Annotated in this window: 111 protein-coding genes (2 of these 111 cut by a window edge); 56 read left to right on the top strand and 55 right to left on the bottom strand. The window is 30.3% G+C overall.

Annotated elements, in window-relative coordinates:
• From L0U77_RS06110 to L0U77_RS06100, 3 genes are all read right to left on the bottom strand, one after another.
• Positions 1–130 carry the beginning of a peroxiredoxin gene (locus tag L0U77_RS06110; RefSeq protein WP_101916859.1) on the bottom strand. It extends 608 nt beyond the left edge of the window, so only the first 130 of its 738 coding nucleotides appear in the window; the start codon lies at positions 128–130; the stop codon falls past the left edge of the window.
• A 227-nt stretch (positions 131–357) separates the two neighbouring features.
• Positions 358–1,128: a zinc ribbon domain-containing protein gene (locus L0U77_RS06105; protein ID WP_101916860.1), complete on the bottom strand. Its 771-nt coding sequence runs from the start codon at positions 1,126–1,128 to the stop codon at positions 358–360.
• Positions 1,129–1,132: 4 nt separating this feature from the next.
• Positions 1,133–2,227, bottom strand: a complete 1,095-nt coding sequence (locus tag L0U77_RS06100) for a Nif3-like dinuclear metal center hexameric protein (protein ID WP_233900892.1) — start codon at positions 2,225–2,227, stop codon at positions 1,133–1,135.
• Between the two features lie 156 nt (positions 2,228–2,383).
• Between L0U77_RS06100 and lpxK the strand changes: the two genes are divergently transcribed.
• Complete coding sequence (gene lpxK, locus L0U77_RS06095; protein ID WP_233897827.1) at positions 2,384–3,454, top strand: tetraacyldisaccharide 4'-kinase; 1,071 nt, start codon at positions 2,384–2,386, stop codon at positions 3,452–3,454.
• Positions 3,455–3,509: 55 nt separating this feature from the next.
• Positions 3,510–3,995, top strand: coding sequence for a thioredoxin family protein (locus tag L0U77_RS06090; protein WP_233900891.1), 486 nt, complete (start codon positions 3,510–3,512; stop codon positions 3,993–3,995).
• Positions 3,996–4,115: 120 nt separating this feature from the next.
• Here the strand turns inward: L0U77_RS06090 and L0U77_RS11870 are convergent, their stop codons facing one another.
• The 7 genes from L0U77_RS11870 to L0U77_RS06060 all read right to left on the bottom strand — a co-directional run bounded on the left by L0U77_RS11870 (position 4,116) and on the right by L0U77_RS06060 (position 13,910).
• Positions 4,116–4,241, bottom strand: a complete 126-nt coding sequence (locus L0U77_RS11870) for a hypothetical protein (protein ID WP_256444154.1) — start codon at positions 4,239–4,241, stop codon at positions 4,116–4,118.
• Positions 4,242–4,320: 79 nt separating this feature from the next.
• Complete coding sequence (locus tag L0U77_RS06085; RefSeq protein ID WP_233897798.1) at positions 4,321–5,778, bottom strand: NAD(P)/FAD-dependent oxidoreductase; 1,458 nt, start codon at positions 5,776–5,778, stop codon at positions 4,321–4,323.
• A 361-nt stretch (positions 5,779–6,139) separates the two neighbouring features.
• Positions 6,140–7,243 (bottom strand): mannose-1-phosphate guanylyltransferase, encoded by a 1,104-nt coding sequence (locus L0U77_RS06080; RefSeq protein ID WP_233897797.1) that lies wholly within the window; start codon positions 7,241–7,243, stop codon positions 6,140–6,142.
• 42 nt (positions 7,244–7,285) lie between these two features.
• Complete coding sequence (locus tag L0U77_RS06075) at positions 7,286–7,873, bottom strand: SprT-like domain-containing protein (protein WP_101916865.1); 588 nt, start codon at positions 7,871–7,873, stop codon at positions 7,286–7,288.
• A 66-nt stretch (positions 7,874–7,939) separates the two neighbouring features.
• On the bottom strand, positions 7,940–8,620 hold the full coding sequence (locus tag L0U77_RS06070) for an SDR family NAD(P)-dependent oxidoreductase (protein ID WP_233897796.1): 681 nt from the start codon (positions 8,618–8,620) through the stop codon (positions 7,940–7,942).
• 158 nt (positions 8,621–8,778) lie between these two features.
• Positions 8,779–8,964, bottom strand: coding sequence for a hypothetical protein (locus L0U77_RS06065; RefSeq protein ID WP_233884335.1), 186 nt, complete (start codon positions 8,962–8,964; stop codon positions 8,779–8,781).
• Between the two features lie 14 nt (positions 8,965–8,978).
• Positions 8,979–13,910, bottom strand: a complete 4,932-nt coding sequence (locus L0U77_RS06060; RefSeq protein ID WP_233897795.1) for a PKD domain-containing protein — start codon at positions 13,908–13,910, stop codon at positions 8,979–8,981.
• A 437-nt stretch (positions 13,911–14,347) separates the two neighbouring features.
• Between L0U77_RS06060 and L0U77_RS06055 the strand changes: the two genes are divergently transcribed.
• The 4 genes from L0U77_RS06055 (at position 14,348) to L0U77_RS06040 (ending at position 15,709) form a co-directional block, all read left to right on the top strand.
• On the top strand, positions 14,348–14,539 hold the full coding sequence (locus L0U77_RS06055) for a cold-shock protein (protein WP_101916868.1): 192 nt from the start codon (positions 14,348–14,350) through the stop codon (positions 14,537–14,539).
• A 244-nt stretch (positions 14,540–14,783) separates the two neighbouring features.
• Positions 14,784–14,975, top strand: a complete 192-nt coding sequence (locus L0U77_RS06050) for a cold-shock protein (protein ID WP_233884331.1) — start codon at positions 14,784–14,786, stop codon at positions 14,973–14,975.
• Positions 14,976–15,227: 252 nt separating this feature from the next.
• Positions 15,228–15,419 carry a cold-shock protein gene (locus L0U77_RS06045; RefSeq protein ID WP_101916869.1) on the top strand — a complete coding sequence of 64 codons (192 nt, stop codon included), beginning with the start codon at positions 15,228–15,230 and terminating at the stop codon, positions 15,417–15,419.
• Between the two features lie 89 nt (positions 15,420–15,508).
• On the top strand, positions 15,509–15,709 hold the full coding sequence (locus tag L0U77_RS06040; RefSeq protein ID WP_101916870.1) for a YwbE family protein: 201 nt from the start codon (positions 15,509–15,511) through the stop codon (positions 15,707–15,709).
• A 21-nt stretch (positions 15,710–15,730) separates the two neighbouring features.
• Here the strand turns inward: L0U77_RS06040 and L0U77_RS06035 are convergent, their stop codons facing one another.
• Genes L0U77_RS06035 through mtaB form a run of 4 tightly spaced genes read right to left on the bottom strand, consistent with a single transcriptional unit; the run spans position 15,731 to position 18,918 of the window.
• Entirely contained in the window at positions 15,731–15,934 is a 204-nt protein-coding gene (locus L0U77_RS06035) for a hypothetical protein (protein WP_233884328.1), read from the bottom strand.
• Between the two features lies 1 nt (position 15,935).
• Complete coding sequence (locus tag L0U77_RS06030; RefSeq protein WP_233900890.1) at positions 15,936–16,838, bottom strand: lytic transglycosylase domain-containing protein; 903 nt, start codon at positions 16,836–16,838, stop codon at positions 15,936–15,938.
• 56 nt (positions 16,839–16,894) lie between these two features.
• On the bottom strand, positions 16,895–17,554 hold the full coding sequence (locus tag L0U77_RS06025) for an alpha/beta hydrolase family protein (RefSeq protein WP_233900889.1): 660 nt from the start codon (positions 17,552–17,554) through the stop codon (positions 16,895–16,897).
• Between the two features lie 44 nt (positions 17,555–17,598).
• On the bottom strand, positions 17,599–18,918 hold the full coding sequence (gene mtaB / locus L0U77_RS06020) for a tRNA (N(6)-L-threonylcarbamoyladenosine(37)-C(2))-methylthiotransferase MtaB (protein ID WP_233897793.1): 1,320 nt from the start codon (positions 18,916–18,918) through the stop codon (positions 17,599–17,601).
• A 152-nt stretch (positions 18,919–19,070) separates the two neighbouring features.
• Between mtaB and L0U77_RS06015 the strand changes: the two genes are divergently transcribed.
• On the top strand, positions 19,071–19,583 hold the full coding sequence (locus L0U77_RS06015) for a PaaI family thioesterase (RefSeq protein ID WP_233897792.1): 513 nt from the start codon (positions 19,071–19,073) through the stop codon (positions 19,581–19,583).
• Positions 19,546–21,174 carry an ABC transporter substrate-binding protein gene (locus tag L0U77_RS06010; protein WP_394801653.1) on the top strand — a complete coding sequence of 543 codons (1,629 nt, stop codon included), beginning with the start codon at positions 19,546–19,548 and terminating at the stop codon, positions 21,172–21,174. Before L0U77_RS06015 ends, L0U77_RS06010 begins: the two co-directional genes overlap by 38 nt.
• Positions 21,175–21,198: 24 nt before the next feature.
• Here L0U77_RS06010 and L0U77_RS06005 read toward each other — a convergent pair whose 3' ends face one another.
• From L0U77_RS06005 to L0U77_RS05975, 7 genes are all read right to left on the bottom strand, one after another.
• A complete protein-coding gene (locus L0U77_RS06005; RefSeq protein WP_233897790.1) occupies positions 21,199–22,212 on the bottom strand; it encodes an endonuclease/exonuclease/phosphatase family protein in 1,014 nt (337 codons plus the stop codon).
• Between the two features lie 70 nt (positions 22,213–22,282).
• A complete protein-coding gene (locus L0U77_RS06000; RefSeq protein WP_233897789.1) occupies positions 22,283–23,206 on the bottom strand; it encodes a rhomboid family intramembrane serine protease in 924 nt (307 codons plus the stop codon).
• A gap of 33 nt (positions 23,207–23,239) precedes the next feature.
• On the bottom strand, positions 23,240–23,965 hold the full coding sequence (locus L0U77_RS05995) for a rhomboid family intramembrane serine protease (protein ID WP_233897788.1): 726 nt from the start codon (positions 23,963–23,965) through the stop codon (positions 23,240–23,242).
• Positions 23,966–23,974: 9 nt separating this feature from the next.
• Positions 23,975–25,879, bottom strand: a complete 1,905-nt coding sequence (mutL, locus tag L0U77_RS05990) for a DNA mismatch repair endonuclease MutL (protein ID WP_101916876.1) — start codon at positions 25,877–25,879, stop codon at positions 23,975–23,977.
• Positions 25,879–26,163: a riboflavin synthase subunit beta gene (locus L0U77_RS05985; protein WP_101916877.1), complete on the bottom strand. Its 285-nt coding sequence runs from the start codon at positions 26,161–26,163 to the stop codon at positions 25,879–25,881. The genes mutL and L0U77_RS05985 overlap by 1 nt, the downstream gene beginning before the upstream one ends.
• Positions 26,164–26,450: 287 nt before the next feature.
• Entirely contained in the window at positions 26,451–26,957 is a 507-nt protein-coding gene (ribH, locus tag L0U77_RS05980; RefSeq protein WP_233860919.1) for a 6,7-dimethyl-8-ribityllumazine synthase, read from the bottom strand.
• The gene (locus L0U77_RS05975; RefSeq protein ID WP_101916879.1) at positions 26,957–27,739 is read right to left on the bottom strand and encodes a tetratricopeptide repeat protein; all 783 of its coding nucleotides are present in this window, start codon (positions 27,737–27,739) and stop codon (positions 26,957–26,959) included. The genes ribH and L0U77_RS05975 overlap by 1 nt, the downstream gene beginning before the upstream one ends.
• 113 nt (positions 27,740–27,852) lie before the next feature.
• Between L0U77_RS05975 and recF the strand changes: the two genes are divergently transcribed.
• On the top strand, positions 27,853–28,932 hold the full coding sequence (gene recF, locus L0U77_RS05970; protein ID WP_101917049.1) for a DNA replication/repair protein RecF: 1,080 nt from the start codon (positions 27,853–27,855) through the stop codon (positions 28,930–28,932).
• Positions 28,933–28,950: 18 nt separating this feature from the next.
• Complete coding sequence (locus L0U77_RS05965) at positions 28,951–29,247, top strand: DciA family protein (protein ID WP_101916880.1); 297 nt, start codon at positions 28,951–28,953, stop codon at positions 29,245–29,247.
• A gap of 55 nt (positions 29,248–29,302) precedes the next feature.
• Here the strand turns inward: L0U77_RS05965 and L0U77_RS05960 are convergent, their stop codons facing one another.
• Positions 29,303–30,961, bottom strand: coding sequence for a M1 family metallopeptidase (locus L0U77_RS05960; RefSeq protein WP_233900888.1), 1,659 nt, complete (start codon positions 30,959–30,961; stop codon positions 29,303–29,305).
• Between the two features lie 116 nt (positions 30,962–31,077).
• On the opposite strand from L0U77_RS05960, the gene L0U77_RS05955 reads away from it, so the two are divergent.
• The 4 genes from L0U77_RS05955 (at position 31,078) to L0U77_RS05940 (ending at position 34,944) form a co-directional block, all read left to right on the top strand.
• Positions 31,078–31,878, top strand: coding sequence for an SDR family oxidoreductase (locus L0U77_RS05955; protein WP_233900887.1), 801 nt, complete (start codon positions 31,078–31,080; stop codon positions 31,876–31,878).
• 98 nt (positions 31,879–31,976) lie between these two features.
• Positions 31,977–32,630, top strand: a complete 654-nt coding sequence (gene fsa / locus L0U77_RS05950; protein WP_233884311.1) for a fructose-6-phosphate aldolase — start codon at positions 31,977–31,979, stop codon at positions 32,628–32,630.
• 111 nt (positions 32,631–32,741) lie between these two features.
• Positions 32,742–34,457 carry a 2-succinyl-5-enolpyruvyl-6-hydroxy-3-cyclohexene-1-carboxylic-acid synthase gene (gene menD / locus L0U77_RS05945; RefSeq protein ID WP_233900886.1) on the top strand — a complete coding sequence of 572 codons (1,716 nt, stop codon included), beginning with the start codon at positions 32,742–32,744 and terminating at the stop codon, positions 34,455–34,457.
• A gap of 1 nt (position 34,458) precedes the next feature.
• Complete coding sequence (locus tag L0U77_RS05940; protein ID WP_233900885.1) at positions 34,459–34,944, top strand: S1 RNA-binding domain-containing protein; 486 nt, start codon at positions 34,459–34,461, stop codon at positions 34,942–34,944.
• A gap of 114 nt (positions 34,945–35,058) precedes the next feature.
• Here the strand turns inward: L0U77_RS05940 and L0U77_RS05935 are convergent, their stop codons facing one another.
• Positions 35,059–36,336 carry an alpha/beta hydrolase-fold protein gene (locus L0U77_RS05935; protein WP_233860922.1) on the bottom strand — a complete coding sequence of 426 codons (1,278 nt, stop codon included), beginning with the start codon at positions 36,334–36,336 and terminating at the stop codon, positions 35,059–35,061.
• A gap of 171 nt (positions 36,337–36,507) precedes the next feature.
• Between L0U77_RS05935 and L0U77_RS05930 the strand changes: the two genes are divergently transcribed.
• From L0U77_RS05930 to ftsY, 7 genes are all read left to right on the top strand, one after another.
• A complete protein-coding gene (locus tag L0U77_RS05930; RefSeq protein ID WP_101916886.1) occupies positions 36,508–37,347 on the top strand; it encodes a 1,4-dihydroxy-2-naphthoyl-CoA synthase in 840 nt (279 codons plus the stop codon).
• 218 nt (positions 37,348–37,565) lie between these two features.
• Positions 37,566–38,174 carry a fumarylacetoacetate hydrolase family protein gene (locus tag L0U77_RS05925; RefSeq protein ID WP_233860923.1) on the top strand — a complete coding sequence of 203 codons (609 nt, stop codon included), beginning with the start codon at positions 37,566–37,568 and terminating at the stop codon, positions 38,172–38,174.
• 90 nt (positions 38,175–38,264) lie between these two features.
• A complete protein-coding gene (locus L0U77_RS05920) occupies positions 38,265–39,545 on the top strand; it encodes a competence/damage-inducible protein A (protein WP_233860924.1) in 1,281 nt (426 codons plus the stop codon).
• A gap of 223 nt (positions 39,546–39,768) precedes the next feature.
• On the top strand, positions 39,769–40,008 hold the full coding sequence (gene rpmB / locus L0U77_RS05915) for a 50S ribosomal protein L28 (protein ID WP_101917051.1): 240 nt from the start codon (positions 39,769–39,771) through the stop codon (positions 40,006–40,008).
• A gap of 28 nt (positions 40,009–40,036) precedes the next feature.
• Positions 40,037–40,219 (top strand): 50S ribosomal protein L33, encoded by a 183-nt coding sequence (gene rpmG / locus L0U77_RS05910; RefSeq protein WP_058884603.1) that lies wholly within the window; start codon positions 40,037–40,039, stop codon positions 40,217–40,219.
• 37 nt (positions 40,220–40,256) lie between these two features.
• Complete coding sequence (locus L0U77_RS05905) at positions 40,257–40,409, top strand: DUF4295 domain-containing protein (RefSeq protein ID WP_083501047.1); 153 nt, start codon at positions 40,257–40,259, stop codon at positions 40,407–40,409.
• A 169-nt stretch (positions 40,410–40,578) separates the two neighbouring features.
• Complete coding sequence (ftsY, locus tag L0U77_RS05900) at positions 40,579–41,532, top strand: signal recognition particle-docking protein FtsY (protein WP_101916889.1); 954 nt, start codon at positions 40,579–40,581, stop codon at positions 41,530–41,532.
• A gap of 89 nt (positions 41,533–41,621) precedes the next feature.
• Here ftsY and L0U77_RS05895 read toward each other — a convergent pair whose 3' ends face one another.
• Positions 41,622–42,815 carry a hypothetical protein gene (locus tag L0U77_RS05895; protein WP_233897780.1) on the bottom strand — a complete coding sequence of 398 codons (1,194 nt, stop codon included), beginning with the start codon at positions 42,813–42,815 and terminating at the stop codon, positions 41,622–41,624.
• Between the two features lie 173 nt (positions 42,816–42,988).
• Between L0U77_RS05895 and rimO the strand changes: the two genes are divergently transcribed.
• Together rimO and L0U77_RS05885 are read left to right on the top strand one after the other, a co-directional pair.
• A complete protein-coding gene (rimO, locus tag L0U77_RS05890; RefSeq protein WP_233899832.1) occupies positions 42,989–44,350 on the top strand; it encodes a 30S ribosomal protein S12 methylthiotransferase RimO in 1,362 nt (453 codons plus the stop codon).
• Between the two features lie 87 nt (positions 44,351–44,437).
• Complete coding sequence (locus tag L0U77_RS05885) at positions 44,438–45,175, top strand: Dph6-related ATP pyrophosphatase (protein WP_233899833.1); 738 nt, start codon at positions 44,438–44,440, stop codon at positions 45,173–45,175.
• A 138-nt stretch (positions 45,176–45,313) separates the two neighbouring features.
• On the opposite strand, the gene L0U77_RS05880 is transcribed toward L0U77_RS05885, so the two are convergent.
• The 4 genes from L0U77_RS05880 to L0U77_RS05865 all read right to left on the bottom strand — a co-directional run bounded on the left by L0U77_RS05880 (position 45,314) and on the right by L0U77_RS05865 (position 47,760).
• Positions 45,314–45,694 (bottom strand): DUF6122 family protein, encoded by a 381-nt coding sequence (locus L0U77_RS05880; protein ID WP_233899834.1) that lies wholly within the window; start codon positions 45,692–45,694, stop codon positions 45,314–45,316.
• Between the two features lies 1 nt (position 45,695).
• Positions 45,696–46,229: a PAS domain-containing protein gene (locus L0U77_RS05875; RefSeq protein ID WP_233900884.1), complete on the bottom strand. Its 534-nt coding sequence runs from the start codon at positions 46,227–46,229 to the stop codon at positions 45,696–45,698.
• 98 nt (positions 46,230–46,327) lie between these two features.
• The gene (locus L0U77_RS05870; protein ID WP_101916895.1) at positions 46,328–47,089 is read right to left on the bottom strand and encodes a TIGR02757 family protein; all 762 of its coding nucleotides are present in this window, start codon (positions 47,087–47,089) and stop codon (positions 46,328–46,330) included.
• Positions 47,090–47,097: 8 nt separating this feature from the next.
• The gene (locus L0U77_RS05865) at positions 47,098–47,760 is read right to left on the bottom strand and encodes an ABC transporter ATP-binding protein (protein WP_101916896.1); all 663 of its coding nucleotides are present in this window, start codon (positions 47,758–47,760) and stop codon (positions 47,098–47,100) included.
• 246 nt (positions 47,761–48,006) lie between these two features.
• Here L0U77_RS05865 and sucC point away from each other — a divergent pair, with 246 nt between their 5' ends.
• The 4 genes from sucC to L0U77_RS05845 all read left to right on the top strand — a co-directional run bounded on the left by sucC (position 48,007) and on the right by L0U77_RS05845 (position 54,770).
• On the top strand, positions 48,007–49,203 hold the full coding sequence (sucC, locus tag L0U77_RS05860) for an ADP-forming succinate--CoA ligase subunit beta (RefSeq protein ID WP_101916897.1): 1,197 nt from the start codon (positions 48,007–48,009) through the stop codon (positions 49,201–49,203).
• A gap of 249 nt (positions 49,204–49,452) precedes the next feature.
• Positions 49,453–53,478: a VPS10 domain-containing protein gene (locus L0U77_RS05855; protein ID WP_233900883.1), complete on the top strand. Its 4,026-nt coding sequence runs from the start codon at positions 49,453–49,455 to the stop codon at positions 53,476–53,478.
• A gap of 99 nt (positions 53,479–53,577) precedes the next feature.
• Positions 53,578–53,997: a hypothetical protein gene (locus L0U77_RS05850; RefSeq protein ID WP_101916899.1), complete on the top strand. Its 420-nt coding sequence runs from the start codon at positions 53,578–53,580 to the stop codon at positions 53,995–53,997.
• A 428-nt stretch (positions 53,998–54,425) separates the two neighbouring features.
• Positions 54,426–54,770 carry a hypothetical protein gene (locus L0U77_RS05845; RefSeq protein ID WP_101916900.1) on the top strand — a complete coding sequence of 115 codons (345 nt, stop codon included), beginning with the start codon at positions 54,426–54,428 and terminating at the stop codon, positions 54,768–54,770.
• Between the two features lie 102 nt (positions 54,771–54,872).
• Here L0U77_RS05845 and uvrB read toward each other — a convergent pair whose 3' ends face one another.
• From uvrB to L0U77_RS05800, 9 genes are all read right to left on the bottom strand, one after another.
• Positions 54,873–56,861, bottom strand: coding sequence for an excinuclease ABC subunit UvrB (uvrB, locus tag L0U77_RS05840; protein WP_233897774.1), 1,989 nt, complete (start codon positions 56,859–56,861; stop codon positions 54,873–54,875).
• A gap of 101 nt (positions 56,862–56,962) precedes the next feature.
• Positions 56,963–57,661 (bottom strand): response regulator transcription factor, encoded by a 699-nt coding sequence (locus tag L0U77_RS05835; protein WP_101916902.1) that lies wholly within the window; start codon positions 57,659–57,661, stop codon positions 56,963–56,965.
• 13 nt (positions 57,662–57,674) lie between these two features.
• The gene (locus L0U77_RS05830) at positions 57,675–59,240 is read right to left on the bottom strand and encodes a sensor histidine kinase (RefSeq protein ID WP_101916903.1); all 1,566 of its coding nucleotides are present in this window, start codon (positions 59,238–59,240) and stop codon (positions 57,675–57,677) included.
• A gap of 111 nt (positions 59,241–59,351) precedes the next feature.
• Positions 59,352–59,942: a dephospho-CoA kinase gene (coaE, locus tag L0U77_RS05825; RefSeq protein WP_233900882.1), complete on the bottom strand. Its 591-nt coding sequence runs from the start codon at positions 59,940–59,942 to the stop codon at positions 59,352–59,354.
• Between the two features lie 13 nt (positions 59,943–59,955).
• On the bottom strand, positions 59,956–60,903 hold the full coding sequence (locus L0U77_RS05820) for a YbbR-like domain-containing protein (RefSeq protein WP_233900881.1): 948 nt from the start codon (positions 60,901–60,903) through the stop codon (positions 59,956–59,958).
• A gap of 127 nt (positions 60,904–61,030) precedes the next feature.
• Complete coding sequence (gene yajC, locus L0U77_RS05815) at positions 61,031–61,348, bottom strand: preprotein translocase subunit YajC (protein ID WP_101916906.1); 318 nt, start codon at positions 61,346–61,348, stop codon at positions 61,031–61,033.
• Entirely contained in the window at positions 61,348–61,815 is a 468-nt protein-coding gene (locus L0U77_RS05810; RefSeq protein WP_101916907.1) for a DUF1573 domain-containing protein, read from the bottom strand. The genes yajC and L0U77_RS05810 overlap by 1 nt, the downstream gene beginning before the upstream one ends.
• Positions 61,816–61,855: 40 nt before the next feature.
• Positions 61,856–62,794: a transcription antitermination factor NusB gene (gene nusB, locus L0U77_RS05805; RefSeq protein ID WP_101916908.1), complete on the bottom strand. Its 939-nt coding sequence runs from the start codon at positions 62,792–62,794 to the stop codon at positions 61,856–61,858.
• Between the two features lie 89 nt (positions 62,795–62,883).
• A complete protein-coding gene (locus L0U77_RS05800) occupies positions 62,884–63,984 on the bottom strand; it encodes a Glu/Leu/Phe/Val family dehydrogenase (protein ID WP_101916909.1) in 1,101 nt (366 codons plus the stop codon).
• A gap of 163 nt (positions 63,985–64,147) precedes the next feature.
• On the opposite strand from L0U77_RS05800, the gene L0U77_RS05795 reads away from it, so the two are divergent.
• Positions 64,148–65,902 (top strand): ABC transporter ATP-binding protein, encoded by a 1,755-nt coding sequence (locus L0U77_RS05795; RefSeq protein ID WP_233900880.1) that lies wholly within the window; start codon positions 64,148–64,150, stop codon positions 65,900–65,902.
• Between the two features lie 100 nt (positions 65,903–66,002).
• Complete coding sequence (locus tag L0U77_RS05790) at positions 66,003–66,383, top strand: PUR family DNA/RNA-binding protein (protein WP_101916911.1); 381 nt, start codon at positions 66,003–66,005, stop codon at positions 66,381–66,383.
• A 73-nt stretch (positions 66,384–66,456) separates the two neighbouring features.
• Here the strand turns inward: L0U77_RS05790 and L0U77_RS05785 are convergent, their stop codons facing one another.
• Both L0U77_RS05785 and L0U77_RS05780 read right to left on the bottom strand, forming a co-directional pair.
• Positions 66,457–67,557 (bottom strand): isochorismate synthase, encoded by a 1,101-nt coding sequence (locus tag L0U77_RS05785; RefSeq protein ID WP_233900879.1) that lies wholly within the window; start codon positions 67,555–67,557, stop codon positions 66,457–66,459.
• Positions 67,558–67,588: 31 nt separating this feature from the next.
• On the bottom strand, positions 67,589–68,005 hold the full coding sequence (locus L0U77_RS05780; RefSeq protein ID WP_193699866.1) for a PaaI family thioesterase: 417 nt from the start codon (positions 68,003–68,005) through the stop codon (positions 67,589–67,591).
• A gap of 56 nt (positions 68,006–68,061) precedes the next feature.
• On the opposite strand from L0U77_RS05780, the gene L0U77_RS05775 reads away from it, so the two are divergent.
• Both L0U77_RS05775 and L0U77_RS05770 read left to right on the top strand, forming a co-directional pair.
• Positions 68,062–68,586, top strand: coding sequence for a plasmid pRiA4b ORF-3 family protein (locus L0U77_RS05775; RefSeq protein ID WP_233900878.1), 525 nt, complete (start codon positions 68,062–68,064; stop codon positions 68,584–68,586).
• A 66-nt stretch (positions 68,587–68,652) separates the two neighbouring features.
• On the top strand, positions 68,653–69,273 hold the full coding sequence (locus tag L0U77_RS05770; protein ID WP_101916915.1) for an L-threonylcarbamoyladenylate synthase: 621 nt from the start codon (positions 68,653–68,655) through the stop codon (positions 69,271–69,273).
• Positions 69,274–69,281: 8 nt separating this feature from the next.
• Here L0U77_RS05770 and L0U77_RS05765 read toward each other — a convergent pair whose 3' ends face one another.
• Together L0U77_RS05765 and L0U77_RS05760 are read right to left on the bottom strand one after the other, a co-directional pair.
• Entirely contained in the window at positions 69,282–70,292 is a 1,011-nt protein-coding gene (locus L0U77_RS05765; RefSeq protein WP_233900877.1) for a glycosyltransferase family 2 protein, read from the bottom strand.
• Positions 70,293–70,316: 24 nt separating this feature from the next.
• Positions 70,317–70,760, bottom strand: coding sequence for a type I restriction enzyme HsdR N-terminal domain-containing protein (locus L0U77_RS05760; RefSeq protein ID WP_233897770.1), 444 nt, complete (start codon positions 70,758–70,760; stop codon positions 70,317–70,319).
• A gap of 17 nt (positions 70,761–70,777) precedes the next feature.
• On the opposite strand from L0U77_RS05760, the gene holA reads away from it, so the two are divergent.
• The gene (gene holA / locus L0U77_RS05755; RefSeq protein WP_233897769.1) at positions 70,778–71,779 is read left to right on the top strand and encodes a DNA polymerase III subunit delta; all 1,002 of its coding nucleotides are present in this window, start codon (positions 70,778–70,780) and stop codon (positions 71,777–71,779) included.
• Here the strand turns inward: holA and L0U77_RS05750 are convergent.
• Positions 71,763–72,455, bottom strand: coding sequence for a transposase (locus tag L0U77_RS05750; protein ID WP_233897768.1), 693 nt, complete (start codon positions 72,453–72,455; stop codon positions 71,763–71,765). The genes holA and L0U77_RS05750 overlap by 17 nt on opposite strands.
• 262 nt (positions 72,456–72,717) lie before the next feature.
• Entirely contained in the window at positions 72,718–73,746 is a 1,029-nt protein-coding gene (gene tsaD, locus L0U77_RS05745; protein ID WP_233900876.1) for a tRNA (adenosine(37)-N6)-threonylcarbamoyltransferase complex transferase subunit TsaD, read from the bottom strand.
• Positions 73,747–73,976: 230 nt separating this feature from the next.
• On the opposite strand from tsaD, the gene L0U77_RS05740 reads away from it, so the two are divergent.
• The 5 genes from L0U77_RS05740 to L0U77_RS05720 all read left to right on the top strand — a co-directional run bounded on the left by L0U77_RS05740 (position 73,977) and on the right by L0U77_RS05720 (position 83,188).
• Positions 73,977–78,431: a translocation/assembly module TamB domain-containing protein gene (locus tag L0U77_RS05740; RefSeq protein ID WP_233900875.1), complete on the top strand. Its 4,455-nt coding sequence runs from the start codon at positions 73,977–73,979 to the stop codon at positions 78,429–78,431.
• Positions 78,432–78,437: 6 nt separating this feature from the next.
• Positions 78,438–79,370, top strand: a complete 933-nt coding sequence (locus L0U77_RS05735) for a polyprenyl-phosphate transporter (RefSeq protein WP_101916921.1) — start codon at positions 78,438–78,440, stop codon at positions 79,368–79,370.
• A gap of 44 nt (positions 79,371–79,414) precedes the next feature.
• The gene (locus tag L0U77_RS05730) at positions 79,415–80,437 is read left to right on the top strand and encodes a DUF368 domain-containing protein (RefSeq protein WP_233897766.1); all 1,023 of its coding nucleotides are present in this window, start codon (positions 79,415–79,417) and stop codon (positions 80,435–80,437) included.
• Positions 80,409–81,179 carry a shikimate dehydrogenase family protein gene (locus L0U77_RS05725; RefSeq protein ID WP_233900874.1) on the top strand — a complete coding sequence of 257 codons (771 nt, stop codon included), beginning with the start codon at positions 80,409–80,411 and terminating at the stop codon, positions 81,177–81,179. Before L0U77_RS05730 ends, L0U77_RS05725 begins: the two co-directional genes overlap by 29 nt.
• 164 nt (positions 81,180–81,343) lie before the next feature.
• Positions 81,344–83,188 (top strand): DUF349 domain-containing protein, encoded by a 1,845-nt coding sequence (locus L0U77_RS05720; RefSeq protein WP_233900873.1) that lies wholly within the window; start codon positions 81,344–81,346, stop codon positions 83,186–83,188.
• A gap of 117 nt (positions 83,189–83,305) precedes the next feature.
• Here the strand turns inward: L0U77_RS05720 and L0U77_RS05715 are convergent, their stop codons facing one another.
• Both L0U77_RS05715 and L0U77_RS05710 read right to left on the bottom strand, forming a co-directional pair.
• Positions 83,306–83,686 carry a Rid family detoxifying hydrolase gene (locus tag L0U77_RS05715; RefSeq protein WP_101916925.1) on the bottom strand — a complete coding sequence of 127 codons (381 nt, stop codon included), beginning with the start codon at positions 83,684–83,686 and terminating at the stop codon, positions 83,306–83,308.
• A gap of 38 nt (positions 83,687–83,724) precedes the next feature.
• Complete coding sequence (locus tag L0U77_RS05710; protein WP_233900872.1) at positions 83,725–86,499, bottom strand: putative LPS assembly protein LptD; 2,775 nt, start codon at positions 86,497–86,499, stop codon at positions 83,725–83,727.
• A 94-nt stretch (positions 86,500–86,593) separates the two neighbouring features.
• Between L0U77_RS05710 and L0U77_RS05705 the strand changes: the two genes are divergently transcribed.
• The 11 genes from L0U77_RS05705 (at position 86,594) to L0U77_RS05655 (ending at position 97,122) form a co-directional block, all read left to right on the top strand.
• Positions 86,594–87,673, top strand: a complete 1,080-nt coding sequence (locus tag L0U77_RS05705) for an N-acetylmuramoyl-L-alanine amidase family protein (RefSeq protein ID WP_233900871.1) — start codon at positions 86,594–86,596, stop codon at positions 87,671–87,673.
• Between the two features lie 61 nt (positions 87,674–87,734).
• On the top strand, positions 87,735–88,700 hold the full coding sequence (locus L0U77_RS05700; RefSeq protein WP_233884256.1) for an MlaD family protein: 966 nt from the start codon (positions 87,735–87,737) through the stop codon (positions 88,698–88,700).
• A 42-nt stretch (positions 88,701–88,742) separates the two neighbouring features.
• On the top strand, positions 88,743–90,062 hold the full coding sequence (locus L0U77_RS05695) for a 4Fe-4S dicluster domain-containing protein (RefSeq protein WP_233884252.1): 1,320 nt from the start codon (positions 88,743–88,745) through the stop codon (positions 90,060–90,062).
• A gap of 60 nt (positions 90,063–90,122) precedes the next feature.
• The gene (locus L0U77_RS05690; RefSeq protein WP_101916929.1) at positions 90,123–90,902 is read left to right on the top strand and encodes a (Fe-S)-binding protein; all 780 of its coding nucleotides are present in this window, start codon (positions 90,123–90,125) and stop codon (positions 90,900–90,902) included.
• Between the two features lie 17 nt (positions 90,903–90,919).
• Entirely contained in the window at positions 90,920–91,564 is a 645-nt protein-coding gene (locus L0U77_RS05685) for an SPOR domain-containing protein (protein ID WP_193706532.1), read from the top strand.
• Positions 91,565–91,666: 102 nt separating this feature from the next.
• A complete protein-coding gene (gene menA / locus L0U77_RS05680; RefSeq protein ID WP_262908574.1) occupies positions 91,667–92,572 on the top strand; it encodes a 1,4-dihydroxy-2-naphthoate octaprenyltransferase in 906 nt (301 codons plus the stop codon).
• A gap of 49 nt (positions 92,573–92,621) precedes the next feature.
• Complete coding sequence (locus L0U77_RS05675; protein WP_233884251.1) at positions 92,622–93,323, top strand: metal-dependent hydrolase; 702 nt, start codon at positions 92,622–92,624, stop codon at positions 93,321–93,323.
• A gap of 16 nt (positions 93,324–93,339) precedes the next feature.
• Positions 93,340–93,852: an SRPBCC family protein gene (locus L0U77_RS05670; protein ID WP_233884249.1), complete on the top strand. Its 513-nt coding sequence runs from the start codon at positions 93,340–93,342 to the stop codon at positions 93,850–93,852.
• Between the two features lie 139 nt (positions 93,853–93,991).
• Entirely contained in the window at positions 93,992–95,044 is a 1,053-nt protein-coding gene (locus L0U77_RS05665) for an o-succinylbenzoate synthase (RefSeq protein WP_233897762.1), read from the top strand.
• 61 nt (positions 95,045–95,105) lie between these two features.
• Complete coding sequence (locus L0U77_RS05660; protein WP_233897761.1) at positions 95,106–96,047, top strand: CPBP family intramembrane glutamic endopeptidase; 942 nt, start codon at positions 95,106–95,108, stop codon at positions 96,045–96,047.
• On the top strand, positions 96,040–97,122 hold the full coding sequence (locus L0U77_RS05655) for an AMP-binding protein (protein ID WP_233884243.1): 1,083 nt from the start codon (positions 96,040–96,042) through the stop codon (positions 97,120–97,122). Before L0U77_RS05660 ends, L0U77_RS05655 begins: the two co-directional genes overlap by 8 nt.
• Before the next feature lie 375 nt (positions 97,123–97,497).
• On the opposite strand, the gene L0U77_RS05650 is transcribed toward L0U77_RS05655, so the two are convergent.
• From L0U77_RS05650 to L0U77_RS05635, 4 genes are all read right to left on the bottom strand, one after another.
• Positions 97,498–97,950 (bottom strand): hypothetical protein, encoded by a 453-nt coding sequence (locus L0U77_RS05650; protein ID WP_233860945.1) that lies wholly within the window; start codon positions 97,948–97,950, stop codon positions 97,498–97,500.
• 315 nt (positions 97,951–98,265) lie between these two features.
• The gene (locus L0U77_RS05645) at positions 98,266–98,982 is read right to left on the bottom strand and encodes a YebC/PmpR family DNA-binding transcriptional regulator (RefSeq protein WP_233860946.1); all 717 of its coding nucleotides are present in this window, start codon (positions 98,980–98,982) and stop codon (positions 98,266–98,268) included.
• A gap of 90 nt (positions 98,983–99,072) precedes the next feature.
• Positions 99,073–101,073, bottom strand: coding sequence for a DUF3352 domain-containing protein (locus tag L0U77_RS05640; RefSeq protein WP_233897760.1), 2,001 nt, complete (start codon positions 101,071–101,073; stop codon positions 99,073–99,075).
• A 235-nt stretch (positions 101,074–101,308) separates the two neighbouring features.
• Positions 101,309–102,937, bottom strand: a complete 1,629-nt coding sequence (locus L0U77_RS05635; protein WP_233897759.1) for an acyl-CoA carboxylase subunit beta — start codon at positions 102,935–102,937, stop codon at positions 101,309–101,311.
• A gap of 216 nt (positions 102,938–103,153) precedes the next feature.
• Between L0U77_RS05635 and L0U77_RS05630 the strand changes: the two genes are divergently transcribed.
• The 5 genes from L0U77_RS05630 (at position 103,154) to L0U77_RS05610 (ending at position 107,853) form a co-directional block, all read left to right on the top strand.
• On the top strand, positions 103,154–103,561 hold the full coding sequence (locus L0U77_RS05630) for an OsmC family protein (protein ID WP_233897758.1): 408 nt from the start codon (positions 103,154–103,156) through the stop codon (positions 103,559–103,561).
• Between the two features lie 27 nt (positions 103,562–103,588).
• Positions 103,589–104,119, top strand: a complete 531-nt coding sequence (locus L0U77_RS05625; protein ID WP_233900870.1) for an NADPH-dependent FMN reductase — start codon at positions 103,589–103,591, stop codon at positions 104,117–104,119.
• Between the two features lie 87 nt (positions 104,120–104,206).
• Positions 104,207–104,647 (top strand): MarR family winged helix-turn-helix transcriptional regulator, encoded by a 441-nt coding sequence (locus tag L0U77_RS05620; RefSeq protein WP_193699856.1) that lies wholly within the window; start codon positions 104,207–104,209, stop codon positions 104,645–104,647.
• Between the two features lie 158 nt (positions 104,648–104,805).
• On the top strand, positions 104,806–105,690 hold the full coding sequence (locus tag L0U77_RS05615; RefSeq protein ID WP_233897756.1) for a pirin family protein: 885 nt from the start codon (positions 104,806–104,808) through the stop codon (positions 105,688–105,690).
• Positions 105,691–105,828: 138 nt separating this feature from the next.
• Complete coding sequence (locus tag L0U77_RS05610; protein ID WP_233900869.1) at positions 105,829–107,853, top strand: NADPH-dependent 2,4-dienoyl-CoA reductase; 2,025 nt, start codon at positions 105,829–105,831, stop codon at positions 107,851–107,853.
• Between the two features lie 89 nt (positions 107,854–107,942).
• Here the strand turns inward: L0U77_RS05610 and L0U77_RS05605 are convergent, their stop codons facing one another.
• Genes L0U77_RS05605 through L0U77_RS05585 form a run of 5 tightly spaced genes read right to left on the bottom strand, consistent with a single transcriptional unit; the run spans position 107,943 to position 110,777 of the window.
• On the bottom strand, positions 107,943–109,235 hold the full coding sequence (locus L0U77_RS05605) for an ATP-binding protein (RefSeq protein ID WP_233900868.1): 1,293 nt from the start codon (positions 109,233–109,235) through the stop codon (positions 107,943–107,945).
• Positions 109,228–109,599, bottom strand: a complete 372-nt coding sequence (locus L0U77_RS05600) for a hypothetical protein (protein WP_233900867.1) — start codon at positions 109,597–109,599, stop codon at positions 109,228–109,230. The genes L0U77_RS05605 and L0U77_RS05600 overlap by 8 nt, the downstream gene beginning before the upstream one ends.
• A gap of 7 nt (positions 109,600–109,606) precedes the next feature.
• Positions 109,607–109,966: a hypothetical protein gene (locus L0U77_RS05595; protein WP_233900866.1), complete on the bottom strand. Its 360-nt coding sequence runs from the start codon at positions 109,964–109,966 to the stop codon at positions 109,607–109,609.
• A 6-nt stretch (positions 109,967–109,972) separates the two neighbouring features.
• Positions 109,973–110,320 (bottom strand): hypothetical protein, encoded by a 348-nt coding sequence (locus L0U77_RS05590; protein ID WP_233900865.1) that lies wholly within the window; start codon positions 110,318–110,320, stop codon positions 109,973–109,975.
• Between the two features lie 7 nt (positions 110,321–110,327).
• Complete coding sequence (locus L0U77_RS05585) at positions 110,328–110,777, bottom strand: hypothetical protein (RefSeq protein ID WP_233900864.1); 450 nt, start codon at positions 110,775–110,777, stop codon at positions 110,328–110,330.
• Between the two features lie 426 nt (positions 110,778–111,203).
• Here L0U77_RS05585 and lpxD point away from each other — a divergent pair, with 426 nt between their 5' ends.
• The 3 genes from lpxD (at position 111,204) to ettA (ending at position 114,243) form a co-directional block, all read left to right on the top strand.
• Positions 111,204–112,190 carry a UDP-3-O-(3-hydroxymyristoyl)glucosamine N-acyltransferase gene (lpxD, locus tag L0U77_RS05580; RefSeq protein WP_233900863.1) on the top strand — a complete coding sequence of 329 codons (987 nt, stop codon included), beginning with the start codon at positions 111,204–111,206 and terminating at the stop codon, positions 112,188–112,190.
• A 157-nt stretch (positions 112,191–112,347) separates the two neighbouring features.
• The gene (locus L0U77_RS05575) at positions 112,348–112,530 is read left to right on the top strand and encodes a CAL67264 family membrane protein (RefSeq protein ID WP_101916944.1); all 183 of its coding nucleotides are present in this window, start codon (positions 112,348–112,350) and stop codon (positions 112,528–112,530) included.
• A 21-nt stretch (positions 112,531–112,551) separates the two neighbouring features.
• A complete protein-coding gene (gene ettA / locus L0U77_RS05570) occupies positions 112,552–114,243 on the top strand; it encodes an energy-dependent translational throttle protein EttA (protein ID WP_101916945.1) in 1,692 nt (563 codons plus the stop codon).
• Positions 114,244–114,361: 118 nt separating this feature from the next.
• On the opposite strand, the gene L0U77_RS05565 is transcribed toward ettA, so the two are convergent.
• Positions 114,362–115,343: the 3' portion of a porin gene (locus tag L0U77_RS05565; RefSeq protein ID WP_233900862.1), read on the bottom strand. The gene runs 35 nt beyond the window's last position; the window shows 982 of its 1,017 coding nt (coding positions 36–1,017); its start codon lies off the right edge, out of view; the stop codon is at positions 114,362–114,364.

Genomic DNA, 115,343 nt, shown 5'->3' with positions numbered 1-115,343 from the left:
CTGCAGGAAAATTAATAGGACCTTGTGTCGTTGTAGCTTTAAAAGCTGGTGCAGCATCTCCAATTCTTGGCATGCTAAATACTTGTTTTTCGTTATATTGTTCGTTCGTTTGTGCGGTATTTTGTCCCATGATTAATTATTTAAAAATTAAGATTAATAACACTACTAAGGTATTTAATATTATTGTTTTTTTCTGCTTTTTTCTTCTAATATTCTCCCAATTTTCTTTTAATTTTCTTTTAATTTTTATTGAAATTTAAGGATACTTTAACGACACTTTTTTAAGTTTGGCACAAAAAAAAGCACTCGAATAGGAGTGCTTTTTTATTATATTTCAAAAATAATAGTAAGTTCTTATTATATAAATAAGTTATCAATTTTTTCTTTTTCTTCTTGAGCTAATGCGGCATCAACTAAAATACGACCACTATACTCATCAATTGTAATTTTTTTACGATTCGCAATTTCTAACTGTACTTGAGGAGGAATTGTAAAGAAAGAACCACCAGCAGCACCACGTTCAATAGCAACAACGGCTAATCCGTTTCTTACTTTGGTACGAATTCTATTATAAGCAGTTAATAAGTGCTTATCAATAGATTGTGCATATTCTTGCGATTTCTCGTTTAATAATTGCTCTTCTTTTTCGGTTTCTTTCAAGATATCATTTAGCTCATTTTTCTTGTGCGTTAAATGACTTTCTTGTTTTTTTAATTTTTCTTTAGTTGTTTCAATAACGCCATTTTTCTGGGTTATTTTCACTTTATATTCTTTAATTCTTTTTTCTGATAATTCAATTTCTAATTCTTGAAATTCAACTTCTTTGGTTAAAGCTTCAAATTCACGATTGTTACGAACATTTTTTTGTTGATCTTCGTATTTTTCAATTAGTGATTTAGATTCTGTAATTGCTGATTTTTTATTTGTAATATCAGCTTCTAAACTTGTAGCTTCGTCTTTTAATTTAGAAAGTCTTGTGTTTAATCCGGCAACTTCATCTTCTAAATCTTCAACTTCTAAAGGTAATTCACCACGAACGTTTCTGATTTCGTCAATTCTAGAATCGATTAACTGTAAATCGTATAACGCTCTTAATTTTTCTTCTACCGTTACTTCTTTTTTTGCCATCTGTTTATATATAGTGTATTGGATTTGTACTTCTTTCGCTCAAAGTAATTGCAAAAGTACTAAATTTTTTACGAAGATAATCAATCAAAAGGTTTTTTGTAAACTGTTCGCTTTCATAATGTCCGACATCAGCAAGTACGATTTTTCCTTCTGCTTGAAAAAACTCATGATATTTAAAATCAGCACTGATATAAACATCAGCATTTTGTTGTATTGCATTTTTAATCGCAAAACTTCCAGAACCTCCTAAAACGGCTACTTTTTGAATCGGTTTTGCTAATAATTCAGAATGTCGAACACAATCGGTTTTAAAAGTTTTCTTTACAAAGGCTAAAAAATCAGTTTCATTCATCGGGTTTTCAAGTTCGCCAAGCATTCCCATTCCTATATTTTGATGTGCGTTATCGAGCGTAATTATTTCGTAAGCAACTTCTTCATACGGATGATTTTCAAACAATGTTTTTAGTATTTTTCCTTCTAAATTATGGGTAAAACTCACTGAAATAGCAGTTTCTTCTTTAGATATAAATTCACCTTTTTTTCCTACTCTCGGATTTGAATTTTCATTTCCTCGATACGTTGTTGTTCCGCTAGAATTAAAGGAACAATTCTGGTAATTTCCGATAGTTCCTGCACCAGATTCAAAGAGTTTTGTGCGTAAATTTTCGGCATTTTCAAGCGGAACATACGTTGTTAATTTTTTAATAATTCCTTTTTTAGGAATTAATGTTTTACAATTTTGCAAACCTAAAACCTCACACATTTTTGCAGAAACACCATTGTTTACATTATCTAAAGCCGTATGTGTTGCATAAATGGCAATATTGTTTTGAATCGCTTTTAACACCACACGCTCCACATAAGTATTGCCGTTTATTTTTTTCAATCCGCTAAAAATAATCGGATGAAAACTGACAATTAAATTGCAGTTTTTAACAATTGCTTCCTCAATTGTTTGTTCCAAAGTATCTAAAGTTACTAAAACGCCCGTTATTTCTGTCGTGTAATCGCCTAACAATAAACCAACATTATCGAAATTTTCAGCATACGATAACGGTGCTAATTCTTCAATATAATTGGTAACATCTTTTATTTTCATAAGATAAAATATATGGAATCAAAGTTACTATTTTTATTGTTTTTAGACCTCACAGGTTTTTAAAACCTGTGAGGTCTTAGAGTCTTTCTGATTTTCTGTAGTTTTTTAGTTTTTTTGATGATTTTTGTTAAAAAAATAATTTTTACTTTTGAGGCTATGAAAATACTTCGTTTTTTATTGTTTCCGTTCGCTATTTTATACGGAATTATTACCGCAATTCGTAATTGGTTTTTTGATATCGGACTTTTAAAATCGACATATTTCGATGTGCCAGTTATTGCCGTGGGAAATTTAAGTGTCGGAGGAACAGGAAAAACACCACAAATTGAATTTCTAATTCGATTGTTGAAAAATACCCATAAAATTGCCGTTTTAAGCCGAGGATATAAACGTAAAACCACTGGTTTTCAAATTGTGAATCAAAAACATACAGCTTGTGATGTTGGCGATGAACCCTTGCAATTTTATAAAAAATTCAAAAATCAGGCAATTATTTCGGTCGATGCCGATAGAACAAACGGAATTACACAATTATTAAAAAAACAAAATCCGCCCGAAATTATCTTATTAGATGATGCGTTTCAACATCGAAAAGTAAAAGCTAGTACCTATATTTTACTCACAAAATTTGACGATTTATATATAAATGATTACATGTTGCCAACAGGAAATTTACGGGAATTTCGTAGCGGTTACAAACGAGCAAACATCATTATTGTTACCAAATGTCCCGAAAATCTATCCGAAGAAAAACAACAGGAAATTATTCGAAAAATAAAACCGAAAACATATCAGCAAGTATTCTTTACAGCAATTTCTTATGATGAAAATTTAAAAAATACAAAAGAAAATATAGAAGAAAACAATACGAATTTAACAATTTCAGCGTTAAAAAATAAAAACGTTTTATTAGTTACAGGAATTGCAAATCCAAATTCATTATTGACATTTTTATCAAAAGAAAACATACAATTTAAACACTTAAAATATCCTGACCATTACGATTTTACAAATAACGATATTCAGAAAATAACCAGTGAATTTAAAGAATTAGAAGCAAAAAATACATCAAAAAATACCATAATTCTAACCACAGAAAAAGATTTTATGCGTTTAGAGAATCGACTAGAAAAACTGTGTTATATTTCGATAAAAAGTATTTTCCTAAAGGATGAAAAAAGATTTAGTAACCTAATACAACAGGAAATCAGCAAAATAAAAGTATAATTTCATTATTTTTGGTATTATTTTTGATATTTTTGAAACAATAAATAACAACAGCATGAAAAAAATAGTTATAATTTTAGTATTTCTTTTAGCGGTACATACCGTTTCTGCACAACAAAGTGTTGTTGCTCATCAAGAAATAAATCAAGAAGCAAACCAAGAAGTAAAGTGGGAACAATCTTTTGATAACGCTATCAAAAAAGCAAAGAAAGAAAATAAACCCGTTTTGGTGTTTTTTACAGGTTCAGATTGGTGTCCACCATGTCAAACAATAGATAGAGAATTGTTTAATACCGATAAATTTAAAGGCTTTTCTGATGAAAAATTGATTCTATATAAGGCAGATTTCCCTAGAAATAGAGATTTAGTTTCTTCTGAAGCTAAAAAAGAAAATAACGAATTACAGTATCGTTATGGAATAAACGCATTTCCAACAGTGGTCGTTGTTAATGCAAAAGGAAACGTTTTAGGAAAGAAAAAAGGAGCATATATGGCAGCGTATTATTATCCTTTTTTACAATCGATTATAACAAATAATTAAAAATCATCAACCTATTTTAATTACATAATTTATTAAAATAACTGAAAATAACTAAAAAACGAAGTGTAAAAGCTTCGTTTTTTAGTTCTAAGAATTTATAGTTGCAAAATTATCGAAAAATTAACGAGTACCTCCATGACCACCCGCAACTACTTTCATTATTTTTAAACTTAAATAAATAAATTTAAAAAATTGAATAAAAGGATTCTGCATACGTCTTTTTTCTTTTTTTGATATTCTTTCCATCATTGTTTTTTATTAGCATAAAATTTAAAATTTAAATTTTAAAGTGAATTAAAGTGAAATTTAATTGAAGATTTTTATTTTATTCAGGAATTAACCACCAAAAAGGTTTCATTTTAGCTTTATAAATAAACGCATAATGAAGTGCTAATTTAAGCCAATGTCCTGCCAAACCTATTTCTCCAAAAGTACTTTTTAATGCTCGTCCGTGTGTGTTTGGATATTTTTCAAAATCAGGAACAATAGGAAATGTGGTAATACTAACACCACTTCCTTGTGTAAAACCGTAACCTGCAGAGGCAATACAAGCTGCACCCATATTTCCCATAGAACCTTTATGAAGTGTTAAATCAGTACCTTTTGTTAGATGTCCGATAATGTTATCAGCCACTAATTTTGCGGTTATTCCAGAGGGCATTCCTGTTCGTGGTGGTGCTGGAAATATAGGTGTTCCATTTTTACTATTTCGTGGTTTTGAAATCGTATGTGGCGGTGCAAAGGCAATACCAGGGGCAAAAATATTTTTATATGTCGGATTTTGATAGGTTTCTGGCCAATCTTTTACGCTCCATTTTTCGTATGGTTTTGGCGTATAATCGGCATCAACAATCATAAAACCTTTGAAAAGTTTTTCGGTTATTTCTTCTTTATTTTTATCAAAAGCTTTAAATCCGTGTCCTGAAAATGCTGGAATTAACATGGCAAAATCATAGGTTTCGCTTTTAAATTCGCCGTCTAAATTCTCATAATGAGCAATACCATTTTCAATTTTATGAACACCAGCGCCAGTAATCCATTTAATATTTCGGTCTTCAAAAATCATTTCAATCATTTCGTTAGACTTCATATTGATGCCACCGTAACTCAAAAGGATGCCATCCATTCCAAAATCTCCCAAAAGAAATTCGTTAGAAATCCATGTTATTTCGGCATTATCTCTTACGCCATGATTACATAATTCTTTTTCTACATTCAAAATATATTCAAAAGCCGCCCCTTGACAGGTCGATTTAGCGTGTCCTGTACCAATTAGAATTTTCGCTTTTTTACCTTGTTTCATTTCCTGAATCAGCTTTTCTAACGCTGTCCAAGCGTGGCTTGCGTGGTCGTAAGTACATACTGAAAATGCGTTATTTTTTCCAGGTAATAATCCTTCGGTTGCTTCAAAATTTAAACGAGGTCCTGTGGCATTAATTAAGTAATCGTAGTTTATTTTTTCTTGTATTCCTTTTTTATCGTTGCTTACATATTGTGCGATTACGTATGGTTTTTTTTCACTTTCATCGCCTTCAGGATGAAATGTAACCACTTTTGCTTGTTTATATCCGATTCCTTTTTTTTGATAGAGTGGTGCTAATGGAAAGAGTATATCTTCAGGTTTCATACGTCCAATGCCGACCCAAATATTGGAGGGAACCCATTGATAATTGCTGTTGGGGGAAACAACGACGATTTCATGTTCTTTTGATAATTTTCTACGCAAATGCGTTGCTGCTACGTGCCCTGAAATTCCAGCACCCAAAATAACTATTTTTGCCATTTTATTTTTTAGATTTTTAATAGTTTTTAATTTTCTGATATGTATCAGTGATAAAAAAATAAATAAGAAGTGGTTTTTTATGCTATCCTTAAAAGTTTTTGAAAACAGTTTTTAATAATTTTCTAAAAGATTAAAAAACACTTTTAAAGACTTGTTAAAATTAAAGAAGCTAAAAAAAGTATACAGCTACTTTTGTTACATAAAAAAAACGAAGTGTTTAGTGCTTCGTTTTTTTTATGTTTTTAGAGCCTGTTTAAATTTCATCTGAAAAAAATATAGTGGAAAAAAATGACGGCAATGGGTTAAAACCCTTTGTTAAAAGGAACTAAAAATCACTCGAACTGACAGTCTATTTAATTTTTTAAAAATATTCTTTGGCAGTGGCACTAATTTGTTTAATATCTTGTTCATCTTTTCGAGGACAGATTAAAATAACATCTTCTTTTTCGACGATAATAAAATTGTGTAATCCTTGAATGATTATTTTTTTGCCATTTTCTGTTCGAATCATATTTCCGTTAGCATCTTTAAAAATTGCTTTTGCACCGACTACCGCATTTTGTTGCGTATCTTTTGTTAATTTTTGATACAACGAACCCCAAGTTCCTAGGTCATTCCAACCAACGTTTATGGGTAAAATATACATATTTTCAGCACGTTCCATAATCGCATAATCGATGGATATATTTTCACATTTTGGATAATTATTTTCTATAAACTCAGATTCTTTCTCCGTATTATAAATGATATTTTCGTTTTTGGGCGTTAAAATTAGAAGCATTTCAGGAGCATATTTTCGAAAAGCATTTAGAATACTTTTAGCAGAGGTTACAAAAATCCCTGCATTCCATAAATAATCACCACTTTTTAAAAATTCTTTTGCTGTTTCTAAAGCTGGTTTTTCGGTGAATTTTATTACTTTTTTAACGGCTGAACTATCAGAAGTATTAGAAACATCAGAAAAATTAGTTTTATTTTCTTTAAATTTGATGTATCCGTAGCCAGTATTTGGCGTATCGGGTTGAATACCAAGGGTCATTAAAACAGCATTATTTTCAGCTATTTTAAAGGCAGTGTTAAGGTTTTTTAAAAATTCAGTTTCATTTTCAATCCAATGGTCAGACGGCGCAATTAATAGCACGGCATCAGGATTTATCGCTTTTATTTTTAGGGAAGCATACAAAATACACGGTGCTGTATTTCGCATTACAGGTTCTAATAATAATTGTTTTTTGCTTATTTCAGGAAGTTGTTTTAAAACTAAATTTTCGTAGCGTTCGTTGGTTGAGATAAAAATATTTTCAGAAGGAATTAATTGATTAATTCGATGAAAAGTACGTTGAATTAAAGATTCTCCCGTGCCTAACATATCATGAAATTGTTTGGGATATTCTTGCGTGCTTACAGGCCAAAAACGAGTGCCTACGCCTCCTGCCATAATTACTGCGTAATAATTTGTGTTCATTATTTTTAGTTTTAGGACTTTATTTTTCGCTAATATTTTCTATTATTTCTGCATTACTTCTGCATTTTGATTAAAAAGATACACACGTTTATTAACTAAATTTAAGCACTCAAAACGTGTTCTTCGTTTGTTTCCTTTTCGGTATAAATTCCCTTTAAATTGAAATAATTCACCATTTAAAATTTCGAAAACAAAGACTTTTCCAACACTAGCGATGCCACCTTTTAAGGCTAATGATAAATGAACATCAGAATCGGTACTTGCCTTTGGATTTTTTAAATAATGAGCCAAGTAGGGGAGTATTTTCGTTGGATAAATATCAGGACGTAAAAAAGGGAGCATCAAATGTTGAAAAACGGTTTTCCATTCGTTGCCATGTGGTTGTACTTTTCCAAATTTTTGATGCGTAATATGATGTGCAATTTCATGAATTAATGTTAATAAAAACTGCTGTTTGTTTAAATTATTATTAATTGTTATTTGTGTTTTTCCGTTGGGAAACGTTCTAAAATCGCCGTGTTTACTTTGTCGTTTATCTACAATTTTAAGATTAATCTGATATTCTTTAATTAAATATTCAACTAACAAAATAGCATTTTCGGGAATATATTTGAGTAGTATTTCTCGCAAAATAATTCGTTTTATGAATTTTAAGTTAAATAATAATTTTTAAAGAATAATGATTTTAAAGAAATTTTAAGGATTAGAGCTCGAAACTTGCAAAACTTTTCCGTTGTAAAATTTGTTTCCTGTTAGTGAAAAATCAAAAATATAATCAGCCATTTCTTTTGCTGATACAGGGGCTAAATATCCAGGGAATGCTTCCTCAAGCATTTCGGTTTGTACCGCTCCTAATGCCAAAACATTAAAGGCAATTTGTTGTTCTTTGTATTCTTCAGCTAATAATTCTGATAAGGTAATTACCGCTCCTTTTGCCGAGCTATAAGCGGCTAATCCTGCAAATTTCAAACTTCCTTGAACGCCTCCTATCGAACTTATAGTAACAACATGGCTTCCTTTTTTCATAAATGGAATTATATTTTTGGTTAATTCGGCAACGGCAAAAACATTAACGGCATATACTTCTTGAAAATCAGTAGTTGTTAATTCGCTAAAAGGTTTGTTTATTAATTTTCCTGCATTATTGATTAAAATATCGACAGTTTTCCATTCTTTTTTGATAAAATCAGTTACTTTTTTTAAAGCATCATTATTTGATAAATCAACAGATAATGTTGTAATTTTTTGATGATTTAGCGCCTCTAAAGGTTTTGTATTTCTTGATAATGCTAATACATTATGTCCTTGATTGGCAAATTTTTGAGCCAATTGAAAACCAATTCCTCGGCTCGTTCCTGTGATTACGATATTTTTCATTTAATAGAATTATTTAAATAATTTTAAAAAGCCAAGCTACTTAAAAATAATTAATATTTAATCAAGAATAAAAAAAATTGAGTTGAACACAAAAAACCCTCGAAAAATTCGAGGGTTTTATCATTAATTAAAATTATAAAAAACAGTAAAGTAAAAGCTTAAAAACCGAAACCTGGGTTTTCAGGAGCATTTGGGCTTTGTGCCTGTGCTTTTTGAGGATTCAAAATCATATACGTTCCTAATGCTGTTAAACTGGCATATTTCCCGTATTTTCCTATTTTTTGTAACGCTTCTTTTCTTGAAATATCTTCACTATTTCTATTGTTTTCAGTTTGTTTTTTCATGATGTTTGTCGTTTTTATTCTAAAATTATTTTTTTATTAATTTTACCTAAGGTTGAAATTAATTCCACAATGTAAACCCCTTTAGCAGTTTTTGGTAATTGAATTACACTAACTCCTGTTGATTTGAATGAGCTATCAAAAACTGTTTTACCCAACATCGAATATACTTTTAAAGTAGCGTTTTCAGTTTGTAAACCAGTAATAGTTATTGCATTATTATCAGATTTATAAATACTTACCTTCTGTAAATCTTCATTAACAATAAGATCAGGTCTTTTTGAAGTAGTATGAATATAAAATTGACCAGCTCCTTTGGTATTGTTTTCTACGACAATTTTAGTTTTAGAAATATTGGTAAATGTATTGGCAATTCTATCTTCTAAATAAATGTTAACATCCGTAGGAAGGTTTTTAGCACTTACAGAAATGCTTACTTCTTTACCTTCTTTTGTTGTTAATCCAACAGGAACAACTATTGTTTCGATATTCGTATTTGGTAACGTTTGAATTGCTAATTTGTTTCCTTTATTGTCGGTAACTAATTCGGTAAATACTTCAAAGTTACTGGTAACCCCACCGAATAATTTAGAATCTGAACCATTATCAAAACCAGTAGTTTTATCATTGACATAAAATACTTTGGTTGATTTTTTACGAGTTCCATCTTCTACGAATAATTCAAAAGAAGTTTTTGATGCTTCTCTTTTAAAAGTATCTGATGTTTCATGACTTTGATTTGCTTGTTCAAAGGTAACCGTACTATTTGCCGCTAAGGCATTAGTTGCTTCAATAAAGAATCCTTGCGCTGGAGCAATGATAAGCGGCGTTTGATCATTATACGTTTCATAGCCTGTTCCGTTCCAAACCCAAATTGTTTTTTCAGTAATTTTTGCAGCGTTATTAGTCGTAAATTTTATTGAGCTAACGTATGCTGTAAACGGATTTCCTATTAGGTTATAATTGTTTCTTCCACCATTATTAATAGCAATGCTTACGGCATCAGTATTCATTGTTCCTATAAAAGAAATATCGCTAGGTGTTGCTAATTTTAGTGAATATCCTTTTGCAACTTCAAAATTACCAGTAGAATTTATTGTTTGATAATCCCAAGCTTTGGTCAAATTTTCATTGTTAAAAGGTGCAAAACCAATATTATCTCTTGTTCCTGATGCAAAAGAATGTGTTCCGCCTGCAATAAAGTTTTCAAGAGTTTCTCCATTTAAAGGAGAAGCAATTAAATACCAATCAGTATCAGGTATGTTTCTTTTATAAGTAACGGTTCCTGTAACGGTTCCTTTAGGTATAAAAGTAGCGCCAGATTCTATGGTTAAACTGTTAAATACAACATCATAAGTTGCTGTTGGATATGTTGTTAATCCAGCAGGAATTACAACACGACTTGTAGAAGTTGGTAAAGAACCTGTACTCCAGTTAGATGCTGTGTTCCAGTCGTTATTTGTAGTTCCTTTCCAAGTAATATCATCATTAGATATTTCTGAAGTTACACTTAAATTATCAATCCAAATACGAGTTCCGTATCCTGAAACACTTTTAAGTTTTACTAAAATACTGCTATTTCCTGTAAATTGATTTAAGTCAATTGTTTCTTTTCTCCAATGAGAAGCTTCTGAAGGAATCCACTTATTTTTTTCGTTATCATAAGTATCTAAATCATCAATAACTTCTAAAGTTTGTAAATCATCAAGTGTTTTGCTATAAACTTCCGTCCATGTTGCACCACAATTTTTAGAAATTAACACGATTAAATTATCAGGACTCCACTCATCAAACATGGTATAAGCAACATCAAAAGACATTTTTTTGTCTCCATCTACAGAAAAATCAAAAGGTCTTAAAATTAATTCATCTACTTTATCCGTAGGATTATCGGCATTATTGATAACAATACAAGAAGAATCTCCATTACCAGCATCACTTCTTTTTTCCCATAAAATCTCATCATTCCCAGGATTTAAAACATCCCAATCTGGAATCGGAAATACGCCTTCAAAATCTTCCGTATATGGTAAGGCATTTATTGCTTTTACACTAACAAAACTTGTTTTAGTGGTCGTTGTTCCCGTTCCTACCGCATTTGTTGCTGTTAATGTAACGCTATAATTCCCTGGAGTATCGTAAAGAACTACTGGGTCCTTTTCTGTTGAAGTTGCAGGTGTTCCGCCTTCAAAAGTCCAAGCCCAAGAAGTTGGTACGCCTGTTGAGGTATCATAAAATTGTACATTTTTATCTAAACAAGCACTTTCACTTTGCTTTTCAAAATCAGAAGCAGGCTTGTCTTTACTATCAATTTTAACGGTAACATTGTCAATCCAAATACGAGTTCCGTATCCTGATTTATTTACAAATTTCACCAATACATTTGCTAATCCTTGATAATCACTAAGGTTTATACGTTCTGTTCTCCAGTCTGATGCTGTTGTAGGAACCCAATTATTAGATTCGTTTGCATCCGTTGCAGGATCATCAACAACATCAACAGTTTCTAAAACGGTGTGTGTTTTATCGTATAAATTTTTCCAAGTTGTACCACAATCAGCAGAAGCCATTACAGATAATTCATCAGGGCTATCAGCATCAAATTTAGTATAAGCAACATCGAAATAAAAATCGGTAGCGCCTACGGATAAATCTAAAGAAGGCATGATAATTTCATCTAGTTCACCAACAGTTTCATTATCGGCATTGTTCATCATCATACAAAAACCATCGCCATTTCCAGCTAAATTACTTTGTTCAAATTCTAATTTCCCATCAAAATTACGAATATTCCAATTGGTAGGAGGGAAGGTTCCTGAAAAATCTTCACTAAAAGATTGTGCGGTTGGTGTTTTTAAAACGACAAAATTCTCTATGGTTTTTTCTGATGAACCATCGGTGTTTTCAACTTTTAAGCTAACGTTGTAATTTCCGTAAGTACTATAGGTAACCGTAGGATTTTGCTCGGTAGAAGTGGCAGGAGTTCCTCCAGGAAATTCCCAATTCCATGAAGTTGCTGTTGTTCCTGTTGAGGTATCAAAAAATTGAACAACTTCACTTTCACATACTGAATTTCTTTTTTTAGTATAAAAATCGACTACAGGACCACTGCTATTATCTAACGCAACGATTACGTTATCTAGCCAAACACGTGTTCCGTATCCTGATACATTTTTAAAACGAATGGCTAAATTTGCTTGTCCGTCATAGCCACTTAAATCGACTAATTCTTTTCTCCAGTGTGATTCTTGATTAGGAATCCAATCATTTGGCGATAATGCTGATAAAGCAGTTTCTAATTCGGTGTGTGTTTTTGAATATACTTCTGTCCAAGTAGCTCCACAATCCGTAGAAACTTCGGCTTTTAGCATATCGGGACTCACTTCATCAAATTTAACATAAGCAACATCAAAATAAAGTTGTGCATTTTTGGCATCTGTTAAATTATAAAAAGGTAATTGTAAGAAATCTTCTTCACCAATTTTATCATTATCTGCGTTGTTCATAACTACACATGATGAATCACCATTTCCAGCGTCGCTACGTTTTCCCCAAGCTAATTTTCCATCAGGATTGATAACTTTCCAGCCTTGAGGAGGAAAAGTTCCTTCAAAATTTTCAGAAGTATCAGCTGTTGCATGTTGATCAACATCAATAAAATTTGCTGTTTCAGCCTTACTGTAACTTGTACCGTTAAAGCCATTCCAAACTTCTAAGGTTACTTTATATTCTCCTTTAGTTGCGTAAGTAATTGTTGGGTTTTTTTCTGTAGATGAATCAGGTGTTCCTCCTTCAAAAGTCCATTTCCAAGAAGTTGGTGTCCCTGTTGAGTTATCTTTAAATTCGATACTTTGTGTACTACAAATTGCTGTTACATCGCTTTTAAAACTCGCAACAGGCGCATGAGGTAATATACCTGTAGCAATTAAATTGTCTGTTTGCCAAAGTAAGCTTCTAGAATATTTAGCGATTGTAGTATCTTCTAGCCAACCATTCATTACGTCAACCTGATCTTTGGTAAACATAATTTGACAAGAAGTATTGTAATCCATATAATTTTCTACATTTGGATATACATTACACGCATTTAATTTATCTCTTGTACAACCTTCCGAACCCATTGTTGGCGGTGTATCATCAATTCCATCATTTTCAGCAGTCCAAGTTCCTTTGTCTTTATCACTTTCATGAAAAGTGTGTCTTAATCCAAAATAATGACCAAACTCATGCGACATTACTTTTTCAAAACCAGGTTGGCTACTAGAAGGATTGTCAGGGCAACCAGTTGCTCTTCCTACATATCTCCAGTTAAATACAACTCTAGGAACGGCGTCTTGTGTTGGTAAAAATGCGTGTCCTGAAGCGTAATTTCCTTCTGATATTCCGTTTGCAGCAGCTACAATAAATATCTGTAAATAGTATTTGTTGTTTTTTCCCCACCACCAATCGTTTGTGGTAATTTTAGAATCGTAACCATCTTCAATAAGCCCATCTTCGATAAGCCAGTTCATTCCTGGAGTTTCTAAAAGATTTCCATCAGGGTCTTCAGTAGCTAATAAAAACTCAATATTATCCATTTTTTGCTTTACGCCATCAAATCTTGGATCAGAATTGTCCCATTCAGGAAATTCTCCACGAAAATCTTTATTAACAACTTCCATTACGTCGTTAATTCGGCATGCCATGTTTTCTTTACTAACAGAACCTGCTTCACCTTGTCCATTGTGTAAAATATGAAAAACTACTGGTATTTTGTAGTCTCTAACACCTGTTCTTTTACTGGTTCTATTAGTTCTTTGTTGTTTTTTTAATTTAGACATGGATTGTCTAAATTTAATATTGTCTTCTTTAGACAATTTTGTACCACAGCCATTTGTGGTTGCTTTTTGACTGAAAGCTGTAAAAGCAATCAGTAAGCAAAGCGTTGAAAGGTAATTTTTAATATTCATACGAGTTGTGTAATTTGTTAAAAAGTGCTTAAATTATTTTTTTTTGTGTTGTTTTTGATGGTTTTCTATTCATTTTTCTCTAAAATACTGAAAAAAACAGTAGGAATTAAATGTATTTAAAACCCTTATTTTTTATTGAAAACATAAAATATACACTTTTAAATTGATTATTTTATAACTTAATAGCTTAATTTTCGCTAAATTAGTGTTTTTTATTGAAACAGAATGGAAGTAATTGTTTGTTTTTATCATTTATTTTTAAATAAATATGAAACTTTTTAAGTTAATATACTGTTAAGCTATTAAATTAGAGTAGTGTCTTTTAATTTTGATAAAAAAATATAATTTTATTTTGTTATTAAAAATAATTATTTTATATTTGTGTCATACAAAAATCGTTGCAATCAATTAAGTAAGCAACATATTAATTATTTATTATGAGTAGAGGTACCGTAAAATTCTTTAACGAATCAAAAGGATTTGGATTTATTACAGAAGAAGGATCAAACAAAGAACACTTTGTACATGTTTCAGGATTAATCGATGAAATTCGTGAGAATGACGAAGTTGAATTCGAATTACAAGAAGGAAGAAAAGGATTAAACGCTGTAGACGTAAGAGTATTATAATATATATTTTACCAGAGTAAACTTTTTAAAAAAAAAAGCCTATCATTTATTTGATAGGCTTTTTTATTTTATAGCGATTTTTGATACCCTAAAAAAAATCAGTAGAAAAATCAGTAGAAAAATCAGTAGAAAAATAAATAATAAATAAAAAAGAAATTTAGCCTTAGTTTAAAAATATGGCATTACATTTGTATAACAATTAGCGTTGCTATCAATTAAGTAAGCAACATATATTTTTTATATTATGAGTAGAGGTACCGTAAAATTCTTCAACGAGTCAAAAGGATTTGGATTTATTACAGAAGAAGGATCAAACAAAGAACATTTTGTACATGTTTCAGGATTAATCGATGAAATTCGTGAGAATGACGAAGTTGAATTCGAATTACAAGAAGGAAAAAAAGGATTAAACGCTGTAGACGTAAGAGTATTATAATATATATTTTACCAGAGTAAACTTTTTAAAAAAAGCCTATCATTTATTTGATAGGCTTTTTTGTTGTTTTACTTTACACTAAAGTTTTCTGATGACATAAATAAAGATAGATTTTTAAAAGAAACCGAAAAATTATAATCAAAAAAATACAATTTTTTACTAATTTTAGATTGATTTGTAAATTTTGGCATTACATTTGCAATTCAATTAACGTTGCTATCAATTAAGTAAGCAACATATATTTTTTATATTATGAGTAGAGGTATCGTAAAATTCTTCAACGAATCAAAAGGATTTGGATTTATTACAGAAGAAGGATCAAACAAAGAACATTTTGTACACGTTTCAGGATTAATCGATGAAATTCGTGAGAATGACGAAGTTGAATTCGAATTACAAGAAGGAAAAAAAGGATTAAACGCTGTTGACGTAAGAGTATTATAATATATATTTTACCAGAGTAAACTTTTTAAAGAAGCCTATCAATTTATTTTGATAGGTTTTCTTATTTTAAAAACAAAACTAATTTTCAAATGAAAGACGGAACGAACAGAAAAGATATTACAATAGGCGCATCTGTTGAAATAGTACAGAAAAATCACCAAAGAACAGGAGAATTAACAGCGGGAATTGTGAGTCGATTATTAACCAATTCAGCAAATCATCCTCATGGAATAAAAGTACAATTAACTTCAGGAATTGTAGGAAGAGTACAAAAAATAACAGCAAATTAGTTAAACTAATTTGCTGTTGTATTATTGTTTTCTAATTTTTTTGATTCCATCAACTAAAAATAAACTAGCAAATAATACTTTTACAAGTAAGTATATATATTTACTTTGAGTAGTAATTCCCAAAAAGACCCTATATAGTTCTTTATCTTGAACAAATTGATAAATTGATTCGACTAAAATTAAAACTCCGATTATAATATATATAAATGGTAATGCTTTTTTCATTTTAGTTAAGAGGTATTTTTATGGTGTATGTTTTTCTACTTTTATTATTAAGTTTTGTATCTCGCAACCAAGGGTTCATTATTTTTAAATCTTTATAAGTAACTCCATGTTTTTTAGCAAAATCAGTAATATTTGTTATAGAGGTATCTACTTGAACTTCATAAGTATCTGGGTAGGTATATAAATCTTCCTGATCGTACATAAAACCATATTTCTTAGGATTTGAAAGCACTTCTTTTAGGGCTAAAATTCTAAAAACATAACGTCCTGTTTCTGTATTTAATAGTAAGTCGTAATAATTATCAACCTTTTGTTGACGTAATCGTTGTGAAATTCGACCATTTCCAGCATTATAAGCGGCGGCGGCAAGCGTCCAAGAACCTAAATTTTTCTTAGCTCTTTTTAAATATTCGGCAGCAACTCTTGTTGATTTTTCTAAATTATAACGTTCATCAACATTTCTGTTTACTTCTAAGCCATATTCACGACCAGTTGCGGGCATAAAATGCCAATATCCAGCAGCTCCTTTTGATGAAGGAATATTAATTAACGCACTTTCGGCAACGCATAAATATTTAAAATCATCAGGAATACCATATTTTTTTAACAAAGGTTCGATAATTGGAAAAAATTTATTCGCACGTTTTATCAACAATAATCCGTTGGATTGCCAATAGGTATTTACTAATAATTCACGATCCATACGTTCTTTAATATCTGATTTTTCTAAAGGAACAATTTCACCTGCAAGTTCCATGTAATCAGGAGCTTTTACGGCTCTAATTTCATAATGTTCGGAAACGTTTTTTATGGTAGGTTCTTTTGATTTACTAATAATATTTGTAAATAAAACAGTTACAAAAACAATGGTTATCAGCGATAATAATCGGATGTATTTATTCATTTTTTCAATTTTTTTAGATGAATTAGTGGTTTTTTCTTTTAATTCTAACAAGTTAACTATTTAAAACATTCTTTTTCCAAAATTTTAGAAATAGTTTTTGCTTTATTTAAAATCATGATATGCGTTCCTTTTTCAATTTTAATATAATTTTGAATATGTTTTGCAGGGAAAACTTCATCATCAGTTCCGTGTATATGAATTATATTTGATAAAGATTCACTTTGTTGCCAATGCAATACATTATAAATCGACCATTGCAAATAATTTTCATCTCTTTTTGATAGATATATTTTATATAATTCTGCTCTTTTCTTTAGATAATCATTAAAAAAGTAGCGTTCATAGTTTTCGATATTTGCAATAATTTTTGATGGAAAAAGTTTATAAACGCCCGTTATAAAGGCTAATTTCAAACGTTTTGGAAGTTCTTTATTATTTTTGATACTCGATATTAAAATTACTTTTTGGCAATTAATAATTTTACTCATTTCCTGCACCATAATTCCACCAAAAGAAACCCCAATTAAAATTGGTTTTTCATGATGAATATTTTCACACATTCTTCTGGCATATGCTTCGATGCTTTCATCAATAGAAATGGGCAATAACCATTCTAGAAAATGAAGTTCAAATTTTTCTTTTGATAAATTTATGTATTCAAATATTTTGGTATTTGCTCCTAAACCAGGCACAAAATAGAGGTGTTTTTTTTCCATCAATAGTAAATATTTATATTTTTTTTATCAAAATTTATTAAATTTTAGTCATCAAAATCAAAACGAACTAAACCATCTTCATCAATTTTAGTTAAGGTAACGGTATGTAAAGTATTGACCAATTCAGGATTCCAAGGTGTTTTAACTTTTACATAATTCTGTGTAAAACCATGAATATAGCCTTCTTTATTTTCACTTTCGAACAATGCGGTTAGCGTATTTCCTAATTGTGATTCATAAAAAGCCCTACGTTTTTTAACTGATAAACCTCGTAACATTTTACTTCGTTTTGCACGTACATTTTTAGGAACAATTCCAGTCATATCAACCGCTTCTGTGTTTGGTCTTTCAGAATAAGTAAAAACGTGTAAATACGAAATATCCATTTCGTTTAAATAATTGTAAGTTTCTAAAAATAATTCGTCTGTTTCTCCAGGAAAACCAACAATAACATCTACGCCAATACAGGCATTTGGCATTACTTCTTTAATTTTTTGCGTTCTATTGGTGTAGGTTTGCGTTAAATAACGACGCTTCATTTTTTTCAATAATTCGTCATTACCAGATTGCAGTGGAATGTGAAAATGAGGCACAAAAGTTTTCGATTTAGCGACAAAATCAATCGTTTCATCTTTTAATAAATTTGGTTCAATTGATGAAATTCGCAAACGTTTAATTCCTTCAACCTTGTCTAATTCTTTGACTAATTCTAAAAAAGTATGTTCGTGTTTTTTGTTTCCAAATTCACCTTTTCCATAATCGCCGATATTAACACCCGTTAAAACGATTTCTTTAATTCCTTTTTCTGATATTTCTTTGGCATTTTTCAATACATTTTCCAAGGTATCTGACCTAGAAATACCACGAGCCAACGGAATTGTGCAATACGTACATTTATAATCACAACCATCTTGCACCTTTAAAAATGCACGAGTACGATCGCCAATAGAATACGCACCAACATACGAATCGGCTTCTTCAATTTCACAGGAATGCACTTTACCGATATCATTTTTGGTTAAATCGTTGATATAACTGGTAACGTTAAATTTTTCAGTTGCTCCTAAAACCAAATCCACGCCGTTTACATTGGCTAATTCTTCTGGTTTTAATTGGGCATAACAACCAACGCCAATTATAAAAGCATCTTCATTTTGTTTTAGCGCATTTTTTACAATCGATTTAAAACGTTTATCGGCATTATCGGTTACCGAACAGGTATTTATTACATATATTTGGGCTTTTTCATCAAAATCGACCCGTTCAAAACCTTCGTTTACAAAGTTTCGAGCAATTGTTGAGGTTTCAGAAAAATTTAATTTACATCCTAAAGTATAAAAAGCTACTTTTTTATCTGCGTTCATTCTTGTACATTTATCAATTGCAAAATTACAATTTTATTCATGATTTTTTAGCGTTTAATTATCTTGAAAAAAGGTATAAACAGACAAGTAAAGAAAAAATAAAAGAACAAGTTTGCAATAGATTTAAAACACATCAATTTAAAAAAGGTAAAATGTACGCAACACTATCAAAAATATTAGGCACTTTTTTTAAACAAGGCACTATTTTTAAGTATGGATTTAATTTTTCGCCGATGTATCGCCGATCCACAGGTAAAATTATGGTTGTTTCTGATGATTTATTAACCGTAAAAATTAAAATTCCGATTAGTTATAAAAACAAAAATTATGTCGGTACTATTTTCGGAGGAAGTTTATTTTCGGCAACCGATCCTATTTTTATGATTCAATTAATGTATATTTTAGGAGAAGATTATGTTGTTTGGGATAAAAATGCTACAATTAAGTTTAAAAGACCTGCTCGAGAAAATTCATATGTCGATTTTATTTTTACAGATATTGAAATCCTTCAGATAAAAAAACAGGTTCTTGAAAAGAAGGAAATTGATTTGGTTAAAGAAATTAAAATTATCAATAAAGATGCTTCTGTTGTTTATGCAGAAGTTTTAAAAACCATATATATTGCAGATAAATCGTATTATAAAAACAAAAGAAAACAGCGTTAAATTAATTTTTTTATCGCTTATTTTTATCAGTATATATTCTTGTAGCGAGCAAAAAAGTAAATTTACTGATGCGCAAGTTTTTCGATATAATGAACACGCAAATATTAGTTCTTTAGATCCTGCTTTTGCCAAAGATCAGCGGAATATTTGGGCGGTTAATCAATTATTTAATGGCTTGGTTCAATTAGATGATAGTTTACATATTCAGCCTGATATTGCCAAAAAATGGGCGATTTCACAAGATGGAAAAACCTATCAATTTATCCTAAGAAATGATGTTAAATTTCATAAGCATTTGTTATTTGGAAAAGATTCAACAAGACTTGTAACCGCTGATGATTTTGAATATTCATTTGAGCGATTATTGTCAAAAAAAGTAGCATCTCCAGGAGGTTGGGTGCTTCAAAATGTGAAAAATTTCAAAGCTGAAAATGATTCCGTTTTTACCATCAATTTAAAACAAGCTTTTCCGCCTTTTTTAGGATTATTGGCAATGAAATATTGTTCGGTAGTTCCAAAAGAAGCCGTTGATTATTTTGGAAATTCATTTAGAGCAAATCCGATAGGAACAGGCGCTTTTCAATTTAAATTATGGGTAGAAAACACCAAATTAGTGTTGCGTAAAAATCCGTTGTATTTTGAAAAAGATTCAAAAGGAACTAAATTACCGCATTTAGAAGCCGTTGCCATTACTTTTTTACCTGATAAACAAAGCGAATATCTGCAATTTATCCAAGGAAATATTGATTTTATGAAAAGTTTAGATGCATCTTATAAAGATGATATTTTAAATATTGATGGAACTTTAAAAGCCAAGCATCTTGATAAAATTAGAATGCAAACAGGTGCGTATTTAAACACAGAATATTTAGGGATTTATTTAGATGAAAATTTAAAGAATCCAACGCAACACTTGTTGATACGACAAGCCATTAATTATGGGTTTGACCGTGAAAAAATGATTAAATTTTTACGAAACGGAATAGGAACACCCGCCACAAGTGGATTTATCCCTAAAGGTTTGCCTTCATTTAATAATCAAAAAGGATATTCGTATCAACCTGAAAAAGCACGTGCTTTGATGGCGAAATATCGCGAAGAAACAGGCGATGAAAATCCGAAAATTACCATTACAACCAACGCCAATTATTTAGATTTATGTGAATTTATACAGCGTGAATTACAGAATATTGGTTTACAAACAACAGTTGAGGTAATTCCGCCATCTGCTTTACGACAAGCAAAATCAAGTGGAAAATTAGCTGTTTTTAGAGCTAGTTGGATTGCTGATTATCCTGATGCAGAAAATTATTTGTCATTATTTTATAGCAAAAATTTTATTCCTAATGGACCTAATTATACGCACTTTAAAAATCAAAAATTTGATGCTTTATATGAAAAATCAATAAAAGAAATTAATACGGAAAAACGATATCAATTATATCAAAAAATGGATAGTATACTCATTAAACAAGCACCAATTATTCCGTTATATTATGATGAAGTAATTCGTTTTAGTCAAAAAAACATACATAATTTAGGCATCAATCCGATAGATTTATTGAATTTAAAACGAGTTAAAAAAAGCTGAAAAATCATTCAAACTGACAATAATTTACCAATGTAAACGCGTCATAATCGGGTAGTGATCGGATAATTTAATATCATTAAATGTTTTATATTGATTAATCGTCGCCATAGTATCGGTTAGCATAAAATCAATTCGCATCGGATAAATATATCTAAAAGATTTCCCCAAACCAATACCAGCGGTTAAAAAAGCATCTTTTTTATCTTTCGATAATTGTCGATATACCCAAGAATAGGAGGTATTATTAAAATCGCCACACATAATTTTCTTCTTTTTCCATGAATATTCGTGTTGCAAAATAAGTTCTGTTTGCGATACTTGTTTTTCAAAACCATTGGCTAAACGTTTAAATAATCGTTCGGAATCTTTCTCGCCAAAATATTCTTTTTCAGGATTTATTTTTAGTGATTCTAAATGTACATTATATACTCGAATTGTATCTTGATTTTTAACAATATCGACAAAAATAGTATTGTTCGCACTGTTTTTAAAATTTAAAGAACCTTTGTTGACAATAGGATATCTCGAATAGATAGCAAGCCCGAATTTACTAGCTTTAGATTTGGTTTTAATGTATTTATACGGCAGTTTTATATCTAATAAATCAGAGTGATAAAACTCTTGCATGGCAATAACATCGGGGTTTTGATTGTTTATAAATTCATATATTTTTTGTTCGGTAGTTACTTCGCTTAAATGTTTATAATAATTAAATAAATGCACGTTATAACTCATTATTTTTAAATCATTTGTTAAAACGGTTTCTTTATTTGAAAATTTGACAAGTGGTGGAGATGTAAACCAACCGATTAGCAAAATAAACAAAGAAAGTAAGCTATTTTTATGAAGTTTTAACAACCAGTATATAAAAAATCCAATATTTATAATGATTAATAATGGCACAAATAAGCTAAAAACAGCAACAGCTGGAAGTATTTGAGGTGATATAAAGGCCAAAACGTAGGAAAATAACAATACTGTTGCAAAAACTGAATTGACAAAAAATAGTAATTTATGTATAATTGAATACTTTTTCATTTCCGATTTGTCTTTAAATTTAATTTTTTATAAGCGTATTATATAAAATTTATGAATGTTTTTACTATTTTTAACGTTGTTTGAATAGAAAATCTTTTTCAGCTTTGGTTAGAGTATCGTAGCCTGTTTTACTTATTTTGTCTAAAATTGCGTCAATTTCTTGTTGATTTACAGATTTTTCACTCTTTTTAAGAGTAGTTTTTGTGCTTTTTTTTCCTGATTTATAAACCGTTTTTAATGGTTGCTCTCTTTTATTTTTCTCTTTTCTATTATTTCTATTATTTTGAAAAAAAGTAGTTACTATTTTTTTAAACGGATTCAAAATTTCTAATTCTTTATTGCTGGCTTTTAACACATATAAAAAACCAAATAATGCACCGCCGATATGTGCTAAATGTCCGCCAGCATTTCCTGCTGGTATTTGGAGAACATCGAAAGCTACCCAAATACACGCTAATTTCCATAATTTCACAAAACCAATTAACGGAAATTTTAATTCGTAATTAGGCATATATGTGGCAATTCCTATGAAAATAGCCGAAATTCCTGCTGATGCGCCTAATAAAATACTGGTATCGGCAACTTTTTGTAAGGCAGGAAAAAAATGATAACTCGCCATGAAAATAATCCCTCCAAAAACAGTTCCTAAAAGATAAAAATTCAGCAATTGTTTCGACGTAAAATATTGCTTAAATAAATGTCCGATATAAAATAAGGCAATTAAATTTGATAAAATATGAATAAATCCAGTATGTAAAAATCCGTAGGTAATAATTGTCCAAGGTTTTGATAAAAAATCATCAAAACTAGCAGGCAAAGCAAACCATTTTACTAAAAAATTAGTGTTCGATTCAAATAAAAAACTAAAAGTATTGCTGATAAAAACCAATAAAAATACCGCAAGATTTATATAGATAAGTTGCTCTACAATTCCAGCATTTTTAAATCGATATTTTAAATTTTCAAAATTATTTAACGTATTAAATGTATTCATTCAATATTTTTTTACAAGATACAAGATACTAAATTAAAGTGTTTTAAATTGATTTTTTTTCCAATACCAAGCAATTATAAAACCAATAATTGCACCTCCAATGTGAGCAAAATGTGCAATATTTCCGATAGAATATTTGGTAACTCCAAAGAATACATCACTAGCAATCATGATAGGAATAAAATATTTTGCGGCAATCGGAACAGGGAAAAATATCAAGGCTAATTTAGCATCAGGAAATAGCAATCCGAAGGCAACTAAAATACCGTAAACAGCTCCAGAAGCTCCAACAGCAGGCGTGTGGTACAAACTGTAAAACTCGCTCATCGTTTGGTTGGAAAGTGTAATTAGACTCTCATTATATTGTCCTGTATTTAATAAATTTTTGATGTCAATCGCTGAAATTCCTTGTTCAATTAATTGCTCATAAATTCCGTTAAACTGATAATAATTAACAAGCGTATAAATTAATCCAGCACCAATACCCGCCGAAAAATAAAAGAAAATAAACTTATTTTTCCCCCACATTTGTTCTAACGGCGTACCAAATGCCCACAAAGCATACATATTGAAAAGTAAGTGCATCGTGCTTCCGTGCATAAAAATATGCGTAACATATTGCCAAATTCCAAAGTTTTCATTTTCAGGGTAATGTAATGCGAAAATATTGGTTACATCTAAATTTAAAAGCTGTGGTGCAAAATACATAATCACATTAATGATTATCAAATGCTTAATAGCGTCCGTTATTTTTGGCATATTTATTTATTATTTATTAAAAATAGTATCAATTTCGTTTAATGTTAATGTTTTAAACGTGGGTTTTCCAAAAGGTGAAATAGTTGGTTCTTTACAGCAAAATAAATCATCAACTAAACTTTCTTGCTCTTTATTATTTAGCACCGTTCCTGTTTTGATAGCCAATGATTTCGCAAAAGATTTCGCCATTACATCAAAATGACTAAAACTAGCATCGGGTACTTCTAGTTTAATATCATCTAATAATTCCTCTAAAATTAAAGTGATTTGACTCTCACTAATTGATGTCGGAATCCCACGGATGATAACGCTTTCTTTGGTAAATTCATCGAACATAAAACCAGCACTTTCTAAGTCTGATTTTATGGTGTAAATCATTCCGATATCGGGTTTTGAAAACGAGATATTTACAGGAAATAATAATTGCTGACTACTGGCTTCTTTAACGGTAATATTTTCTAAAAATTCTTCGTATAAAATACGCTGATGTGCCAACGATTGATTAATTAAAACTACGCCAGATTTAATAGAACTTAACAAGTATTTCTTCTGAATTTGAAAAGTTTTCCCTGTTTCTGTTTCTTGATGTATTTCAAAAAGTTGAGATTGTGTCGTATTTTCGATATCCTCTAACGATTGATTATCAATATATAAAGCTTCCCAATCACTGGTATCTTTCTTAAAATTAGATTGATATGTTATCGAATTTGAATTATTAGAATCACTCAATTTACTACTATTTTTAGAATCGTTTGAATAGTCTAAAACTTCCGATTTCGGTTGATAACTTGGCGATGATTTGAATGGATTAAAATTCGGATCTACCGTAATTGGTGGAACAGCTGTTGATTTCGAATGATTTTTATTATAATCATACGGAGTATCCAAACTGGCATCCCTGGTAAAATCGAGCGTAGGGGCAACATTATATTGTCCTAAACTATGTTTAATCGTAGCTCGTAAAATGGCGTATAAAACTTTTTCATTATCGAATTTAACCTCTGTTTTTGTCGGATGTATATTGATGTCAATACTATTTGGAGGCACTTCTAAATATAGAAAATAAGAAGGATGCGCACCATTTTCGAGCAATCCTTCAAAGGCATTTACCACGGCATGATTTAAATACGAACTTTTAATAAAGCGATTGTTTACAAAAAAGTATTGTTCGCCTCTTTTTTTCTTAGCAAATTTGGGTTTTGTTATAAAACCTTTGATAGAAATGATATCGGTTTGTTCAGAAATTGGCACTAATCGTTCATTCATTTTGTTTCCAAAAATAGCGACAATTCGTTTGCGTAAATTGCTTTTTTTCAGATGATAAACCTCTGTTGTATTATGGTGTAATGAAAATGAAATATCAGGATGTACTAACGCAATTCGTTGAAATTCTTCTATAATATGACGAGTTTCAATCGTTTCTGATTTTAAAAAATTTCGACGTGCAGGAATATTATAAAATAGGTTTTTAACAGATATGCTTGTACCTTTTGGAGTTATAATATTTTCTTGATTTACAATAGTGCTTCCTTCAATTTTTATGAAAGAACCTATTTCTTGATGTTCTTGTTTTGTTTTGAGTTCGACATGCGCAATCGCAGCGATAGAGGCTAAAGCTTCGCCACGAAATCCTTTAGTATGTAAATTAAATAAGTCTTGTGCGTTTTTAATTTTTGAAGTTGCATGCCGTTGAAAACTTAAATGAGCATCGTTGGCAGTCATTCCTTTACCGTCATCAATTACTTGAATTAATGTTTTTCCAGCGTCTTTTATTAGGAGTTTAACAGCAGTAGCACCCGCATCAATAGCGTTTTCAATTAATTCTTTAACGACTGATGCAGGGCGTTGTACTACTTCACCCGCAGCAATTTGGTTCGCAACATGATCGGGTAATAATTGTATAATATCAGACATTAGTTATTTTTAGATAAAAAGATGGAAAGGTCGAAATCGATAAAAAATAAGAATAAAACTAAAAAAAATGCCACTAAAATTAGAATCGTACTGTTAAAACCACCATTTTCAGAATTTTTAAATTCATCAATAGCATCTGTAAATTTACCTTTTATGCCTTTTGATTTTCCAACGGTTGTACGAAATTCATCAAATTTATGTTTTACTTGATACGGATTTCCGTCCCCTTTGTAGTAAGTAGGCTTGTAGTTAAATTTTTTATTTTCTTTTTTAATAAATCCCATAGCACATTGCTTCTTTTTGAATACTGTAATACTTTTGAAGTGTAACAAAAATTACACCAAATTAAGACGAAATTCAAAGTTACTCAATTATCAATTAATCGTCAAAAATTAAGGATAAATTAACGTTAAAAAAGAGCCAAAATGTACTACATTCTGACTCTTTTTCCTTTATTTTTTGTTTAAATAAGATTTCTTATCAGTCGTTTTTTTGTAAAACGTTGAATTGAATGAATCGCTAAAAAAAAGCTAAAAATTCACTAAAAATAGTTTAAAATATCTTGATATAATTAAAAACCTAAAGAACTTATTGGTTTATCGATGTTTTTAAGTGCTGCCATTTTAATCGCTGCAATAGCACATTCAATACCTTTGTTTCCTAGTTTTCCTCCAGAACGGTCTAAAGATTGTTGCTTTGTATTATCGGTTAAAACACAGAATATCACAGGAACATCATATTTAATGTTTAAATCGACAATACCTTGTGTAACACCTTCACAAACAAAATCAAAATGTTTTGTTTCTCCTTGAATTACGTTTCCAATAGCAATAATTGCATCTACTTTTTGAGATTCAATCATTTTTTTACATCCGTAAACAAGTTCAAAACTTCCTGGAACATCCCAAGAAGTGATGTTATTTTCTTGAGCTCCACAATCTAAAAAAGCATCAATCGCTCCTTTGTGTAAGTTTCCTGTAATTTCAGGATTCCACTCTGAAACAACAATCCCAAATCGAAAAGATTTCGCATTTGGGATCGTTGCTTTATCATAATAAGATAAATTTGTTGTTGCCATTATTGCGCGTATTTTGCACTATTGATATATTTTTCAATATCCTTACCTTGATCGGTACTAGCGTATTTTTCTTTAATTTTTGTATATAATTTTTCAGCAGTTTTATATTCTTTTAAAGTCATGGCAGTTTGTGCCGCTTTAAATAAGAATAAAGGCGCTGTAAAGTCATTACTTTTCTTTTTAGCTGCTTTTTGATAATAAGCTAAGGCATCTTCTGGTTGATTAATATCAGCAAAAGCATCGCCAATTGCTCCTAAAGCAGTTGCTCCTAATAATTCATCTTCGGAATCAAAATCACTTAAATACGAAATCGCTTCTTGATATTTTTTAATTTTTAAATATGAAATACCTGCATAATAATTTGCTAAATTTCCTGCTTTTGTACCGCTAAATTTATCAGCAATATCGGTAAAACCATATTTTCCATCACCACCATTTAATCCGATGTTATATAAAGAATCTGCTGCAACACCAGCTGATTTCTCTGCTTTGTCAAAGAATGTTCTTGGATATGCTAACTCATTCGAAGCTTCCTTTTGATTTGGTTCTGAAATGAATGAAGTATAGGCTAAATATCCTAAAATTAAAGCCGCGATTGTTATCAATCCATAAAATAAAGATTTGCTATTTTTCTCAATCCATTGCTCTGATTTATTTGCCGTATCATCTAAAGTATTAAATACTTCAGCCGTGGTACTTTGCGATTCATCAAAGTTCTCTTCAACTTCTTCTACAATCTTTTCTTTTTTAGGTTTGTATCCTCTTTTTTTGTATGTAGCCATAATTGCTTAAAAATTTGTGGAACAAAAATAGCTTTTTAAATTGGATTTTAAAAATTGATTTTTTCGCTAAAAAAAACATAATTTGCAGGTTCTTTTTTGAAACAATTTTCAGTATGTATTTGCAAAAATTATCATTGGTAAACTTTAAGAATATTGAAACGCAATCGTTTGATTTTCAGCAGAAAATAAACTGTTTTGTGGGCGATAATGGCGTTGGAAAAACCAATGTGTTAGATGCTATTTATTATTTGTCGTTTGCAAAAAGTTACTTTAATTCGGTTGCTGGACAAAATATTCGTCATGGGCAAGATTTTTTTATGATTGAAGGAACCTATCAATTAGGCGATAGAAATGAGAAAATTTTATGTTCTTTAAAAAGAGGTCAGAAAAAAATATTAAAAAGAAACGATAAAGCTTACGAAAAATTCTCGGAACATATCGGGCAATTGCCGTTGGTTATTATTTCGCCTGCCGATAGAAATTTAATTGTAGAAGGCAGTGAAACCCGCCGAAAATTTATAGATGGCGTTATTTCTCAACAAGATAAAAAATACTTACAAAGTTTAATTTCGTATAATAAAATTATCAGTCAGCGAAATGCGTTGTTAAAATATTTTGTTGCAAACAGAATATTTGATGCCTTAAATTTAAAAGTATATGATGCGCAATTAATCGAATTAGGAATGATTATTTATCAAAAGAGAAAAGACTTTTTAGAAGAATTTGTACCGATTTTTAATGAAAAACATCAAATAATTTCAGGAGCAAAAGAAAAAGTGAATTTACGCTATAAAAGTCAATTACATGAAACTTCTTTAGCCGATTTATTAACGCAAAGTTTATCGAAAGATAGAATGTTACAATATACGTCATCGGGGATTCATAAAGATGATTTGAATTTTGAAATTGGCGAATATCCTATTAAAAAATTTGGATCGCAAGGACAACAAAAATCGTATTTAATCGCTTTGAAATTAGCACAATTCGAATTTATTAAAAAACAATCAAACGTAACGCCGATTTTATTATTAGATGATATTTTTGATAAATTAGACGAAAATCGAGTCGCACAAATTGTCGCTTTGGTAAATAATGACGCTTTTGGACAAATTTTTATAACTGATACACATTTTGACAGAACCGAAAATGTACTTAAAAATAGTAATCAAGAATATCAAATTTTTAATTTATAATATAAATTTTAAAAAAGTATGGCAAAACGAGAAAATGATAGTTTTTCAATTAAAGATTTATTAGGAAGTTATATTAAAGAAGGAAATTTAAACAAAGGTTTTCAGAAAATTCACATTCACGAAGCTTGGGAAAAGTTAATGGGCGCTGGAGTTGCGTCTTATACTAGTGAAGTGAAACTACAAAACGGAACGTTAATTGTTCGTTTGACATCGTCTGTTTTAAGAGAGGAATTAAATTATGGAAAAGAGAAAATAATCCGAATGATAAACGAAGAAATTGGCGAAAATTTAATCAAAAAAATAATGTTGGTGTAATCCCACGATTTGTAGAGACGCGATGCATCGCGTCTCTACGTAACCTATATTGGGTTTATTTTATGTTTTTAATATCTATATAAAAATTTTCATCCACCGTAATTTTAGCCGCTATTTTATCCGAAGAAACTATTGTTTTTTGCCAATTTTTAGTAGGATTTAATTGTTGAGTTTTTTTATCAACCAAAATATTTATAGGCATATTAAAACCTTCAATAACATTCTTCCATCGATATGAAATTTCATTGTTTTTAACTTTATATTCAAAAATAGGAATTTTAATGGTTCGTAAATACTGATCAAAAATACAAGATAAATCTAAGCCTGATTGTGCTATTAAATAATTTTCAACCTGTTTGGTTGTTACTGTTTTATGATAAAAAACCGAATTCAAACCACGTAAAATTTGTCGCCATTTTTCATCATTATTAAGCAAGGTTCTAATGGTATGCAACATATTTGCACCTTTATAATACATATCGCCAGAACCTTCGCTGTTTACATCATATTGTCCAATAATTGGAATATCATTTTTGATGTTTTTTCGAGTTCCTATAATATATTCTTTGGATGCTTTTCTACCGTAGTAATAGTCTAAAAATAAGCTTTCAGAATAGGCGGTGAAACTTTCATGAATCCACATATCTGCAATATCTTTATTGGTAATATTATTGGCAAACCATTCATGTCCCGATTCGTGAATAATAATAAAATCGAATTGTAAACCCCAGCCAGTTCCTGATAAATCACGTCCTAAATATCCGTTTTCAAAATTATTTCCATACGTAACCGAACTTTGATGTTCCATACCTAAATAAGGCGCTTCTACGAGTTTGTATCCATCTTTATAAAAAGGATATTTCCCAAACCAATGTTCGAAAGCTTTCATCATTTTAGGAGCTTCTTTAAACTGCTTTTTTGCTTTTGATAAATTATCTTGTAACACATAATAATCCATATTTAAAATACCCGCTTCACCGTTATATTTTTCAGAAAAATGTACATAATTACCAATATTTATATTGACGCCATAATTATTAATCGGATTATCGACAAACCAATGATAGGTTTTTGTACCGTCATTATGTTGCTCGATATTGCGTAATTTTCCGTTAGAAATATCCATCAAATTTTTAGGAACACGCACGCTAATTGCCATGCTATCCACTTCATCATACATATGATCTTTGTTTGGCCACCAAACACTTGCACCTAATCCTTGGCAAGAAGTGGCAACAAAATGATTCCCATTCTTATCTTTTTTCCAGGTAAAACCACCATCCCAAGGTGCATTTTTTGCAACTTTTGGGTGTCCTTTATAATAAATATCCAAAGAATTAACAGCGCCTATTTTTTGAGTTTCTTTCAAATGAATAAAATGTGCATTTCCTTGATGAGTTACTTTTAATTCTCTGCCATTTTGAACAACTTTCGTGATTTTTAAAGGCGCTTGTAAATCAATTTGTAATACATTATGTGGTTTTAAAACGGTGTATTGTACCGTGTTTTTTCCTTGGATAAATTTTTTATCAGGATTCACAGCAATATCTAAATGATAATACATCAAGTTCCACCAAACTCTTTCGGGTGTTATTGTTCCTCGCAAACTGTCTTGATGTGTGAAGTTTTTACTATGTTCAAACAGCGATGTTTGTGCGAATATAGTATTACTGATTATCAGAAAAAAAGCGCTTATAATTATTTTTTTATTCATTATAAAGTTGTTATTAAATAAGGATTACAAATATAAGTGTTTAATTTTTTTGTTTACCAGAATGAATTATGGCTAATTATAGCGAACTTTTCTGATATTTGTATAAAATTTAATAAATGTCAAAAGTCGTATTAATAACAGGCGCATCTTCAGGAATCGGAAAAGCGGTTGCTACTTATTTGCATCATAAAAAGTATATCGTTTACGGAACAAGCAGAAATCCCGAAGGTTTAAAATTACCTTATAAAATGGTGGCTTTAGATGTTACAAAACCAGTAACAATACAAGAAGCTATTCAAAGTATTCTTCAAAAAGAAGGTAGAATAGATGTGTTAATAAACAATGCAGGAAAAGGAATAACAGGGTCGATTGAAGATACGCCAACCGATGAAATGCGTGCGAATTTTAACACGAATTTCTTTGGCACTATTGATGTTATCAAGGCTGTTTTGCCACAAATGCGCCAACAAAAATCGGGTGTTGTTATTAATTTAACATCCATCGCAGGTTATATGGGATTGCCTTTTAGGGGGATTTATTCGGCAAGTAAAGGTGCTTTAGAACTCGTTACAGAAGCCATTAGTATGGAGGTGAAAAGTTTTGGAATTAAGGTAATAAATGTAGCACCTGGTGATTTTGCCACCAATATTGCCGCAGGAAGATATCATACGCCAGTATATGAAAAATCGGCTTATAAAGAAAAATATGCCGAAAATTTAGCTTTAATGGACGGGCATGTGTCATCAGGAATGAATCCTGAAATAATGGCAAAGGCATTGCATGAAATTATAGAACATAAAAATCCTAAAATACATTACAAAATAGGTGGTTTTATGGAAAAATTCTCCATCGTTCTAAAACGAATACTACCTGATAAAATGTATCAAAAACTATTAATGAATCATTATAAATTATAGCTAAATTATAAATAAATTGTAAATTTGTAAGCAATATTCTGTAAAGTCAAAAAATCGCTTTTAATTAAAATTAATTTAACCATATAACATATATATAGATGAAATTTTTTATAGACACTGCTAATTTAGCACAAATAAAAGAAGCACAAGCGTTAGGAATTTTAGATGGTGTAACGACCAATCCATCTTTAATGGCAAAAGAAGGAATTACAGGCGAACAAAATATTATCAATCATTACAAAGAAATTTGTAAATTGGTAGAAGGTGATGTTTCTGCTGAGGTTATTTCAACTAATTTTGACGGAATGGTAAAAGAAGGAGAGGCGTTAGCTGCTTTAAATCCTCAAATCGTGGTAAAATTACCAATGATAAAAGATGGAATTAAAGCGTGTAAATATTTTTCATCAAAAGGAATTAAAACAAATGTAACACTTGTTTTTTCAGCAGGTCAGGCGTTATTGGCGGCCAAAGCAGGAGCAACGTATGTATCGCCATTTATTGGTCGTTTAGATGATATTTCAACAGATGGATTAAATTTAATCTCTGAAATCCGTTTAATTTATGATAATTATAATTTTGAAACACAAATTTTAGCGGCATCTGTACGTCACACGATGCACATTATTGATTGTGCAAAATTAGGTGCCAATGTAATGACAGGACCTTTAAGTGCAATCGAAGGATTGTTAAAACATCCTTTAACAGACATCGGTTTGGCAAAATTTTTAGAAGATTATAAAAAAGGAAACTAAAAGAAAAAACTAAGTATTATCGCAAGATTATTGCCATAATATTAATTTTTTAGCATAAAATGTCATTTTGAAGTAATTCTTTAAAATGACATTTTTTTAAATTAAAGTAAGATGTATCCAAAAAAAGAACTCGCACAATTAGTTATTTCAGCATGTCATCAATTTCATATTGATACCGTTATTATTTCGCCAGGTTCAAGAAACGCACCGCTGACTATTGGGTTTTCAAATCATCCAAAAATAGAAACATTAAGTGTTGTTGATGAGCGTTGTGCCGCTTTTTTTGCCTTAGGAATCGCTCAGCAAAAGCGAAAACCTGTGGCTATGATTTGTTCTTCAGGCTCTGCATTATTAAATTATTATCCCGCCATAGCGGAGGCTTTTTATAGCAATATTCCGCTGGTGGTAATTTCTGCGGATAGACCCAAACATTTAATCGATATTGGCGATGGACAAACCATCCGTCAGGAAAATGTGTTTGAAAATCATGTATTATTTTCGGCAAATTTAACAGAATCGACCAATAAATCGGGCAATCAGTTTATTCAAAATAAAACCTTAGTAAGTAAAGCCTTGCAAATTGCAATTTCAAAAAAAGCACCGGTACATATTAATGTTCCTTTTGACGAGCCTTTGTATGAAACTGTTGATGATTTAAAAATGATTGATTTTTCTGAAAATTTAGAAGAAAACAATCAAAATACTAATTTTCAAGATGCTAAAAATTATCAGAAATTAATAGAAATTTGGAATACATCTTCTAAAAAAATGATTTTAGTAGGAAGTCATTTCCCTGAGGATGAATTGCAAGCTGTTTTAACTGATTTAGCGGATAATCAGTCTGTTTTAGTTTTTACAGAAACGACTTCAAATTTATATCATTTAAAATTTATCAACAGCATTGATAAATTGATTATTCCTTTAAACGAAGCTGATTTTTCGGCATTGCGTCCAGCGGTTTTAATTACTTTGGGAGGAATGGTTATTTCTAAGAAAATAAAGCAATTTTTGCGAAAATATACACCTGAAAATCATTGGCATATCGATGAATTTAAACCCATGGATACCTATCAATGTTTATCGGAATTTGTGCAAGAGAAACCCGTATATTTTTTGCGAAAATTAGCAAATCAGCAAGAAAATAAAGTAAGTGAATTAGCAGAAATCAGCAATATTTATCAACAAAAATGGCTGGTTAAAAAGCAAGAACGACATCAAAAACATCAACAATATTTAGCAAATTGTGAATATTCCGATTTAAAAGTATTTGAAACCGTTTTAAAAGCAATTCCTAACAATTCACAGCTTCAAATTAGCAACAGTTCTATAATCAGGTATTCACAATTATTTGATACCAATAAAACCTTGCAAATATTTTGCAATAGAGGTACAAGCGGGATTGACGGAAGTACAAGCACGGCAATCGGAGCGGGATTTGCAACAAAAACCATCAAAAAAACAACTTTTATTACAGGAGATTTAAGTTTTTTTTACGATAGCAACGCTTTATGGAACACTAATATTCCTACAGATTTTAGAATTATTATAATAAATAATGCTGGTGGCGGAATTTTCAGGTTTATCCCTGGACCATCGACTACAAATGCCACAAATTATTTTGAAACGCCACATCATTTAACGGCGGAACATTTGGCAAAAATGTATGATTTTGAATATACAGCTATTTCAAATTTAGAAGAATTAACAACAGAATTGAACGGATTGAATGATTTTTATGCGGAATCTGGGAAGCCAAAAATAATGGAGGTTTTTACTCCGAAAGAAATAAATGACGTAGTTTTAAAGAACTATTTTAAAAACTTATAAAATGGAATTACAAGACGGATTATACGAAGACTCACAAGAAAATTCACAAAACGAATTGCAAAACGATTCACAATGTGGTTTACAAGAAGGAGATCAGATAAATTTGAAAATAGTGGAGCAAACACCTTTAGGGTACAATGTTTTAATTGATGATGAATTTGACGGTTTGTTGTTTAACAGTGAAGTATATCAAGATATTGAAGAAGGTATGGAAACCTATGGATACGTTAAAAAAATACGAGATGATGGTAAAATAGATGTGTCGTTACGTCCACAAGGTTTTAGAAACGTAATTGACAGCGATGCCGATGTAATTATGCGTAAATTAGATGAAAAAGGTTTTTTAATGCTTACTGATAAAAGCTCGCCAGAATCAATTAAATTTCGTTTACAGATGAGTAAAAAGGCTTTTAAAAGAGCTATCGGTGGTTTGTATAAAGATAAAAAAATTGAGCTAAAAGAAGATAGAATTGAATTAATTAAATAATTTTAATTCCAATATTTTTCAATATTCTTTTAAGCTTATTTTATATAAAAAAACCGCTATCATTTATTTTTAAATAAAAAGATAGCGGTTTTTTTTTGATGAAAATTTTATTGATTATTCAGCTTCATTATTTTGGTCTGAATTTTCATCGATATTTTCATTATTTTCATTGTCTTGAGGAGTTTCTTCAAAGTTTTCTTCAGGGAGAGTTTCGTCTTTCGGTTGGCTGTTTTTTAAATCCGTTACTCGTTTTATATTTTCGTAAAAAGCTGTTGCATTCGGATCAGAAGGTCCCATTTTACCAAACGCCGCTTTATAGTAAAACTCCGCTTTTTCGTAATCCTTTCCTAATTCATGATACTTTCCAATATAGAAATCACCAATATGTGAATTTGGATATTTTATCATTACAAAATCACCTAAAACACGCAAATAATCGCCGTCTTGTTTGTCAATAACAATTCCTTCAATCGCAAAAATATCATCTAAACGAACATTCAAATTCGAACCATATAAATATTGAATGTCTAAATATTTTTGTTCTACATATTTTATCGCTTCTAAAGGATCTAAATCTTTAATTTTTGCTTCAAATTCACTTTTGGTGATTTTAGCATACAAATAAAACATCTTTTCAAAAGCTCGTGGAATCGTTTCTCCAATTACCGATAAATAACTCGGAGAATTTTCAAAAGTATCAAAAGTAATGTGCATATTTTTAGCATCAAAAGATGTTAAAAAAGTACCAATTTCTGTAAATCGATCCTGTTGTTCTTCGTTGATATATTTTTTATTATTACTGGTGTATAAAAAATAAGAATTATCTTTTTGACCCAATCTGGCTAAAGAATAAGATTGAATTGTTCGAGCACTGAACTTTGTAAATTCAGGCGTAATACAAATAAAAGCATTGAAAATAGGCTCAATATCTCTTAAAAAATAAGTGCTAAAATTAGCCGCTTTTCCCTGAGATGCAATGGTTAAGAAAGGTGAAGTTCTGTAATTTAATTCCATATAAGGAATCAATTCTTTTTTGATGAATTTTTGAAATCGTTTCGCACTTTCTGTTAATGCGTTGTTTGATGGAATAATTGAAATATCTTTTTTATAAGTGTTTTTCATGTCAATTCCAACAACGATTTGACGTGGAGCTTTGTCGCTATTTGCATATAATTTAGCGTTTCCAACGTACATATCAAAAAGATATTGATCGCCTAAAATAATGGCTAAAGGATATTTTACAGCTTGTTCTTTGTCGTAATTTTCAGGAATATAAATTTTGACACTTCTACCATTTTTAAAGAAGGCAGAATTAATATTATCGGTAATTACTTTTTGTGAAAAAAGACTAGTGCTTATCAGTAAAGTAACTAAAAAAAAGAGTTGTTTCATGATTATTTTTTAATTTTTTCTTGATTATTTTTTGATTATTTTTAAGCGATTTCTTCAGGCGTTATATTATATCCTTCAAATATAGAAAAGAAAACAAAGTTATATACAAAGTTATAAACAAAGTTTTTATGTTATTTTTGTTGTACTTACAAACGTTAATAGTTTTAAATTATGATAGAACCTCAATGGAAAGTTGCCAAAGAGTATGAAGATATTACTTATAAAAAGTCGCACAATGTAGCAAGAATAGCATTTAATCGCCCCGATATACGTAATGCTTTTCGTCCACACACGACTTCTGAATTATTAGATGCTTTTCAAGATGCACACGAAGACACGAATATAGGAGTCGTATTATTATCGGCAGAAGGTCCTTCTTCAAAAGATGGAATTTGGAGTTTTTGTTCTGGAGGCGATCAAAATGCCCGTGGCGAAAAAGGCTATGTTGGTAAAGATGGCTATCATCGTTTAAATATTTTAGAAGTACAGCGTTTGATTCGTTTTATGCCAAAAGCCGTAATTTGTGTTGTTCCAGGTTGGGCAGTTGGTGGCGGACATAGTTTACACGTAGTTTGCGATTTAACCTTGGCAAGTAAAGAACACGCCATTTTTAAACAAACTGATGCTGATGTAACGTCTTTTGATGCAGGATACGGTTCAGCATATTTAGCGAAAATGGTCGGGCAGAAAAAAGCTCGTGAAATTTTCTTTTTAGGAAGAAATTATTCAGCGCAAGAAGCGTATGAAATGGGAATGGTAAACGCCGTAATTCCACATGATGAACTAGAACAAACTGCTTTCGATTGGGCGCAAGAAATTTTAGAGAAATCGCCGACATCAATAAAAATGTTAAAATTCGCGATGAATTTAACCGATGACGGCATGGTCGGACAACAAGTATTTGCTGGGGAAGTTACCCGTTTAGCCTATATGACAGAAGAAGCAAAAGAAGGACGTGATGCTTTTTTAGAGAAAAGAAAACCGAATTTCCCTAAAACTTGGATACCATAAATGAGCATTTTTTAGAAGTTTTTAAATCAAAAGAAGATTATCGTTATGCTGAATTTATTTCAGCATCGCACAAGGCTAAGAACTGTGGCAAATTAGGATGAGAAACTGAAATAAATTCAGTTTGACGGATTCGATTTCCTATTTTTTTCTACTATATTTTTTTTGATAAACTTTAAACAGGCTTTAAATAATTGATAAATAAATAATTATAATTAGTTATGAAAATAATTTGTATCGGGCGTAATTATGCCAAACATATCGAAGAATTGGCAAATGAAAAACCAGAAAGTCCTGTTGTTTTTCTAAAACCAGATTCTGCAATTCTTCCGAAGAAAATGCCTTTTTTTATACCGCCTTTTTCTGATGATATTCAGTATGAAGTGGAGGTTCTAGTGAAAATAAATAAAGTAGGAAAACATATTTCATCAAAATTTGCTCATAAATATTATGATGAAATAGGTTTAGGAATTGATTTTACAGCCCGCGATGTACAAGCAACATGTAAAGCAAAAGGATTGCCTTGGGAAAAAGCAAAAGCCTTTGACGGAAGTGCCGTTATTGGTAATTTTTATCCGAAGGAAGAATTTAATTTAGAAAGTATTTCTTTTCAATTACATAAAAATAACCAAGTAGTTCAGGATGGAAATTCCGAAACGATGCTTTGGAAAATTGATGAATTAATTAGTTATGTATCACAATATTTCACCTTGAAAAAAGGCGATGTTATTTTTACAGGAACGCCAGCAGGTGTTGGAAAAGTAGAAGAAAATGATGTGTTAACAGGAATTATTAATTCAAAACAAGCTTTTGAAATTAAAATAAAATAAATAAATCCCGCTTTATGCGGGATTTATTATGAAAAAAAGAGAACAAGAAAGGACAAAAGAAACAGGACAAGAAAGAAGTAAGAAACATAAATGAAAAAGATACAGAATAAGAGTGTAAATGCAGAAATAATAACCATTGGAGATGAAATTCTAATCGGTCAAATTGTGGATACCAATTCACAATGGATTGGGCAGGAATTAAATAAAATTGGCGTTTCGGTTTATCAAATTTCTTCTATTCAAGATGAAAGAAAACATATTTTAAACGCCTTAAAAGAAGCCGAAAAAAGAGCAGATATCGTAATTATTACAGGAGGTCTTGGACCAACAAAGGATGATATCACCAAAAAAACAATAGCCGAATATTTTAAAGATGACCAAATTGTTGAATATCCTCAAGTAATTGAACACATCAAACAGTTGTTTGAAAAAGTAAAGCACCCGTTTAATGAGGTTCAGAAATATCAAGCACAATTGCCTTCAAAAGCAACTTTGTTAATGAATGAATTTGGAACAGCTCCAGGAATGTGGTTTTACGAAAATAATACTGTTTTTGTATCATTACCCGGTGTTCCATACGAAATGAAAGGACTTATAACCAATGAAGTATTGCCTAAAATTCAGCAAAAATATAAATTACCATACATAATACACACTACTATTATGACCGTTGGCGTGGGAGAAAGTGTTATCGCCGAACGGATTGAAGATTGGGAAAATAATTTACCGATACATATTAAAGTAGCTTATTTGCCATCTTTTGGAAAAGTTCGATTGCGAATATCAGCAAAAGGAAATGACAAAGAAATTCTTGAAAATGAAATTTCAACAAAAATAATAGCATTAAAAAACTTAATTTCAGATATTATTGTAGGGTATGATACGGATGCTTCTATTGAAAAAAGAGTAGGAGATTTATTAAGTATCAAAAATAAAACAGTAAGCACTGCCGAGAGTTTAACAGGAGGGAAAATAGGCGCTTCGTTGGTTGCGATAGCAGGTTCTTCAGCGTATTTTAAAGGTGGGTTTATTACTTATACTGCCGAATTAAAACAGCAATTACTAGGTGTTTCAAAGCAAAGAATACAAGAGTTTAGCGTTGTTAGTGAACAAGTTGCTAAAGAAATGGCAATGGGTTGTTTGAATAAATTACAAACAGATTATGCTATCGCAGTAACAGGAAATGCAGGACCCACGACTGATGTTACAGACAAAAATGTAGGAGTCGTTTATATCGCAATTGCTACAAAAAATGCCACGAAAAATAATGTTGAGGTGCACGAGTTTAATTTTGGACAACCAAGAGAAAAAGTTATCAATAGAACCGTAACAAAAGCTTTAGAGTTATTAATGATGTCAATTCAAAAATAACACAAGAAACTTACAAGTAATTTTTTTAACTTTTTTTGTTCTAATTAAAAATATTTATGTATTTTTGCCGTCAGTTACGCTTCCAGTAGGTTAGATGCTTAACCTCTAGGTTAGAATACAAAAAATAAATAAAATAAGAATTTAAACGAGTTTTTTTGTGCAATCAATATATTTGCGTAAATTTGCACCTCGTTTAGAAATAATACTAAAAACTGTCAAGAAGATGTCTAGAGTTTGTGAACTTACAGGAAAAAAAGCAATGGTTGGGAACAATGTTTCTCACGCATTAAATAGAACTAAAAGAAAATTTAACGCTAATTTAATGACTAAGCGTTTCTTTATCCCAGAAGAAGATAAGTGGATTACACTTAAAGTATCTGCTTCTGCATTAAAAAATATTAATAAAAAAGGAATCTCTGCTGTGATTAAAGACGCTAGAGAGAATGGTTTCTTAACTAAATAATTCCTTACTTAGATAAAACTTCACAGAGATGGCAAAAAAAGGAAACAGAGTTCAGGTTATATTAGAATGTACTGAACACAAAGCAACTGGTTTACCAGGAACTTCACGTTATATTACTACAAAGAACAAAAAAAACACTCCTGATAGAATGGAATTAAAGAAATTTAATTCAATCTTAAAGAAGATGACAGTTCATAAAGAAATTAAATAATTAAAAGTTTTTTTAAAACTTTAATAAACCATAGAACATGGCAAAGAAATCAGTAGCATCGTTACAAACAGGAGCGAAAAGATTAACTAAAGCAATCAAAATGGTAAAGTCTCCAAAAACAGGAGCTTATACATTCGTTGAAGCAATTATGGACCCTGCACAAGTAAATGATTTTATCAAGAAAAATTAATACTTGTTTATAAAATATATAAAAGCTACTTTCATAAGAGAGTAGCTTTTTTTTTGTGCTAAAAATTGTATATTGACACCTCCAAGTAATCAGGTAAGTATGACAATTTGACTATATAATATAGTTTGGTATAGTTTTCACCCTATATAAATGATTGTAAAATTTAACTATGAGTTTTTTTAAGAAAATCTTCTCGAGAGAGAAAAAAGAAACATTAGACAAAGGACTAGAAAAAACAAAAACAAGTTTTTTCTCTAAATTATCGAAAGCCGTTGCAGGGAAAGCAAAAGTAGATGCTGCTGTTTTAGATAACTTAGAAGAAGTATTAGTTTCTTCGGATGTTGGTGTAGCTACTACACTAAAAATTATTGATAGAATTGAAGCTCGAGTTGCTAGAGATAAATATGTAGGTACTGATGAATTAAACCAAATTCTTAGAGATGAAATTGCGGGATTATTATCAGAAACAAATACAAAAGATGCTACCGAATTTACTGTTCCAACAAACAATAAACCTCATGTAATAATGGTCGTTGGTGTCAATGGTGTTGGTAAAACAACGACGATTGGTAAGTTAGCATCGCAGTTTAAAAAGCAGGGTTTAAAGGTTGTTCTTGGAGCTGCAGATACCTTTAGAGCTGCCGCAATTGATCAATTACAAGTTTGGGCAGATAGAACTGATGTACCAATTATTCGTCAAGAAATGGGATCTGATCCTGCATCTGTAGCATTTGATACGGTGAAATCTGGCGTAAATCAAAATGCCGATGTTATTATTATTGATACCGCTGGTCGTTTGCATAACAAAGTTAATTTAATGAATGAATTAACAAAAATTAAACGTGTAATGCAAAAAGTGATACCTAATGCACCGCATGAAGTATTATTAGTTTTAGACGGTTCAACAGGACAAAATGCTTTTGAACAAGCAAAACAGTTTACAAAAGCCACAGAAGTAACTTCTTTAGCAGTAACAAAACTTGACGGAACAGCAAAAGGTGGTGTGGTTATCGGTATTTCTGATCAATTTCAGATTCCAGTAAAATATATCGGAGTTGGCGAAGGAATTGACGATTTACAAGTATTTAATAAACACGAATTTGTAGATTCTTTCTTTAAATAAAAAATATAAAATAGATTTTTTTAATATTAAAAATACAAAGAAACTCCCAATTTGGGAGTTTTTTTGCTTGTATATTATTGTAAATATAGTTAATAACTAATTAAAATTTTAAATGTATGATTTAATTTATAGATATTTAAATTATCCTCAAAGGCATTTTTTACTTCTAATAATTTATTTTCAAGTTCAATTATTTTTTGTTCTATTTTAGTTGCATCACCAATATTTTTACTTTTTTGTAAAACATCTTTCAAATCAAGCTGATAAAGTGTAAATATTGAAGCGTATTCTTTGCTTAAAGATTCAATTTCATCTCTAATAAACTTTGCCTGATTTAACGCATAATTTGGATAAATCAATTTATTATCGCTTAAATGAGCACTGTAAGAAATTGGTTTTGCATCAATTATTTGTGCTACTTTTTGCTGTACAATATTTTTAGTATAATACCTATTTATCAATTGTGTTAAGGAGGTTTTTTTGTCTTTTTCTGATATCATATTTGGGCTTAACGTATTTGAACGCTCGGTAGTATATTGAGTTAATAATAATACCAATCCTTTTTTTCTGACATCTAAAGTTCTTAAATTTTGTTCAAAATTTACTTGACATTTTGCCAAACCTTCATAATGTTCTAAATATACTTTTAATGATTTTTTTAATTCAACAATATGATTTATAGATACATTTTTATCTTTTATAGCATTTCCAATCACTAAATCAACAATAGATTTAATTGAATTAACAATCGGCATGGCGCTACTTATTGTCTTGGTTATTGGCGATTTTATGATATTATCAACAAAAAGCAAAAACTTAGATTTTTTAATTCCATTGATTTTACTCTTTCCTTTAAAAATATTTTTTTCGATAATAATAGCAATTTGATTCGATAATGAAAAACCTAATTCCGCATTTTCAGGATTGTTTAAACTTGAAATTTTAGTAAGATAATCACTTGTTGCATCTAGTTGTTTGATGGCATTTAAACTCGCATTTGCTGCAAAAACAAAATCAGTGGTATTGACTATTTTATTTTTTCGTTGCTGTAATTGTTTTTTTAAACTAAAAAGCTCGGCATCAGTTAAGTTCTTTATTTTCAGATTATTAGATTCCATTAGTTCTTCAAAATTTTGAACTTTTAATACAATTGTATCTAATTTTTCTTTGGTATTTAATACATCAAAATAATTTTTATAAATAATATTGATAGAATCTTTGAACGTTTGCCCATGTACATTCGAAGATGAAATAATGATGATAATAAGTAATATTTTATTCATGCTGATTAATCGTTACAGATTTAACTGATTTTAAAGTATCAGCAAAAATACAAATTTATCAAAAATGAAATTAACAGTTATTTAATTAAAATGAACCTCAAATTTTTAAGCTTTTAATTTTTACAAACTTGTTGTTTAAACAGTATCTTTGCAACCTAAATTTTTATAGTACAATGCGCACAAAATCACCAAAGCAGAATAAAATCAACGTAGTAACCTTAGGATGTTCTAAAAACATTTACGATAGTGAAATTTTAATGGGACAATTAAAAGCCAATGGTAAAAACGTGGTTCATGAAGATCCTGAAGATGATGGTAATATTGTTGTTATCAATACTTGCGGTTTTATCGGAAAAGCCAAAGAAGAAAGTATTGATACCATTTTGCATTACGCACAACGTAAAGAAGCAGGTGAAATAGACAAAGTTTTTGTTTCTGGATGTTTGAGCGAACGCTATAAACCCGATTTAGAAAACGAAATTAAAAATGTAGATCAGTATTTTGGTACACACGAATTGCCAGAATTATTGAAAGTTTTAGAGGCAGATTATAAGCATGAATTAATCGGAGAGCGTTTAACAACGACGCCAAAACATTACGCGTATTTAAAAATTGCCGAAGGTTGCGATCGTCCGTGTTCATTTTGTGCAATTCCTTTAATGCGAGGAAAACATAAATCGACACCGATTGAAGATATTATTATTGAAGCGACTAAATTAGCCGAAAAAGGAATTAAAGAATTGATGTTAATCGCACAAGATTTAACCTATTACGGATTAGATATTTATAAAAAACGTGCTTTAGCCGATTTATTAAAAGAATTAGTTAAAGTTGATGGAATCGAGTGGATTCGTTTACATTATGCTTTTCCTTCAGGTTTTCCTATGGATGTGTTAGATGTAATGAAAAATGAACCTAAAGTTTGTAATTATTTAGACATTCCGTTACAGCACATTAATACAGAAATTTTAAAATCGATGAAGCGTGGTACTACTCACGAAAAAACAACTTCATTAATTCATAAATTTAGAGAAACTGTGCCAAATATGGCAATTCGTACGACCTTAATTGTTGGATATCCTGGTGAAACAGAAGCACAATTTGAAGAATTAAAAGCATGGGTTGAAGAAATGCGTTTCGAAAGAATGGGAGCTTTTGAATATTCTCATGAAGAAAATACAGGTGCTTTTGTTTTAGAAGATGATGTTCCTGCGGATGTGAAATTCCGAAGAGTAAATGAAATTATGGAAGTTCAAGGTCAAATTTCTTGGGAATTAAATCAAGCTAAAATTGGTAAAACGTTCCGTTGTTTATTCGATAGAAAAGATGGCGAGTATTTTTACGGTCGTACTGAATTCGATTCGCCAGATGTTGATAATGACGTAATTGTAGACGCTACAAAACACTATATTAAATTGGGAGAATTTATCGATATTAAAATTGATGAAGCGGGAGATTTTGATTTATACGGAACTCCACTAGTAAAACAAGAAAAACCAACGAGCTTAAATCAACGAAAGAAAATAAATCATTAATAAAATTATTTTTTTTCAAGAATATAAAATATAAAAATCCTGCTTTTAGTGGGATTTTTTATGTTTTAAATACTATAATTTAGCCTTATGAAAAAAGCATATTTTAATTGGAGTTCAGGAAAAGATTCGGCATTTGCATTGTATAAAATATTACAGCAAAAAGAATATCAAATAGAAAAATTAATAACCAATGTAAATGAAGATTATCAGCGTGTTTCTATGCACGGACTTCATGAAAACTTGTTAGAAGCACAAGCTAAAAGTATTAATATTCCTTTAGAAAAAATATATTTTCCTGCAGATGTTACCATGGATTTATATAACGAAAAAATGAAAGCCAAAACTGATGAATTAAAATCATTAGGGCTTAATTATGCCATTTTTGGTGATATATTTTTAGAAGATTTAAAAAAATATAGAGATTCGAAATTACAAGAAGTAGGAATTACAGGTGTATATCCGCTTTGGAAACAAGATACTAAAACGTTACTTAGAGAGTTTTTAGCCCTTGGATTTAAAACTATAACAGTTTGTGTAAATGCAAAATTATTAGGAGAAGAGTTTGTAGGTAGAGTAATTGATGAAGATTTTATAAACGAATTACCTGATAATATTGATGTTTGTGGTGAAAATGGAGAGTTTCATACTTTTTGTTATGATGGACCTATTTTTAAAAATCCTATTGAATTTGAAATAGGAGAGAAAATTTTAAAATCATACACATTACATAAAGATGATTCTCAAAATTGTCATACAAATACTAAAGAAAAGGTTAAAAATTATGATACCAGTTTTTGGTATTGTGATTTAATTTTAAAAGAATAGCGGTTTTTTAAAAGATGTATCATCGGTTTTTAGCCCCGATTGAAGCAATTGTTTGAGCTCTTTTTTATTTTTCTTTTTAAAAAATAAAAAAAGCGAGTGCGGAAAGCGGGATTAGCTTCAAATAATTTTTATAATACGCTAAAAAAAGCTTGTTATTTGTTTTAAAATAGCTTCGGCAGGTGTGTTAATATAGCATTGTTTACAGTTATTATACATAAATAAACAATCAATTAAATCGGTTAGCATATGAAATAAAAGCCCTAATCCGATGATATTATACGGCTTTTTAAAAAATAATAACAGAAAATAAATACACATTGCATAATAAGTGTGCAAGATATGAAAACCAAAACTACACCGATTTTCTTGAAATATTGGCATAGCTAAAAGATGATCTAAATCGACAAGCATCGTGGCGATTAAAATTAAAGCGACTTTCTTCCATTCTTTTCTGAAAAATATATATCCGATAAAAAAAGGAAATCCGAAGTGTAAAAAATAATGTGTAAAAGCCTGCATTTTAAACGACTTCTCGCTCTAAGGCTAAGAAATGTGTAGCTTTTGTTTTTGAAAATAGTGGGAAAATTTTTAGTTCACATTTATAGGTCATTTTATCTTTTCGATAATTGATAACTGTTCCTTTAAAGGGTTTGTTTGCTAAAATATTTTCACGAATTTTCTTTTTTACAACTTCTGATGTTTTTCGTCCTTGTAAAAAACTAGGTGTTTTATCAATGGCAAATTCACGGTCATAGCCTGTCATTTTTTTAAAACCATCGTTTACCCAAACTATTTTTTTATCCGTATTAGTAACCACTAATGTTTGGTAATAATTTTTATGTAAAATAGGAGCGATGTCACTTTCCCAATCGTATTTTTTGATAAGCTCTTGTATTTTATACAGATCTTTGGTAAGTGTATTTCCTTCAAATAAATCTTGAATTCCCCAACTTAAAAGCATTTTTTTCTGATGTGATACAGGTTTTATTATTAATTCGGAATTAGAATTGCGACCTTCATTTAATGAGGATAAAAAGAGGTCTAAACATTTCATGTTTGATACATTATTTTTCATAAAAAAGGAACTACATCTGTTAAAATTAAAAATGAAACCAAAATACTTCTAAATCCTATAAAAACAATGAAGAATCATTAAAACTTTTCAAAAATCCCCAATCCGAATAATGCAAAATCATATTTTACAGGATCGTTTTTGTCAAATGCTCGTAAGGTGATATCTAATTCTGTTAATGCTTTCCAATCGTTTTGTTTTCGGGTTAAAATCCCCAATTTACGAGCGACATTTCCTGCATGAACATCTAGCGGACAATGTAAATGAGCAGGATTATGCGTTTTCCAAATTCCTAAATCGACGCCTGTGGTGTCATTTCGAACCATCCAACGCAAAAACATATTGATACGTTTTGAGGCAGAACCTTTTAGCGGATCGGAAACGTGTTTTTGAGTTCTTTTTTGATGCGGAATTTCAAAGAAAATTTGCTTAAAATGATGAATCGCAACTTGATAATTATCCGTGTTATTTGTGTTTAAAACAGCTTCTAATCCGTTGTGATTTTCGTATATATTTTTAAGTGATGTTATAAAAAATCGAAAATCATCAGCATTAAAAGTTCGATGTACAAATCCGTTAAAAGTATCCAAATCATTTGCTGTGTGATTCATTACAAAATCATACGGAGAATTGCCTAATAAATCCACCATTTTATGAGCATTTCTGATAATCATTTCCCGTTTTCCCCAAGCAATTGTCGCCACTAAAAAACCAATAATTTCAATATCTTCTTTTTTGCTAAATTGATGTGGAATTTGAATCGGGTCGCTTTTTATAAAATTCTGTGTATTATATTGTACTACTTTTTCGTCTAAAAATTCTTTTAGTTCAGTTGTATTCATCATAAAAATTATTCAATAATAACGCCATCTTTCATGGTGAGTGTTCGGTCTGCCATTTTGGCTAAATCTTTATTATGTGTTACCAAAACGAATGTTTGTCCGAATTTATCACGCAATTCAAAAAATAATTTATGTAAATTTTCTGCGGATGTAGAGTCTAAATTCCCAGAAGGTTCATCAGCAAAAATAACCGAAGGCTCGTTAATTAAAGCTCTTGCGACGGCTACACGTTGTTGTTCTCCCCCAGAAAGTTCGTTTGGTTTATGGTTTTCTCTGTGCGATAATCCTAAGAAAGATAATAATTCTTTGGCGCTTTTTTCGGTTTCATTTTTTGATTTTCCACCGATAAAAGCAGGAATACACACATTTTCTAGTGCCGTAAATTCAGGCAATAATTGATGAAATTGAAAAATAAATCCGATATGCTTATTTCTAAAAGCAGAAACTTGTGCATCATTCAATCCTTTTATAGCTGTTTTATCAAGAAATAACTCGTAATTTTCGCTAGTTTCAGGAGTATCAAGTGTTCCTAAAATTTGTAATAAGGTTGTTTTTCCAGCACCAGAAGGACCAACAATGGCAACAATTTCTCCTTTTTTAATATGAAGATTTACACCTTTTAAAATTTCAACATCACCGTAGCGTTTATGGATGTTTTTTGCAATAATCATAGATAATTATAGTTTTTTTATCAAGAGAACGAATGTATAAAAAAGAAATCAGGATAGGCTTTAAAACATGAAAAAAGACATTTTTTGTGTTCTTTAAATGTATAATTATAGGTATATTTTTTTTGATTCTTAAAAAGGTGCTTAAAAATAGTTGAAATTTTAAAATAAAAAGTAATAATTACGATAAATAGTAATGTTTTATAATTTGAATTTGTATTTTTGTTCGACTTTAAAAATTCATATCTAATGAACTTACACGAATATCAAGGTAAAGAAATATTAAACAGTTTTGGAGTTCGTATTCAACGTGGAGTTGTTGCAAACACACCAGAAGAAGCTGTTGAGGCAGCAAAGAAATTAACTGAAGAAACCGGTACAGGTTGGCACGTAATTAAAGCTCAAGTACACGCAGGTGGTCGTGGAAAAGGAGGCGGAGTTAAGTTGGCTAAAAACTTAGACGAGGTAAAAAGTATTTCTAATGATATTTTAGGAATGATGTTAATTACTCCTCAAACTTCAGCAGAAGGTAAATTAGTAAACCAAGTATTAATATGCGAAGATGTATATTATCCTGGAGCTAGTGAACCAGATGAATATTATATGTCAGTTTTATTAAACCGTGCAACTGGTAGAAATATGATTATGTATTCTACAGAAGGTGGTATGGATATCGAAACTGTTGCAGATGAAACTCCTCATTTAATTTTTACAGAAGAAATTGATCCAGCTTTAGGATTAATGCCTTTTCAAGCGCGTAAAATTGCTTTTAACTTAGGTTTAAGTGGTGTTGCTTTAAAAGAAATGGTGAAATTTGCTACAGCTTTATATACAGCTTATATCAAATCTGATTCAGCAATGTTTGAAATTAACCCTGTGTTAAAAACATCTGATGATAAAATAATGGCGGTAGATGCTAAAGTTACTTTAGATGAAAACGCTTTATATCGTCATAAAGATTATGCTGCAATGCGTGATTTACGTGAAGAAAACCCAATTGAAGTAGAAGCTAGAGCTGCAGGTTTAAACTATGTAGATTTAGACGGAAATGTTGGATGTATGGTAAACGGAGCAGGACTTGCAATGGGAACTATGGATTTAATTAAACAAGCAGGTGGTGAGCCAGCTAACTTTTTAGACGTTGGAGGTACTGCTGATGCTGAACGTGTTGAAAAAGCATTCGGAATTATCTTAAAAGATAGTAACGTAAAAGCTATTTTAGTAAATATCTTTGGAGGAATCGTTCGTTGTGATCGTGTTGCTCAAGGAGTTGTAGATGCTTACAAAAGTATGGGAGACAAAATTAATGTGCCTATTATTTGTCGTTTACAAGGAACAAATGCTAAAGAAGCTAAAGAATTAATTGATAACAGTGGAATGGAAATTATTTCTGCTACTGAATTTCAAGAAGCTGCTGATAAAGTTGCTGAAGTTTTAAAAGCTTAAATTATATTTTAATTACGATATTAAAAATCGCTTCACAATTTATTTGTGAGGCGATTTTTTTATAGTTGATATTCAATCTACTATAATAATTACCTTAATAAATAGAAAAATAAATAACCTTTTTTTAACTTCAAAAATTTTCTTCAAAAATTTTATTGATTATAATTTGAAAGGTATTTGTTATATTTTAACGTAATTACATCATTTTCGTATTACTTTTGATTTTTTTAATAATCAAAGTTTTATAGAATGACTAAAATAATAATGAACTTTAAATTGCTTTTTTTCATCGCATTTACTTTTCAAGTAAATGCTCAAATTACAAATTACAAAGAAGAATCTTTAAAAGAAAATGCGAATTTCTTTGAGATTGTTAATAAAACTAGAAAAGAATTTTCAACGAAAAGGCGATCTTCTAGAAGAGTTATGTCTAAAAAACAAAAGAAAGCAATCAAGCAATTTGAACGTTGGGTTTGGATTTGGAAAGACAGAGTTAATTCAGATGGTTCTTTTATAAAAAATAGTGTGAATAAAGAAGCATATATCAACTTATTATTAGATAATTCAAATACTAAATATCAAAGATCAAATACCGTTACATCATGGGAGCAAATAGGTCCTAAAAAAAATGTATTGGAAAATGGATATACTACTTACCCAGGTTTAGGAAGGGTTAATGTGGTCGCAACAGATGCTAATAACACACAAGTAATGTATGCTGGATCTGCTGCAGGAGGTCTTTGGAAAACAACAGATGGCGGTAATAATTGGTCGCCTAAAACAGATCATTTAGCAGGTTTAGGTGTTACGGCTATCATTATTGATCCAAATAATTCCGATATATTATATATGGCAACTGGAGATGAAGATGCTCAACATATTAGTTCAATAGGATTATTTAAATCTACAGATGCAGGAGAAAATTGGGCTGTAACTGGTTTAATGTTTTCATTAACGGAAAACGAATATATTAGAGATATCGTTTTTGCTCCAGGATCATCTACTACAATTTTTGCACTTACAAATAGTGAAATAAAAAAATCGACAGATAGCGGTGCTACTTGGTCGAATATGAGTACTACTCCAAATTATACTGGTGATAATTTTCAAAATATAATCTTTGATCCTAATAATGCAACGAAAGTAGTGGTTTCTGATGCATGGGGAAGCTTATGGTATTCTTCTGATACAGGTGATAATTTTTCAGAACACCCCGTTTTAAAAGGAGATGGAAGTTCAAAAAGTAATTTAAAAATTACAGTTTCGGAAAATGATACCGAAAACTTTTATGCAATCACCCAAGATGGAGTCTTTACAGTTTTTCGTTTTGATAATGATGGTACAACTGCCGATAAAATTAGTGAAATGACTATTTCAGGATATAATTCACAAGGAGGTTATAATCAATGTATTGCTGTATCGCCTACAAATAAAGATGACATTCTGGTAGGAGGAGTAAATGTTTATAAATCTACTGATAATGGTGCTTCATTTTCTATGTATTTAAATGCATATGATGACCCTGCAGGAGTAGGTTTTTATGTGCATCCAGATCATCATTATTTATCTTTTTTAGCGGATGGTGTTACCGTAATAAACAGTCATGATGGTGGAGTTCATAAAGGTGCTTTTACCGCTACAAGCGCAACAGGTGGTTGGACGGATATTTCAAATGGTTTAGTTATTTCTCAGCCTTATAATATTGCCATTACACAAGGCATTAATGGTGATGATTATATGATGGCAAACCAAGATAATGATGGTTTTTCGAAAGTATTAAAAGATGGAACTCAAAAATGGGTGGCTTGTTTAGCTGGTGATGGAACAGCTACTGGAATTGATATTTCAAATCCAAATATTAGATATTTAGGAGGTACTTTCGGTTCTTTAGATAGAGCAGATGATGGGTATTCAAGTAGTGCGTATTCAGCAAAAATACTTCTTTCTGCGAATCAATACGATGCTGCATTCGTTTCTCCTTTAGCCTTACACCCAACAATTGCCACTACTATTTATGCAGGGCATGGTGATGTGAAAAAATCGACAGATAGAGGTGCTACTTGGACAGCGCTTAATACTGGTTTATTAGAAACATCATTTCTAGATGTCTCTTTATATAATGGAGCTACAAGGATCTTTGCAATTGGTTTTTCTGGAATGGATAAAATACTTAGAAGAAGTAATGATGATGGCACAACTTGGACTACAATTTCGAATCCTAATTCAAATTTAACAATTAGTAGCGTATTTGCAAATCCGAATACAGCAACGATATACATAACATTGGCAGGATATACTGCTGGTGAAAAGGTCTATAAAAGTATTGATAACGGTGATTCATGGACGAATATTAGTGCTGATTTTCCAAATATAATCACGAAAAAAATAATAGTAGATCCTAATAAAAATAATGAAACCATTTATCTAGGAACAGAATTAGGACTTTATTATACCAATAATACAACTACTAATTGGAAAAAATTAGGAGCTGGTTTGCCAAACGTTATTGTTAGTGATATTAAAGTAAGTAAAAACAACGGAAATATTTATATAGGTACTTTCGGTAGAGGAATGTGGGTGTATAATGATCAAAAACATTTTAAAAGTGTAACCAATAATAACTGGTCTGAAACTACAAATTGGGAAGGTAAAACATTACCAACTTCAGCTGATGCTGTTGTAATTAAACAAGAACAAGATGTGGTATCGGTAAATGTAGCTGGAGCTACCGTAAAATCATTAGAAATCAACAATGCTAAATTAGAGATAAAAAATACGAATAGTTTAACAGTTGTTAATGATTTTGTCTCAACAATAAACGATGATACTTTTGTATCAATTTTGTCAGATGGAACAGCTAGTGGTGTTTTTATGGTCAACGGAAATGCAACAGGAAATTTAAAGTATCAAAGAGGTGGTTTATTAGCTAATAAATGGTCTTTAATTTCACCGCCTGTAATTGGTGAAAAAATTAAGGGATTTGCAACAAAATCATCAAATGATATTAGAAAAAATGCGAGTTCTAAATATGCTATTTCAAGGTATAATGATGCAAATTCAGCAGGTACGAAGTGGTCGTATTTTGATCAAAATATTGATGAAAATGTGAAGTTTGAAAATGGAATCGGATATGCAATTTCTAGAGGTACAACAGGAGCTGTTACCTTTTCAGGAACGATGCAAAATGCAACATTAAATGTTACCGTATCTTCTGATAAATGGAATGCGATTGGGAATCCTTTTACCGCATATTATCCAGCAAATAAAAGTACTTCAGAAGATTTTATCAAAAATAATACCACCAAATTAGCCGACAACGCACAAGCAATATATCTTTGGGAAAATAATCAAAATAAATATGTAGCCTATACAAATTTAGCATCATCAACTCAAAAAGTATTAGCGCCAGGACAAGGATTTTTTATCAAAACAAAATCTTCATCAACTGATGAAAATGTCGTTTTTAAGAAAGCTAATATTGGTACAAAAACAACCTTACAAGGAAATCATACCTTCAATAGAAGTACAACTTCTTTTGTAAAAGTATTTATCGAAAAAGATGAAAAAGATGAAAAAAATAAAAAAGAAAAAATAAAGGTAAATACCGATATTATCTTTTCTAAAAATGCGACTCAAGGGTTTGATGTAGGACAGGATATCATAAATTTTGGAAATGCTACATTTGATTTAACATCAAAATTAGTAAACAACCCAACAAATAAAGAAACTGACAAAGCAACTGACAAAGAAATAGAGAATGAATATTCAATTCAATCGGTTGCTTCAGATACTTTTGAAAATCAAATTGTTCCTTTAAAACTTAGAGCAACATCAAAAGAAAAAATAATCTTTTCATCAGAAAGATATAATTTACCAGAAGATATTAAAGTTCTTATCGAAGATAAAAAAACTGAAAAGTTTCATGAAATAAATAAAACTAAAAATTATTCGGTAACTTTAGATGAAAATAGCAACGAATTTGGACGATTTTATCTTCATTTCTCTAAAGCAAGTTTAAAAGATTTAAAAGTATTAAAAACAGCATCAACAGGTTTAAAAATATATACTTTTAATAATTTTTTACAAATAGAAACCTCTAAATCGAACTTGTTAACGATTGATTTATTTGATATGACAGGTAAAAAAGTATTGCGTAAAAAACAAAAATCAAATGAATTTAAAGGGATTAATTTAAGTAGTTTATCTAAAGGAGTTTATATTGTTAAAGTTGTTGCAGATAGTGAAATAACAACAAAGAAAATAATCGTAGAATAATCCTGAAATAATTTAAACTAAATAAAAAAGTATCATCAAAAAAACACGATACTACATTGGTAGTATCGTGTTTTTTTAATTTAGAAAAAAATAGAAAAGATGTTAAAAAACAATTCTAAAATTATTTTCATGCTAATAATGCCACTGTTTTTCGCTTGCAAATCAGTTTCTATAAGCGAGATTAAAAAACAATATGTAAGAGCAGGTTCTAAGTTTGATACTTCAAAAATGAAGTATTCTGCGATAATTGAATCACCTATAGATAGCTTTAAAATTCTGTCCGTAGAAATTGCTGATAAAAAATTTAAGAATATCACTATTATTGAAATTCCGAATGGTAAAATTAAAAATCAAAAAGAAACATTGTTTCCGGGGAAGTATTATATTGATATAAAGGTAGAAGATGCTCTTTTTTCAAAGGAAAGTATCGAAACTTTAAAATTAAATATTCTAGTGAAAGAGAAACTCCAAACCTTAAAAGGAAAATCAGTTATTCAAAAAGATTTATTAAGAAAGTAAATATGAAAATTGCTTGTTTTTAGTTTTCTATCTGCAAAAAAAAGAGTGAAATAGTTGTTCTTATTTATAATGTAAATTAATTGTTACGTCTTTTTTGATGCTAAAATATATTTTTTATATTACAGATATTTTAAATATTTGAGTTTTTATTTAAAAAATAGATACTGATAATTATCTTTTTGTATTAAATTATTATTGAAATCATTGTTTAATTAAGTTCTTATTGTTGAGGTTTTTAAGTATATCTTGAAAATAGTCGTGAATTTATCTTTTTAACCTGTTTTTAAGTAACTATTCTTTGAGTTTTTGTTAAAAGTAAACTAACATTACCATTAGTATTCTGCCGTAAATTTGTAGTGGTTTGCAAACCCAAGAACATTTTATATTTAATTAGAAAATTGTAATTATTAAGAATAATAAACAACATTATGAAAACAATTAAATTTTTATTAGTAGCGCTTTTTTTAACAGCAAATACTTTAATGGTAACTGCTGGAACTACAAATCCTTCAGAAGGAGCATTGGTATTAATAAATAAACAAGTTCAAAAATTATTAAAAAACCCAAAATTTGAATTAAAAACAGACGTTTCTGTAATTGTAAAATTAACAATAAATAGTAAAAATGAACTTATTGTGTTATCGGTAGATTCAAAAAATAATACGGAAAAAATAGAAAATTATATTAAAAGAAGCTTAAATTACAAGAAAATTCAAGGTAAAGTGAATACAGAAGTATATAATTTACCTGTAACTTTAGTAGCATCTAAATAATTAAAAGTAACTTTTTATTTTTAATTACTTTTTTCATTTTTTTGAAAACGACTTTTATGATATTCATAAAAGTCGTTTTTTAATTTAAACAGGCTCTAAGTTTTATAGATTCTTTCTTAAAATAGCAATTTCATCACGTAATTGTGCAGCGACCATAAAATCTAAATTTTTAGCAGCAGTTTCCATTTCTTTACGTTTTCCTCGGATACGTTTTTCTATTTCTTCCTTGGGTAAAAATTGTAAATCTTGTTTTGAAACTTTTTCAATAGCATTATCATAATGAAAAGAAGTAATGGTATCTTGAGAAAGTGTATTGTCTAATTTTTTATTGATTTGCGTTGGTGTAATGCCATTTTTAGTATTGTAATTTTGCTGTTTTTTTCGTCTGTAATCGGTTTCATCCATGGTTCGTTGCATACTTTTGGTGATTTTATCGGCATATAAAATAGCACGTCCGTTTACATTTCTCGCCGCCCGACCAACAGTTTGTGTTATCGAACGATGACTGCGTAAAAATCCTTCTTTATCAGCATCTAAAATAGCAACTAACGATACTTCGGGTAAATCCAAACCTTCTCGCAATAAATTGACACCAATTAAAACATCAAACAAACCTCTTCGTAAATCTTGCATGATTTGCACACGTTCTAGAGTATCTACATCCGAATGAATATAACGACAACGAATTTGAATTCTGGTTAAATATTTTGCTAATTCTTCCGCCATTCGTTTGGTTAAAGTGGTTACCAAAGTTCGCTCGTCTTTTTCTACTCGGATTTGTATTTCTTCAATTAAATCATCAATTTGATTTTCGCTCGGACGAACTTCAATTATTGGATCTAATAAACCTGTCGGGCGAATTACTTGTTCCACAAATACGCCTTCAGTTTTTTGCAATTCATAATCTGCAGGTGTTGCAGATACATAAATTACTTGGTTTTGTAATGCTTCAAATTCCTCAAATTTTAAAGGACGATTATCCATCGCCGCAGGCAAACGAAAACCATATTCTACTAGATTTTCTTTTCGACTTCTATCGCCACCATACATGGCATGCGTTTGCGGAATGGTAACGTGACTTTCATCAATAATCATTAAAAAATCATCAGGAAAATAATCTAATAAACAAAACGGGCGAGTACCTGGAGCTCGTCCGTCTAAATATCGAGAATAATTTTCAATTCCTGAACAATAGCCCAATTCTCGAATCATTTCTAAATCGAACTCGGTGCGTTCTAACAAACGTTTTGCCTCTAAATGTTTGCCAATTTCTTTGAAATAATCCACCTGTTTTACCATATCATCTTGTATTTGATGAATAGCATTTTGCAACACATCAGGAGAGGTTACAAATAAATTTGCAGGATAAATAGTGAGTTCATCTAATTTTTCAATTCGCTGATTATTTTCAATATTAAAAGTTTCAATTTCTTCAATTTCATCTCCGAAAAAATGAATTTTATAACCGCTATCGCCATACGATGGATAAATAGTAACGACATCGCCTTTTACTTTAAAAGTTCCACTTTTTATGTCGGTTTCGGTTCGAGAATATAAACTGGTCACCAGTTTGTGTAAAAATTTGGTGCGTGAAATTTGTTGATTTACAGCGATTGGAATCACATTTTTTTTAAACTCCTTCGGATTTCCAATACCGTATAAACAAGAAACAGAAGCAATAACGATAATATCGCTACGACCAGAAAGTAATGAAGAGGAAGTGCTAATTCGAAGGCGTTCTATTTCATCATTGATAGATAAATCTTTTTCAATAAAAGTTCCCGTAACAGGAATATAGGCTTCTGGCTGATAATAATCATAATAAGAAACAAAATATTCAACGGCATTGTTCGGGAAAAACTGCTTGAATTCGGCATATAATTGTGCCGCTAATGTTTTATTATGTGCCAAAACCAAGGTAGGACGATTCACTTGGGCAACTACATTTGCTACGGTAAAAGTTTTACCAGAACCTGTAACACCTAAAAGTGTTTGGTATTTTTCGTCAGTATTTAATCCGTTGACTAATTGTTTGATGGCGGTTGGTTGATCGCCTGTTGGCTTAAAATCGGAGTGTAATTCAAAGTTCATATTGCAAAAATACGCATAGTTTATCAGCATAAAAAAAAGACTTCTTTTTTAATAAGAAGTCTTTTTAAAATTTTTATTTAGAACTTTTTTAGTATATTTATTTATACTTTTTCTAATAAACGAAATCCTTCTCCGTGAATATTGATAATTTCAACATTCTCATCACCTTTTAAATATTTTCGAAGTTTGGCAATATAAACATCCATACTTCTAGAAGTGAAGTAGTTATCATCTCTCCATATTTTAGTTAAGGCAAGTTCACGAGGCATTAGGTCATTTTTATGAACGGCTAATAATCGTAATAATTTGCTTTCTTTAGGCGAAAGTTTTTGAGGTTCAGCTCCATTTAACGATAAATGACGTAGTTTAGAATTGAAATCGAAACCTCCAATTTTAAATAAAAATTCATCGGTATCGTTTGTTTTTTCGTTTTCTTTACGTTGTAAAATTGCTTTTATTTTATGCAATAAAACTTCTGAATCAAAAGGTTTGTTTAAATAATCATCTGCTCCAACTTGATAGCCTCTTAAAACATCTTCTTTTAATGTTTTGGCGGTTAAAAATATAATTGGAATTTCTTTGTTGGTGGTACGAATGTCTTGCGCTAATGAAAATCCATCTTTACGAGGCATCATTACATCTAAAATACACAAATCATATTCGCTATTTTTGAACATAATTAATCCATCGATTCCGTCTTTAGCAAGTGTAACATTGTAATCATTTAATGCTAAATAATCTTTAAGAACAGTTCCAAAATTTGGATCGTCTTCTACTAATAATATTTTTTTGCTCCCCATTTGTTTGTTTTTTTTAGATTAGTGGTAATTTTACTGTAAATACGCTTCCTTTTCCTTTTTCACTTTCAACGCTAACAGTACCTTGATGTCCTTCTACAATTTCTTTAACGTATGCGAGTCCTAAACCGTGTCCTTTTACGTTGTGTATATTTCCTTTATGTTCTCTATAAAATTTATCAAAAACGTATTTTTGTGCGTTTTTACTCATTCCGATACCTTCATCTTTTATTTTGATGATAAAATATTTGTTGGTACTTTGTGTATAAACATCAATTTTAGGAGCTCCTTCAGAATACTTCAATGCATTTTCGAGCATATTCACGATGATGTTTATTAAGTGAAATTGATTTCCAGAAATTTCGGTAATTATGGCTTCATAATGTGGTGTTACGCTTCCTTTTTTGTCATCAACTAAAAGCTGAATATGTTCAATAGCTTCTTCAATAACGTCGTGCATATCGGTTGCTTCCTTACTAATTTCTAGTTGTTTTTTTTCTAATCGAGATATTCTTAATACGTTTTCAACTTGCGTGTGCATTCGTTTATTTTCTTCACGAATCATTTTCACGTATCGTTTTACTTTTTCTTGATCGGCTATAATTTTAGGATTTTTAATAGCATCTAAAGCTAAATTGATGGTCGCGATTGGTGTTTTAAATTCGTGCGTCATGTTATTAATAAAATCTGTTTTTATTTCAGATATTTTTTTCTGACGAATCAATAAATAGAGTGATGTTGAGAAAGCGAAAATAATAATTCCGATAAATAATAAGGATAGTGCTAAAATTTTAAACATTCCTGAGAGTAAATTTTTTCTTTCATCAGGAAATTTGATGTATAATTTATATTTACTGATGCCGTTATCGTCGGCTAATAGTGGATAATTTGCATCATTTGGTTGTATGTTAAAGTATCCTGATTTTAATTGTGTTGCTAATCCGTCTTCATATACGCCGTATTTAAAATCCTGCGTTATGTTCATTTTAGCCAATTCTTCTTTGATGGTAATGTTGAGTTCTTTGTTGCTAATTCTTTGATTAATAGGGTATAATCTTTTCTTTTGAAGAAACATATCTTCAATTAATTTTTTATTAAATTTCGGATATGTTTTAAATGTAGAGAAGCTTGTTTCTTCTACAAATGGTTTAAAGTCTTTATTTTCTGATTTAATTACTTGCGATGAATAAAAGTCTTGTTTACTTGAATATCGTTTTAAAATAATGGAATCATTGTTTATAAAATCGCCAGGCATTTTGATACTTTCGCCTAAAATAGTAGTTCCGAATGTAAATTTTCGTTTACTTGTGGTATCTATTTGTTGAAAAAGATAGGTTGTTATTTCGGCATCGGAAACGAACTTTTTATCTTTTAGAAATTCTTGATTATTTTGAATAAATTCGGCGTATTCTCTATCTTTAATTCTTTCGGAAGTTCTTGCTAGGGCGATTTTAATATTGCTATCAAATTGTTGTTGTTTATTTTTGATAGCATCTTTAATCCAATACATTTGAACCGAGATAATTCCTACCAAAGAAATACTCATTAAAACAACAATCAGAATAAAAATTTTTTTCCCCATAGTATCCAAAAATAAATTAATAAAATGAAGGTTTGGTTATTTTTAACTTTTTTTAACAGAAATATTATAAAGTTAAGTTATTTTTAAGAGTTTTTTTTGATAAAACACAAATTAGCGATTTGTATTTGTTAAAATATTGTGAATTCTTGTAACTTCATGTTGTGTATTTTCACGGATGATATTTTGAATTACATAATTAGATTGCAGTATTTTTTTGGTTTCGCTCCACTGATTTTTGATTCTATTTTTTACGGCTGTAATAGTGGTATTATCTCTTTTTAAAACGCGTTCAATTCTGATATTTTCAGGTGCTGTTACGGTAATTATTTTATCACAAAAGTTATTGCTATTATTTTCAAAAAGGATGGCATTTTCGTAGATAATATAGTTTTTTTGGGCATTTTCAAGGATGAAATTTTGAAAATGTTTATGAACCACAGGATGTACGATAGCGTTTAAAACGGCTAATTTTTCTTTATTTTTAAAAACGATATTTGCTAAAAATGCTGTATTTAATTCGTTGTTTTTGTAGGTATTTTCGCCAAATTCGGCGATTAATTTTGTTTTAATTTCCTCAGAGGAGTTTATTAATTTTTTAGCTTGAGAATCCGCAATATAAATAGCGATATTTTCAAATTTTGCAAACATTTTTATTACGGTAGATTTTCCGCTACCAATGCCACCTGTTACGCCTATAATCATTTTAGTTATATTTTTATTTTGCTGTTTTTTTATGAATTAAAAAATCTATTTTCTTAGGAACGATTCTAATTATTGTAATTGAATCGGGTTTTTTTATTAATTTGGGAGTAAGATAAGAGGTTTCATCAATTTTTATTTGTTTGTAATCGCAGGCAATTTTAAAAAGATTTGGATTAATTTTGTTAAAATTTTTCAATCCTACTTTATAGATTACGTTCACTTTTTTAGGAAAAATATTGATACCTTTTGGAGGATTTTTCACTAAAACAGGAATTTCAATTTCTCCTTGTGTAAATTTATCGACAAAAATACTTATTTCTGCTGATTTTAGCGTTGTTTTTACGTGTTCAGGAATTTGAATTTTGGAGGTAATTTTAGTATTTTCGGAAATATTTACGAGTTTTTTCTCGATTAAATTTAGTTCCTTAATTTTTTCTATGATTAATTTTTCTCCAGAAATGAGTACATTTTTAGGAGTTATTTTCAGAGGTGTTGCCAGGTCGTAACCGAGTTGAAAATTGAGGTCTAAATTTGGTTTTAAAGGAACTATTTTGGTGTGTAGTGTTCCTATTTTAAGCGGAATCGTATCTTTTTGAATGCGTATTAATTTAATTCCTGATGGTAACTGATTTTTAAGTTTTGGTTCTAGTTCTTTGGTTAAGAAATAATAATCGTTCTTATTTGTATTTGTATTTTTATTTTTTACTTTTGATAGGTTCAGTGCTAGAATATTATTTTTAAAATTAGTACTGATAAGTTTAAAACCGCTTCCTTTTACGAGTAGTGGAATTTTTTCAACGGGCGTATCAATAATTATTTTTTTGATAGGCAAATTGGTATAGGCTACTTGAAATAGTATTTCGGTAGTGTATTGTTTTGATAAGTTTATCAGCAACCAAAAAAGTATGGATGCTGTTAAAAAACCGAAAAAAGTTTTTGGTATGTTACTTTTTTTTTTCAAAATTCTTAAAATTTTAAAATTCAGAATAGAAGATAAAAATACAATAAAAATACAACAAACAGGCACAAAAAAAGAGTGCTGTATAGCACTCTTTTTTAGATATAAATCGGTATAATAAAAAATAGTATTATTTAACGTCTGTTTGATATTTTTTACTTAATTCCATAGAAATTGCAGAGCGTTCAAATTTAATTTTACCAGCACCAGTTTCAATAGTAACGGTATTATCGGTGTCGTTAATTTCTACGATTTTACCATGAATACCACTAGAAGTAACTACTTTAATTCCTTTAACAACAGTGGTTTGGAATTTTTTTTCATTTTTTTGACGTTTCATCTGCGGACGAATAATCAAGAAATAAAAAACACCAATCATTGCAACAAAAGGAAGCATACTCATAATGCTTTCTTGGGTACTTGCTTGTAAAAGAATCGTTATAAACATTATGCTTTTTTATTTTTAGGAGTTACCATACCTGTAATTTTGATAACTTCTCTACCTTTTTGAGTATTGGTTGTTAAGGTAATTGATTTTGATTGTTTGTTTGGTTTTCCGCTTGTATTAAAACTTACTTGAATTTCACCTGTTTCACCTGGAGCAATTGCTTCTTTAGGCCATGATGGCACAGTACAACCACAACTTGCTTGTGCGTTTGTAATTACTAAATCAGATTTTCCAGTATTTGTAACAATAAAAGATGTTTTAACAACCTCTCCTTCGTTTACAGTTCCGAAATTATGCTCTTCTTTATCAAAAGAAATAGAAGCTGTTCCTTTATTGATAGAAACATCTCTTTTTTCAGCATTTTCTACGTTTTCTTTTTTTACTTTAGACGAGGCATCGCTTTTTCCACAAGAAATAAAAACTCCTGTTGAAAGAACAAATGCAATTGCTAGTGCTATTTTCTTCATGTTAAAATAATTAATTTGTTTTGGTAAAAATAATAAATTTTTATAACAAACCTCTACCAGTTTTCACCATTTTTTCAGAAGCTAAGTAATCTTTCGATAATTTATCTAATACACCGTTGATAAAGTAGCCACTTTTATTGGTCGAATAATCTTTAGCAAGTTCAATATATTCGTTGATGCTCACTCTACTAGGAATTGAGGGAAAGTGTAAAAATTCAGTAATCGACATTTTAATGATAATCATATCGATATCAGCAATTCTATCAGCTTCCCAGTTGGGTGTTTTTTCGATAATATCGTCTTGATAATTGTGTTGATTCAACACTGTTTTTTGAAATAGTTTTGACACAAATTGTTTGTCTTCACTATCTTTATAAAGGCTTCCGAGTATAAAAGGATTTTGTTCTTTTTGTTTATTTAATGATTTTGAAATCCAAGTATTTACAAAAGGAATATCATCTACCCAAGAAATCATTTTATCTTCAAAATAATCGGCTAATTTTTCATTAGGAGCGATAATTTCTTTAAAAAATGATACGATAAAAGTTTTATCTACATGAAAAGAATCTTTTGGATTTTTCATATATTCTTGATACAAATCACTGTTTAGTAATTCGTCTAAAATGATTCGTACATATTCATTGTCTAGCTCCCAATAGTTAAGTTCGTGTAAGCTTACGTATGCTTCTAAACTGCTACTTTGCATTAATTTATTGATAAGTTTATTGTCAATAAATTTGGTATTTGGGTTTAATTCTTCTTTAGTGGCAAGTATTTTCTTTTTAGAAAGTACGATTCTCTTTTGAGCTAATTTTTGCACTTCAACTAATAATTGAAGATTAAGTGCATATAAATCATACATTTTATCAATGCTGTTTTTCAAGAACTTTTCTTCTTTTAGGATATCATCACTGTGTGATTGCTGTATTGCGTACACCGATTGCATTACTTTAACTCGAATATGTCTTCTGTTAATCATTTGAAAGAACTTTTAAAAACTTTTTAAAAAAAAGAGCGGTAGAAACTATTTCTAACGCTCTGCAAAAGTAAAACTTTTTTATTTTTTACCTAGTTATTTTTTTCTTTTTTACGTGCATCGATTCTTGCTTGTGCAATATTGAAGGCTGCTTGGTGTGTTGTAATGCTTTTTTTGTCTGCTAAGTTGAAAATATCTAAGGTTGTATTGAAGATATTTTCGGTTCTTTTTAAGCTTTCTGCCTTATCATATCCAGCAACTTCGGCGTACACATTTATAATTCCACCCGCGTTAATTAAAAAGTCAGGAGCGTATGCAATTCCTTTTTCTCTCAATAATTTACCGTGTTTTAATTCATCTGCTAATTGATTGTTAGCTGCACCAGCAATAACTTTTGCTTTTAATTGTGCAATACTTTGGTCATTTATGGTTGCTCCTAAGGCACATGGTGCATAAATATCGACATCTAAACCGTAAATATCGTTTCCTAAGATTACGCTAGCACCGTATTTTTTACTTAATTCTTCTAAACGGGCTTCGTTAATATCGTTTAAAATAACTTGCGCACCTTCATCGGTAATATGTTTTACTAAAGTTTCACCAACATGACCAACTCCTTGAACTAATACTTTTTTTCCGTTTAAGTTTTCGGAACCAAAACGATATTTTGCTGCTGCTTTCATTCCCATATAAACACCATAAGCAGTTACAGGTGATGGATTTCCTGAACCACCAATAGCTTCAGAAATACCAGCAACGTGTGGCGTTACTTCGCGAATAATATCCATGTCATGCGTTTCCATACCAACATCTTCGGCAGTAATATATTTTCCGCTTAATGAATTTACATATTCTCCAAACTTACGCATTAATACGTCGTTTTTTTGAGTTTTAGCATCACCGATAATTACGGCTTTACCACCACCAAGATTTAAGCCTGTAATAGCTGCTTTATACGTCATTCCACGTGATAAACGTAACACATCATTTAACGCTTCCCATTCACTTTTGTATTGCCACATTCGAGTACCTCCTAAAGCAGGTCCTAAAGTTGTATTATGAATACCGATTATTGCCTTTAAACCTGTATCTTCGTCATTGCAAAAAACGATTTGTTCGTGATTGTCAAAAGATAACTGACCAAATACTGGGTCATTCTTAAGGTCTTTAGTATCAATGATTTCTGATGTCATTTGTTTGGGGTTTTAAGTTGAGATTATTTTTAATATCTCAAAAATTTCATCACAAAAATAAGAAATCGATAAAACATAAGCAATAAAAGAAGCCTTAATTATAATATCTTTAGTTTTGATACTTTTTATTTTTATAATTTTTAACTAAAAAAATATTTTCATTTTGAAATCATTAAAATATCTTAATAAATACTTTATAAAATATAAATGGCGGTTATTATTGGGCGTGTTAATTACCATTTTAGCAAAAGTCCTGACCTTAAAAATACCTGATTTTGTTGGAAATTCTCTAAATGTTGTGGAAGATTATCGCTTGGGAAAAGTAACCGATTTATCCGAAGTAAAAAGTGTTTTATTCGATAATATTATGTTGATAATCGGCGTTACTTTATTGGGTGGTTTTTTTACTTTTCTGATGCGACAAACCATTATTGTAATGTCTCGAATGATTGAATTTGATTTAAAGAATGAAATTTATCAGCAATATCAGCGTTTATCGACTAATTTTTATAAAAACAACAGAACGGGCGATTTAATGAATCGTATTAGCGAAGATGTTTCGAAAGTGCGTATGTATTTTGGTCCTGCGATTATGTATTCGTTAAATATGCTGATTTCCTTAGTTATTGGATTTAGTCAAATGTATGCAATTTCTCCTACGCTTACTTTTTATACGATGCTTCCGTTTCCTATTTTATCGGTTTCGATTTTCGTGTTAAGCAAACAAATCAACAAACGAAGTACGATTGTTCAACAATATTTATCAAAATTAACAACGTTTAATCAAGAGTTTTTTTCGGGGATTAATGTCGTTAAATCGTATGCGATAGAACCACAAGTAATCGCTTCTTTTGATGAAATAGCAAATCAAAGTAAAGAGAAAAACATCGATTTATATAAAATTCAAGCCTTATTTTTTCCGTTGATGATTTTATTAATCGGGATTAGTAATATTATTGTGCTATACATTGGTGGAAAACAATATATTGCTGGCGAAATTCAATTAGGTGCAATTGGAGCATTTATAATGTATGTAAATATCTTAACTTGGCCAGTAGCCGTAGTGGGTTGGGTAACCTCGATGGTGCAACAAGCTGAAGCATCACAACAACGAATTAATGAATTTTTAGAACAAGTTCCTGAAATTAGCAATACGACAAATAGACACACCGACATAAAAGGTAAAATCGAATTTAAAAATGTTTCTTTAACCTATGATGATACGAATATTACGGCATTAAAAAACGTAAATTTAATTATTGAAAAAGGCGAAACATTGGCTATTTTAGGGAAAACAGGTAGTGGAAAATCAACGATTATCAATTTAATTGCTCGCTTATATGATGCCACTGAAGGTGAAGTTTTAATCGATGGAAAAAATATAAAAGAATGTAATTTATATGATGTCCGAAATCAACTTGGTTTTGTGCCTCAAGACCCATTTTTATTTTCCGATACGCTTGAAAATAATATTAAATTCGGAAAAGAAAATGCTACAGAACAAGAAATTATAGAAGCCTCCAAAAATGCCGTAATTCATGATAATATTATAGGATTTAAAAATGGTTATCAAACGATTTTAGGGGAAAGAGGCGTTACTTTATCGGGAGGACAAAAACAACGAACAGCCATTGCGAGAGCGATTATTAAAAATCCTAAAGTATTAATTTTTGATGATTGTTTATCGGCAGTTGATACTCAAACCGAATCACAAATTTTAACAAATTTAGAGAACGTATCGAGCGATAAAACAACCATTATCATAAGTCATAGAGTGTCATCAGCCAAAAATGCCGATAAAATTATTGTATTAGATGCAGGAGAAATTGTACAGCAAGGTGTTCATAATCAGTTAATAAAAGTGTCAGGATATTATAAAACGTTATATGAACAACAACTTTTAGAAAAAGAATTGTAATGTTTCGTATTGCCAAATCAATTATTTTATTAGATTTGTTGAGCAACTTAAAAAAGAAATTTAAAGAAATAAAAAATTATTATTATCTAAGAAATGAACTATGAGTGAGAGAGAGAGAGTAGAGCAAGAAGAAATTTTTTCACAAGTTTTAAGAGCAGGAAGACGCACTTATTTTTTTGATGTAAGAGCAACCAAAGCATCTGATTACTATTTAACGGTAACAGAAAGTAAAAAATTCACCCACGATGATGGTTCTTTCCATTATCAAAAACATAAAATTTACTTATATAAAGAAGATTTTTCGGATTTTAAAGAAATGTTAAATCAGGCTACTGATTTTATTGTAAACGAAAAAGGCTCGGAAGTAATTAGTGAACGTCATCAAAAAGATTATAAAAAAGAAGAAGAAACTGAAACAGTATTAGAAGTGCAAGCAGTTCCTACAGAAGTATTTACCAATGTTTCTTTCGATGATATTTAAAAAAAATCAATTCAAATTCAATTTACATTTTACACAAAAAAAGCATTAACTTTAATCGTTAATGCTTTTTTATTTATAAAACTTTTTTCATAGTCGCTGTTTTTGCGACTGTTTCTAACCACTCACTTTTAGGATTGCTATCTTTAGTGATTCCACCGCCAACATATATAAAAGCTGTATTATTTTTAATTTCCATACATCTTAAATTCACAAAAAGCTCTGATGTATTTTTGCCTGTTTTTGTTAAGTTTAATTCTCCTAAAAAACCAGCATAATAACTTCTATTATAGTTTTCATTTTTCAAGATAAAGGCTTTTGAAGCTTCCAAAGGCAAACCACAAACCGCAGGAGTAGGGTGTAATTTTTTTAGCAATGTTGAATTTTCTGTGGTGCTTTCAGAAGTGTTTGCAGAAGTAATTGTAGCGGTAATTTCCCCTGAAATTAATGTTTTTAAATGGAGTAAATTTCCAGCTTTGATGGTTTCTACGTCATTTTTTTGAACTTTAGTGCAAATAGTTTCAAGTTTGCTGGTAATATAATCGGTTACAAATTGTTGTTCTTCAATTTCTTTTGATTGCCAAAATACATCAGTCGTTCCTTTAAAAATCTGTGTTCCTGCCAATGCCATTGTTTCAAAATTTTGGGCATTTATTTTAACTAATGTTTCAGGCGTAGCACCAAGCCATAATCCAACTTTTGGATGAAACCAAATATAGGTAAACGCATTTTTATAATTGGTAAGCAATTTTTGAAATGCCGTTATCGCATTAAAATCGGTAAGAGAAATAGCTTCTTTTCTTGATAAAACAACTTTTTTAAACTGATTTTCTACAATAGCTTGAATGCCTTTTTCAACTAAATTAAGATGTTTTTTTTCTGCTGTTTCTGTTGCTTTTTTTTGTGAGATAAAATTCTTTTCAGAGATTTTATCAGAAAAATTAAAAGACGGTGTGTTTTCTTGTAGAAAATCAGCGTTATTTTCAGGAATTAAAACGGCTGTATTTTCGGCATCAAAAGGAGCAAAAATAAAACCTTTTTCTGTGTATTTGTCGGATGTATATAAAAAATCATCTTGTTGAAACCAACCGTTTAAAATATTGGTATTCGGTTTTCGATACACTACAAAAGGATGTTTTATATCAAGCCAATTCTTTATTTTTAAAAAAATATTCAATCTAAATTTATTTTATATGATGCTAAGAAGCTTATTTTTTATCTAAAACAATGTTCGTTATTTTACACAAAGAAATTAAATTTTGTTGTTCATCAACAATTTTAACTTCCCATAAATGCGTCGTTCTTCCTTGATGAACTGCTTTGGCTGTGGCAAAAACGTTGCCTTCTTTTTTACTTTTTACATGATTGATACTTAATTCAATTCCTTTTACAATTTTAGTTGTATCATTTAAAAAAAATGCGGAAGCACAACTTCCAACTGTTTCGGCTAAGGCCGCCGTTGCTCCTCCGTGCAAAATACCTTGCGGTTGATGCACTCTCGAATTTACAGGCATTTTGGCAGTAATATAATCAGCACCAACGTCAATAAACTCAATTTGAAGCGTTTCCATTAACGTATTTTTATTATAACTATTTAAAATATCAAGAGATTGTTGTATATCCATTTTACTAAAATTTTCATTCAAAAATACGTATTTTTGTAGCGACAAAAAATGATACCATGTATAAAGTACGCGTAATTTTAGATACCCAAAAAGATGTAATAAGAACTCTAGTAGTCAATGAAGTAAAATCATTAGAAAATTTGCATGCCGATATTGCAAAATCATTTGGTTTTAATGGGCAAGAAATGGCTTCTTTTTACCGAACAGATAACGATTGGAATCAAGGCGAGGAAATTCCGTTGTTTGATATGTCTGAAGAACAAGAGGCTTTATCAATGGCAATTTGTGGCATCAAAGAAACGTTACCAACAATGAATGATAAGTTAATTTATGTGTACGATTTTTTACAAATGTGGACATTTTATGTTGAACTTGTTGAATATTCTGATGAGGTTATTGAGGAGTCAAAAATAATTTTAAGTGTAGGTGAAATTCCTGATGAAGCTCCCAAAAAAGAATTTAAAGCGTCAAAATCTTCCAATAATTTACAAGATGATTTTGATGATGAATTTGGAGGAGAATTTAATGATGAGTTTCCAAGTTTCGAAAATATTGATGATTTCGATTTTGATAATTTTTAAATATTTTTATAGCGCATAAAAACAGCAAAATAAACAGTAATAAATAGCAATAAATAGCAAAGAGAGATGGCACAATTCATAAAATTATACAACGATAATCCGAATCCGAAAGAAATTGCAAAAATTGTGAAAGTTTTACAAAATGGCGGTTTAATTATTTATCCAACAGATACTATTTATGGCTTAGGATGTGATATTACCAATACAAAAGCACTCGAAAAAATCGCTAGAATAAAAGAAGTGAAGCTAGAGAAAGCAAATTTTTCATTTATTTGTAATGATTTAAGTCATTTATCCGATTATGTAAAACAGATAGATACGCCAACTTTTAAGATATTAAATAGAGCGTTGCCAGGACCTTATACCTTTATTTTACCAGGGAGTACTTCATTGCCAAAGGCATTTAAAAAGCGAAAAACGGTCGGGATTCGTGTGCCAGATAATGCTATTGCTCAGGCGATTGTGGAGGCTTTGGGAAATCCGATTGTTTCTACATCGATTCATGATGAAGATGAAATGATAGAATATACCACCGACCCAGAATTGATTTTTGAGAAATGGCAAAACCGTGTCGATATTGTAATTGACGGTGGCTATGGCGATAATCAAGCATCAACAGTTATTGATTTAACCACTGCGATGCCAGAAATAATTCGGGAAGGAAAAGGAAGTTTAGATATTTTGTAAATTTTTTGCTATTTTAAATTTTCAAATTTCGTTCTTTCCAAAGCATAACATTGCCAAACAACAGAAATATGATTGTTATAATTTGATTTCTGTTGTAGTTTTTTCCTTTTTTTGAGGAATTTAAAAAAGTTTGCATAAAAGCTAAAATGTGCTTTTAAAATAGCGATAGTATGTGTTGGTTTTAATTCAATTAAAAATTTAATTCCTGCGATTCCGTCTAAAATCAAGCGAGAAAAAATTACAAAAAACACTAAATTGTTCGGAACATTTTTAAGGATATTAAACAAACTATTTCTAAAGTTTAAGTAGGTTTTCTGCGGATTTATTGCTTCCAAAGTAGCACCGCCAACATGATATACGGTTGATTTTCCTACATATTTAATCGTGAAATTATTGTTTTTTGCTCGCCAACATAAATCAATTTCTTCTTGATGTGCAAAATAATCTTCATCAAAACCATTTAGTTGATGATACACTTTTGAGCGGATAAAAAAACACGCTCCCGATGCCCAAAAAATTTCGGTGGTATCATTAAATTGTCCGTTATCGGTTTCTAAATGATTGAAAATTCGTCCACGACAATATGGATATCCGTATAAATCTATAAATCCGCCACCTGCTCCTGCGTATTCAAATTTTGCTTTGTCTTTCTTTTTAGATTTAAAATCTAAAATTTTTGGCTGAATAATTGCCGTTTTTTCTTCTTTTTTAAAGGTGTCTAAAATAGGCGTTAGCCAGTTTTTTGTAACCTCGATATCAGAATTAACTAAGCAATAAATATCGGCTTTAATATGTTGTAACGCATCATTATATCCTTTGGCATAACCGCCGTTAATAGTATTTTCAACAATTTTAACAGTAGGGAAATTTTGTTTGATAAATTCAACAGATGTATCCGAAGAAGCATTATCAGCCACATAAATTTCAGCCTGATTTACACTAAAATTTACAATACTAGGTAAAAATTGTTCTAATAATTGTTTTCCATTCCAATTTAATATAACGATGGCTGTTTTCATATTGGCGAATTTATCAATTATTTGTTATTTATAATCAGGAATATCTTTTAAAAAAATATAGGTTTCATTTTTTGTATCAAGTTTGCAAAAATAATGCGATAATCCGTTGGTAACCACCAAAAAATTAGCCTTTAATTTTAAATTATAACGGGCAATTTGGTCGAAAGTATCTTGTGCAATTTTGATTTTTGGAGCTTTACATTCCACGATAATATTTGGTGTGCCATCCGAAGAAAAAATAACAATATCGGTGCGTTTTTGAAGAGTATTCAAAACTAATTGTTTTTCAATCGCAATTAAACTCGCAGGATATTTTTTTTCTTCTATTAAAAATCGAACAAAATGCTGACGAACCCATTCTTCAGGAGTTAATACCAAGTATTTTTTTCTTAAATTATCAAAAATAAATGTCTTATTATCGTTACTTTTGAGCCTAAATTTGTAGGTAGGAAGATTCAATTTTTGCATGCTTCAAAAATAATAAAATGAACGATATTAAAGCTATCATCTCCGATATAAAAGCAGGAAATTTAAAGCCTATTTATTTTTTAATGGGCGAAGAACCGTATTATATTGATAAAATTTCGGATTATATCGAGGAAAATGTGCTTGATGACTCTGAAAAAGGGTTTAATCAAGTGGTTATGTATGGCAGAGATGTTACGATTGATGAAATTATAGCATCGGCAAAACGCTACCCGATGATGGCTGATAAACAGGTGATTATCGTAAAAGAAGCACAGGATTTAAGCCGTACGATTGATCAAATTGAAACCTATGCTCAAAATCCACAAGTAAGTACCGTATTGGTTTTTAATTATAAATATAAAAAGCTCGATAAACGTAAAAAATCGTACAAAGCGATTGCTAAAAATGGTTTAATTTATGAAAGTAAAAAATTATATGACAATCAGGTTGCTGATTGGATTCGTAGAGTTTTAAGCGGGAAAAAATATACGATTGAGCCAAAAGCATCTCAAATGTTGGTGGAGTTTTTAGGAACAGATTTAAGTAAAATCGCCAATGAATTGGATAAATTAACTGCTGTTTTACCTCAAAAAACAATTATAACCGATAAACATATTGAACAAAATATTGGTATTTCAAAAGATTTTAACAATTTTGAATTACGAAAAGCAATCGGTCAAAAAGATATTGTAAAAGCAAACAGAATCATCAATTATTTTACGCAAAACCCTAAAAATAATCCGTTAGTAATGACGATTTCATTATTAAATAGTTTTTTTACACAATTGTTAATGTATCATGGTTTGAGAGATAAATCCAAAGGTTCTGTGGCTAAAAATTTAGGTATAAATCCTTATTTTGTAGATGATTATACGGTTTCAGTAAAGAAATATCCAATGCGAAAAGTATCGCAAGTAATCGGTTTTTTAAGAGAAGCAGATATCAAAAGTAAAGGAGTTGGAGCAAATCAATCACAGGGAGATATTCTAAAAGAATTATTGTTTAAAATTTTGCATTAATTTTATTCAAGCTGTCTTTTTTCCAATTTTGAGGATTATTTTTAATATAATCTGAAATTTTTAAATGTGATTTTTCATTTCTGATAATGTGTTCCCAATAATTTCGTTGCCATAATTTTTCATCAAAACGTTGCCAATCATTTGATTTTACATTACGAATATAATCATTTGTGGTCATGGTTTTAAACCATTGCACCAACGAATGTAGGGGCGAACCTATGTGTTCGCCCAACGATTCCTGTTTGTCTAGCGATTTATGTTTATCTAACAATTCCTGTTTGCTTAAAAATTCCTGTTCGCCCAACAATTTATGTTTGTCAATTTTTACGGATTGGTGGCGGGCAGATAGGTGTGAGCGTACAGATATGTGTGGGCGGACACATAGGTCAGCCCCTACGGTTAATTTCCCCATATTTTCAACAATACAATGAAAATGATTTGGCATAATAATCATTTCATGGCATTTTATGTCTTTGAATTTATTTTCCAATTCAAAATACCATTTTTCAATCATTTTCCCAGCATCATTTAATATCATTTTATCGTTATTTATTTCACCATAAAAATGCGTTTTTTTCTGACAACAAATCGTTAAAAAATACAAACCTGCTTGCGAATAATCATAATCTTTTAATCGAATAGATCTTCGGTGATGAATTTTTGGGTTGTATTTCATATTGTTTTATTTTGGTTAAATATTGTGATTAAATCATAAATGTAGGGGCGAACCTATGTGTTCGCCCAACGATTCCTGTTCGCCTAGCGATTCTTGTTTATCCAACAATTCCTGTTTGCTTAACAATTCCTGTTCGCCCAACAATTTATGTTTGTCAATTTTTACGGATTAGGTGGCGTACAGATAGGCGTGAGCGTACAGATAAGCGTGGGCGGATATATAGGCGTGGGCGGACACATAGGTCAGCCCCTACGAATTACATTTATTCGGTAACTTTTAAACGCGCTTTTGCGGTAACTGAAATATCGGTATAATCATTATTTAAATGTTTTAAATATCCAGCGATGGCAATCATGGCGGCATTATCGGTGGTGTATTCAAATTTTGGAATATAGGTTGTCCAACCCCAATGTTTTTCAGCAAAAAGTAAACGTTTTCTAATTTCTGAATTTGCAGAAACGCCACCAGCAATTGCAATGTGTTTAATATCGGTTTGTTTCACGGTGTTTTTTAATTTATCCATCAGAATTTCAACAATTGTATGTTGAATAGACGCACAAATATCATGTAAATTTTCTTGGATAAAATCAGGGTTTTCTTTTACATTTTTTTGGATAAAACGCAAAATTCCTGTTTTTAATCCGCTGAAACTAAACTCTAAATCGCCGACTTTTGGCTTGGTAAACTGATACGCCTTTGGATTTCCTAATTGTGCATATTTATCAATTAAAGGACCTCCAGGATATGGTAATCCTAGTATTTTTGCCGATTTGTCAAACGCTTCTCCAACGGCATCATCAATAGTTTCCCCTAAAATTTCCATTTCAAAATGATTGCTAACTTTAACAATTTGCGTATGTCCGCCGCTAATAGTTAAACAAACAAACGGAAATGGCGGAATTTTAGCATTTTCATCTTCAATAAAATGCGCTAAAATATGTGCTTGCATATGGTTTACAGCAATCAACGGAATGTTTAATCCTAAGGCAAAAGATTTTGCAAAAGATGTTCCAACTAATAAAGAACCCATCAAACCAGGACCTCGTGTAAAAGCAATGGCACTTAAATCATTTTTGGAGATATTCGCCTGTTCAATAGCTTGTTGCACCACAGGAACGATATTTTGTTGATGCGCTCTTGATGCCAATTCAGGAACAACACCGCCGTATTTAGCGTGTATTTCTTGGTTTGCAACCACGTTACTTATTACCTTTCCGTTGTAAATTACCGAAGCACTTGTGTCATCACAAGAACTTTCAATACCCAAAATATAGCTGTTTTTTGTCGTCAAAATAGTATTTGAATTATTCAATTTAATCGTGTATTAAAATGCAAAAATATCGTTATTACGTTAGATTTTCGTTAAAATTGATATTTCTTTAAAATTAGGCAATATTTTTGCTGTTAGCGGGTTACATTTGTTAGTCATTTTATAAAAATAAAATCATCATTAAAAAGCTAGGGAAAATAGTGTGGAAGTGTTCAAAGTACGTGCTACTTTTTTTAATCTTGCTCATTATTTTGCTATCGCTACCCGTTGTACAAACTCAAATAGCAACAAAAGTAACAACTGTTTTAAATCAAAAATACAATACAAATATTGTTGTTAAAAAAGTAGATTTATCATGGTTAGGAAATGTTCAATTAAAAGAAATTGAAATTAGAGATCATCATAAAGATACTCTTATTTTTATTCAGAATTTAAGTACTTCACTATTAAATGTAAAACGTATTGTTGATAATAAAGTCGATTTAGGGGAAGCTTCTTTAAGTGGTGCGTATCTTAATATGAAAAAATATAAAGACGAAAAAGACGACAATCTTGCGATTTTTATGGCCTCTTTTGATGATGATAATCAGAAAGATAGCGTTACACCTTTTGTCTTAAATAGTGCCAAGATTTCGTTGGATAATTTTACGTTTATCAAAACAGATCAGAATAAAAAAGAAGCATTAGAGTTTTCAGCACACAATGTACATGGCGATTTTATTGACTTTTCTATCAAAGGTCCAGAGATTTCTCTAAAAATGAGAGAAGTCTGTTTTATCGAAAATAGAGGAATTCAGATAACAGATATGGCGACCGATTTTCGGTATACCAGAAAATATATGAATTTTGAGAATACTGTTTTAGAAACAGCGAATAAATCAAAAATAAAAGGAAATTTTAAATTAACATACAACAGAGAAGATTTTGCGAATTTTAATGATAAAGTGAAATTTAAAGCCACTTTATTAAAAAGTGCCCTCGCTATTAAAGATTTAAATAAATTTTATAAAGAATTAAAGGGAAATGATATTTTGCATTTCACCACAAATATGAACGGCGTTTTAAATAATTTTAGCCTGAATAATATCCAATTATATTCCGAAAAAGGAATGAAAATTATTGGAGATATGGGTTTTGTAAACGCTATCAAAAAAGAACGAGGATTTGTTTTTGATGCTGATTTAGATAATGTTACGGCTAATTATTTTCAATTAAAAAATGTGCTTCCTAACGTCTTAGGGAAATCGTTACCGAATGAATTTCAACGATTTGGAAACTTTACACTTAAAGGACTTATTCGAGTTACACCAGCACAAATGGAAGCGACAATATCGGTGAAATCTGCCATAGGAACGATTATTTCAGACCTTCAATTAACCAATATTGATGATATTAATCAGGCAGTTTATACCGGTGAAGTTGCTTTTAAAAATTTTGATTTAGGTATTTTTGCAAACGATCCAATACTTGGTGAAATATCCTTAAAAGCCGACGTAAATGGTAGCGGTTTTAATATGGATAACGTAAATACAACCATTATCGGAAAGATTAGTAGCCTTGAATTTAATAAATATACCTACAAAGATTTATATGTAAATGGTCAGTTTCAAAACAAAAAATTCGACGGTTTATTAAAATCAAAAGATGAAAATTTTAACCTCAATTTTGAAGGGTTAGCCGACTTTTCATCCGTAGTAAATAAATTCGATTTCGTAGCAAATATTGATAAAATAGATCTTAAAAAAACAAACTTCTTTACCCGAGATAGTATCGCAACGCTACATGGAAATATCAATTTAAATATTTCAGGAAATAATTTTGATGATATTATTGGAAAAGCAACCTTTGAAAATCTAGTGTATAAAAATCAAAAAAAAGACTATTTATTTGAAAAATTTGAAATAAATTCTTCCGTAAAAGATAGCATAAAAACGATTGAAGTAAATTCAAAAGAAATTGTTACAGGTGCGTTAAAAGGAAAATTCTCTTTTGAAGAATTAATTCCCATTACCCAAAATGCACTGGGAAGCGTATATGCCAATTATCAACCTAATAAAGTTGCTCCAAATCAGTTTTTAGAATTTGATTTTACCATTTATAATCAAATTATCGACGTGTTTTTTCCAAATATTACAATCGCCAAAAATACACGCATAAAAGGACGTATTAATTCCGATAAAAATGCCCTGAAATTAACGTTCACATCACCCGAAATTCAAGCCTATAAAAATAGTATCGAAAATATTGTGTTGCGTATGGATACTAAAAATCCGCTGTATAATACGCATTTAACAGCTCATAAAATCAGCAATAAATACTATAATATCGAAAAATTAAACCTGCTAAATAGAACCAAAAATGATACACTCTATTTTAAATCGGTATTTAAAGGAAGTGAAAATCAGTCAGAAACTTTTAACCTAGATTTCTATTATACTATTGATGAATTTAAAAAATCAGTGGTTGGTATTCAAAAATCAAACTTCAATTACAAAGGATTTAATTGGATTATCAATAAAAATGAAGATAAAAAACATAAAATAGCCTTCAATCTAAAAGAAGATAATTATATCATTAGTCCGTTTTTAGTAGAGTCGGAAGCCCAAAAAATTGCCTTTAAAGGCGTTGTAAAAGATACTACTTATAAAGATTTACAAGCCAGTTTTACCAACGTTAAATTAGGTAGTTTTTTCCCTATAATCGATAATTTAAGCCTAGAAGGAAATCTAACGGGGAATATCGATTTACAACAAAAAGAAGGGAAAATAGCACCAAAAACAACGCTATCAATAGAAGACTTTTATATTAATAAACAACCTCAAGGAACGTTATCTTTGAAAATAACAGGGGATAATTCCTATGAAAAATATAAGGCAAATCTTTCGTTGATTAACGAAAAAATAAAGCATATTTCAGCAATCGGAAGTCTTGATTTTTCAGCGAAAAAACCAAGCATAGATGCACAAATCTATTTAGAAGAATACGATATTTTAGCGTTTAGCCCGCTGGGAAAAAAAGTACTAAATAAATTAAGAGGGAAAATTACAGGGAACTTTAGAGCCAAAGGTTTGTTAAGTAATCCTGATTTTAAAGGAACTTTAAATGTAGAAAATGGTGGATTAACATTTCCGTATCTAAATGTAGATTTTGACCTAAAAGGAAATACGAATATCGTTTTAGATAAGCAACAATTTAAACTTAAAAATGTTCTGCTAGAAGATACAAAACATAAAACAACAGGAGATTTATCAGGGTATATAGCGCATCAAAATTTTAAAGATTGGTATTTGAAACTAGATATTAATACCAAAAATTTACTGGTTTTAGATACCCAAGAAACCGAAGAATCTTCCTATTATGGAACCGGTTTTTTAAACGGAAATGCCGAAATTAGAGGACTTACTAGTAATTTAGATATCGTGATTGATGGAAAAACAAATAAAGGAACATTGTTTGTAATTCCTTTAAATGATGTAAAAACTATTGATAATTATAAATTAATCCGCTTTAAATCAGCAGAAATAGATGCTCAAAATAATCAAGAAACAATCAAAGATATAAAAGGACTTGATTTGAAAATAAATCTTGAAGTAACAAAAGATGCCGTCGCTCAAGTTGTTATTGATAAAGTTTCTGGAAGTGAACTAAAAGGAAGCGGAAAAGGAAATTTAAGAATCGATATTAATACGCTTGGGAAATTTAAAATGTATGGCGATTTCGAAATTCATAAAGGATTGTATAATTTTAAATATGCAGGAATTTCAAAGCCATTTATGGTGCAAAAAGGAGGACGAATTGCTTGGAATGGAAATCCGTATAATGCCGAATTGGATTTAATTGCCATCTATAAAACCAAAGCAAATCCCGCTCAATTACTCGATAATATTAACTCAAGCCGTAAAATACCCATCGATTTATATACCAAAATAACAGGAGGATTATTCAGTTCTAAACAAGAATTTGATATTAAAATTCCAAATGCAAATTCAACGGTAGCTTCCGAATTGGAATTTATTTTAAACGGAAATGATTTGAATACTAAAATGCAACATTTTTCATTTTTGTTAGCTTTTGGAACTTTTTATAATCAGGAAAATATCGGGAGTAGTGCCGCTAACGGATTACGAGGAACTGCCTCTGAAATTGCATCGAGCATTTTAACGGAAGTATTAAATAGTGATGATAGTAAATTTCGATTAGGACTCGGATATACGCAAGGCGATAACGGAAATTCGGAGGATGTAAATAGTTTAAAATCAGACGATCAAGTTGATGTTTCGGTAAGTACACAAGTAAGCGATAGAGTGTTGATAAACGGAAAAGTAGGCGTTCCTGTGGGAGCAAATACCCAAACAAATATAGTTGGAGAAGTGAAAATTGAAGTGCTTTTAAATAAAGAAGGAACTTTAAGAGGAACGGTTTTTAATCGACAAAATGAAGTGCAATATTCATCCGAAGAAGAAGGGTATACGCAAGGTGTTGGTTTTTCTTATCAAGTTAATTTTAATAATTTAGCAGGACTTGCAAAAAAATTAGGACTTAAAAAAAATCAGCAAAAAAATAGTCAGAAAAATAATCTTAAAAATAACCTGAAAGACACACTTAAAATTAAGGAAGTCAAGAAAAAAATCAAGAAAAATAAATTTGTCAGCTTTAAAAAAATAGAAAATAAATCAGTAGAAAAATCAGTGCAAAAGAATAATTAAAATTACATGAACAGAACCAAAAAAGATTATTTAGTAATCATGCTAAAAGGACTCGCTATGGGAGCCGCAGACGTTGTTCCTGGAGTTTCAGGAGGAACTATTGCTTTTATTTCAGGCATTTATGAAGAATTATTAAACTCCATAAGTGGCATTACTCTAAGTTTATTTAAAACCTTAAAAAATCAAGGATTTAAAACCGCTTGGAAACAACTTAATGGAAACTTTTTAGCATCGCTTTTTATAGGAATGTTTATCAGTATACTTTCTTTAGCGAAAGTAATTTCGTGGTTACTTGTAAGTCATCCAATTTTATTGTGGTCTTTTTTCTTCGGATTAGTTTTAGCAAGTATTATTTACATCGCAAAACAAATTACAAATTGGAATTTTATCGCCATTATATTACTGATAATTGGCGGTATTTTAGCGTATTATATTACGACATTAAATCCTCTGATTGCTGAAAATTCATCGACAATATTTATGTTTTTAGCTGGAGCAATTGCCATTTGTGCCATGATTTTACCTGGTATTTCTGGTTCGTTTATTTTAGTGCTTTTAGGAGCGTATAAACCTGTGTTATCTGCTATAAACACTAGAGATTACACCACCATAATGGCAATTGGATTCGGAGCAATTGTAGGATTATTATCTTTTTCAAGACTTTTAAAATACTTATTTGCACATTATAAAAATTATACGTTAGCAGTTTTAACAGGATTTATAATTGGGTCGTTAAATAAAATTTGGCCTTGGAAAAAAGTGCTCACATTTAGAACTAATTCTCACGGTGAAAAAGTACCGTTTAACGAATTATCAGTTTCGCCATTTTCATTTGATGGAAATCCGCAAATAATGTATGCGTGCTTATTAGCAATCTTCGGATTTTCGTTAATTCTAATTCTTGAAAAATTAGCCGTAAAAAGTCATCAAAAGGATTAAAAATTCCTAAAAAATAAGTATTTTAGTTCCTTATATTTTAAAAAATGTATCAACAACAGCAACGCACATTATCACAAAAAATAGTGCTTTTTTTAAAAGGAATAACCATGGGAGGTGCCAATAAAGTTCCTGGAGTTTCTGGAGGAATGGTGGCTTTTGTAATGGGATTTTATGAAGAACTTATTTTTTCTTTTCAGCGGATAAACGCAAAAGCATTTAAATTGCTTTTCAATGGACGCTTCAAAAGTTTTGCCCGATACACCAACTTACAATTTTTAACATTGATAATGTTAGGAAGTATGTTTAGTTACTTTACAATTTCATTGGTGTTAGATTATTTTTTAAAAAACAATGAATTATATGTTTGGTCGTGGTTTTTTGGAATGATTATCGGTTCAATTTATTATATCTCAAAAGATTTTAACGACTGGAAATTAAAAAATACAATCGCTCTAATCATTGGTGTTGCTATCGGTATTTTTATCAGTTTTTTAACGCCCGCCAAAGAAAATGATAATCTTTGGTTTGTTTTTATTTGTGGGATTATCGGCGTTTCAGGGATGACACTTCCTGGATTATCAGGGTCTTTTATTCTGATTTTATTAGGAAATTATGTGTTATTATTGGTCGATAGCGTCAATGTTTTTGCAAGTGTTGTAACGAGTTTGGTATCAGGCGATTTTGAGGTGTTGAAAAATCCTGTAAAAATAAGATATTTAAAAATCATAAGCGTTTTTACGCTGGGTTCTGTCTTCGGGTTAGTGTCTATTTCGCATATTTTAGGATACGTTTTAAAACGATGGCATCAACTGGTAACTGCCGTAATTATCGGTTTTATAACAGGTTCTTTAGGAATTGTATGGCCTTGGAAAAAAACAATATTCAAAAGCAATGAAAACGGTTTTTTATTCGATAAAAAAGGACATAAAATCGTGGAAAATTATCAGCGATTTATACCCGATTTTTCAACACAAGAAACATGGATTTCAATAGGTTTTATCATCTTTGGAATCGCCTTAATTTTAATGATAGACTTTTATGCAAGAAAAAAAACAACAAAAAACTAAGAACACATACGCCTTAGTTGGAAAAAATATTTCATACTCTTTTTCAAAAGGATATTTTACCGATAAATTTGAAAAATTAGGACTCGATTCAAGTGAATATGTCAATTTTGATATCCAATCAATAGAGGAACTTCCCCTAAAAATAAAAGAAAATAAACAGCATTTAAAAGGAATGAATGTTACGATTCCTTATAAATTAGAAGTATTCAACTTCTTAGATAAAATAGATAAAAAAGCACACAAAATAGGTGCGGTAAATACTATCAAAATATCTAAAAAAGGAAAATTAAAAGGATTTAATACCGATGTTTATGGATTTAAAAAATCCTTACAACCATTGCTGGAAAATCATCATCAAAAAGCCCTGATTCTAGGAACAGGAGGCGCCTCAAAAGCAGTTGCCTATGTGCTTAAAAAATTAAATATCAACTATCAATTCGTTTCTAGAAATCCGCAAGGAAAAAAAGAAATTTCATATCAAGATGTATCCAAAGAAATTATAGAAACACATCATCTAATAATTAATTGTACACCTTTAGGAACGCATCCAAATATAGAGGATTGTCCTGATATTCCGTATCAATTTTTATCTGAAAAACACCTCTTGTTTGACCTAATTTATAATCCTGAAGAAACTACTTTTTTAAGAAAAGGAAAAGAAAATAATGCTGTAATAAAAAATGGACTCGAAATGCTAGAACAACAAGCCGAAAAAGCTTGGAAAATATGGAATGAAAAATAATTTTAAAATTATTTAAAAGTAAATTAAAATAAAATAGCGTATTCTATAATATTATAGAAGAATCCGTATATTTATAAAATTAATAATTTAAAAAATAAATTAATAAAACTTTTAAGAATTAAAAGTTTAAAATTAAATTAATAAGGAACTTAAACATTGTAGATATGTTAGAAAATAACGAAAAAGAAGTACAAGAACCACTTACAGCGGAAAATACTGTTGTGAAAGTAGCAACCGAAAAAGCAGTGAACGAAGTAGAAACACAAGTTGCTAATGAAGCTGAAAAAGTAGATGAAAAGCACGAAATACCAATGCTGGAATATGCAACGATGGAGTTGGATATATTGGTGTCGGAATTAAAAAAGTTATTAGACAACCATCAAGTACAACAGTTAAAGTCGAATATTGATGCCATTAAAAATGCTTTTAATACCAAATTTAATGACTTACTAACTCAAAAAAAAGAAGCCTTTTTAGCCGAAGGTGGAAATGTAATTGACTTTCAGTTTTCAAGCCCTATTAAAGCCGAATATAATAAATTAGTAGGCGAATATAAAGCCAAACGTGATGCGCATTACGCACAATTGGAAAATCAATTAAAAGAAAATTTAGACAAAAGAAATGCCTTAATCGAAGAGTTAAAAACACTAATCGAAAAAGCAGACGCCAAAACAATGTATAATGATTTCCAGGAAATTCAAAAAAAATGGAAAACAATAGGCGCTGTTCCTAAAACAAAATACAATGATACTTGGAAAATATACCATCATCATGTAGAACGTTTTTATGATTTATTAGACTTAAATAAAGACTTTAGAGAACTTGATTTTAAACATAATTTAGAAGAAAAATTAAAACTTATTTCGCACGCAGAAACTTTAAATGAAGTAGCTGATGTAAATGTAGCTTTTAAAGATTTACAAGATTTACACCGCATCTGGAAAGAAGAAATAGGGCCTGTAGGTAAAGAACATCGAGAAGATATATGGGGGAAATTTAGTGAAGCAACCAAAAAAATACACGATAAACGTCATCAATATTTTAGAGAATTAAAATCGAAATATCAAGAAATGATTGACGCAAAATTGAAAGTTGTTGCCGAAATTAATGCGTTCGATACTTCGAGAAATGAATCGCACAACGATTGGCAAAAAAGTATTGTAGAACTTGAAAAACTACGTAAAAAATACTTTGATATCGGGAAATTACCCTACAATAAAAGTGAAGCTGTTTGGCAAGAATTTAAAAATGCGACCAAAAAATTCAACAGTTCAAAAAATGTTTTTTATAAAGCTGAAAAAAATACCCAAAACGATAACTTAAAAAGTAAAATTGCACTTATCGAACTTGCTGAAAGCATTAAAGATAGCGATGATTGGGAAGAAGCAACCAATACTATGAAACGTATTCAGTCTGATTGGAAAAAAATTGGTCATGTGCCAAGAAAGTTTTCTGATGATATTTGGAAACGTTTTAAAGATGCTTGTAATTTCTATTTTGATAGATTACATGCCCAAAAAAATGAGCAAAATAAAGAGCAATTAGCGCTTGTTACCGATAAAAAAGCATTTATAGAAAAAATAAAAACATCCGAAGACTTAAGCCTAGAAGCGATTCAAGAAAATATTGTTGCATGGAGAGCTTTAGGAGCATTGCCTAGAAATGCTCGTCATTTAGATGAGAAATTCAACAAAGCAATTGACGCGCATTTAGGAAAACTAAACATGAGTAAAAGTGATATCGAATTGATGAAGTTTAAAAATTCGATTGATATGTATTTATCACAAAAAGATTTAAAAAAATTAGATAACGAACAATATTTTATCCGTAAGAAAATAGATGAAACAGTTCGTGAAATGCAACAATTAGAAAATAATTTAGGTTTCTTTTCTAATGCAAAATCGGATAATCCTTTAGTATTGAATGTTCGTAAAGGGATTCAAGAATTTAAAGACCAATTAGCTGTTTGGAAATCAAAATTAGCATACATTAAAAAACTTGATTATTAGATTTAGTAATAATTTTCAATCAAATAAATCAAAAATAAATTAAATTTTAAATTTAATAATAAAAAAAATTCGAGTCTTTTATGTGAATATAAAACATAAAAAACTCGAGTTTTTTTATTATTTAACAGCAATCATACTAATTTCTACATTCACAAATTTAGGCAAATTCGCTACTTCTACAGTTTCTCTTGCGGGAGCTGTTGCTTCGTTAAAATATTGGGCGTAAACGCTATTTATTTTTGAAAAATTATTCATATCAGAAATGAAAATAGATGTTTTTACGACATTTTCAAAAGTCATTTCAGCGGCAGCTAAAACTTCTTTCATGTTTTCCATAACTTGTTTTGTTTCAATTTCGATGGTATCTAATACGAGTTCACCATTTTCAGGATTGAAAGCAATTTGACCCGAAGTATATAACGTATTTCCGCTTAAAACAGCTTGATTGTAAGGTCCAATAGGAGCAGGAGCTTTATCGGTAGTGATAATTTTTTTCATTATATTTTGATTTTATGTTTTGATATTTTTAGAGATTCTTAAAATAACACTCTATCTGGCGGTTTATTTTTATCCCATTTCAAATCGCTTAATACTGATGATTTTACTCCGATAAAGAAATTATACGAAGTTCTTTGTCCGAAAGGTGTCCAACCGAAATTTAAACGCCAACTATCTAAATCTCTAGAAAAATTTAAATTTGTATAGGAGAATCCAGTATTTTTAATGTCATATCCAGAATTAAAACCAACGCCCCATTTAGGCGATAATTCGACATTTCCACTAAACATTAAAATATTTCGAGTAATATCGCTGGTAAATCCGTCATTAGAATAATTTAAGGTATAGGTTAAATTTAACGTCCAAGGAATTTTATGACGATATAAAAGCGTTTCTTTTACTTCCGTTTCATTCTCTGGTGTATTGGAAAAATCGTTGGCATTTTTATTGTTTCGACCAAATAAATCAGGGGTGTCTTGCGCACCGTTTCCGTTATTTTTACGCTTATTTTTATTGTTTTTTAGACTTTCTTTATCTTTTTTAAAATCTTCACTAGACAAAGAGTAATTTGCCGTTATGCCCACTGTTTTTATTCGGAATAATTTATCATTAAATTTATCGATTTTTTCTCCCTTTTTATCAAGCTGATACGGGTCTAAAAGCATATTCGCATTTAACGCTAATTTATCTTTGAATAAACGAGTTCCCGCACTTACAGTAACATCGCTCCAACGAATACTATCTTTGGTAATATCGTAGGAAGTACTAAAATTCAAATTATTTAAAAGTGTTATTTTCTGATCTTCTTCATCACTATTAGGGTCTTTTGGGGCTACTTTAGCTTCCAAAACATTGTTAACGGCAATACCAATAGCATTGGAAACGCCACTTCCTGGGGTACCATATATTCCTCCTTTAAAAGGAGAATACGTTCGTAAATCGGTTGGATCAGAGCTTTGTTGTACTTGTAAATCGTGATTTTTAGCAAAATTAGGCGTATATCCGTAAGAAATCGAAGGTCTAATCGTATGACGAATGGCTTTTAAACGTCCTTTTTTAAAGTTAAAAGTTCCGTAAATATTTGTAGATAAAGAAACTCCAAAATTATAAGTATGAAACCGATTGAATCCGCCAATAGTATCGTTTACAACCGCACCTAAATTTTTATCAGCATTGACTTTTGTAGGGTCGTATCTTTTATGAATTTTATCAAAATACCAAACATCTCGATAACTTGCACTAGGCGATACTGTAAAATGTTTAAACGCTTTTAAATTCGTACTGGTGCTAAGATTATGTTGAATCCCTTTTTTGGCAGTATTGAACATTTTTGCCGTAAAAAACTCATCATCCGTAGTATTTATAAGGTATTGTCCTTGCATACTATAATTCAAACCCATTTTTTGAATCGCATTATTTTTAGCACCTCCTTTGCCTGCAAACGGATAGACAGGACGCATATTTAATTGCAAAGCTGGTAGGGTCATGGTTATTTCTTCGGTGTTGGTGTTTTGACCATGTTTTAACGTAATATTCATGTTAAAAGGCGTTCCAACGAAGTTTTTTGAATACGAAATCGATGAATTTAAACTATTGTCAATAGCTCTTGAATTATTTGCTTGATTCAACGATTCTAAGAAAAAAGTACTACTTCCTAAATCAACAGAGGCAGAAAAACTAGAGTTTGGGCTCGATTTAGTATCTCGATTATGACTCCAACGAATATTGAAACTAGAACTTTTATTATAGTTTGATAAACCTTTAATTCCTTGAATATTATTCTGAAATTGAAGACTAAAATTCCCACTGAAATTGTAGCGTTTATAATAGTTAGATTCCGTTCGGAAACCCCAACTTCCATTGGTGTATAAATCTCCTAAAACAGTTAAATCAAAATAATCACTTAATGCCAAATAATATCCTCCATTTTGTAGAAAAAATCCCTGACTATTACTATCTCCCCAAGATGGAATTATAAAACCAGAGGTTCTTTTATCTGTTAAAGGAAAGTAGGAAAATGGTAAAAATAAAGGGGTCGGAACATCCGCTAAAACTAAATTACTGCTACCTACAATTATTTTTTTACCAGGAACTAATTTGGCTTTGTTAGTTTGAATATAATAATCGGGGCGTTTCTTTTTTGAGGTGGTAAAACGTAATTTACGCATATAAATGGTCGAATCATTGACACGTTTTGTTTTTTCGGCATAAGTTATAATCCCACTTTGAACCGTTTTTACACCATAAACCAACGCTTTTTTAGTTTTGAAGTTAAATAAAATAGAATCTTGTTCCGATTCTTGTCCATCTTGTTTAAAAACAGGGCGTTGATGATATCCTAAACTATCTTTTATTCCCTTGGCGTACACGGTATTGTTTTTATAATCAAGCACAATTATTCCTGCTTTCAAATCAATATTTGTGTACGTAATTTGGGCTTTATTATATAACGTTACTGTTTTATTTTTTGCATTCTGAAGCGTATAATCTTCCGCATTATGCGTAATGATGCCTTGAATAACTTCTTTTTTCTCTTTGTCTTGTTTATTTAAAGAAATCAACGAATCTTTTAGATAATCCTTAGAAGGTTCTTTTAAGGAATCTTTCGAGATATTTAAAACTGTCTTTTTTTTAGGCTTTTTAGCCTCGATGCTTGTTGTACCTAAATCTTGAGCTACACTTATTTGATAATAAAAAAGGCAGAAAGCTAAAAGTATGTAAGTTAGAGTTGTTCGCAATGTTATAAATGCTATTTTTGTGTTATATTTAAAAATATCTGGCGTATTATTTGCACGCCTAAATACAAAACCCAAAAATAGTTAAATTTTATTGATGCAATTCTTAAAATTACGTAAATATAATCACCTAAAAAATTATTTTTTATTTTTGATCTCAATATTCTTTTTATTGGGCGCTTCAACACAGGTGATAGCTCAAAAAAAATACAATATTGTACTTGATGCAGGACATGGAGGAAAAGATCATGGAGCTTCGAGAGGTTCCTATATCGAGAAAAAAATCGCCTTGAAACTTGCCTTAAAAGTAGGTGAAATATTAAAGAAAGATAAAACAATTAACGTCAGTTATACTCGAACGAAAGATGTTTTTGTCGAACTTCATAAACGAGCAAGTATCGCTAATAAAAAAAATGCCGACCTTTTTGTGTCGATTCACTGCAATGCAAATAATTCCTCAAAACCACACGGTTCTGAAACCTATGTGCTAGGTTTAAAGGGAAATCAAGAGAATTTAGAAATCGTAAAAAAAGAAAATGCCGTGATTTTCTTGGAAGATAATTATCAAAAAAATTATGATTACGATCCTAATTCTCCACAATCTTTAATAGGATTATCGGTATTACAAGAAGAAAATTTAGACGCAAGTTTGTCGTTAGCAAGTTTGGTGCAAACTAATTTTAAAAAAATAAAAAGATATGACAGAAAGGTAAAACAAGCTAATTTTTTAGTCTTGCGAGAAACTGTAATGCCAAGCGTACTTATTGAACTTGGTTTTTTATCGAATAAATCCGAAGGGAATTTCCTTAATTCAAAATACGGACAGCTAAAAATGGCAAAATCACTCGCAACTGCCATCAAAAAATACGTACAACGATTAAAATTAAATACGATTCAAGATAAAACAATCGTATCAACTAAAAAAATATCAAAAAAAATACCAAAAAAAATAATTCGAAAACCAACTCGAAAAATTGCTAAAAAATCAACGTCTAAAATTGCCTTTAAAGTACAAATAGCAGCGTCCAAAAAACAACTAAACAAACGAAACTTTAACTTTAGAGGACTCAAAAATGTAGAATCGAAGTTTATTGGTGGATATCATAAATACTATTATGGAAGTTCTTCTAGCTTTTCACAGGTTAAAAAAACATTAACACATCTGAAAAAAATAGGCTATAAAGATGCTTGGATTGTCGCTTTTAAAGGAAATAAAAAAATATCGGTTAAAGAAGCACTGAGAAATCATTAATTTAGAAAAACTATATTTATACTCCCAAAATATTAGTATTTTCGTGGGATAAATTTTATGTATGTCAAAAGAACTAAAAACTGGTATTGTTGCTATCGTGGTTATCGCCCTATTTGTTTGGGGATATAATTTTTTAAAAGGAGAAAATTTGTTTAGTGGTAGTAATCGGTATTTTTATATTGAATACAAAAATATAAACGGACTAAACGAAGCGAGTCAAGTAACCATAAATGGATTGAAAGTTGGTAAAATTGAAAATATTTCCTTCAAAGATACTCCTGATAAAAAAGGAATGTTACTTGTGAAAATTTCACTGAATAATGATTTCGTTTTCTCTAAAAATAGTGTTGGTAAAATATATTCCGCTAGTTTAATGGGCGGACAAAATTTAGCAATTGTTCCTCGATATGATGGCGAAAAAGCTGTTTCTGGAGATTATTTAAAAGGAGAAGTAGAATCTGACCTTTTTTCATCCGTAGGTGAAAAATTAAATCCGATTCAATCAAAACTTCAAAATGTCCTAATCGGTGCAGATTCATTACTTGTAGGCGTGAATCAAGTATTGGATGAAAAATCTAGAAAAAGTTTAAATAATAGTATTCTTGGTTTAGAAGGAACAATCAACGGTGTTCAAAAAACCCTGAAATCAGTAAATAACTTGTTAGCAAGCAACAAACAAAATCTTGATGCGACCTTTAAAAATACTAAAAAAATTACGGATAATTTCTCGAAAATATCCGAAGATTTAGCCCAAACAAATCTTGGTGCTACCGTGAAAAAATTAGAAACAACCTTGGCGAATGTAAATGGATTATTAGCCAACGTAAAAGACGGAAAAGGAACGCTAGGGAAGTTAATGACCGATGAAAAAATGTATGCAAACTTAACAAATGCATCAAAAGAAATGGAAGAATTATTACGGGAAATGAAATTAAACCCAAAACGATTTGTTCATTTTTCATTATTTGGTAAAAAAGCAAAAGCATATAATGAAGAAAATAATACCAAAAATATAAGTGCGAAATAAACGCATCTACCAGAAATTACTAACATTAAAACAGCAAGAACGATGGAGAAATATTTACCAAACATAATTTTCGCAACTATTTTAATCGCAGGGATTGGATATTTTGTACTAAATGTTCGAAAATTAGTTCGAAATATTAAGCTAGGAAAAGATATTGATAGAACTGACCGAAAACCTGAGCGTTGGAAAAATATGGCAAAAATAGCCTTAGGACAATATAAAATGGTGCGTCGTCCTGTTTCTGGAATTCTACATGTAGTAGTGTATGTAGGGTTTATTTTGATAAATATCGAAATGTTAGAAATTGTTATTGATGGATTATTAGGAACGCATCGTGTTTTTCAGCCAATTTTAGGCGATGCTATCTATGGATTTTTAATCGGTAATTTCGAAATTTTAGCCGTGCTTGTTTTTGTTGCAGTTACTATTTTCTGGTTTAGACGAAATATCGAAAAAGTAAAGCGTTTCTGGAGTAAAGAAATGACTGGTTGGCCAAAAAATGATGGAAATATTATTCTATATTTTGAAATGGTTTTAATGTCGTTATTTTTGATAATGAACGCTACTGATGTTGCCTTTCAAGAAGCAGGAGCAGGAAATGTAATTTCTCAATTTATTGCCCCTTGGTTCAATGGTTTTTCAGCAGAAAGTTTACATCTTATAGAAAAAACAACTTGGTGGGTACATATTATAGGTATTCTAATTTTCTTGAATTATTTATATTATTCAAAACATTTACATATTTTATTAGCATTTCCAAATACCTTTTTTGCGAACTTAAAACCAAAAGGACAACTTACAAATTTAGCTTCTGTAACCAAAGAAGTTAAAATGATGCTAGATCCTGATGCCGACCCGTACGCAATGCCAGAAGAAGGAACGGAAGACGAAGTGCCTGAAAAATTTGGTGCTTCTGATGTTACCGATTTAAATTGGGTGCAACTAATGAATGCTTATACCTGTACCGAATGTGGACGTTGTACTTCGTCGTGTCCTGCAAATTTAACGGGTAAAGAATTATCGCCTCGTAAAATTATGATGGATACCAGAGATCGTTTGGAAGAGGTAGGGAAAAATATCGACCAAAATAACGGTGTTTTTAAAGATGATGGAAAACAACTGTTAAATGATTACATTTCTCCAGAAGAATTATGGGCGTGTACAAGTTGTAATGCCTGTGTGCAAGAATGTCCAATAGGAATTGATCCGTTGTCTATTATTATGGAGATGCGTCGTTATTTGGTGATGGAAGAATCGGCAGCTCCTCAGGAATTAAATGCTATGATGTCAAATATTGAAAATAATGGAGCACCTTGGCAATATAGTCAGCAAGATAGACTTAACTGGAAAGATGAAGCATAAAGCTTTTTTAAGCTCTCAATAATAAAAATTTAGAAATAACAACGCTTAAAACATAAAACGATGAACGTACCAACAATGGCAGAAATGATGGCTCAGGGAAAACAACCAGAAGTGTTGTTTTGGGTAGGAGCAGCAGGAAGTTATGATGATAGAGCTAAAAAAATAACCAAATCATTTGTAAAAATATTACATAAAGCAGACGTGAATTTTGCGGTGTTAGGTACGGAAGAAAGTTCAACTGGAGATGCCGCAAAACGTGCAGGAAATGAATTTTTGTTTCAAATGCAAGCAATGATGAATATTGAAGTCTTAAACGGATATCAGGTAAAAACAATCGTAACCTGCGATCCACATTCATTTAATACTTTAAAAAATGAATATCCAGAATTAGGCGGTAAATATGAAGTGTATCATCATACTCAATTTATTAGTAAATTAATAAAAGAAGGACGTTTATCGATTGATAATACGACTTTAAAAGGAAAACGATTAACGTATCATGATCCTTGTTATTTAGGACGTGCAAACGAAATATACGAAACACCACGGGAATTATTACGTAATTTAGGCGTGAAAATGACCGAAATGAAACGTCATAAATCAACGGCTTTATGTTGCGGTGCAGGAGGAGCACAAATGTTTAAAGATGCTGAAAAAGGTGATAAGGAAATTAATATCTTACGTACCGAAGATGCGTTAGAAACCGATCCTCAAATTATAGCAACAGGTTGCCCATATTGTAATACTATGATGACGGATGGTGTGAAATTTAAACTTAAAGAAGACCAAATCGTGGTGAAAGATATTGCAGAACTAATTGCGAGTGCCAATAATTTATAGATTTTAAATCCAAAGAAATGCCATTAATAGACGACGATGAGTTTATTAAAATTTGTGATGAATTAGAAAGATTAAAGCAAAAAGAAAAAGACCTGGAAAAAGGGTATATCGATTTAAAGTTAGAGAATACCAAAATCAGTAGTCATAAAAAATATCGAGTTTTACTTATTTTTGCATTAATAGCCCTAGTTTTATTTTTGATTGTAACGATGTATAATAAACATCATAAATTTACAATCATTAAGCAGCAAAAAATATCCTTAGAAAAATTAATCGATAGCATTAATAATGTCACAAAAATAAAAGAAACATCAAGGTTAAAAAAAGAGAAAACTGTTGCTCTTTTAGCAAAAAATAAAATTGTTTTTACAGTTCAAATTGGCGTTTTTGAAAACCTTAAAATGTCCGAAGAAAACCTAAGACAAGAAGGAGGGATCCGAAAAATGCCTAATAATTTAGGTGAAAAAACAGAAAAATATATTGCAGGTGCTTTTTCTACTTATGAAAATGCCCGAATATTTAGAGATGAAGTAAAAAAAATAGGTATAAAAGATGGATTTGTAGTAGCATTGCGTAACGGAAAAAAAATCCCGATTAGTACTGCTGTAAAATTATCAAATTTAGATTCTTTGGATACTTCAGATCAATTAAGTATTGAATAATTAAGAGCATAAAAGAATAATTAAGAAATTTATAGCTTAAAAAAGGAAGGATGTACTCTTTCCTTTTTTATGTTTCAAATTATTTTGGATTAAAGAATAACTATGAAAAATTATATAAAAGCTGCACGTTTACGCACCTTACCATTATCGATATCAGGAATTATTGTGGGAGCATCGCTTGGAATTAAAGATAGTGTACCTACATTTTATTTTTGGGAAAGTACTATTTTTTGGTTGGCAATTTTAACGACTATTGGTTTTCAAGTTTTGTCAAATTTTGCAAATGATTATGGCGATGGTATCAAAGGAACCGACGATAATAGAGAAGGAGAAGCTCGCATGGTTTCATCAGGAATGATTACGCCAAAGCAAATGAAAATGGCAATGATAATAACCGCAATTATCACATTATTACTTGCTTTATTATTGATTTTTACTTCTTTTGGGAAAGATAATTTTTTGTTTTCAGCACTATTTTTAGGGTTGGGAATTGCGTCAATTGTGGCAGCGATTAAATATACGGTTGGTAAATCGGCATACGGTTACAGTGGTTTTGGTGATGTTTTTGTATTTCTTTTCTTCGGATTATTAGCAGTCGTGGGAACCTATTTTCTATACACAAAGCAAGTAAATTTTAGTGTCTTTTTACCAGCCATTAGCATTGGATTATTAAGTACTGCCGTGCTAAATTTAAACAATATGCGCGATAGCATAAATGATAAAAAAGTAGGTAAAAATACCTTAGTCGTTAAAAACGGTGTAAAATTCGCTAAAAAATATCATTATACATTATTGATAATTTCTTTTATAACGGCGATGATGTATGTACTAATTAATTATCAAAAACCAGTACAATTCTTATTTATATTGGCGTATTTACCAATTATAAAACACGTATTTTTTGTGTATAAAAACAAAGAAGAACCGTTATTAGATGGTGAATTAAAAAAAGTAGCGTTAAGTACTTTTTTATTTTCAATATTATTTGCACTAGGATATCTTTTTTAAAATAAGGAATAAATAAAATATAAAATTAATACAAAATAGTATTTAAATAATGAACATTACATTTTACGGTCATGCTTGTTTTGGCATCGAAATTAACGGAATATATTTATTAGTAGATCCATTTATCACAGGAAATTCACTGGCATCAAATATTGTAATTGCCGATATTAAAGCCGATTATATTTTGCTAACACACGCACATCAAGACCATGTTTTAGATGTTGAACTTTTTGCAGAACAAACAGGTGCAACCATTATATCTAATTTTGAAATAGCACAATATTATGGCGCTAAAAATTTAAAAACCGCCGCAGTAAATCATGGAGGAACTTTTAAAACTGCTACTTTTTCGGCTAAATATGTAAATGCAATTCACACTTCTTCATTTGCCGATGGAACTTACGGAGGGCAACCAGGCGGATTTGTAATTTCATCCGAAGAAAAAGTATTATATATTGCTGGAGATACTGCCGTTACTATGGATATGAAATTAATTCCGATGACTACAAAATTAACCGCATCCATTTTTCCGATAGGCGATACCTTTACCATGGGAATTGAAGATGCTATTATTGCTAGTAATTTAGTGGAATGTGATACGGTAATTGGTTGTCATTTCAACACATTTCCGCCTATTGAAATTGATACACATCAAGCAAAAGAAAAATTTACAGAAGCCAAGAAAGAATTGATTATTTTAGAAATAGGAGCTTCGATTAATATCGCTGAAATTAGTAAAAACAAGCACTAAAAAACAAGAAGTTAGTATGAAATCAGTAAAAATAATTTTAGGAATTGTAACGGCTTTTGTCCTTGTTTTTTTCATAACAGGAATCGTTGTAACAGAGGTTAAATATAGTACTGAAATTGAAATTAATAAACCTGTAACCGAGGTTTTTGAAAATTTCACCAATCCAGATTTGATGAAAAAATGGTTGCCAGATATCAAATCAATTGAGCCAATAATGCAGAAAAAAGCTGTTGTAGGAAGTACTTATACAATGATTATCGAAAATAATGAGCAAGAAGTGACCATGATTCAAAAAATCACGGAGTACGTTCCGAATCAAAAAATAACATTTGAGTATCATTCAAACGAAATGCTTAAAAAAGAGGCGTATAATTTCAATGCTAACGGAGCAAAAACTACGATTATCCAAAATAGTAGTGTCAATAGTAAATCGTACATGACAGCGTGTTTGTATCCTTATTTTAAAGGAACATTTAAAGCGTTAAATAGGAGATATTTACAACAATTAAAAGAACTTGCAGAAAAATAATTTTTTGGGCGTTCGAGCGGGCTTTCCATTACAATCTTTTGTTTCGTGCCTCACAAAAGGATTTTCATTGCAATCCCTAACGCAAAACCAACTTACATTCTAAAAAGCACGTGACTAAAATCTTCTTAAAATAAGCAAAATGATACAAGCAACTTATCATCAGTATTTATTGAATTTTAAACAAGCAAGCGGTACTTCTCGAGGTATTTTACGCACTAAAGAAACGTGGTTTATCATCTTAAAGAAAGATGGAAAAACAGGCGTAGGAGAATGCGGTTTATTTAGAGGATTAAGTATTGATGATACGCCAGATTATCAAGAAAAACTACAATGGTTTTGTGAAAATATCAATCTAGGTTTAGAGGTTTTATTAGCTAAAGCGATTCACTTTCCATCGATTCAATTTGGTTTAGAACAGGCTTTTTTATCTTTGAAATCTGAACTGAAATCTGAAAATAAATTTGAATTATTTCCTTCGGATTTTACAAATGGGACACAAGATATTCCCATAAATGGCTTAGTTTGGATGGGCGATAAATCGTTTATGCAACAACAAATTAAAGATAAATTACAGCAAGGTTTTACCACGATAAAAATGAAAATCGGTGCGATTGATTTTGATACCGAACTCAATTTATTAAAAGTAATTCGCAAGGAATTTTCATCCAAAGAAATAACGCTACGAGTCGATGCAAATGGAGGTTTTACTCCTAAAGATGCTTTACAAAAATTACAACGATTATCGGAATTAAACATACATTCTATCGAGCAACCAATACAGCAAGGACAATGGCAAGAAATGGCGAATTTGTGTGAAAAAACGCCTTTGCCAATCGCTTTAGACGAAGAGTTAATCGGCGTTTTTACATCCGAAGAAAAAGAAAAATGTATCGAAACAATAAAACCACAATACATTATTTTAAAACCAAGTTTAATTGGCGGATTTCAAGGAAGTAAACAGTGGATTTCAATCGCTAAAAAATACCATGCCGATAATTGGATAACATCAGCATTAGAAAGTAATATTGGTTTAAATGCCATCGCACAATTCACAAAAACACTCGAAAACCCACTGCCTCAAGGCTTAGGAACGGGAAGTTTATTTACCAATAATATTGAAAGTCCGTTAGAAGTTATGAATGGAAATTTACATTATAATATCAAGAAAAAATGGGCGTTTAATTTAGAGTAATCTTATTTTAAACTTTTCTAAGCGTATATTTATTTTAAAGAAATGAACAAATATTGAGCAAATGAATTTTATACAGCAAGCATACAAAGGAAAAAATGATTGGTTTTATTATTTAGCAAGTATTTTTTTAGTCATATTTGGTTGGCAATTTATAGGAATTATGCCTTTGGCATTAGTTGCAGCTTTACATTCTAAAGATTTTGATGCGTTTTCTAAGGCAGCCAATGAAAGTTTTATGAGTTTAGGAATTAATAAAAATTTATTTTTATTTCTGATGATATTAATGTTTGCTATCGGGTTACTATTTTTATTTTTGGCGGTAAAATTCATTCATAAAAGAGCGATAAAAACCATCATAACAAGCCGAAAAACCATTGATTGGAGTAGGTTTTGGTTCGGTTTTATGACTTGGGGAATTTTAGCGGTAAGCATCACTTTTTTAGGCATTTTTTTAACACCAGAAAATTATACATGGAATTTTAAACCTGTTCCTTTTTTTACATTAGTAGCCGTTTCTTTTTTATTTTTACCTTTACAAACGAGTTTTGAAGAGTTATTATTTAGAGGTTATTTTATGCAAGGTTTAGGCGTTTGGTTTAAAAATAGATGGTTGCCTTTAATCATAACTTCGGTGGCTTTTGGGTTGTTACACGGTGCAAATCCTGAGGTTGAAAAAATTGGTTATATTTCGATGGTGTTTTATATTGGTACAGGATTTTTCTTCGGAATTACCACTTTAATGGACGAAGGAACGGAATTAGCGTTAGGATTACATGCGGTAAATAATATTGTCGCCGCATTTTTAGTAACCACCAATTGGACGGTTTTTCAAACAGATGCCTTATTTGTTGATATTTCAGAACCTTCTATTGGAATCGAAATGTTTTTACCTGTTTTGGTATTGTATCCTTTGCTATTATTCTTGTTTTCTAAAAAATATGGCTGGAAAAATTGGCAAGAAAAATTATTTGGACAGATAGAAAAACCAATAAACATTGAATAAACAACGTTTTCATAAAAGTTTTAAACTCAATGATACTTCTTTTTTATCCGAAGAAGAAGTACTTGTTTTTTCTGATAAAATATCAAAATCGATACATACTTTTTTAAGTGATTGGTTTAATGATAAAGATTTTGTAATTGTACAAACTTCAGGTTCAACAGGAAAACCAAAACCGATTAAGTTACAAAAAGAATTTATGAAAAATTCGGCTTTTGCTACTGGAATTTTTTTTAATTTATCAGAAAATACTACAGCATTATTATGTTTATCGGCTGATTATATTGCTGGTAAAATGATGCTTGTTCGTGCCTTAACTTTAGGTTGGAAATTGGATATTGTAAAACCAGATTCTAATCCGTTGAAAAGCGAAAAATTATTTAAAAAACACTATGATTTTTCGGCAATGGTTCCTTTGCAATTGCGAAATTCATTGTCTGAATTACATAAAATAGATAAATTAATTGTCGGTGGAGGTGTGGTTTCATCAGATTTAATAAAAGCCGTTCAGAATATTTCAACCAATATATTTGCTACTTATGGAATGACTGAAACAATTACACATATTGCAGTTAAAAAACTCAATAATTTTAAGAGTCATCAACTTGTTTCAGATGCGAATTATACTATTTTATCAAATGTAAAAATAACTACTGACACTAGAAATTGTTTAGTTATTGAAGCACCAAAAGTATCCGAAGAAAAAATAATAACTAATGATATTGTAAAGTTGATTTCTGCGACTAAATTTGAGTGGTTAGGACGTTTTGATAATGTTATTAATTCTGGAGGCGTAAAATTACATCCCGAAAAAATAGAAGAAAAATTATCAGAAATAATAACATCTCGTTTTTTTGTTATCGGAATTTCTGATGCTATTTTAGGCGAAAAATTAATCTTAATTATTGAAAATAAAATTTCATCCGAAGAAGAAAAAACCTTAAAAAAAGCCGTTGAAAACTTAAAAACATTATCAAAATTCGAAGTTCCGAAAGAAATTTATTTTATTGATAATTTTATAGAAACAGAAACAAATAAAATTCAACGAAAAAAAACTTGGAATTTAATTTTAGTATAACCTCTTATTTAAAAAACAAAAATCCTAATTTATTAAATTAGGGTTTTTGTTTTCTGATATTATTCAATAACTTCAATAAAAATATCGTTTTCTGTATTATTAGAATTTAATTCGTTAATTAATGCTTTAGAAACTGACACTAATTGCCCTATGTGATTTTTATAAATAGCATGAGGATACCTTTTAATATTGTAAACCTTTTCCTTCAAATTGAAAAATCGCCCATTTTCCTTCTAATAGCTTATTAGATATAGTTGTTAAAAGCATCACAGTGAATTCTTAATCTGCTGTTTTAGGTACAAAATTATTATTACTACAAGTAGAAATAAGTAGTGAAAAAATAAGTTTGATAAATAGGAATTTTTTATTCATTATTTAAATTGTTTTTACGCTAGTTTTTTTGAAAAAAAACTTGGTCATTTTATTATACATTTTCATTTCTCCTATTAGTTTAGTATCAATTAATTTAAATGTAAAATCGTTCATGTAAATAGAAGGATTAAATTCAGCTTTAGTAAATATAGTATCAGGGTTGTAATCAATTTTGATTTCATTTTGTTCTGATAACACCCATTTAAAATACCCTATTTCAAAAATTTCTATTTCATTACATCCAGAAATATATCTTTCAGAAACAACTACTTTTTCTTTAAAAAAGGTAAGTATTAAATAAATTTCTTTACCAGCACAACGACTAGGTCTATTTGTTTCTTCACACATAGAACCAACTTTTGATATAAAAGTGTTATTTTCAAGGTGTTTTTTATCTTCTTGGGCTTTAAGTATAAGAGACCAAAACATAAAACTTATAACAATAACTATTTTCATTTTTTATCTCTATTTTATTAAAAAATTGAATTAAGGCATATAGATTAGTTTATAAATTATGCAAAGCGATGTAACTTATTTACAAACCTAAGTAGGAGATAAGTAATTCATAGTAATATTTCTTTCACAGATAAGTCAAATGTAATGAAAAAATTAGTAGAAGTGAAAAAAGTGTTTTTTGTGATATATGTTATTCTAGGTTAAAATTTATTTGTTCGGAATTTAAGTAAAAACAGATAAGAACCAATAAATATGGAAAATAAAACCTCCTATTAAATAGGAGGTTTGTCTTGTATTTACAATGCTTTCAGGCTATTACATAACCATGCTGTGGTATACATTTTGAACATCGTCATCGTCTTCTAATTTCTCTAAAAGTTTTTCAACATCTGCTTGTTGTTCTTCAGAAAGTTTTGTTGTTGAAGCAGGTATTCTTTCAAATCCTGATGATATAATTTCGACATTATTATCCTCAAAATAAGATTGAATAGCTCCAAATTGTTCAAAGGGCGCATAAATAATAATTCCTTCATCATCATTAAAAACCTCTTCAACTTCAAAGTCAATAAGTTCTAATTCTAGTTCTTCTAAATCAACAGTAATATCTTCTTTTTTTACAGTGAAATTACAAACTCTATCGAACATAAAAACGACAGAACCAGAAGTTCCTAAATTTCCATTTCCTTTGTTGAAAATAGCACGAACATTGGCAACGGTTCTATTATTATTATCGGTTGCAGTTTCTACAACGATCGCAATTCCGTGTGGTGCATAGCCTTCAAATAATGCCTCTTTATAATCACTAGTGTCTTTATCTACGGCTTTTTTTATGGCACGTTCTACATTATCTTTAGGCATATTTGCAGCCTTTGCATTTTGCATTACTGCCCTTAAACGTGAGTTTGTATCTGGGTTTGGGCCACCATCTTTAATTGCCATTACAATATCTTTACCGATTCTGGTAAATGTTTTAGCCATTGCAGACCAACGCTTCATCTTGCGTCCTTTTCTTAGTTCGAATGCTCTTCCCATTTTATTAAATTATATTTACGCTTAAATTATTTTTACGCAACCACAAATGTAGTTATTGCGTTAATTATTTACAATTACAATTAAAGTATTTTAAAATCTTTTTTTGATAATCAGTTTATTTTCTTGCTTATTATAAGCGCGCCAAGTTCCTGATTTTTTTCCGTTTTTATAGCTTCCTTTTAATTTTAATTTTCCATTCTGATAATATACTTTATATTTTCCGTCTAGTAAACCATTTTTAAGGCTTGCTTCAATCTTTAATTTTCCATTAGGATAATTTTCCGTGTAAGTAGTTGCACTTAAATCTGAAGGATAAATTTCTTTAACATCAAAAATATTTTCAAGATTATTATTACTATTGGAATTTATTTTTTCAGCCTTTCTTTTTTCGGCGATTTCTTTTTTTATTTTTTGTGCTGATGCTATTTTTTCTTGAAGTAATTTTGGATTGATAAATGTACTTGTAATTGTACTTTTAAAAACATTTCCTTCGGATGTTAATTGCATACCAAATTGATTAAAAGCAGTAATATATGCTTTATTTTTTTTGATTTGAAGCTGTGTTTTTCTATCGGTTAAACTTACGATATCATCAAAAATATGAGGCGTATTTATGTAAGTGAAAATAGTCGATTTCTTATCAAATAAATAATTAAACTCTTCAAATTCTTTGGAAGTATGTAAGGTATAATTATTTTGATTATTATTGATAATTTCTTTTAATGTATTCGGACTTGCACTAAAAATAACAAAATCATTAATAATGGTAAAATATGGTTTTTCCATTTTTTTAAACATATTTCCTGCAACTATTTTAAAGAAACCTTTTAAATCTAAAAAGTTAATTGTGTGATTTTTATAGGAAATTTGTTTAAATTGTAAGGGTGTTTTTTCTTTTATTTTTGATAAAATAAAGTCTAAATTTTTTGAAGCATCCTGAATATCCGAAGTTTTAAAAACGATAGCAACATCTTTTTTGTTTCTCGAAAGTTCCGAATTAAAATGAATAAATCCGATTTCATTTCCAATCCAACTATATACATTTTCTTTGATGTCGATGTCTAATTTTTTTTCAATTTCGATAATTTGTTTCGAATAAATTTCAAACTCTTGAGGTTTTTCTTTTCTAAGAGTTTCAAAATTTTCATTAAGAGTTTCAAAATTATCAAAAGCAAAACTTACATAAAGTGCGGTATTTTTTGGAGCAATCGTAGCGATACTTCTTTTTCCTTTTCCCGATTTTTGAATGGCTTTTAAATAGCTTTCGGAATCTTCTTTTACGTTTGTATAACCATCTGCTTGAATAATAGTTCCTTCAATTAAAGAAACATCAAAACCAGAATAGTATAATGAATTTTGAATATTTTCGATAAGATTTTCATTGGTTTTATCAGCAAAACAAGAAAGATAGTTTTGTAAATATTTATATTGAAAAAACAATTTAAAGAATCCGTCATCAGGTGTTTCTTTGGTAATTTCAATAAAATTAACATCTCTACCGATAATAGGTTTTTGATATTGATTGATAGTATTTTCAACTAAAAGATGCGTATAAGAAGCGATTAATTGGTTTTTTATAAAGGCAATATGTAGGGTTTCTCTCTTGGAGGTATCGTAAATTTCTGTTATTTCTTTATTTTGATAAATTCTGTTGGTAACTTTAAAATCATCGCCTGTTAAACTCGAAACACTATTTTTTAAAAAATTAAATTTTGATAATTTACCAAGATTAACGACATATAAAAAATCATATTTTTTGGGTTTATAAACATGAGCGGAGATTAAAACATCACGTTCTCCGATAAAATTCAGGATACTTTTTTGTTGTTTTACAGTTTTATCGAGCGTATTTATGCTTTTGCTGATTTCTTTAAAATAGCTATTTTTTTGGAGTTCTTTCCAGATAGGGCTTGTACTAATTTCGTCCCAAGTATCGATAGGTCTTTGAGTCTCTAAAATAAAAACAGCATCTTTTGGAATTAAGTAAATGGGTTTTATATTATTTTGATTATCAAAAGTGAAAACATAAATTTGATAAGCTAAAAAGCTCAAAAAAGCGATGAACGCTGTCCATAAAATCTTTTTTTTCATAATTAGAACCTGTTTAAATTTTAAATTTTTTTAAAGCCTGTTTAATAAAAAAATACATAAATTATTTAGTTAAACTTAGACCTCACAGGTTTTAAAAACCTGTGAGGTCTGTTGCTTTGGGGTAAGATTGAATAAGCGTGTTTAAAAATTAAAGAAAGTATTTTTTTTTAACAAGGGGTTTTAACCCCTTGTCATCTTATTTTGATGTTATAAATCTTTATTTAAAATCAAATAATTAAACTTGAATAATTCCCAAATTAAATTTCTTTTCGATTGGAGCATGATTTGCAGCTTCAATTCCCATAGAAATCCAAGTTCGGGTATCCAACGGATTGATAACAGCATCTGTCCAAATTCTTGCGGCGGCATAATATGGTGAAATTTGTTTATCGTACCGTGCTTTTATGTTATCGAATAATTCGGTTTCTTTTTCGGGTGTAATTTCTTCGCCTTTTTTTAGTAAAGAGGCTTTTTCGATTTGCAGTAAAACTTTTGCGGCAGAATTTCCACTCATAACGGCAAGTTCGGCACTTGGCCACGCTACAATTAATCGAGGATCGTAGGCTTTTCCACACATGGCATAATTTCCTGCACCGTACGAATTTCCGATAATAATCGTAAATTTTGGAACAACCGAATTACTTACGGCATTTACCATTTTCGCACCATCTTTTATAATTCCGCCGTGTTCCGATTTTGAACCGACCATAAAACCAGTAACATCTTGTAAAAAAACCAATGGAATTTTCTTTTGATTACAATTGGCAATAAAACGGGTTGCTTTATCTGCGGAATCATTATAAATAACGCCACCAAATTGCATTTCGCCTTTGGCTGTTTTTACTAATTTTCGTTGATTCGCCATAATTCCAACCGCCCAACCATCGATGCGAGCATAGCCTGTAATAATGGTTTTTCCGTAACCTTCTTTATATTGATCAAATTCAGAATTATCAACTAAACGTTTGATAATTTCCAACATATCATATTGTGCATTTCTTTCTTTTGGCAAAATTCCGAAAATATCATCTTCGTTTTCTTTTGGATCAAGCGCTTCTTTTCTATTGAAACCAGCCTTGTCGTAATCACCAATTTTATCCATTAATTTTTTAATGGTATCTAACGCATCTTTATCATCTTTCGATTTATAATCGGTAACGCCCGAAATTTCACAATGCGTAGTTGCGCCACCCAAAGTTTCATTATCGATAGTTTCACCAATGGCGGCTTTTACTAAATAACTTCCCGCTAAAAAAATACTTCCTGTTTTATCAACAATTAACGCTTCATCGCTCATAATTGGCAAATACGCACCGCCTGCAACGCAACTTCCCATAATTGCCGAAATTTGCGTAATTCCCATGCTACTCATCATGGCATTATTTCTGAAAATTCGCCCAAAATGTTCTTTATCAGGAAAAATTTCATCTTGCAAAGGCAAATAAACCCCTGCCGAATCGACCAAATAAATAATCGGTATTTTATTTTCTATGGATATTTCTTGGGCTCGTAAATTCTTTTTTGCGGTAATCGGAAACCAAGCTCCAGCTTTTACTGTGGCATCATTGGCAACAACAATACACTGTTTTCCGCTGACATATCCTATTTTTACAACAACGCCTGCCGAAGGACATCCGCCGTGTTCTTGATACATTTCTTCACCAGCAAAAGCACCTATTTCTATGGATTTTGTATGGTCATCTAAAAGATAATCGATACGTTCACGAGCGCTTAATTTCCCCTTTTCGTGTTGTTTTTCAAGACGTTTTTTACCGCCTCCTAATTTTACTTTGGCAAAACGCCTGCGTAAATCAGAAACTAAAAGTTTGTTGTAATCTTCGTTTTTATTGAAGTTAATATCCATAGATCGGTTCTTTATTTGCAAGTGCTAAAGTAAGAAAAACCCTTTAAAATACAAGATAGTTATATGTTTGATTCGATTTGTTCTTTTAATTTCTGACAATTAAATCCTATGAAAATATTTTCCATGGGATTTAATTATTTTTAGTGTATATTTGTATCGAATTTTAAAAAGATACTGCTTTAAACGTAGTTTCTTATATTTAGCAAAAAAGTAATAATGGCATCAAAAGCATCATCAAAAGTAGTATTAAGTAATCGTAATTATGTGGCAGAAGCAAAAATGAGAAATCATTTTGTAATTACAGATCAGCCCGTTGAAAAAGGGGGCGATAATAACGGACCAACGCCTGTAGAATATTTATTAACCGCAATTGGTGGTTGTGTATCGATTACTTTAAGAACCTATGCCGAAAATAAAAAATGGGATGTTGGTGAAATTACAGTCAATGTTACACAGCAAGTAAGATTAACATCTCAAGGAATAAAAAAATCATTAGTCGAAGAAATATCTTTTGAAAAAGAAATTACCAAAGCTCAAAAAGAAACATTATTAGAAGTTGCAGGAACATGTCCCGTTGTAGAAATGATAAAAGGAAACACCGAAATAGTAACTAATATTCAGTAAAATTAAGAAATATCAAAAATAAATAACATGAAAAAAATAATAGCTTTTGCAGGAAGTAATAGTAAAAAATCAATCAATAAAGAACTCGTAACATACGCAACAACTTTGGTCGATAATTCAGTTGCAACAATTTTAGATTTAAATGATTTTCCAATACCTGTGTACGGAATAGATGAAGAAACTAAAAATGGAATTCCAGAGAATGCTCAAAAATTCTTTGATATACTTCAAAATGCTGATGGAATTATTGTATCGTTAGCTGAACATAACGGAAATTTTTCGGTAGCATTTAAAAATATGTTTGATTGGATGTCTCGTATTAATCAAAAATTATGGAACAATATTCCGATGTTATTAATGGCAACATCACCAGGAAATAAAGGTGGAACAGCTGTTTTGTCAATCGCTAAAAATGGATTTCCTTATATGGGAGGAAATATTATAGCCGATTTTTCTTTACCAAGTTTTTTTGATAATTTTAAAGAAGGAAGTATCATTGATGATGCGTTAAAGACAGCATTAAAAGAACAAGCAATCAAGTTTGAAAAATCGTTGTAATGACACTATTTTTATTGATTTTATTTTCCTTGGAGTATAAATGTGTTTTTTGTAATTTTGCTATCATATAAAAAAAAATGAGTTAATATGGGAGATATTTCTAAAGATATAAAATCTAACTTTAAAAATGATAAAATTAAAGCACTTATCAATATTAAATACACCTCAAATTGGTTAAGTAGCAATGAAAATGATTTTTTTAAACCTTACGGAATATCGCCTCAACAATACAATATTTTACGGATTTTAAGAGGAGCAGGAGAAGCCATAAAAGTACAGGTAATTAAAGAACGAATGATAGAAAGAGCGCCGAATGCTACTCGTTTAATGGATAAATTATGTGATAAAAATTTCATTGAAAGAACTAGAAGTCAGCAAGATAGACGTGTTGTTTATATCAATATTTCCAACAAAGGATTAACCTTGCTAAAAACGATTGATAGTGCATCAGCAAACTTAGATTTTTTAGAAAAATTAACCGAAAAAGAAGCGCTTCAATTAAGTGATTTATTAGATAAAATACGCTAATCATTTAGGGTATTATTTACGTTATCATTCTTTTATAAAAAAGAAAAATGACTAAAATTATATCAAAATATTTTCCATGGATAGTATTTTTATTGTCTCAAGATTGTAAGTAAAGAAATTATTAAAATGAATTAAAATCAGAAATAATCAAAAATAAAATGAAAAATTTAAAAAAAATACAACATAAAGTAACGAGTCCTTTGGTAAATATGGGAACCATAAAATTAAGACAGCCCTTACCAACAGCAGAAATTGAACATGTAGATCCATTTATTTTACTACATCATTACGGGCCTTACGCAATTAGTGAATTTAATAATCCGTTTGATGTAAGCGCACATCCGCATCGTGGATTTGAACCAATAACCTTATTATTTAAAGGCGAACAATTACACCGAGATTCTTTAGGAAATGAAATGATTGTTAAAGCAGGAGATGTGCAATGGACAACCGCAGGTAGGGGAATTATGCACGCAGAAGCACCCACCAAAGAGTTTATCGCAAAAACAGGCGAGTTAGAAGGAATTCAATTATGGTTAAATTTACCAGCATCTAAAAAAATGATGCCTGCGAATTATCAGCATTTAAAAAGTGAACAAATTCCCGTTATTTTTAATGATGATAAAACAATCGAATTAAAAATTGTTGCAGGAGAACAAGCAACAAAAAAAGGATTAATAACGACTCAAACCAGCGTAAATGTTTTTACGCTAAAAACAAAAGATACTGGTGAAATAGTAATTGAAATTCCTGAGACACATCAATCGTTAGTGTATTTATTAGAAGGCGAAGTTTTAGTAAATAATACCGAATTATTAAAAAAAGGAGCATCACAAATGCTAACTTTTAGTGATAATCTTAACAAAAATAATGGTGATTTTATTCAAATCGAAGCTAAAAAAGAAAGTACTTTATTAGTGATATCTGGTGAGCCGATTCATGAAAAAATAACGCAATACGGTCCTTTTGTAATGAATACGCAAACTCAAATTATGGAAGCAATGCGTGATTTTAAAATGGGGAAAATGGGGTTTTTATATTAAAATAAGCGCGCTTTTATAGATTCGTATAAATTTTTATAGTTTCATCTGATAATAATTAAATTTTTTATTTTATAAAAAACCGTATCTTGCAATGTATTATGCATGCATAATACTTTTAAACTTTAAAACTCTCAATAGATGAAATACAAACATATTTTTGAACCATTAGATTTAGGTTTTACTACATTAAAAAATCGTGTAATAATGGGTTCTATGCACACAGGTTTAGAGGAAGAAAAAAATGGTACACAAAGAATCGCAACGTATTATTCCGAACGTGCAAAAGGAGGAGTTAGTTTAATTATTACAGGCGGAATTTCGCCAAATATTCAAGGTTGGACAGCGCCATTTTCCGCTAGAATGAGCACTAAAAAACACGCAAGAGAACATAAAATAATTACCGATGCCGTGCATAAAGAAGGTGGTAAAATTTGTATGCAAATTTTACATTCTGGGCGTTACGGATATCATCCTTTAACGGTTGCTCCATCAAAAATAAAAGCGCCGATAAATCCGTTTACGCCGTTTAAATTAAAGCAATCAGGAATCCGAAGAACGATTAAAGATTTTGTGAATTCTGCAAAATTATCGCAAGAAGCAGGGTACGATGGTGTTGAAATTATGGGTTCGGAAGGGTATTTAATTAATGAATTTATCGTTAAAAAAACCAATAAAAGAACCGATAATTATGGCGGAACCTATGAAAATAGAATCCGTTTAGCAATTGAAATTGTTCAGAAAATTCGCAAAGAAGTAGGAACAAATTTTATTATTATTTACAGGTTATCAATGCTCGATTTAGTGGAACAAGGGAGTTCTTGGGAAGAAGTTGTACAATTAGGAAAAGAAATTGAAAAAGCAGGAGCAACCATAATTAATACAGGAATCGGTTGGCATGAATCACGTATTCCAACCATTGCAACATCAGTTCCAAGAGGAGCATTTACTTGGGTTACTCAAAAAATGAAAGAAGAATTATCAATTCCGTTGATAACTTCTAACCGAATTAATATGCCCGAAACGGCTGAAAAAATACTATCCGAAGGACATGCCGATATGATTTCAATGGCACGTCCGTTTTTAGCAGATCCGCAGTGGGTAAATAAAGCAAAAGAAGAACGTGATGATGAAATAAACACCTGTATTGCTTGTAATCAGGCGTGTTTAGACCATGCGTTTCAACAAAAAGTAGCGAGTTGTTTGGTAAATCCGAGAGCTTGCCACGAAACCGAATTTAATTATAATCCAACGAAAAATAAGAAAAAAATAGCCGTAGTCGGTGCAGGACCTGCGGGATTATCTGCTGCTACAATTTTAGCTCAAAGAGGGCATGAAGTAACACTTTTTGATGCCGATAAAGAAATAGGTGGTCAGTTTAATATCGCGAAGCAAATCCCAGGAAAAGAAGAGTTTTACGAAACAATTCGATATTTTAAAAAACAATTAGAATTACATAACGTAACCGTAAAATTAAATACACGAGTTTCTGCGGATGATTTATCAAAAGGAAATTTTGATGAGGTAATTATTGCCACAGGAATTACCCCAAGAATGCCAAGAATTAACGGAATTGAACACGAAAAAGTATTGAATTATATTGATGTTATCAAACATAAAAAACCTGTTGGAAAGCGTGTAGCCGTTATTGGAGCTGGTGGAATTGGTTTTGATGTATCAGAATATTTAGCACACGAAGGAGAAAGTACATCTTTAAATATTGATGCGTGGTTACAAGAATGGGGAATTGATAAATCGCTAAAAGCTCGTGCAGGAATTGAAAATGTTACACCAGAATTTCATCCATCGCCAAGAGAAATTTTTATGTTTAAACGTAGCAAAGGAAAATTCGGCGCAAACTTAGGAAAAACAACAGGTTGGATTCATCGAGCAACATTAAAAAAGAAAAAAGTACAGTTTATAGGCGAAGTTCAATATACAAAAATTGATGATGAAGGTTTGCATTATACCCAAGGCGAGGAGCAAAAAATACTAGCCGTAGATAATGTAATTATCTGTGCAGGGCAACTTCCGCTGAAAGAATTAGTAACACCTTTAGAAGAAAAAGGCATCAAAATACACGTAATTGGTGGGGCAGATTTTGCTTCGGAATTGGACGCAAAACGTGCGATTAATCAAGGAAGTAGATTAGCAGCGGAGATTTAAAATTTTTTAATTTTTGCTACTTTAGTATAATGAAAAAATCATTTTCCTGTTTAAAGGAAAATGATTTTTTGCTTTGATAAGAATTATTATTAGTTTTTAGTTACATTCAAATTAGCTTTTATTTTTTCGCTGATTTTTTTCTTAATTTCATCTGGAATTCCTTTTCCTTTTTTACTTTTTTCTAGTTGATCTTTTTTGTTTTTAGATCGTTCAAAGATTGTAATAAAGGTTTCTGATGAAAATAGAAAATCTTTATCTCCTTCAGATGCACCAAAAGTTAATGTTTCTAAAACAGCATTTTTTAATTCTCTACCAGAATATCCTTTTGTGATTTCAGCAATCTTATCTAACGTTTCCTTTCTATTAAAATTCTCTTTATATGGAATTGTAGGAAGCAACATTAAATCCAAAATTTTAATTCTATTTTCTTTTGAAGGTAATTTAAATTCGATATGTTTTAGAATACGAGATTCAAAAGCAGCATCGTAATTTTTGACTAAATTTGTAGCAAAAATAACTACTCCTTCAAAATTCTCTAATTCAATTAACATTTGACTGCGAAGAGAATTTACAGATTGATCAGAACTACTTGTTACATTTTCGACACGTTTTCCTAAAAAAGAATCTGCTTCATCAAAAAATAATAAAGCTTTTGTTTTTTTAGCTTCTTCGAAAGCTTGTACTAAATTTTTCGGTGCATCACCAACATATTTAGATTCAATATCAGAATAATTTATCAAAAGAATATCAATATCTAATTGATTAGCTAAAGCGTGAGCTGTCATTGTTTTTCCTGTACCAGGAAGCCCATAAAAATTTAATATTAATCTTGGTTTTGAATCAATTTCACCAAATCCCCAAACATCATAAATCAAATCTTGTCGTTGAAGTAATGTTAATGAGTTTTTAATTTCGCCTCTTTCTTCATCGCTTAAAATAATTTGGTCTAATGAAAATTTTGGTTTTGATGAATGAAACATAACTTTATCTTCACTCTCTTTCTTTTTTTCTTTCAATTTTGGTTTTGATTTAACATAATTTTCGTACGCTGGTTTTATTTTTTGATAATTTTCAATTTCAATAATTAATAAAAAAACCTTGTTTTCAACTTCATGATTAGCTACTAAATTACTTATCAAATTTTGATAAATAGAAAACTCATTATAATCTTCTTTTCTATTCTTTAAAATATTTGAAATGATTAATTTAATTTTATCATTGTCAATTTTAGTAGAAGATAATTTTTCGGGATATAAAAAATCATTAAAATCGATTGAAGATTCTAATAAAACGTACTTATCACTTAGGCTTATTTTTAAATGTCTTAAAATACTAGCGTAAAGCTCTGACTGTTTTTCTGTTTCTATAATTTCTCTAAACATATAATATTTTTTTTTCGTCATGTATTACTTCATGAATTTCTGTTTCTATATAATCACACTCTATTTTGTGAATATTTGAGTAATTATTATCTGCATCTACATACCCAGCATAATAAATACCTTCTTCTTTAGTTACGAATGCAGAATGATTATCTTGATCATAGTATGAGTCTAGGTCAACTCTGTTAAAGTTTTCTTCATCTATGTTCTTTTGAATAGATTTATTTAATTCTTCTTTGGCATTTTGTCTCTTTAAGGTTCTAATCCTAATAACTTCTTTGTAAATACTATATAATGCGGCACCTGCTAACATTGTTGCTACACCTCCTATAATCCAAGGTAAAAACCATATAATTAAAAACATAACTAATTTAATTTAAGATTAACATTTCTTTGTCACCAAAAGCTTGTTTCAAGCTTTCATCAATTTGATTGCATTTTATAATAATTGTTTTATCATCTACAATCTCGCCTTTATTTTTATTATAAAAAGTGATAACATAATCTCCTTCATTTACTTTAGGATAGGCATCTATATGTAAACAAATTCTTACAAGTCCTTCAGGAACTCCTTCTGGTGCTAATTCTTTTGCTAATTGTATTAAATCAGACATTTTAAAAATATCTAATTCTTTTTTTTCAAAGTTCAAAGAAGGCTCTTCTTTCTTTAAAAATTTATAGATAAAAAAGGCTATTATTACTACTGCTAAAATTATTATTGCTATTATCATTATTTTTTAATTTAAGATTAACATATCTTTATTGCTAAATTGCTGTTTGGTATCTTGGTCTAGGTTTTCATATTGGATAATTTCTGTATCCTCCTCTATGATACTGCCTGTACTTTTATCATAAAAAGTATTTACAATCGTTGAATCACTTATATTAAAAGTGTTATAATTCCCTGATTTTAAGTCGTCTTTAATTTTTAAAGAAATAGCAGTTACATTTGGGTTATTTTTATGCTTGTTTAATTTAGCTTTAAACCAACTTACGATGTTCTTAAAAAAATTTACTACTTTGGTAAATATTTTTTTTAAACTATCCCATATTTCTTTTAACACACCTATTATTGCATCTAACATATTTTCTTTATTTTTTAATTAATAACATTTCTTTATCTCCAAAAGACTCTTTAATTTTTTTATCTAACAGGTCTGTATAAATACAAAAAATTTCATTTTGGTTAGTAATTGGTTTTTTATTCTCATCTAATTTCTGCAAAAAATAAACTCTTTTGTCTCGTTGCTCATCAAATTTACCTTTTAATAAGACTACAAAGTGAAAATTTTTAGTTCCGTGTTCATCAATTATGGCTTTTAAACTTTGCATATTCAATTCATCGACTTCTAATACCGTACAGTATTCCTCGGTATTTTCTTTTATTTTATCACTGTATTCATCAATTTTATCGCCAAAATCATTAATTGTTTTTACTGTTTTTTCGCTAAAATCTTTAAATTTCGCTAAATTTTCGGGGGTCATAATTTTATTTAGAGCTTCTAAGCCTTTTCCTAAGATTGTAATTGAATTTTTTTTCATTATTAAATTTTAGTTTTTAAATTATTTCTTTTTAAATTTGTATTATAAAGTATTCGGAGAGGCCTCTAAGTTTGAATTGTTATTCCATAAAGGCGACTAAAAGCCTCGATAAATTTTTTGTTTTTTCTAATTAAGATCAATTTTTTTTTTAAAAGGATAAATCTATCAATTTTTTTATGAAAACCACTATGTAATTTAACTTTTATTTAACTAAAAAAAACCACGTATTTTTAGATAATATTCACTTAAAAAAGGATAGTTTGATTTATACTACAAAGGTCAAAATTTATTTTCCACAAAACTGGGAAAACGATTATTTTCCAGTTTTTATAGAAAATTAATAATTATTTAATAGTTGAATAAAATTGTTGCGGTTTGTTTTAAATTAAACAGTATTTTTAGCCCAATAATCCCCAAAAAAACAACATGATATTATTTACGATACAAGAAATTACTTCATTATTAAATGGAGAATTAATAGGAAGCTGTTCTGAAAAAATTACTGCTCCTGAGCAAATTGAAAAAGCTCAAAAAGGACAAATTACTTTTATCGGGAATAAGAAATTTGCAAAATTATGGGAAAATTCCAATGCAAGTGCTGCCATTATCTGCGAAAAATTAGATATTCAACCAGGAACAGATAAGGCGTTTATCAAAGTTAAAAATCCCGATTTAGCTATGGCGATTTTATTAGAAGCCTTTCAGCCAGAAGCTCCATCTTTTGAAACTGACATTCATCCAACGGCTGTTATTGATAAAACGGCAAAAATTGGCAAAGGTTGTAAAATTGGCGCAAATTGTTATATCGGTAAAAATGTAGTGTTAGCAGACGCAATTATTTTGTATCCAAACGTAACTATTTTTGATGATACAACTATTGGGAAAAATACGGTAATTTGGTCAGGAACGGTTGTTAGAGAACGAAGTGTTATCGGAAATAATTGTATTTTTCATACGAATGTAAGTATCGGAGCAGATGGTTTCGGATACAGACCAAGCGCACAAGGATTAACGAAAATTCCACATATCGGAAATGTAATTATTGGAAATCAAGTAGAAATTGGTGCAAATTCTTGTGTTGATAGAGGAAAGTTTAGTGCCACTATTTTAGGCGATGGTTGTAAAATTGATAACTTGGTGCAAATAGGGCATAATTGCGTATTAGGGAAGTTTTGTATTATGGCTGGAAGCAGTGGTTTAGCAGGGTCTGTAACCTTAGGTGATGGTGTTATTATTGGCGGAAGCGCTTCTATAAAAGATCATGTAACTATTCACTCTGGAGCAACTGTAGGTGCAGGTTCTGGTGTTATTGCCGATGTTCCCGCAGGAAAAACCGTACTTGGGTATCCAGCAACTGATGCTAGAGAAAAAATGAAACAATGGGTTGCTTTACGTAAATTAGGAAGAGTCTAAAAAATTATCAAAATAAATAAAAGAAGCAATAAATCATCAAAAATGAACACAGATACGCCTTTTTAACCTCTTTTTAAGGTAAAATCAGTAATTTGTCAATAGAGATTATAAAATAAAAACCGATATTTGTGCTACATATTTTTTTAAAGAGTAAATTATGGCAATGAATAAAAATAATGTCCTCGCTTGGGCAACAATTATAATGGTTTTAATAGGGCTTTTACTAGTGTTACTAGGAGCTTTTCGATATGATGACGTAGCAGGATATGGTTTTGCAGCAGTAGGTTTAGGATTTTTTGCAAATGCATGGGTTTTCAACGCCTTAAAAGGAAGAGTTTAATTAATAAAAAAATAGCACAAAATGTCAGACGATAAGAAGGTTATATTTTCAATGAATAAGGTTTCAAAAACCTATCAAAGTACCAATAAACAAGTTTTAAAAGATATTTATTTAAGTTTCTTCTACGGAGCTAAAATTGGTATTTTAGGTTTAAACGGATCGGGTAAATCGACTTTATTAAAAATAATTGCTGGAGTAGAAAAAAATTTCCAAGGAGATGTTACTTTTTCACCAGGGTATAAAGTTGGTTATTTAGAACAAGAACCAAAATTAGACGAAACTAAAACGGTTATCGAAATTGTAAGAGAAGGTGTTGCAGAAACGGTGGCTATTTTAGAGGAATACAACAAGATCAACGATATGTTTGGTTTAGAAGAAGTGTATTCTGATGCTGATAAAATGGACAAGTTAATGGCGCAACAAGCCGAACTTCAAGATAAAATTGATGCTTCTAATGCTTGGGAATTAGATACCAAACTTGAAATTGCCATGGATGCTTTACGTACTCCAGATGGTGATACGCCAATTAAAAATTTATCAGGAGGGGAACGAAGAAGAGTCGCTTTATGTAGATTATTATTACAAGAACCAGAAATTTTATTATTAGATGAGCCTACCAATCACTTGGATGCGGAATCTGTACATTGGTTAGAACATCATTTAGCACAATACAAAGGAACGGTAATCGCGGTAACGCATGATAGGTATTTCTTAGATAATGTTGCGGGTTGGATTTTAGAATTAGATAGAGGTGAAGGAATCCCTTGGAAAGGAAATTATTCTTCTTGGTTAGATCAAAAATCAACAAGAATGGCACAAGAAAGCAAAACTGCTTCTAAGCGTCAAAAAACATTAGAACGAGAATTAGAATGGGTTCGTCAAGGTGCAAAAGGTCGTCAAACAAAGCAAAAAGCACGTTTGAAGAATTATGATAAGTTGATGAGCCAAGATCAGAAACAAACGGATGAAAAGTTAGAAATTTATATTCCAAATGGTCCACGTTTAGGAACCAATGTGATTGAAGCGAGTGGCGTTTCAAAAGCTTTTGGAGATAAATTATTATATGATAACTTAGAATTTAATCTTCCGCAAGCGGGAATTGTTGGAATTATCGGACCAAACGGTGCTGGTAAAACCACTATTTTCAAAATGATAATGGGCGAAGAAACTCCTGATGCAGGAAGTTTTAATGTCGGTGAAACGGCAAAAATTGCGTATGTAGATCAGGCACATTCTAATATTGATCCTGATAAATCTATTTGGGAAAATTTCTCTGAAGGTCAAGATTTAGTAATGATGGGAGGGAAGCAAGTAAATTCCCGTGCCTATTTAAGTCGTTTTAACTTTGGAGGAAGCGAACAAAACAAAAAAGTTTCGACACTTTCTGGAGGTGAACGTAACCGTTTGCATTTAGCAATGACCTTAAAAGAAGAAGGAAACGTTTTATTATTAGATGAGCCAACCAATGATTTAGATGTAAATACATTAAGAGCCTTAGAGGAAGGTTTAGAAAACTTTGCAGGTTGTGCGGTAGTTATTTCTCATGATAGATGGTTTTTAGATAGAATTTGTACACATATTTTAGCTTTTGAAGGAAATAGTGAAGTGTATTTCTTTGAAGGTGGTTTTTCTGAATATGAAGAAAATAAGAAGAAACGTTTGGGTGGAGATTTAATGCCAAAAAGAATTAAATATAGAAAATTAATTAGATAATTTTTTTGATATTTTAATAGATAAAAAAACTCGAAGTTTATAGCTTCGAGTTTTTTGTTTTCTTGATTATTTTTAGAGCCTGTTTAAATTACACTCAATATAATTTCTCAATATAATTTTATAACAAATCATAGGATATATCATAACGTAAACCAACCGAAATATTCGTAATTGCAGGTTTATCAGTATCCTTATAATTTAAAAGTTCAACATACGTTCGAACGTTCTTTTTGAATCTTTTCTCAAAAGTGAAATTAAATCCAGTACCGTTTATAGTGCCATTGTCGTAGTTAAAATAACTAGCTTTAGCATTGTAACTTTCATTAAAAGAATATACTGCAACAATATCTAAAGTACTTGCGTCTAATTTTAAATCAGCACTATTTTTGATATTTATATTTTGATAATTCATAGCCATATATAAATTATTGAAAAAAGTAGTCGCTCCAGCAAAAGCAAAAATAGTACGCTTAATTCCATCAGCATCTTCATCTGAAAGAAAAGAAGTCCCTACGTAAAAATTTTTAGCAGTATATCCCAAACCAAGTACAGCAGTATCTACATAACTTCTTCCAAAAGTGTCATCGGTAACACCGCCATTTGTAGAGCCAGAATCTCCATTTATTTGTATTCCTGCATCAATTTTGAAATTCCCTAAATTATTCTTATAAGTTACTAAATTATTAGTTCTAAAAGGACTCTGTGTGTCATAGGCAAATGGACTTGAACGATTGTTAAAAACATCGGTTACTTCCGCCACGATATTGTAATGTGGTGACCATTGTTTTCCAATGGCAATACGTCCCCAATTTCCTTTTAAACCTGCATATCCTAAACGAGCATCACCAAAATCAGCATCGCCTTCAATATCAATATCCCATTCTCCTCTAACGAATACGGTTAAATTTTTATCAATTTTTTGTTCCGCTTTTACGCCTATTCGCGAGAAAAAATCAGTAACATCTAAACTTTTTATATTTGTTATTCTATCGTTTCGGTACGTAATCGCAGGTCTTAAACTAGCGTAGACATTAATTTTTTGAGCATCCTCATTTTTATTTAGTTTTTCTTTTTTTTGAGCATTCGCTGTCAAAATTCCC

The organism is Tenacibaculum piscium, from assembly GCF_021390715.1.
Classification (GTDB): Bacteria; Bacteroidota; Bacteroidia; order Flavobacteriales; family Flavobacteriaceae; genus Polaribacter; species Polaribacter piscius.
This window is presented reverse-complemented; position numbering and strand designations above follow the sequence as displayed.

Coding starts and splice junctions, on each gene's coding strand:
- L0U77_RS06105 (WP_101916860.1), bottom strand. CDS start 1,128: ATGGCAAAAAAAGAAGTAACGGTAGAAGAAAAATTAAGAGCGTTATAC.
- L0U77_RS06100 (WP_233900892.1), bottom strand. CDS start 2,227: ATGAAAATAAAAGATGTTACCAATTATATTGAAGAATTAGCACCGTTA.
- lpxK (WP_233897827.1), top strand. CDS start 2,384: ATGAAAATACTTCGTTTTTTATTGTTTCCGTTCGCTATTTTATACGGA.
- L0U77_RS06090 (WP_233900891.1), top strand. CDS start 3,510: ATGAAAAAAATAGTTATAATTTTAGTATTTCTTTTAGCGGTACATACC.
- L0U77_RS11870 (WP_256444154.1), bottom strand. CDS start 4,241: ATGGAAAGAATATCAAAAAAAGAAAAAAGACGTATGCAGAATCCTTTT.
- L0U77_RS06085 (WP_233897798.1), bottom strand. CDS start 5,778: ATGGCAAAAATAGTTATTTTGGGTGCTGGAATTTCAGGGCACGTAGCA.
- L0U77_RS06080 (WP_233897797.1), bottom strand. CDS start 7,243: ATGAACACAAATTATTACGCAGTAATTATGGCAGGAGGCGTAGGCACT.
- L0U77_RS06070 (WP_233897796.1), bottom strand. CDS start 8,620: ATGAAAAATATCGTAATCACAGGAACGAGCCGAGGAATTGGTTTTCAA.
- L0U77_RS06065 (WP_233884335.1), bottom strand. CDS start 8,964: ATGAAAAAACAAACTGAAAACAATAGAAATAGTGAAGATATTTCAAGA.
- L0U77_RS06060 (WP_233897795.1), bottom strand. CDS start 13,910: ATGAATATTAAAAATTACCTTTCAACGCTTTGCTTACTGATTGCTTTT.
- L0U77_RS06055 (WP_101916868.1), top strand. CDS start 14,348: ATGAGTAGAGGTACCGTAAAATTCTTTAACGAATCAAAAGGATTTGGA.
- L0U77_RS06050 (WP_233884331.1), top strand. CDS start 14,784: ATGAGTAGAGGTACCGTAAAATTCTTCAACGAGTCAAAAGGATTTGGA.
- L0U77_RS06045 (WP_101916869.1), top strand. CDS start 15,228: ATGAGTAGAGGTATCGTAAAATTCTTCAACGAATCAAAAGGATTTGGA.
- L0U77_RS06040 (WP_101916870.1), top strand. CDS start 15,509: ATGAAAGACGGAACGAACAGAAAAGATATTACAATAGGCGCATCTGTT.
- L0U77_RS06035 (WP_233884328.1), bottom strand. CDS start 15,934: ATGAAAAAAGCATTACCATTTATATATATTATAATCGGAGTTTTAATT.
- L0U77_RS06030 (WP_233900890.1), bottom strand. CDS start 16,838: ATGAATAAATACATCCGATTATTATCGCTGATAACCATTGTTTTTGTA.
- L0U77_RS06025 (WP_233900889.1), bottom strand. CDS start 17,554: ATGGAAAAAAAACACCTCTATTTTGTGCCTGGTTTAGGAGCAAATACC.
- mtaB (WP_233897793.1), bottom strand. CDS start 18,918: ATGAACGCAGATAAAAAAGTAGCTTTTTATACTTTAGGATGTAAATTA.
- L0U77_RS06015 (WP_233897792.1), top strand. CDS start 19,071: ATGTACGCAACACTATCAAAAATATTAGGCACTTTTTTTAAACAAGGC.
- L0U77_RS06005 (WP_233897790.1), bottom strand. CDS start 22,212: ATGAAAAAGTATTCAATTATACATAAATTACTATTTTTTGTCAATTCA.
- L0U77_RS06000 (WP_233897789.1), bottom strand. CDS start 23,206: ATGAATACATTTAATACGTTAAATAATTTTGAAAATTTAAAATATCGA.
- L0U77_RS05995 (WP_233897788.1), bottom strand. CDS start 23,965: ATGCCAAAAATAACGGACGCTATTAAGCATTTGATAATCATTAATGTG.
- mutL (WP_101916876.1), bottom strand. CDS start 25,879: ATGTCTGATATTATACAATTATTACCCGATCATGTTGCGAACCAAATT.
- L0U77_RS05985 (WP_101916877.1), bottom strand. CDS start 26,163: ATGGGATTTATTAAAAAAGAAAATAAAAAATTTAACTACAAGCCTACT.
- ribH (WP_233860919.1), bottom strand. CDS start 26,957: ATGGCAACAACAAATTTATCTTATTATGATAAAGCAACGATCCCAAAT.
- L0U77_RS05975 (WP_101916879.1), bottom strand. CDS start 27,739: ATGGCTACATACAAAAAAAGAGGATACAAACCTAAAAAAGAAAAGATT.
- recF (WP_101917049.1), top strand. CDS start 27,853: ATGTATTTGCAAAAATTATCATTGGTAAACTTTAAGAATATTGAAACG.
- L0U77_RS05965 (WP_101916880.1), top strand. CDS start 28,951: ATGGCAAAACGAGAAAATGATAGTTTTTCAATTAAAGATTTATTAGGA.
- L0U77_RS05960 (WP_233900888.1), bottom strand. CDS start 30,961: ATGAATAAAAAAATAATTATAAGCGCTTTTTTTCTGATAATCAGTAAT.
- L0U77_RS05955 (WP_233900887.1), top strand. CDS start 31,078: ATGTCAAAAGTCGTATTAATAACAGGCGCATCTTCAGGAATCGGAAAA.
- fsa (WP_233884311.1), top strand. CDS start 31,977: ATGAAATTTTTTATAGACACTGCTAATTTAGCACAAATAAAAGAAGCA.
- menD (WP_233900886.1), top strand. CDS start 32,742: ATGTATCCAAAAAAAGAACTCGCACAATTAGTTATTTCAGCATGTCAT.
- L0U77_RS05940 (WP_233900885.1), top strand. CDS start 34,459: ATGGAATTACAAGACGGATTATACGAAGACTCACAAGAAAATTCACAA.
- L0U77_RS05935 (WP_233860922.1), bottom strand. CDS start 36,336: ATGAAACAACTCTTTTTTTTAGTTACTTTACTGATAAGCACTAGTCTT.
- L0U77_RS05930 (WP_101916886.1), top strand. CDS start 36,508: ATGATAGAACCTCAATGGAAAGTTGCCAAAGAGTATGAAGATATTACT.
- L0U77_RS05925 (WP_233860923.1), top strand. CDS start 37,566: ATGAAAATAATTTGTATCGGGCGTAATTATGCCAAACATATCGAAGAA.
- L0U77_RS05920 (WP_233860924.1), top strand. CDS start 38,265: ATGAAAAAGATACAGAATAAGAGTGTAAATGCAGAAATAATAACCATT.
- rpmB (WP_101917051.1), top strand. CDS start 39,769: ATGTCTAGAGTTTGTGAACTTACAGGAAAAAAAGCAATGGTTGGGAAC.
- rpmG (WP_058884603.1), top strand. CDS start 40,037: ATGGCAAAAAAAGGAAACAGAGTTCAGGTTATATTAGAATGTACTGAA.
- L0U77_RS05905 (WP_083501047.1), top strand. CDS start 40,257: ATGGCAAAGAAATCAGTAGCATCGTTACAAACAGGAGCGAAAAGATTA.
- ftsY (WP_101916889.1), top strand. CDS start 40,579: ATGAGTTTTTTTAAGAAAATCTTCTCGAGAGAGAAAAAAGAAACATTA.
- L0U77_RS05895 (WP_233897780.1), bottom strand. CDS start 42,815: ATGAATAAAATATTACTTATTATCATCATTATTTCATCTTCGAATGTA.
- rimO (WP_233899832.1), top strand. CDS start 42,989: ATGCGCACAAAATCACCAAAGCAGAATAAAATCAACGTAGTAACCTTA.
- L0U77_RS05885 (WP_233899833.1), top strand. CDS start 44,438: ATGAAAAAAGCATATTTTAATTGGAGTTCAGGAAAAGATTCGGCATTT.
- L0U77_RS05880 (WP_233899834.1), bottom strand. CDS start 45,694: ATGCAGGCTTTTACACATTATTTTTTACACTTCGGATTTCCTTTTTTT.
- L0U77_RS05875 (WP_233900884.1), bottom strand. CDS start 46,229: ATGAAATGTTTAGACCTCTTTTTATCCTCATTAAATGAAGGTCGCAAT.
- L0U77_RS05870 (WP_101916895.1), bottom strand. CDS start 47,089: ATGAATACAACTGAACTAAAAGAATTTTTAGACGAAAAAGTAGTACAA.
- L0U77_RS05865 (WP_101916896.1), bottom strand. CDS start 47,760: ATGATTATTGCAAAAAACATCCATAAACGCTACGGTGATGTTGAAATT.
- sucC (WP_101916897.1), top strand. CDS start 48,007: ATGAACTTACACGAATATCAAGGTAAAGAAATATTAAACAGTTTTGGA.
- L0U77_RS05855 (WP_233900883.1), top strand. CDS start 49,453: ATGACTAAAATAATAATGAACTTTAAATTGCTTTTTTTCATCGCATTT.
- L0U77_RS05850 (WP_101916899.1), top strand. CDS start 53,578: ATGTTAAAAAACAATTCTAAAATTATTTTCATGCTAATAATGCCACTG.
- L0U77_RS05845 (WP_101916900.1), top strand. CDS start 54,426: ATGAAAACAATTAAATTTTTATTAGTAGCGCTTTTTTTAACAGCAAAT.
- uvrB (WP_233897774.1), bottom strand. CDS start 56,861: ATGAACTTTGAATTACACTCCGATTTTAAGCCAACAGGCGATCAACCA.
- L0U77_RS05835 (WP_101916902.1), bottom strand. CDS start 57,661: ATGGGGAGCAAAAAAATATTATTAGTAGAAGACGATCCAAATTTTGGA.
- L0U77_RS05830 (WP_101916903.1), bottom strand. CDS start 59,240: ATGGGGAAAAAAATTTTTATTCTGATTGTTGTTTTAATGAGTATTTCT.
- coaE (WP_233900882.1), bottom strand. CDS start 59,942: ATGATTATAGGCGTAACAGGTGGCATTGGTAGCGGAAAATCTACCGTA.
- yajC (WP_101916906.1), bottom strand. CDS start 61,348: ATGTTTATAACGATTCTTTTACAAGCAAGTACCCAAGAAAGCATTATG.
- L0U77_RS05810 (WP_101916907.1), bottom strand. CDS start 61,815: ATGAAGAAAATAGCACTAGCAATTGCATTTGTTCTTTCAACAGGAGTT.
- nusB (WP_101916908.1), bottom strand. CDS start 62,794: ATGATTAACAGAAGACATATTCGAGTTAAAGTAATGCAATCGGTGTAC.
- L0U77_RS05800 (WP_101916909.1), bottom strand. CDS start 63,984: ATGACATCAGAAATCATTGATACTAAAGACCTTAAGAATGACCCAGTA.
- L0U77_RS05790 (WP_101916911.1), top strand. CDS start 66,003: ATGAGTGAGAGAGAGAGAGTAGAGCAAGAAGAAATTTTTTCACAAGTT.
- L0U77_RS05780 (WP_193699866.1), bottom strand. CDS start 68,005: ATGGATATACAACAATCTCTTGATATTTTAAATAGTTATAATAAAAAT.
- L0U77_RS05775 (WP_233900878.1), top strand. CDS start 68,062: ATGTATAAAGTACGCGTAATTTTAGATACCCAAAAAGATGTAATAAGA.
- L0U77_RS05770 (WP_101916915.1), top strand. CDS start 68,653: ATGGCACAATTCATAAAATTATACAACGATAATCCGAATCCGAAAGAA.
- L0U77_RS05765 (WP_233900877.1), bottom strand. CDS start 70,292: ATGAAAACAGCCATCGTTATATTAAATTGGAATGGAAAACAATTATTA.
- L0U77_RS05760 (WP_233897770.1), bottom strand. CDS start 70,760: ATGCAAAAATTGAATCTTCCTACCTACAAATTTAGGCTCAAAAGTAAC.
- holA (WP_233897769.1), top strand. CDS start 70,778: ATGAACGATATTAAAGCTATCATCTCCGATATAAAAGCAGGAAATTTA.
- L0U77_RS05750 (WP_233897768.1), bottom strand. CDS start 72,455: ATGAAATACAACCCAAAAATTCATCACCGAAGATCTATTCGATTAAAA.
- L0U77_RS05735 (WP_101916921.1), top strand. CDS start 78,438: ATGAACAGAACCAAAAAAGATTATTTAGTAATCATGCTAAAAGGACTC.
- L0U77_RS05730 (WP_233897766.1), top strand. CDS start 79,415: ATGTATCAACAACAGCAACGCACATTATCACAAAAAATAGTGCTTTTT.
- L0U77_RS05725 (WP_233900874.1), top strand. CDS start 80,409: ATGCAAGAAAAAAAACAACAAAAAACTAAGAACACATACGCCTTAGTT.
- L0U77_RS05720 (WP_233900873.1), top strand. CDS start 81,344: ATGTTAGAAAATAACGAAAAAGAAGTACAAGAACCACTTACAGCGGAA.
- L0U77_RS05715 (WP_101916925.1), bottom strand. CDS start 83,686: ATGAAAAAAATTATCACTACCGATAAAGCTCCTGCTCCTATTGGACCT.
- L0U77_RS05700 (WP_233884256.1), top strand. CDS start 87,735: ATGTCAAAAGAACTAAAAACTGGTATTGTTGCTATCGTGGTTATCGCC.
- L0U77_RS05695 (WP_233884252.1), top strand. CDS start 88,743: ATGGAGAAATATTTACCAAACATAATTTTCGCAACTATTTTAATCGCA.
- L0U77_RS05690 (WP_101916929.1), top strand. CDS start 90,123: ATGAACGTACCAACAATGGCAGAAATGATGGCTCAGGGAAAACAACCA.
- L0U77_RS05685 (WP_193706532.1), top strand. CDS start 90,920: ATGCCATTAATAGACGACGATGAGTTTATTAAAATTTGTGATGAATTA.
- menA (WP_262908574.1), top strand. CDS start 91,667: ATGAAAAATTATATAAAAGCTGCACGTTTACGCACCTTACCATTATCG.
- L0U77_RS05675 (WP_233884251.1), top strand. CDS start 92,622: ATGAACATTACATTTTACGGTCATGCTTGTTTTGGCATCGAAATTAAC.
- L0U77_RS05670 (WP_233884249.1), top strand. CDS start 93,340: ATGAAATCAGTAAAAATAATTTTAGGAATTGTAACGGCTTTTGTCCTT.
- L0U77_RS05665 (WP_233897762.1), top strand. CDS start 93,992: ATGATACAAGCAACTTATCATCAGTATTTATTGAATTTTAAACAAGCA.
- L0U77_RS05660 (WP_233897761.1), top strand. CDS start 95,106: ATGAATTTTATACAGCAAGCATACAAAGGAAAAAATGATTGGTTTTAT.
- L0U77_RS05650 (WP_233860945.1), bottom strand. CDS start 97,950: ATGAAAATAGTTATTGTTATAAGTTTTATGTTTTGGTCTCTTATACTT.
- L0U77_RS05645 (WP_233860946.1), bottom strand. CDS start 98,982: ATGGGAAGAGCATTCGAACTAAGAAAAGGACGCAAGATGAAGCGTTGG.
- L0U77_RS05640 (WP_233897760.1), bottom strand. CDS start 101,073: ATGAAAAAAAAGATTTTATGGACAGCGTTCATCGCTTTTTTGAGCTTT.
- L0U77_RS05635 (WP_233897759.1), bottom strand. CDS start 102,937: ATGGATATTAACTTCAATAAAAACGAAGATTACAACAAACTTTTAGTT.
- L0U77_RS05630 (WP_233897758.1), top strand. CDS start 103,154: ATGGCATCAAAAGCATCATCAAAAGTAGTATTAAGTAATCGTAATTAT.
- L0U77_RS05625 (WP_233900870.1), top strand. CDS start 103,589: ATGAAAAAAATAATAGCTTTTGCAGGAAGTAATAGTAAAAAATCAATC.
- L0U77_RS05620 (WP_193699856.1), top strand. CDS start 104,207: ATGGGAGATATTTCTAAAGATATAAAATCTAACTTTAAAAATGATAAA.
- L0U77_RS05615 (WP_233897756.1), top strand. CDS start 104,806: ATGAAAAATTTAAAAAAAATACAACATAAAGTAACGAGTCCTTTGGTA.
- L0U77_RS05610 (WP_233900869.1), top strand. CDS start 105,829: ATGAAATACAAACATATTTTTGAACCATTAGATTTAGGTTTTACTACA.
- L0U77_RS05605 (WP_233900868.1), bottom strand. CDS start 109,235: ATGTTTAGAGAAATTATAGAAACAGAAAAACAGTCAGAGCTTTACGCT.
- L0U77_RS05600 (WP_233900867.1), bottom strand. CDS start 109,599: ATGTTTTTAATTATATGGTTTTTACCTTGGATTATAGGAGGTGTAGCA.
- L0U77_RS05595 (WP_233900866.1), bottom strand. CDS start 109,966: ATGATAATAGCAATAATAATTTTAGCAGTAGTAATAATAGCCTTTTTT.
- L0U77_RS05590 (WP_233900865.1), bottom strand. CDS start 110,320: ATGTTAGATGCAATAATAGGTGTGTTAAAAGAAATATGGGATAGTTTA.
- L0U77_RS05585 (WP_233900864.1), bottom strand. CDS start 110,777: ATGAAAAAAAATTCAATTACAATCTTAGGAAAAGGCTTAGAAGCTCTA.
- lpxD (WP_233900863.1), top strand. CDS start 111,204: ATGATATTATTTACGATACAAGAAATTACTTCATTATTAAATGGAGAA.
- L0U77_RS05575 (WP_101916944.1), top strand. CDS start 112,348: ATGGCAATGAATAAAAATAATGTCCTCGCTTGGGCAACAATTATAATG.
- ettA (WP_101916945.1), top strand. CDS start 112,552: ATGTCAGACGATAAGAAGGTTATATTTTCAATGAATAAGGTTTCAAAA.